At 71.7% G+C, this 115,343-nt stretch carries 96 protein-coding genes (1 of these 96 running past the window's edge); 39 read left to right on the forward strand and 57 right to left on the reverse strand.

Features of this window, described 5'->3' with window-relative positions; all coding sequences use genetic code 11:
* Positions 1 to 741: 741 nt before the first annotated feature.
* Both ACFFIA_RS17805 and ACFFIA_RS17810 read left to right on the forward strand, forming a co-directional pair.
* Positions 742 to 2,388: a glycoside hydrolase family 27 protein gene (locus tag ACFFIA_RS17805; RefSeq protein WP_377252348.1), complete on the forward strand. Its 1,647-nt coding sequence runs from the start codon at positions 742 to 744 to the stop codon at positions 2,386 to 2,388.
* Between the two features lie 290 nt (positions 2,389 to 2,678).
* Complete coding sequence (locus ACFFIA_RS17810) at positions 2,679 to 3,719, forward strand: LacI family DNA-binding transcriptional regulator (RefSeq protein ID WP_377252350.1); 1,041 nt, start codon at positions 2,679 to 2,681, stop codon at positions 3,717 to 3,719.
* Between the two features lie 243 nt (positions 3,720 to 3,962).
* Here ACFFIA_RS17810 and ACFFIA_RS17815 read toward each other — a convergent pair whose 3' ends face one another.
* The 8 genes from ACFFIA_RS17815 to ACFFIA_RS17850 all read right to left on the reverse strand — a co-directional run bounded on the left by ACFFIA_RS17815 (position 3,963) and on the right by ACFFIA_RS17850 (position 12,854).
* On the reverse strand, positions 3,963 to 4,898 hold the full coding sequence (locus ACFFIA_RS17815) for a sugar kinase (protein WP_377252352.1): 936 nt from the start codon (positions 4,896 to 4,898) through the stop codon (positions 3,963 to 3,965).
* Positions 4,895 to 5,515, reverse strand: a complete 621-nt coding sequence (locus ACFFIA_RS17820; protein WP_377252354.1) for a bifunctional 4-hydroxy-2-oxoglutarate aldolase/2-dehydro-3-deoxy-phosphogluconate aldolase — start codon at positions 5,513 to 5,515, stop codon at positions 4,895 to 4,897. Before ACFFIA_RS17820 ends, ACFFIA_RS17815 begins: the two co-directional genes overlap by 4 nt.
* Before the next feature lie 57 nt (positions 5,516 to 5,572).
* Positions 5,573 to 6,529, reverse strand: coding sequence for a dihydrodipicolinate synthase family protein (locus ACFFIA_RS17825; protein WP_377252356.1), 957 nt, complete (start codon positions 6,527 to 6,529; stop codon positions 5,573 to 5,575).
* Positions 6,526 to 8,298: an IlvD/Edd family dehydratase gene (locus tag ACFFIA_RS17830; RefSeq protein ID WP_377252358.1), complete on the reverse strand. Its 1,773-nt coding sequence runs from the start codon at positions 8,296 to 8,298 to the stop codon at positions 6,526 to 6,528. The genes ACFFIA_RS17825 and ACFFIA_RS17830 overlap by 4 nt, the downstream gene beginning before the upstream one ends.
* Before the next feature lie 10 nt (positions 8,299 to 8,308).
* Positions 8,309 to 9,145 carry a carbohydrate ABC transporter permease gene (locus tag ACFFIA_RS17835; protein ID WP_377252360.1) on the reverse strand — a complete coding sequence of 279 codons (837 nt, stop codon included), beginning with the start codon at positions 9,143 to 9,145 and terminating at the stop codon, positions 8,309 to 8,311.
* Positions 9,146 to 9,188: 43 nt separating this feature from the next.
* Complete coding sequence (locus ACFFIA_RS17840; protein WP_377252362.1) at positions 9,189 to 10,148, reverse strand: carbohydrate ABC transporter permease; 960 nt, start codon at positions 10,146 to 10,148, stop codon at positions 9,189 to 9,191.
* A 102-nt stretch (positions 10,149 to 10,250) separates the two neighbouring features.
* On the reverse strand, positions 10,251 to 11,483 hold the full coding sequence (locus tag ACFFIA_RS17845; RefSeq protein WP_377252364.1) for an ABC transporter substrate-binding protein: 1,233 nt from the start codon (positions 11,481 to 11,483) through the stop codon (positions 10,251 to 10,253).
* 624 nt (positions 11,484 to 12,107) lie between these two features.
* Positions 12,108 to 12,854 (reverse strand): IclR family transcriptional regulator, encoded by a 747-nt coding sequence (locus tag ACFFIA_RS17850; RefSeq protein ID WP_377252366.1) that lies wholly within the window; start codon positions 12,852 to 12,854, stop codon positions 12,108 to 12,110.
* A gap of 614 nt (positions 12,855 to 13,468) precedes the next feature.
* On the opposite strand from ACFFIA_RS17850, the gene ACFFIA_RS17855 reads away from it, so the two are divergent.
* Entirely contained in the window at positions 13,469 to 15,844 is a 2,376-nt protein-coding gene (locus ACFFIA_RS17855) for a glycosyl hydrolase 53 family protein (protein WP_377252368.1), read from the forward strand.
* Positions 15,845 to 16,094: 250 nt separating this feature from the next.
* On the opposite strand, the gene ACFFIA_RS17860 is transcribed toward ACFFIA_RS17855, so the two are convergent.
* Positions 16,095 to 18,329 (reverse strand): fibronectin type III domain-containing protein, encoded by a 2,235-nt coding sequence (locus tag ACFFIA_RS17860; RefSeq protein WP_377252370.1) that lies wholly within the window; start codon positions 18,327 to 18,329, stop codon positions 16,095 to 16,097.
* A gap of 250 nt (positions 18,330 to 18,579) precedes the next feature.
* On the reverse strand, positions 18,580 to 19,974 hold the full coding sequence (locus tag ACFFIA_RS17865; protein WP_377252372.1) for a short-chain fatty acyl-CoA regulator family protein: 1,395 nt from the start codon (positions 19,972 to 19,974) through the stop codon (positions 18,580 to 18,582).
* Between the two features lie 189 nt (positions 19,975 to 20,163).
* Between ACFFIA_RS17865 and aceA the strand changes: the two genes are divergently transcribed.
* Together aceA and aceB are read left to right on the forward strand one after the other, a co-directional pair.
* Positions 20,164 to 21,435 carry an isocitrate lyase gene (aceA, locus tag ACFFIA_RS17870; RefSeq protein ID WP_377252374.1) on the forward strand — a complete coding sequence of 424 codons (1,272 nt, stop codon included), beginning with the start codon at positions 20,164 to 20,166 and terminating at the stop codon, positions 21,433 to 21,435.
* Positions 21,432 to 23,030 carry a malate synthase A gene (gene aceB / locus ACFFIA_RS17875; RefSeq protein ID WP_377252376.1) on the forward strand — a complete coding sequence of 533 codons (1,599 nt, stop codon included), beginning with the start codon at positions 21,432 to 21,434 and terminating at the stop codon, positions 23,028 to 23,030. Before aceA ends, aceB begins: the two co-directional genes overlap by 4 nt.
* Positions 23,031 to 23,679: 649 nt before the next feature.
* Here the strand turns inward: aceB and ACFFIA_RS17880 are convergent.
* Both ACFFIA_RS17880 and ACFFIA_RS17885 read right to left on the reverse strand, forming a co-directional pair.
* Complete coding sequence (locus ACFFIA_RS17880) at positions 23,680 to 24,327, reverse strand: response regulator (protein ID WP_377252378.1); 648 nt, start codon at positions 24,325 to 24,327, stop codon at positions 23,680 to 23,682.
* On the reverse strand, positions 24,324 to 25,430 hold the full coding sequence (locus ACFFIA_RS17885; protein ID WP_377252380.1) for a sensor histidine kinase: 1,107 nt from the start codon (positions 25,428 to 25,430) through the stop codon (positions 24,324 to 24,326). The genes ACFFIA_RS17880 and ACFFIA_RS17885 overlap by 4 nt, the downstream gene beginning before the upstream one ends.
* Positions 25,431 to 25,539: 109 nt before the next feature.
* On the opposite strand from ACFFIA_RS17885, the gene ACFFIA_RS17890 reads away from it, so the two are divergent.
* Entirely contained in the window at positions 25,540 to 26,283 is a 744-nt protein-coding gene (locus ACFFIA_RS17890; protein WP_377252382.1) for an ABC transporter ATP-binding protein, read from the forward strand.
* 28 nt (positions 26,284 to 26,311) lie between these two features.
* A complete protein-coding gene (locus ACFFIA_RS17895; protein ID WP_377252384.1) occupies positions 26,312 to 27,079 on the forward strand; it encodes an ABC transporter permease in 768 nt (255 codons plus the stop codon).
* A 21-nt stretch (positions 27,080 to 27,100) separates the two neighbouring features.
* Here the strand turns inward: ACFFIA_RS17895 and ACFFIA_RS17900 are convergent, their stop codons facing one another.
* From ACFFIA_RS17900 to ACFFIA_RS17965, 14 genes are all read right to left on the reverse strand, one after another.
* The gene (locus ACFFIA_RS17900) at positions 27,101 to 27,721 is read right to left on the reverse strand and encodes a 4-carboxy-4-hydroxy-2-oxoadipate aldolase/oxaloacetate decarboxylase (RefSeq protein ID WP_377252386.1); all 621 of its coding nucleotides are present in this window, start codon (positions 27,719 to 27,721) and stop codon (positions 27,101 to 27,103) included.
* Positions 27,718 to 28,536: a LamB/YcsF family protein gene (locus ACFFIA_RS17905; RefSeq protein WP_377252388.1), complete on the reverse strand. Its 819-nt coding sequence runs from the start codon at positions 28,534 to 28,536 to the stop codon at positions 27,718 to 27,720. The genes ACFFIA_RS17900 and ACFFIA_RS17905 overlap by 4 nt, the downstream gene beginning before the upstream one ends.
* Positions 28,533 to 29,642, reverse strand: a complete 1,110-nt coding sequence (locus ACFFIA_RS17910; RefSeq protein WP_377252390.1) for an ABC transporter ATP-binding protein — start codon at positions 29,640 to 29,642, stop codon at positions 28,533 to 28,535. Before ACFFIA_RS17910 ends, ACFFIA_RS17905 begins: the two co-directional genes overlap by 4 nt.
* Complete coding sequence (locus ACFFIA_RS17915; RefSeq protein ID WP_377252392.1) at positions 29,639 to 30,655, reverse strand: ABC transporter ATP-binding protein; 1,017 nt, start codon at positions 30,653 to 30,655, stop codon at positions 29,639 to 29,641. The genes ACFFIA_RS17910 and ACFFIA_RS17915 overlap by 4 nt, the downstream gene beginning before the upstream one ends.
* Positions 30,652 to 31,491, reverse strand: coding sequence for an ABC transporter permease (locus ACFFIA_RS17920; RefSeq protein ID WP_377252394.1), 840 nt, complete (start codon positions 31,489 to 31,491; stop codon positions 30,652 to 30,654). Before ACFFIA_RS17920 ends, ACFFIA_RS17915 begins: the two co-directional genes overlap by 4 nt.
* The gene (locus ACFFIA_RS17925; RefSeq protein ID WP_377252396.1) at positions 31,488 to 32,438 is read right to left on the reverse strand and encodes an ABC transporter permease; all 951 of its coding nucleotides are present in this window, start codon (positions 32,436 to 32,438) and stop codon (positions 31,488 to 31,490) included. The genes ACFFIA_RS17920 and ACFFIA_RS17925 overlap by 4 nt, the downstream gene beginning before the upstream one ends.
* 6 nt (positions 32,439 to 32,444) lie before the next feature.
* Positions 32,445 to 34,040 carry an ABC transporter substrate-binding protein gene (locus tag ACFFIA_RS17930; RefSeq protein ID WP_377252398.1) on the reverse strand — a complete coding sequence of 532 codons (1,596 nt, stop codon included), beginning with the start codon at positions 34,038 to 34,040 and terminating at the stop codon, positions 32,445 to 32,447.
* A gap of 119 nt (positions 34,041 to 34,159) precedes the next feature.
* The gene (locus ACFFIA_RS17935) at positions 34,160 to 34,816 is read right to left on the reverse strand and encodes an RraA family protein (protein WP_377252400.1); all 657 of its coding nucleotides are present in this window, start codon (positions 34,814 to 34,816) and stop codon (positions 34,160 to 34,162) included.
* Entirely contained in the window at positions 34,813 to 35,475 is a 663-nt protein-coding gene (locus ACFFIA_RS17940; RefSeq protein ID WP_377252402.1) for an RraA family protein, read from the reverse strand. Before ACFFIA_RS17940 ends, ACFFIA_RS17935 begins: the two co-directional genes overlap by 4 nt.
* On the reverse strand, positions 35,472 to 35,867 hold the full coding sequence (locus ACFFIA_RS17945; protein WP_377252404.1) for a RidA family protein: 396 nt from the start codon (positions 35,865 to 35,867) through the stop codon (positions 35,472 to 35,474). The genes ACFFIA_RS17940 and ACFFIA_RS17945 overlap by 4 nt, the downstream gene beginning before the upstream one ends.
* Entirely contained in the window at positions 35,860 to 36,885 is a 1,026-nt protein-coding gene (locus tag ACFFIA_RS17950) for an amidohydrolase family protein (protein WP_377252406.1), read from the reverse strand. Before ACFFIA_RS17950 ends, ACFFIA_RS17945 begins: the two co-directional genes overlap by 8 nt.
* Before the next feature lie 17 nt (positions 36,886 to 36,902).
* Positions 36,903 to 37,895 (reverse strand): DODA-type extradiol aromatic ring-opening family dioxygenase, encoded by a 993-nt coding sequence (locus ACFFIA_RS17955; RefSeq protein WP_377252408.1) that lies wholly within the window; start codon positions 37,893 to 37,895, stop codon positions 36,903 to 36,905.
* Between the two features lie 34 nt (positions 37,896 to 37,929).
* Positions 37,930 to 38,517 carry a flavin reductase family protein gene (locus ACFFIA_RS17960; protein WP_377252410.1) on the reverse strand — a complete coding sequence of 196 codons (588 nt, stop codon included), beginning with the start codon at positions 38,515 to 38,517 and terminating at the stop codon, positions 37,930 to 37,932.
* A gap of 17 nt (positions 38,518 to 38,534) precedes the next feature.
* Positions 38,535 to 40,004: a 4-hydroxyphenylacetate 3-hydroxylase family protein gene (locus tag ACFFIA_RS17965; RefSeq protein WP_377252412.1), complete on the reverse strand. Its 1,470-nt coding sequence runs from the start codon at positions 40,002 to 40,004 to the stop codon at positions 38,535 to 38,537.
* 281 nt (positions 40,005 to 40,285) lie between these two features.
* Here ACFFIA_RS17965 and ACFFIA_RS17970 point away from each other — a divergent pair, with 281 nt between their 5' ends.
* Positions 40,286 to 41,116 carry an IclR family transcriptional regulator gene (locus ACFFIA_RS17970; RefSeq protein WP_377252414.1) on the forward strand — a complete coding sequence of 277 codons (831 nt, stop codon included), beginning with the start codon at positions 40,286 to 40,288 and terminating at the stop codon, positions 41,114 to 41,116.
* Between the two features lie 10 nt (positions 41,117 to 41,126).
* Here the strand turns inward: ACFFIA_RS17970 and ACFFIA_RS17975 are convergent, their stop codons facing one another.
* Together ACFFIA_RS17975 and ACFFIA_RS17980 are read right to left on the reverse strand one after the other, a co-directional pair.
* Entirely contained in the window at positions 41,127 to 41,315 is a 189-nt protein-coding gene (locus ACFFIA_RS17975) for a hypothetical protein (RefSeq protein WP_377252416.1), read from the reverse strand.
* Positions 41,312 to 41,578 carry a phosphatidylethanolamine-binding protein gene (locus tag ACFFIA_RS17980; RefSeq protein WP_377252419.1) on the reverse strand — a complete coding sequence of 89 codons (267 nt, stop codon included), beginning with the start codon at positions 41,576 to 41,578 and terminating at the stop codon, positions 41,312 to 41,314. Before ACFFIA_RS17980 ends, ACFFIA_RS17975 begins: the two co-directional genes overlap by 4 nt.
* 139 nt (positions 41,579 to 41,717) lie before the next feature.
* Here ACFFIA_RS17980 and ACFFIA_RS17985 point away from each other — a divergent pair, with 139 nt between their 5' ends.
* Positions 41,718 to 42,170 carry a YbhB/YbcL family Raf kinase inhibitor-like protein gene (locus tag ACFFIA_RS17985; RefSeq protein ID WP_377252421.1) on the forward strand — a complete coding sequence of 151 codons (453 nt, stop codon included), beginning with the start codon at positions 41,718 to 41,720 and terminating at the stop codon, positions 42,168 to 42,170.
* Positions 42,171 to 42,208: 38 nt separating this feature from the next.
* On the opposite strand, the gene ACFFIA_RS17990 is transcribed toward ACFFIA_RS17985, so the two are convergent.
* From ACFFIA_RS17990 to ACFFIA_RS18000, 3 genes are all read right to left on the reverse strand, one after another.
* On the reverse strand, positions 42,209 to 42,502 hold the full coding sequence (locus tag ACFFIA_RS17990) for a phospholipase (RefSeq protein ID WP_377252423.1): 294 nt from the start codon (positions 42,500 to 42,502) through the stop codon (positions 42,209 to 42,211).
* Positions 42,503 to 42,531: 29 nt separating this feature from the next.
* A complete protein-coding gene (locus ACFFIA_RS17995; RefSeq protein WP_377252425.1) occupies positions 42,532 to 43,800 on the reverse strand; it encodes a DUF4331 domain-containing protein in 1,269 nt (422 codons plus the stop codon).
* A gap of 89 nt (positions 43,801 to 43,889) precedes the next feature.
* Complete coding sequence (locus ACFFIA_RS18000) at positions 43,890 to 44,864, reverse strand: glycoside hydrolase family 5 protein (protein WP_377252427.1); 975 nt, start codon at positions 44,862 to 44,864, stop codon at positions 43,890 to 43,892.
* A 300-nt stretch (positions 44,865 to 45,164) separates the two neighbouring features.
* Here ACFFIA_RS18000 and ACFFIA_RS18005 point away from each other — a divergent pair, with 300 nt between their 5' ends.
* Both ACFFIA_RS18005 and ACFFIA_RS18010 read left to right on the forward strand, forming a co-directional pair.
* Entirely contained in the window at positions 45,165 to 45,428 is a 264-nt protein-coding gene (locus ACFFIA_RS18005; RefSeq protein WP_377252429.1) for a hypothetical protein, read from the forward strand.
* Positions 45,429 to 45,626: 198 nt separating this feature from the next.
* On the forward strand, positions 45,627 to 46,586 hold the full coding sequence (locus ACFFIA_RS18010; protein WP_377252431.1) for a TIGR03557 family F420-dependent LLM class oxidoreductase: 960 nt from the start codon (positions 45,627 to 45,629) through the stop codon (positions 46,584 to 46,586).
* A 65-nt stretch (positions 46,587 to 46,651) separates the two neighbouring features.
* Here ACFFIA_RS18010 and ACFFIA_RS18015 read toward each other — a convergent pair whose 3' ends face one another.
* Both ACFFIA_RS18015 and ACFFIA_RS18020 read right to left on the reverse strand, forming a co-directional pair.
* Positions 46,652 to 46,861: a hypothetical protein gene (locus ACFFIA_RS18015; RefSeq protein ID WP_377252433.1), complete on the reverse strand. Its 210-nt coding sequence runs from the start codon at positions 46,859 to 46,861 to the stop codon at positions 46,652 to 46,654.
* Positions 46,862 to 47,054: 193 nt separating this feature from the next.
* Positions 47,055 to 47,984 carry a diacylglycerol/lipid kinase family protein gene (locus tag ACFFIA_RS18020; RefSeq protein ID WP_377252435.1) on the reverse strand — a complete coding sequence of 310 codons (930 nt, stop codon included), beginning with the start codon at positions 47,982 to 47,984 and terminating at the stop codon, positions 47,055 to 47,057.
* 368 nt (positions 47,985 to 48,352) lie between these two features.
* Here ACFFIA_RS18020 and ACFFIA_RS18025 point away from each other — a divergent pair, with 368 nt between their 5' ends.
* From ACFFIA_RS18025 to ACFFIA_RS18045, 5 genes are all read left to right on the forward strand, one after another.
* The gene (locus ACFFIA_RS18025; RefSeq protein WP_377252437.1) at positions 48,353 to 50,374 is read left to right on the forward strand and encodes an endo-1,4-beta-xylanase; all 2,022 of its coding nucleotides are present in this window, start codon (positions 48,353 to 48,355) and stop codon (positions 50,372 to 50,374) included.
* A gap of 434 nt (positions 50,375 to 50,808) precedes the next feature.
* Positions 50,809 to 51,948, forward strand: a complete 1,140-nt coding sequence (locus ACFFIA_RS18030) for a tRNA ligase subunit PheS family protein (RefSeq protein WP_377252439.1) — start codon at positions 50,809 to 50,811, stop codon at positions 51,946 to 51,948.
* Positions 51,936 to 53,150 carry a lactate racemase domain-containing protein gene (locus ACFFIA_RS18035; RefSeq protein WP_377252441.1) on the forward strand — a complete coding sequence of 405 codons (1,215 nt, stop codon included), beginning with the start codon at positions 51,936 to 51,938 and terminating at the stop codon, positions 53,148 to 53,150. The genes ACFFIA_RS18030 and ACFFIA_RS18035 overlap by 13 nt, the downstream gene beginning before the upstream one ends.
* Positions 53,151 to 53,228: 78 nt before the next feature.
* Positions 53,229 to 53,999, forward strand: a complete 771-nt coding sequence (locus ACFFIA_RS18040) for an MBL fold metallo-hydrolase (protein ID WP_377252443.1) — start codon at positions 53,229 to 53,231, stop codon at positions 53,997 to 53,999.
* A 25-nt stretch (positions 54,000 to 54,024) separates the two neighbouring features.
* Positions 54,025 to 54,624 carry a DedA family protein gene (locus ACFFIA_RS18045; RefSeq protein ID WP_377252445.1) on the forward strand — a complete coding sequence of 200 codons (600 nt, stop codon included), beginning with the start codon at positions 54,025 to 54,027 and terminating at the stop codon, positions 54,622 to 54,624.
* Between the two features lie 58 nt (positions 54,625 to 54,682).
* On the opposite strand, the gene ACFFIA_RS18050 is transcribed toward ACFFIA_RS18045, so the two are convergent.
* Positions 54,683 to 56,902 carry an alkaline phosphatase family protein gene (locus ACFFIA_RS18050; protein ID WP_377252447.1) on the reverse strand — a complete coding sequence of 740 codons (2,220 nt, stop codon included), beginning with the start codon at positions 56,900 to 56,902 and terminating at the stop codon, positions 54,683 to 54,685.
* Between the two features lie 350 nt (positions 56,903 to 57,252).
* Here ACFFIA_RS18050 and ACFFIA_RS18055 point away from each other — a divergent pair, with 350 nt between their 5' ends.
* Positions 57,253 to 58,020 (forward strand): exodeoxyribonuclease III, encoded by a 768-nt coding sequence (locus ACFFIA_RS18055; RefSeq protein WP_377252449.1) that lies wholly within the window; start codon positions 57,253 to 57,255, stop codon positions 58,018 to 58,020.
* Between the two features lie 88 nt (positions 58,021 to 58,108).
* Entirely contained in the window at positions 58,109 to 59,050 is a 942-nt protein-coding gene (locus ACFFIA_RS18060; protein ID WP_377252451.1) for a hydroxymethylglutaryl-CoA lyase, read from the forward strand.
* Between the two features lie 678 nt (positions 59,051 to 59,728).
* On the opposite strand, the gene ACFFIA_RS18065 is transcribed toward ACFFIA_RS18060, so the two are convergent.
* From ACFFIA_RS18065 to ACFFIA_RS18085, 5 genes are all read right to left on the reverse strand, one after another.
* A complete protein-coding gene (locus ACFFIA_RS18065; RefSeq protein ID WP_377252453.1) occupies positions 59,729 to 60,571 on the reverse strand; it encodes a carbohydrate ABC transporter permease in 843 nt (280 codons plus the stop codon).
* A complete protein-coding gene (locus ACFFIA_RS18070) occupies positions 60,571 to 61,554 on the reverse strand; it encodes a carbohydrate ABC transporter permease (RefSeq protein ID WP_377252455.1) in 984 nt (327 codons plus the stop codon). The genes ACFFIA_RS18065 and ACFFIA_RS18070 overlap by 1 nt, the downstream gene beginning before the upstream one ends.
* 122 nt (positions 61,555 to 61,676) lie before the next feature.
* Positions 61,677 to 62,984 carry an extracellular solute-binding protein gene (locus ACFFIA_RS18075; RefSeq protein WP_377252457.1) on the reverse strand — a complete coding sequence of 436 codons (1,308 nt, stop codon included), beginning with the start codon at positions 62,982 to 62,984 and terminating at the stop codon, positions 61,677 to 61,679.
* Between the two features lie 122 nt (positions 62,985 to 63,106).
* Positions 63,107 to 64,030 (reverse strand): MurR/RpiR family transcriptional regulator, encoded by a 924-nt coding sequence (locus tag ACFFIA_RS18080; RefSeq protein ID WP_377252459.1) that lies wholly within the window; start codon positions 64,028 to 64,030, stop codon positions 63,107 to 63,109.
* Positions 64,031 to 64,193: 163 nt separating this feature from the next.
* Positions 64,194 to 65,309 (reverse strand): geranylgeranyl reductase family protein, encoded by a 1,116-nt coding sequence (locus ACFFIA_RS18085; RefSeq protein WP_377252568.1) that lies wholly within the window; start codon positions 65,307 to 65,309, stop codon positions 64,194 to 64,196.
* Between the two features lie 19 nt (positions 65,310 to 65,328).
* Between ACFFIA_RS18085 and ACFFIA_RS18090 the strand changes: the two genes are divergently transcribed.
* Positions 65,329 to 66,273: a nucleoside hydrolase gene (locus ACFFIA_RS18090; protein ID WP_377252461.1), complete on the forward strand. Its 945-nt coding sequence runs from the start codon at positions 65,329 to 65,331 to the stop codon at positions 66,271 to 66,273.
* 25 nt (positions 66,274 to 66,298) lie between these two features.
* Here the strand turns inward: ACFFIA_RS18090 and ACFFIA_RS18095 are convergent, their stop codons facing one another.
* On the reverse strand, positions 66,299 to 68,575 hold the full coding sequence (locus ACFFIA_RS18095; protein ID WP_377252570.1) for a HelD family protein: 2,277 nt from the start codon (positions 68,573 to 68,575) through the stop codon (positions 66,299 to 66,301).
* Positions 68,576 to 68,765: 190 nt separating this feature from the next.
* Positions 68,766 to 69,374, reverse strand: a complete 609-nt coding sequence (locus ACFFIA_RS18100) for a beta propeller repeat protein (protein ID WP_377252463.1) — start codon at positions 69,372 to 69,374, stop codon at positions 68,766 to 68,768.
* A gap of 327 nt (positions 69,375 to 69,701) precedes the next feature.
* Here ACFFIA_RS18100 and ACFFIA_RS18105 point away from each other — a divergent pair, with 327 nt between their 5' ends.
* The 5 genes from ACFFIA_RS18105 (at position 69,702) to ACFFIA_RS18125 (ending at position 72,230) form a co-directional block, all read left to right on the forward strand.
* Positions 69,702 to 69,893 (forward strand): hypothetical protein, encoded by a 192-nt coding sequence (locus ACFFIA_RS18105; RefSeq protein WP_377252465.1) that lies wholly within the window; start codon positions 69,702 to 69,704, stop codon positions 69,891 to 69,893.
* An 86-nt stretch (positions 69,894 to 69,979) separates the two neighbouring features.
* Positions 69,980 to 70,615, forward strand: coding sequence for a hypothetical protein (locus ACFFIA_RS18110; RefSeq protein WP_377252467.1), 636 nt, complete (start codon positions 69,980 to 69,982; stop codon positions 70,613 to 70,615).
* A gap of 32 nt (positions 70,616 to 70,647) precedes the next feature.
* Positions 70,648 to 71,703 carry a LacI family DNA-binding transcriptional regulator gene (locus ACFFIA_RS18115; RefSeq protein WP_377252469.1) on the forward strand — a complete coding sequence of 352 codons (1,056 nt, stop codon included), beginning with the start codon at positions 70,648 to 70,650 and terminating at the stop codon, positions 71,701 to 71,703.
* Complete coding sequence (locus ACFFIA_RS18120) at positions 71,703 to 71,906, forward strand: hypothetical protein (RefSeq protein ID WP_377252471.1); 204 nt, start codon at positions 71,703 to 71,705, stop codon at positions 71,904 to 71,906. Before ACFFIA_RS18115 ends, ACFFIA_RS18120 begins: the two co-directional genes overlap by 1 nt.
* 111 nt (positions 71,907 to 72,017) lie before the next feature.
* Complete coding sequence (locus ACFFIA_RS18125) at positions 72,018 to 72,230, forward strand: hypothetical protein (RefSeq protein WP_377252473.1); 213 nt, start codon at positions 72,018 to 72,020, stop codon at positions 72,228 to 72,230.
* Between the two features lie 230 nt (positions 72,231 to 72,460).
* On the opposite strand, the gene ACFFIA_RS18130 is transcribed toward ACFFIA_RS18125, so the two are convergent.
* On the reverse strand, positions 72,461 to 75,289 hold the full coding sequence (locus ACFFIA_RS18130; RefSeq protein WP_377252475.1) for an ATP-binding protein: 2,829 nt from the start codon (positions 75,287 to 75,289) through the stop codon (positions 72,461 to 72,463).
* An 892-nt stretch (positions 75,290 to 76,181) separates the two neighbouring features.
* Between ACFFIA_RS18130 and ACFFIA_RS18135 the strand changes: the two genes are divergently transcribed.
* Positions 76,182 to 76,841, forward strand: a complete 660-nt coding sequence (locus ACFFIA_RS18135) for a hypothetical protein (protein WP_377252477.1) — start codon at positions 76,182 to 76,184, stop codon at positions 76,839 to 76,841.
* On the opposite strand, the gene ACFFIA_RS18140 is transcribed toward ACFFIA_RS18135, so the two are convergent.
* Positions 76,825 to 79,806 carry an AfsR/SARP family transcriptional regulator gene (locus ACFFIA_RS18140; RefSeq protein ID WP_377252479.1) on the reverse strand — a complete coding sequence of 994 codons (2,982 nt, stop codon included), beginning with the start codon at positions 79,804 to 79,806 and terminating at the stop codon, positions 76,825 to 76,827. The two genes, ACFFIA_RS18135 and ACFFIA_RS18140, sit on opposite strands and share 17 nt — an antisense overlap.
* A gap of 339 nt (positions 79,807 to 80,145) precedes the next feature.
* Between ACFFIA_RS18140 and ACFFIA_RS18145 the strand changes: the two genes are divergently transcribed.
* Positions 80,146 to 81,105, forward strand: coding sequence for a zinc-binding dehydrogenase (locus tag ACFFIA_RS18145; RefSeq protein WP_377252481.1), 960 nt, complete (start codon positions 80,146 to 80,148; stop codon positions 81,103 to 81,105).
* A gap of 128 nt (positions 81,106 to 81,233) precedes the next feature.
* Here ACFFIA_RS18145 and dinB read toward each other — a convergent pair whose 3' ends face one another.
* The gene (gene dinB, locus ACFFIA_RS18150; protein ID WP_377252483.1) at positions 81,234 to 82,418 is read right to left on the reverse strand and encodes a DNA polymerase IV; all 1,185 of its coding nucleotides are present in this window, start codon (positions 82,416 to 82,418) and stop codon (positions 81,234 to 81,236) included.
* Positions 82,419 to 82,531: 113 nt separating this feature from the next.
* On the opposite strand from dinB, the gene ACFFIA_RS18155 reads away from it, so the two are divergent.
* Positions 82,532 to 84,070 carry an MFS transporter gene (locus tag ACFFIA_RS18155; protein ID WP_377252485.1) on the forward strand — a complete coding sequence of 513 codons (1,539 nt, stop codon included), beginning with the start codon at positions 82,532 to 82,534 and terminating at the stop codon, positions 84,068 to 84,070.
* A 46-nt stretch (positions 84,071 to 84,116) separates the two neighbouring features.
* Here ACFFIA_RS18155 and ACFFIA_RS18160 read toward each other — a convergent pair whose 3' ends face one another.
* The gene (locus ACFFIA_RS18160) at positions 84,117 to 84,323 is read right to left on the reverse strand and encodes a heavy-metal-associated domain-containing protein (protein WP_377252487.1); all 207 of its coding nucleotides are present in this window, start codon (positions 84,321 to 84,323) and stop codon (positions 84,117 to 84,119) included.
* A 46-nt stretch (positions 84,324 to 84,369) separates the two neighbouring features.
* Positions 84,370 to 87,183 carry a leucine--tRNA ligase gene (gene leuS, locus ACFFIA_RS18165; protein WP_377252489.1) on the reverse strand — a complete coding sequence of 938 codons (2,814 nt, stop codon included), beginning with the start codon at positions 87,181 to 87,183 and terminating at the stop codon, positions 84,370 to 84,372.
* 292 nt (positions 87,184 to 87,475) lie between these two features.
* Here leuS and ACFFIA_RS18170 point away from each other — a divergent pair, with 292 nt between their 5' ends.
* From ACFFIA_RS18170 to ACFFIA_RS18180, 3 genes are read left to right on the forward strand one after another with little or no spacing between them, the layout of a single operon-like run.
* Complete coding sequence (locus ACFFIA_RS18170) at positions 87,476 to 88,528, forward strand: AAA family ATPase (RefSeq protein WP_377252491.1); 1,053 nt, start codon at positions 87,476 to 87,478, stop codon at positions 88,526 to 88,528.
* A gap of 48 nt (positions 88,529 to 88,576) precedes the next feature.
* On the forward strand, positions 88,577 to 89,899 hold the full coding sequence (locus tag ACFFIA_RS18175) for a DUF58 domain-containing protein (RefSeq protein ID WP_377252493.1): 1,323 nt from the start codon (positions 88,577 to 88,579) through the stop codon (positions 89,897 to 89,899).
* A 2-nt stretch (positions 89,900 to 89,901) separates the two neighbouring features.
* On the forward strand, positions 89,902 to 92,367 hold the full coding sequence (locus tag ACFFIA_RS18180) for a transglutaminase TgpA family protein (RefSeq protein WP_377252495.1): 2,466 nt from the start codon (positions 89,902 to 89,904) through the stop codon (positions 92,365 to 92,367).
* Between the two features lie 1,342 nt (positions 92,368 to 93,709).
* Here the strand turns inward: ACFFIA_RS18180 and ACFFIA_RS18185 are convergent.
* The 5 genes from ACFFIA_RS18185 to ACFFIA_RS18205 all read right to left on the reverse strand — a co-directional run bounded on the left by ACFFIA_RS18185 (position 93,710) and on the right by ACFFIA_RS18205 (position 98,934).
* A complete protein-coding gene (locus ACFFIA_RS18185; RefSeq protein WP_377252497.1) occupies positions 93,710 to 94,093 on the reverse strand; it encodes an SCO2097 family morphological protein in 384 nt (127 codons plus the stop codon).
* Positions 94,094 to 94,356: 263 nt separating this feature from the next.
* Positions 94,357 to 95,589 (reverse strand): DNA polymerase IV, encoded by a 1,233-nt coding sequence (locus ACFFIA_RS18190; protein WP_377252499.1) that lies wholly within the window; start codon positions 95,587 to 95,589, stop codon positions 94,357 to 94,359.
* Positions 95,590 to 95,598: 9 nt separating this feature from the next.
* The gene (locus tag ACFFIA_RS18195) at positions 95,599 to 96,747 is read right to left on the reverse strand and encodes an alkaline phosphatase family protein (RefSeq protein ID WP_377252501.1); all 1,149 of its coding nucleotides are present in this window, start codon (positions 96,745 to 96,747) and stop codon (positions 95,599 to 95,601) included.
* A complete protein-coding gene (locus ACFFIA_RS18200; RefSeq protein WP_377252503.1) occupies positions 96,744 to 97,484 on the reverse strand; it encodes a methyltransferase domain-containing protein in 741 nt (246 codons plus the stop codon). The genes ACFFIA_RS18195 and ACFFIA_RS18200 overlap by 4 nt, the downstream gene beginning before the upstream one ends.
* A 238-nt stretch (positions 97,485 to 97,722) precedes the next feature.
* A complete protein-coding gene (locus ACFFIA_RS18205; RefSeq protein WP_377252505.1) occupies positions 97,723 to 98,934 on the reverse strand; it encodes a hypothetical protein in 1,212 nt (403 codons plus the stop codon).
* Positions 98,935 to 98,976: 42 nt separating this feature from the next.
* On the opposite strand from ACFFIA_RS18205, the gene ACFFIA_RS18210 reads away from it, so the two are divergent.
* Both ACFFIA_RS18210 and ACFFIA_RS18215 read left to right on the forward strand, forming a co-directional pair.
* A complete protein-coding gene (locus tag ACFFIA_RS18210) occupies positions 98,977 to 99,399 on the forward strand; it encodes a hypothetical protein (protein WP_377252507.1) in 423 nt (140 codons plus the stop codon).
* Between the two features lie 144 nt (positions 99,400 to 99,543).
* Positions 99,544 to 101,655, forward strand: coding sequence for an MMPL family transporter (locus ACFFIA_RS18215; protein ID WP_377252509.1), 2,112 nt, complete (start codon positions 99,544 to 99,546; stop codon positions 101,653 to 101,655).
* On the opposite strand, the gene ACFFIA_RS18220 is transcribed toward ACFFIA_RS18215, so the two are convergent.
* The 4 genes from ACFFIA_RS18220 to ACFFIA_RS18235 all read right to left on the reverse strand — a co-directional run bounded on the left by ACFFIA_RS18220 (position 101,656) and on the right by ACFFIA_RS18235 (position 108,174).
* Positions 101,656 to 105,069 (reverse strand): error-prone DNA polymerase, encoded by a 3,414-nt coding sequence (locus tag ACFFIA_RS18220; protein ID WP_377252511.1) that lies wholly within the window; start codon positions 105,067 to 105,069, stop codon positions 101,656 to 101,658.
* A 191-nt stretch (positions 105,070 to 105,260) separates the two neighbouring features.
* The gene (locus ACFFIA_RS18225) at positions 105,261 to 106,796 is read right to left on the reverse strand and encodes a DNA polymerase Y family protein (RefSeq protein ID WP_377252513.1); all 1,536 of its coding nucleotides are present in this window, start codon (positions 106,794 to 106,796) and stop codon (positions 105,261 to 105,263) included.
* 62 nt (positions 106,797 to 106,858) lie between these two features.
* Positions 106,859 to 107,605: a DnaE2-dependent mutagenesis accessory factor ImuA' gene (imuA', locus tag ACFFIA_RS18230; protein WP_377252515.1), complete on the reverse strand. Its 747-nt coding sequence runs from the start codon at positions 107,603 to 107,605 to the stop codon at positions 106,859 to 106,861.
* Between the two features lie 116 nt (positions 107,606 to 107,721).
* Positions 107,722 to 108,174 (reverse strand): SAV_6107 family HEPN domain-containing protein, encoded by a 453-nt coding sequence (locus tag ACFFIA_RS18235; protein WP_377252517.1) that lies wholly within the window; start codon positions 108,172 to 108,174, stop codon positions 107,722 to 107,724.
* Positions 108,175 to 108,551: 377 nt separating this feature from the next.
* Here ACFFIA_RS18235 and ACFFIA_RS18240 point away from each other — a divergent pair, with 377 nt between their 5' ends.
* The 7 genes from ACFFIA_RS18240 (at position 108,552) to ACFFIA_RS18270 (ending at position 114,582) form a co-directional block, all read left to right on the forward strand.
* Positions 108,552 to 109,520 carry an EamA family transporter gene (locus ACFFIA_RS18240; protein WP_377252519.1) on the forward strand — a complete coding sequence of 323 codons (969 nt, stop codon included), beginning with the start codon at positions 108,552 to 108,554 and terminating at the stop codon, positions 109,518 to 109,520.
* Positions 109,521 to 109,562: 42 nt separating this feature from the next.
* Positions 109,563 to 110,054, forward strand: coding sequence for a YbaK/EbsC family protein (locus ACFFIA_RS18245; protein ID WP_377252521.1), 492 nt, complete (start codon positions 109,563 to 109,565; stop codon positions 110,052 to 110,054).
* A gap of 3 nt (positions 110,055 to 110,057) precedes the next feature.
* Positions 110,058 to 110,762 carry a monooxygenase gene (locus tag ACFFIA_RS18250; protein ID WP_377252523.1) on the forward strand — a complete coding sequence of 235 codons (705 nt, stop codon included), beginning with the start codon at positions 110,058 to 110,060 and terminating at the stop codon, positions 110,760 to 110,762.
* Positions 110,759 to 111,301 (forward strand): GNAT family N-acetyltransferase, encoded by a 543-nt coding sequence (locus ACFFIA_RS18255; RefSeq protein ID WP_377252525.1) that lies wholly within the window; start codon positions 110,759 to 110,761, stop codon positions 111,299 to 111,301. The genes ACFFIA_RS18250 and ACFFIA_RS18255 overlap by 4 nt, the downstream gene beginning before the upstream one ends.
* Positions 111,298 to 112,050, forward strand: a complete 753-nt coding sequence (locus tag ACFFIA_RS18260) for a carotenoid biosynthesis protein (RefSeq protein WP_377252527.1) — start codon at positions 111,298 to 111,300, stop codon at positions 112,048 to 112,050. The genes ACFFIA_RS18255 and ACFFIA_RS18260 overlap by 4 nt, the downstream gene beginning before the upstream one ends.
* Before the next feature lie 67 nt (positions 112,051 to 112,117).
* Complete coding sequence (locus tag ACFFIA_RS18265; protein WP_377252529.1) at positions 112,118 to 113,191, forward strand: glycosyltransferase family 2 protein; 1,074 nt, start codon at positions 112,118 to 112,120, stop codon at positions 113,189 to 113,191.
* Positions 113,188 to 114,582: a phytoene desaturase family protein gene (locus ACFFIA_RS18270; RefSeq protein ID WP_377252531.1), complete on the forward strand. Its 1,395-nt coding sequence runs from the start codon at positions 113,188 to 113,190 to the stop codon at positions 114,580 to 114,582. Before ACFFIA_RS18265 ends, ACFFIA_RS18270 begins: the two co-directional genes overlap by 4 nt.
* Before the next feature lie 57 nt (positions 114,583 to 114,639).
* Here the strand turns inward: ACFFIA_RS18270 and ACFFIA_RS18275 are convergent, their stop codons facing one another.
* Together ACFFIA_RS18275 and metF are read right to left on the reverse strand one after the other, a co-directional pair.
* Positions 114,640 to 115,308, reverse strand: coding sequence for a CDP-alcohol phosphatidyltransferase family protein (locus ACFFIA_RS18275; RefSeq protein WP_377252533.1), 669 nt, complete (start codon positions 115,306 to 115,308; stop codon positions 114,640 to 114,642).
* A gap of 27 nt (positions 115,309 to 115,335) precedes the next feature.
* A protein-coding gene (gene metF, locus ACFFIA_RS18280; protein WP_377252535.1) for a methylenetetrahydrofolate reductase [NAD(P)H] crosses the window boundary here: on the reverse strand, positions 115,336 to 115,343 show its 3' end. The gene runs 913 nt beyond the window's last position; 8 of the gene's 921 nt are visible here — the last part of the coding sequence; the start codon falls outside the window, past its right edge; the stop codon is at positions 115,336 to 115,338.

Raw genomic sequence — 115,343 nt, forward strand, 5'->3', positions numbered from 1 at the left:
GGTGCTGCCACTCGCACCACGTCATGGATGTGCGCACTGTTGGGCAAGCCCACCGAGGCCCCCGGCGGCCCATCGACTTGCCTAGATGGACTTTGGCCGATGGCAGCGGCAGCCGTCAAGATGTGTCGGCAATGTTTCGCGAAAGTTTTCCGCGACCCGGTCACCTCGACCGGTCGCGTACCGGGTCCCCGCTCGCCACATCCGTGCCGCTCGACCTCGCCGCACTCCACCGCCAGGAGCCGCCGCACCGCCTCCCGCACGCCCCGGGCCAGCCCCGGCCCCGGGCCGCGCCCTCAGGGTCGGGCCGGCGAGCACGATCGCGCCGTTGTGCGCGCGCCGGAGCCCCGCGAGCGGAACCAGATCACCCCGCCGACCAGGCCAAAGAGAGCGACCACCGGACCCGACCGCCGGCCAGTACGGCCGCGCGGACCCCGCCTCGCCATTCCTCCACCGCACCGGCCGCGACCTCAGGCGCATCCGCACCACGGCGGGGGACCGCCCACACCGGCGCCGCCGCTAGCGCACGGCGAGCGCCAGGCGGATCGCATGGAGCCACTTGAATGCGGCTTCGATGTTCCGTACCATCAGCCGCACGAAATGTTATCGTGAACATTTCTGGCAATGACCGGCGCGCCTCCATCCCCAGGCCCGAACGGCGGGCACCTGGGCGCGCCGGCCGTGGCGGCCGTCAAACGACGGCTGTGTCCCGGGGCACCCCACATGCCCGGAGGAGAATTCTCGATGAAACCGATCAGCGGACATCGACGGTGGTTGGCCGCCGCCACGGCGGGACTGCTGTTGGCCGGCGCTCTGGTCGGCCTGCACACCACTACCGCGCAGGCGTTGAACAACGGTGTGGCCCGCACCCCGCCGATGGGCTGGAACAGCTGGAACACCTTCGGCTGCAACATCAACGAAGCCCTCATCCGGCAGCAGGCCGACGCCCTGGTCTCCAGCGGCATGCGCGACCTCGGCTACCAGTACGTGGTCGTGGACGACTGCTGGTTCAACCCCAACCGTGACTCGGCCGGAAACCTGCAAGGCGACCCGACCCGCTTCCCCAGCGGCATGAAGGCCCTCGGTGACTACCTACACGCCCGCGGCCTGAAATTCGGCATCTACCAAGTCCCCGTCGACCGGACCTGCGCGCAGTACTTCGGCGCCTACCCCGGCGCCACCGGCAGCCAGGGACACGAAACCCAGGACGCCCGCCAGTTCGCCGCCTGGGGCGTCGACTTCCTCAAGTACGACTGGTGCTCACCCAACGGCACCATCGACGACCAGGTACGCACCTTCGCCCGGATGCGCGACGCCCTCGCCGCCACCGGACGCCCCATCGTCTACAGCATCAACCCAAACAGCATCCACGCTAAAACCGGCCCACTGCGCAACTGGGGCGACGTGGCCAACATGTGGCGCACCACCGAGGACATCACCAACGCCTGGAACACCGGCCAGACCAACGGCTACCCGATGGGCATCCAGAACATCGTCAACGTCAACGTCCCGCTCGCCTCGTACGCCGGGCCGGGCCAGTTCAACGACCCGGACATGATGGAAGTCGGCAACGGCGGCATGACCGACACCGAGATGCGCAGCCACTTCGCGCTGTGGGCCATCATGGCCTCGCCGCTGATCGCCGGCAACGACCTGCGTGCGATGTCCGCGCAGACCCTCACCATCCTGCGCAACCAGCGCCTCGTCGCGATCAACCAAGACCCGCTCGCGGTCCAGGCGACCCAGATCGCCAACGACGGCACCCGGCGAGTGCTGGCCAAACGCCTCGCCAACGGCGACATCGCGGTCGCCCTCTTCAACCAGGGCTCCGCCGCCACTACCGTCTCGACCACCGCGGCCGCGGTCGGCAAGACCGGCAGCTCGTTCACCCTCGTGGACGCCTGGACCGGCGCCACCAGCACCACCACCGGCGCCATCAGCGCGAACGTCCCAGCGCACGGCACCGCGGTCTTCCGGGTCAGCGGCGGCGGCACGACCACACCGCCGCCGTCGACGACGACAACCCTGGTCAGCGCGGCGTCCGGACGCTGCCTGGACATCCCGCAGAGCAACACCGCCAACGGCACGCAACCAGTGATCTGGGACTGCAACGGCGCCGCCAACCAACGCTGGACATTCAACGGCCCGACCCTTCAATCGCTTGGCAAGTGCCTGGACGCCCCCATCAACGCGACCGCCGGCGCCAGGACCCAGATCTGGGACTGCAACGGCGGCACCAACCAGCAGTGGACACTCAACGCCAATGGCACCATCACCGGCCGCCAGTCCGGGCTCTGCCTCGACGTCAACAACGCCGCGACCGCCAACGGCACCACCGTGCTTCTCTGGCACTGCACCGCCGCCGCCAACCAACGCTGGACCCGGCAGTAGCCGCAGGCCGACCACGCCAGACACGGCCGGTGTGGAGAACACGACCTCCGCACCGGCCACCGGATCCGCTGGGACGCGCCGGCGACCTGTACCCGCCGGTCATGAGGCCGCGGAGCTGGCGACGCGCGCGGAGCCCTCCGGCGCGGTCGCCGGTGACATGGTCGTCTTCGAGGCCGAGACCGCCCTGGCACCGCCGCCCTGGCCGGACTCCGGCCCCACCGACCGGCAGCGCCACCGGCAGGCTGAGCACAGCCGACTACCAGGGGCCGGGTTCACCGTAGACTCCACGCGTGATCGAGGACGGCCGGCCGCGGCGCCACCGCAAGCCCCGTCGCGGTGACCTGCCCATCGCCCGCATCGCCGAGCTCGCCGGTGTGTCGCCGCCCACGGTGTCGAAGGTCCTCAACGGCCGCGGCGGCGTAGGTGAACAGACCCGGCAGCGCGTGGAGGCCCTGCTGCGCGACCACGGCTACCGCCGCCCGCTCGCGGCCCGGCCGACGCTCTGCATCGAGGTCGTCTTCCACCAGATGCTGCCCTCCATCGCCATGGAGATCCTGCGAGGTGTCGAGGAGATCGCCAGTAGGAGGGACTACACGGTCGGCTTCACCGACATCCGGCGACGTGTGTCGGCCGGACTGCCGTGGGTCGAGCCGCTGCTGTTGCGGCAGCCCACCGCCGTCATCACGGTCTGTTCGCTGATCACCGCCCAGCACGGCGAACAGTTCGCCGCCAGCGGCGTACCGCTGGTAGCGATCGACCCGATCGGCGAGCTGTTTCCCACCCCCGCCGTCGGGTCCAACAACTGGAGCGGCGCCCTCGCCGCCACCCGGCACCTGCTCGACCTCGGCCACCGGCGAATCGGCCTACTCACCGGACCGGTCAAGGACCTGTCCGCCCGCGCCAGGCTGGACGGCTTTCGGGCGGCCCTGGACCACGCTGGCGTCCCCCACGACGAGACCCTCGAACGCCGCGGCGTCTTCACTTTCGAAAACGGCCGCGACCTCGCCCTCGAGATACTCGCTTTGCCGAAGCCGCCCACCGCCGTCGCCTGCGGTGACGACCTCCAGGCACTGGGCGTCTACGCGGCGGCCAAGCAGGTCGGCCTCCGCATTCCCGAAGACCTGAGCGTCGTGGGATTCGACGACATCGACCACGCGGCCTGGCTCCCCCCACCGCTGACCACCGTGCGTCAGCCGTTCGCGGAGATGGGCGCGACCGCGGCCAGGTTGGCGATCAGCCTGGCCGACGGCGAACCTCTCGGCCAGGAGCGGTACGAACTCGGCACCACGCTCGTCGTCCGCGGCAGCACCGCCCCTCCCCGCGCCCGGTGAGCGGACCCATCCACCACTGTGGAGCCCACACCGACTCCGCGGTGATCTCGATCCCGACGTGGGTCATGCGGAGCAACAGTAGCCGAGCGGGACCGCCTGCTCACCCGGCCGCGGATCGTGGTCGACCACTGCTCACACCGGGTCGTGGCGCGCTTCGTCTGATCCGCCGCCCGCTCATGCTTCGAACTCCCGAGTGAGGCAGAGCGCACGCCGCTGTGCCGCCCTGCCCGAACGCGGCGATGGTCAGCGCTGGGCGCCGCCCGGCTCCGTAGCGAGCAGGGCGAGGTCGGCCCGGGTCGGCAGCCCTTCCCAGTCGCCGTCGGTTGACACCGCGAACGCGGCGGTGTCCACCGCGCGCCGGAGCTTCGTCGCGATGTCGGAACCGTCCAGCGTCGCGGACAGGTAGCCGGCGGCGAAGGCGTCGCCGGCGCCGATGGTGTCCACGAGCGATATCCGCCGCGCGGTTTGGTGGGCCACGCCGTCCACGGTGTGCACGCTGGCACCGTCGGCGGCGCGTTTGACCACGACCTCGCGTACCCCCGACGTGAGAAGACGCTCGACGCGATCACTCCCGTCGGCCATGATCGTGAGTTCCTCGTCGGAGGCGAACAGGACGTCGACGTACGGCAGCAGCGGCCGCAGCGCGTGGGATGCCTCCGCGGGCGACCAGAGCGTGGCGCGGTAGTTCACGTCGAGGCAGACGCCGGTGCCGGCTTGCTGTGCGAGCTTCATCGCGGTACGTACCGCGGCCAGCGGCCCGGCGCCGAGGGCAGGTGTCACTCCCGTGACGTGCAGCAGCCGGGGCGGAGGATCCGCCAGGACCGGAAGGATGTCCTCGGCGGAAAGCGTGGAGCCCGCGGACCCGTCGCGGAAGTACCGGACCCGCGTGACGGTCGCCAGGCGGCGCTCGAACAGGACGAGCCCGGTCGGGGCGTGCGGGTCGGTCCGGCAGCCGTACAGGTCGACGTTTTCGGCCCGCAGCGTGCGTAGCACGAGTTCGCCCAGTTCGTCGTCGCCGGTCACGCCCAGCCAGCGCGTTCGGTGCCCCAGGCGGGAGAGCCCGATGGCCACGTTGGACTCGGCGCCGGCGATCGACAGGGTCAACGCGCCGCCGAGCCGTACCGGGCCTGAGATCCGCAACGACGCCATGGCCTCACCGAGGGTCAGTACGTCGATCACGGCGCGACCGCCGCGCGGAAAGCCGATGCCCGGCGGCGCAACGCGTCCAGGTCTCCCCCATGCGGTGCGTCACCCATCAGCGACGACCCGGGACCCACGGCGACCGCTCCGGCGGCGAGGAACGCGGCAGCGTTGTCGACGTCGACTCCGCCGACCGCGACCATGCCGACCCGGGGCAGGGGATCGCGTAAAGCCTTGATGTATCCGGGTCCACCGAGCGCCGCCGGGAAGACCTTCACCGCGGCGGCCCCGCCCTCGGTCGCGGCGAGGATCTCGGTCGGGGTGAGCGCGCCCTCGATCACCGGGAGACCGGCCTCCTTGATGGCCGTGGATTCGGGCGAGGCTCCCGGAGTGACGAGAAACGTCGCCCCGGCGTCCGCGGCCGAACGCGCGTCGGCGACCGTCACGATGGTGCCCGCGCCGAGGGTCGCGGCCTCGCCGAGCGCCGCCCGTGCGCGTTCGATGATCGACAACGCGCCGGGAGTGGTCAGCGACACCTCGACGAGCGTGAGTCCCTCGTCGACGAGCGCGAGGACGCAGTCCAAGGCTGCCTCGGTGTCGGTGCCCCGAACGATCGCCAGCAGTCGGTGGGTGCTGAGCAGGTCCAGCAGTTGCATGCTTCGCGGTACCCCTCTTCGTATGGGCTGCCTGTGGCGGGTCACGCGCTACGGTCGTCAGGCCTCGGCGGTGACGGTGGGCGCGGCGGCGTCGGGCGAGGCGCGCGGCTTCGACGGCACCATCCAGGTCGTCGCAGCGGCCAGAAACTGATCCAGCAGCACGGACGCCTCGCGGTCGAGCCGGGGCGAGCCGGGCTCGCGGACCGCGGTGCTGGTGAGCACGCCGCGGCGGCGCAGGACCTCCTTGCAGAACGCGGCACCGCCGTACTGGTCCTCCATGCCCACCAGCGGCAGGAGGAACCGGTAGATCTCGGCCGCGATCGCGGGCTGGTCGCCTTCGAGCGCGTTCCAGAGCGCGACGTGCAGGTCGGTGAACTCGCAGCCGGGCATCGTCCCGCAGATCCCGCGCGGATACTCGTCGAGCAGGAAGCGGGAGCCCTTGCCGCCCATGACGCCGCTGACGTGCGCGCCGCCTCGGGCCAGCAGGTCCGAGATCACCTGGCTGGAGCGGACGGTCTCCTCCTTGAACCACGAGACGCCGTCGATCGTAGCGGCGAGTTCGGACAGCTGGGCGGCCGACATCGGCGTTCCGGCCGGGCCTTCCGCGTTCTGGACGAACACCGGCAGGCCGGCGGCGGCGATCGCGGTGAAGTACTCGACGAGCTCCGGCCAGTCGCCGCGCTTGACGTACGGCGGCATCGCGATGACCGCGTCGGCCCCGCTGTCGGCGGCGTGGGCAGCGAACCTCGCGGCCTGTGCGGTCGACGCCCCGGTCACGCTCGCGACGAGGGGCACACGCCCCCGGTTGACCCGTACGGTCGTGGTCACGACCGCGCGACGCTCGTCGTCGTCGAGCGTGAAGAACTCGCTGACGTTGACCGGCATCACCAGTCCGTGCGCGCCGCAGTCGAGTGTGAACTCCACGACGTCGGCGAGCGCCCCGTGGTCGACCGCCCCGCTGCTGTCGAACGGCGTCACCGGTATCGCGAAGATGCCACGAAACGCCGCGGTCATGATGCGTCGTCCCGCGCGGCGCCGGTCAGCAGCACATCATCCTCGGCGGCCAGGTGCGGGTCGCCGCCGTAGGGCTGGCTGCCGCTACCGCCGACGAGGAAGTCGAAGTCGGCGCCGCGGTCGGCCTGCAGGACGTGGTCCGCGTAAAGCCGCGCGTAGCCCCGGCTGAACCGGGATGCGCGCGGGGTCCGCTCCGCGTTGCGCCGCGCCAGTTCCGCGTCGTCGACCTCCAGGACCAGGCTGCGCGCCGGCACGTCGAGCGCGATCATGTCCCCGGTGCGGACCAGGGCGAGCGGGCCGTCCGCCGAGGCTTCGGGCGCCACGTGCAGCACAACGGTCCCGTACGCGGTGCCGCTCATCCGGGCGTCGGAGACCCGTACCATGTCGTCGATCCCGCGTTCGAGCAGCTTCCGCGGGATGGGCAGGTTGGCGACCTCGGGCATTCCGGGGTATCCGAGCGGTCCGCAGTTGCGCACGACGAGCACGGTGTTCTCGTCGACGTCGAGGTCCGGATCGTGGATCCTGGCCTCGCACTCCTCGATCGTGTCGAACACCAGCGCCGGGCCACGGTGGCGCGAGAGGCGGGGACTGGCCGCCGCCTGCTTGATGATCGCGCCCTGGGGAGCCAGGTTTCCATGCAGGACAGCGGTGCCGGCGCCGACGCCCAACGGCCGGTCCACAGGGCGGATCACCTCGTCGTCGTAGCACTCGGCCGCGGCGACGTTGTCGGCGACGCTGCGGCCGGTGACGGTCAGCGCGTCGCCGACCAGATGGGCTTCCAGCCGCCTCATCAGCGCGGGCAGGCCGCCGGCGTGGTGAAACTCCTCCATGTAGTGCTCGCCCGCCGGGCGGAGGTTGGCCAGCCACGGCACGTCGCGCATCCACCGGTCGAAGTCGTCCAGCTCCAGCGGGACGTCGAGGCGTCCGGCCAGCGCCAGCAGGTGCAGCACGGCGTTCGTCGACCCGCTGATCGCGGCGTTGACCTTGATGGCGTTCTCGAACGCCGATCGGGTCACGATCCGCGACATGCTCAGCTCCTCGCGCACCAGCTCGACGGCCCGCGCGCCGGCCTGCTGCGCGGCCTGAAGGCGGGCCGCCTCGACCGCCGGGATCGAGGAGGAGCCGGGTAGCTGCATGCCGAGCGCTTCGGCGATGCTCGCCATCGTCGAGGCCGTACCCATGACCATGCAGTGGCCGGCGGTACGCGCGTAGCTGGACTCCATGGCGAAGAACTCGGCGCCGTCGAGCCGGCCCGCGCGCACCTCGTCGGCCATCTTGCGGGCGTCCGTGCCGGTGCCCAGGGAGCGCCCCTTGAACCGTCCGGCGAGCATCGGGCCACCGGTGACCATGATGGTGGGCAGGTCGACGCTGGCGGCGCCCATGAGCATCGCCGGGGTGGTCTTGTCGCACCCGGCCAGCAGCACCACGCCGTCGATCGGGCTCGCCCGCAGCATCTCCTCCACATCCATGCTCATGAGATTGCGGAACATCATCGTGGTCGGCAGCATGTTCGTCTCACCGAGACTGATCGTCGGGAAGACGAGCGGCACCCCGCCGGCCTGCCATACGCCCCGCTTGACGGCCTCGGCGAGCGTGCCGAGATGGGCGTTGCACGGGTTGAGATCCGACTGGCTGTTGGCGATGCCGATCACCGGTTTGCCGCTGCGCAGGAGCCCCGCGGAGAAGCCCAGCGCCTGCATGTGACCGTTGCGAACGAGCGCCACCTGACCGTACGAGTCGTAGAACCTGCTGCTGCGAAGCCTGCTCATTCCCCTGCCCTTACTTGACTGCGCCGCTGGTGAGTCCGCTGACCAGCAGCGGCTCGAGGAGGACGAAGATGATGATCATGGGTGCGATCGACAGCAGACCCGTCGCCATCAGCGCTCCCCAGTCGGCCGTGTACTCGCCGACGAAACCGACGATGCCCACTGTGATGGTGGTGCCCTGGTTGTCGAGGATCAGCGTGCGGGCGTAGGTGAAGTCGCCCCATGCGTGGATGGCCGAGAAGATGGCCACCGCGCCGATGCCGGGTTTCGCCAGCGGCAGGACGATGCGTATCAGGGCCCGCAGCCGCGAACAGCCGTCGACCATGGCCGACTCCTCCAGTTCCACGGGCACCCCATCGAAGATCGACTTCATGATCCAGGTGCCGAACGGGACGATGACGACCGTGTTGGCGATGATGAGCCCGGTCAAGGAGTTGATGAGCCCGGTCGCGGAGAACATCATGAAGATCGGGATCACCAGCAGCGTCCGCGGGATCACCTGGACGGCGAACAGCGAGTAGCCAACCGCCAACCCCGCCTTCGAGGCGAGGCGGGACAGGCTGTAACCGGCCATCGTGCTGAGCACGACCGCGCCGACCATCGCGCCGATCGTGACGATCGCCGAGTTCGCCAGCCACTGACCGACCGGGCGCATCTCGAAGACCCGCGTGAACGCATCGAAATTGATCTTCGACAGCGGCGGTATCAGCGGCGGCACCTGGGCGAGAAGATCCCGGGTCGGCAGCACCGCGGTCAGCAGCGTCCAGTAGACGGGGAACAACAGGATGACGATCGCCACGCCCAGCGCCACGTACAGGAACCCGTTGGTCAACCGTGCTTTGGCCTGCATCTAACCTCCCTCGTGGATGTGATGCGCATGCGTGCGGAGAGCGTCAGAAGAAACGCCTCCGGACGACGGGGAACAGGATGAACAGGCACATGACGGCGATGGCCATGGTGATGACGCCGAGCGTGGACGCGTAGGGCAGGTTGAAGTAGACGAAGGCCTCGTTGTAGATGGCGACGGCCAGGGTCTCGGTCGCCCGGTCGGGACCGCCACGCGTGATGGCGTAGATGAAGTCGAACGTGGTGAACGTCCACAGGCCGGTGACGATCATCGCGAGCACCGCGGAGCTTTGAATCGCCGGCCAGGTCACGTGGCGAAACTGGGCCCGGGGGCTGGCTCCGTCGACCCGTGCGGCCTCGTAGAGCTCGGCCGGCACCGACTGGAGCGCCGCGAGCAGCATGAGCGTACACAGTGGATAGGCGATCCAGATGGTCGGCATCAGTACGCCGATCAGCGCCGTTTCCGGGTCGAAGAACCAGGCGACGTTCTGGTCGATCAGGCCGACCTTGCGCAACAGGTAGTTGAACACGCCGTAGGTGCCGTCGAGCATCCACACGAAGGTGACCGTCGCGACGACGCCGGGGATCGCCCACGGGATCAGGACGAGCGTGCGCAGCCAACGCCGGCCGACCAGCCGGCGGCGCAGCACGAGCGCGCTGAGCAGGCCGATCGTGAACGCGCCGGCCACGGTGGCCAGCGTGTAGATGGCGGTGATGCGTAACGCTTCCCAGGTCTCCGGGTTGGAGAGCACGGCGCGGTAGTTGTTCGTGGTGAACGGGAGGTCGTTCACCTCGCTCATGATCATCGTCTTGCCGTCGCGCAGGCTCAGGTTCACGATCATGTAGAGGGGGAACCCGATGAACAGCAGCGCGACCAGGACGGCGGGCAGCAACATGACCGCGGACAGGCGGCTGTTGCGGGACCGTAGCGTGCGGCGGCGACGCCGCGTCGAGGTGGGCCGGTTTCTGGTGACGAGGCGGGTCTCGCCGGGCGGGGCGAGGGACATCGGCGAAACTCCCGGGGGGTGAGGTCGGGCACGGCCGGCGGTACGGGGGCGCGGACCGACCCGGCGCGGAGGTCGGGTCGGTCCGTCCCGAAGTGGACCGGATCAGGGTTGGGTGATCGCGGCCAGTTTCTTCTCGAGGTCCGTCAGTACGGTCATCGTCGGGTCGTCGGTCGTCAGCAACCGCATCATCGCGTCGATGATCGTCTTTTCGATCTCGCCGAAGTTGGCTCGGAAGTTGTCGCTGGGCGGAAACTCGGGGACGGCGTTCTCGACGTTCTTCTCGACGACGCCCACCACGGGAAGGCGAGTCGCGAGCTCCGCCGGCACCACTCCGACCCGACCCGGGGCGGCGTAGACCTTCTCCGCCCACAACGCCTGGATCTCGGGCTTGGCAGCCGTCTCGATCAGCTCCCACACCAGTTGCTTGCGCTCGTCGCTGATGCCCTTCGGGATCGACAGCGACGTGCCCACCAGGGCGATGGAGTTCTGGAACGGGCTGGGCGCGGCCTGGATCTTGGGCAGAACGTCGGCGGGCGCGTTGTCGTCAAGGAAGCTCTGCACCCAGTTGCCGTCGTGCGACATGGCGACCTTGCCGTCCGCGAGCAGCTGACGGTACTGGCCGCCGTTGAGCCCGGGCGGAGCCTTCTTGGCCAGCTCGCGGTAGAGCTCGACGGCCGCGACCGTCTTCGGGTCGGTGACGCTCCACCGGCCGTCGGTGATCCACGCGCCACCCATGCCGACGATGAACGAGTTCGACTCGCCGAACAGGTTCGAGTGGCTTGTCGTCGTCGCACCCCACGGGTTGAAGTTCGAGCCACCGGCGGCGCCCAGCTTGTTGACGGCGTCCCGCAGGCCCTCGGGAGTTGACGGCGGAGCGGTGACGCCGGCCTGCTGGAGGAACGTCTCGTTGTAGAAGATCACCCGGGTCAGCGCGTGCAACGGCAGCGCGAGCTGCTGGCCATCGATGATCCGTTCCTTGCTGAAGTCGCGCCACTGGTCGAGCAGGCCGCTGCTCTTCAGGCGTTCGTCGAGCGGCTCGAGCTGCCCGGTGGCGGCGAACGCGAAGAAGTGGTTGCCCGAGGCGATGACGTCCGGCGGCCGGCCAGCCGACAGGCGGGTGACCATCTGGTTCTGGAAGTCGTCGTTGCTGACGAAGTAGAGGTTGACCTTGACGTTGGGGTGGGTCTTCTCGAAGTCGGCCACGATCGCCTTGAGGACGTCGCCGTTGCCAGGCTCGTTCACCTGCCACGACGGGAAGTCGAGAACGATCTCGTTGCCCTCGTCGCCGCTGTCTCCGCCACCGCATCCGCTGAGCAGCATGGCGACGGCGGCCAACCCGGCAAGACCTGTGCGCCACGCGCTGCGGCCCAATGTGACACGTTTGCGTTTTCCACGATCCATTGCAGTGCCTTCTTCTCAGCCGAAGGGGGTGTCCAGCGGTCCGCCGGCGTGAGCGCCCGTAGAAGCAGACCACTGAGGACTGCATTATGTGCAGTTGCGCTGCGTATCTTGCAGCGAACTCTAGAGACGGTTTCGCGCCCATGTCAATCGTGTGCGCGTGACGTTTCGACAGGTCGCCCTGGCCGATCGGCGAGGCGTCCGCGCCCAGACACCGTCAAAGGGGATGTCCATGGTGGACATCCCGGCGGTCGTCACGTGCCGTAGACAGGCGCCTGACGTGCGCCTGGAGGTAGCGGGCCCGCGGGGGCGGCGCTCAGCCGTCCGGACGGTCTCCGCCCAGGAAGGCCGCGCCTCGTCGCAGGTCGGGCAGTTGCCTCGACGCACGGGCCTGAGCTGTGTGTCGCGGTCGGGGCCAGCCAGCCCTCTCGCTCCGCCCCCTACCTCGACATGGCGCCGCGAGCCGGAGTACGGGCGGCGCCTGGTGGTGGCGGGCGCGAGGTCGCACACCGGCACGCGGCCTTACGCCAGACGCCGCCCGACAGGGAACTTGATACAGGCCTAGCGGCGCCGGTGGCCGAGTTCGCGGCTGATGCCGTGCGCGGCATCCAGCAGCGGGCCGACGAACGCGAGCAGCTTCTCGTAGTTGATGCGGGCGGTCGACACCGAGACGCTCACCGAGCCGGCGACGTTGCCATCGGCGTACAGGATCGGCGCCGAGACACAGCGGATGCCCAGCTCATGCTCCTCGTCGTCGATCGCGTAGCCACGCTCTCGCGCGGCGGCGAGGTCGGCCAGCAGCGACTCGGGCGTGGTGAGCGTGTGCGGCGTGAAGGCGTGCAGGTCGGTGCTCTCCACCAGGCGGCGCTGCTGCGCCGGGGGGACGAACGCGAGGATGGCCTTGGCCACCCCGGTGCAGTGCAGCGGCGCGACGATGCCCACGCGTGAGTACATCCGGACCGGGCGGCGACTGTCGACCTTGTCGATATAGACGACGTTCTGGTTTTCGAGGATCGCGAGGTGCACGGTCTCGTTGGTCGCGTCACCGAGCTTCTGCATGAACGGTGCGGCGACGTCGCGCAGGTCGAGGGACTCCAGCGCCCGCTGGCCGAGGTCGAGGATCGTGGCGCCGAGCCGGTAGTCGCCGTCGGCGCGCTTGTCGACGAGCCGCCAGCTGTGCAGCGTCTGGAGGATTCGCAGGGCGGTGGTGGGATGGACGTCGAGATGCTGCGCGACATCTCGCACGGAGCGCGGTCCATCCGCGATGAACAGCAGGGAACGCACCGCCCGATCCACCGTCTGGCTCATGTTCCACTCCTTACCGGACTGTTGGGGGTCTCTGTCGGACCACGGGTCACTTCGGGCCGCCTAACTGCTGACGATGCGAGTTGCCGGCGACCGTGAGCAGGGCAGGTCGACGCCGACCCGGCTCGGGGTCGTGGACGGTCCGCGCGCCGGCGCCACCCCTGCGGAGCGGTCCGGTGGCGTCATTGTGCCCAGCCCGCAAACCGCACCGCTACGCCACCGGGCGGCCTCCACCCCATTACGGCACCTCGCGAAAACACAGCGTTTACATGATTGACACAGTGCAGCACGGCGACCTATGGTCGCCACTGCAACTTATGCAGTATCGCTGCACATGTTGCAGCACCGCAACCCCGTGGTCACCGCAACCCCTGACCCCCCGCCTCCAACGCCCACGACCGGCCAGCAGTCGACCGCGGCCCGCCTCGCGGCCTGCCGGCGACCCGATCGGGTTCGATCGTGCGAAACCCCCTGCCGACGCTGCCCGGCCGCCGCCGGCGGCGGCTCCGCCAACAGCGAAATCGACCGGCAATCGTATCGCGCCGTCGGCCCACGTTCTGGCACGCCCGCCGGCCTGGCGGGCACGACGAAAGGGAATCAAAGATGAGGAGTAGCCGATGAGGCGCCGCACGCGTACAACGACGGGAGCTGCCGCAGCGCTCGCCCTGCTGGGGTCGAGCCTCCTGATCGCCCCCACCCCCGCGGCCGCCATCAACGGCCAGGCAGTCATCAACCCGATCGAGAGCAACATCGCGGAGAAGTTCTGGGTCAGTGCCACGGCCAGCAGCGGAGGCCAGTCGGCCGCGGCCGCGATCGACCAGGATCCGTCGACGGCGTGGCACGCCGCCAACCAGGCACCGGGCGAGTCGCTGACCCTGGACCTCGGCGGCACCTACGACAACCTCCGCAAGGTCGAGGTCGTGTTCCCCGACACCGGAGCGGTCTACCAGTACCGGCTCCAGGCCTCCCCAGACGGTACACAGTGGACGACGATCGGTGACCGGTCCGCGAACGCCCGGCCCGGTCGCGGCGGCGTCGATCTGTTCACCTCGCCCGGAACCCGCTACGTGCGGGTCACGATCACCGGCGTTTCGCCCGGCGCCACGGTCGGCATCAGCGAGGTCAAGGTCTTCAACTACCTGCGCGACGAGCTGATCCTGGGCGCCGACATCTCCTACGTCGACGACTTCCAGACGCGCGACTACTGGGTCAACCCGCTGGACGCCGACCGCGGCGCCGGACCCGCGTTGCTCGACGTGGTCAAGGACCGCGGCATGGAGTACGTACGGCTGCGCGTCTTCAACGAACCGCGCAGCGAGAGCAGCGGCAACGTCAACGCGATCCCCCGTCAAGGCCCGGAGCGGACGCTGACCTCCGCTCAGTGGGTCAAGCAGCGCGGGCTCGGCCTCGGCGTCGACTTCCACTACGCCGACTCGTGGGCCGATCCGGGCAAGCAGCCCAAGCCACGGGCCTGGGCCGAGCTGAGCTTCCCGGATCTGCAGACCGCGCTGTACGACTACACCTACGACTACGTCCGCCAGCTCGTGAACCAGGGCACCACGCCTGACAAGGTGGCGGTCGGCAACGAGGTCAACAACGGCTTCCTCTGGGGCAGCGAAGCGACCAACGCGCCCGCCCCCGGCCCCGTGATCGGCACGGCCAACCCGGCGTACTTCCGCAACCAGGCGAACGTGTACCAGTCACAGCCGGGCGGCGGCATCCTCTGGCAGTACTGGAACTCCACGGACCCGGCCGAGTACCAGCTCTACCTCGACTCCTGGGAGCGGTTCAGCGCACTGGTCGCCAAGGGCATCGCCGCCGTACGTGCCGCCTCCCCCACCACGAAGGTGGAGGTGCACTCGCTGGTCGGCTCCGGCGTCGGCAACCGCACTGGCCTGGAGAAGGCCATGGAGTACTGGCACCAGTTGCTGACCCGCCTGCACGCGCAGGGCCAGGACATCGACGTCATCGCGCTGTCCTACTACCCCGAGCACCACGGCACGATGGAATCGCTCGAGCGGAACATGTACACGATCTCGACCACCTACCCGAAGTACCCGATCATCATCACCGAGACCGCCTACCCGGCCAGCGGCAACACCCCGCAGCCGAACTCCATCTACCCCCGCACGATCCAGGGCCAGGCCGACGCGATCCAGCGCGTCATCCAGGCCAACAACGACCTGGTCAACAACCAGGGCGTTGGCATGCTGACGTGGGAGCCGGCGAGCTTCCAGACGATGTTCCGATCCGTGCCGGGCATGTCCAACACCTACGAGCCGCACGCGTCGATCGACATCTACAACAAAAGCGCGGCTCGGCACGTGCTGGAGAACACCATCTACACCGCCACCACGGTCGGCTCCGCGCCCGCGCTGCCGTCAACCGTAAAGGTGCTCACCACCGCCGGCGGTGCCGTCGCCGACACCCCGGTGACCTGGAACGCCCTGCCCGAGGGCGCGACATCGGCCGCCGGCCAGGTCACCGTGACCGGCACCACCGAACGTGGACCAGTCACCGCCGTCGTCGACGTCGTCACCGCCTACCGCGGCGTGGCGTGCACGTCCGTCATCACGGGTAGCCGCTCGGGGCCGCTGGTGGTCTCCACCGGCGTCACCTGCCTGAACGGTGCCACCGTGAGCGGGCCGGTGACCGTGCGTGCCGGCGCTGGCCTCGTGGCCACCGGTGCCCGGATCTCGGGGCCGATCACCGCCACCGGCGCGGCGGTGGCCGCGCTGTGCGGCACCACCGTCAGCGGGCCGGTCCGGCTCGACCGGAGCGAGGCCGTCCAACTCGGCAATCCGATGCTCGGCTGCGCCTCGAACACCATCAGCGGCCCGGTCTCCGTGACCAACACGACCGGGTGGAACGTCATCGCCGGCAACACGATCGCCGGTCCGTTGAGCTGCTCGGGCAACACGCCGCCGCCGGTGAACAACGCGGCGCCCAACAAGACCGCCGGCCCCAGAAGCGGCCAGTGCGCGGGACTGTAGCCGCCTGACCACCGCTTCGCCCGGACTGCCCGACGCACGATCAACCTAGTGCCGACGGCCTGACGGCGAAGCCGGACGCAAGCGAAGTCGAGGCGGCCGCGTCAGCCGACACGCCGCAAGCCGTGCGGGTACGGGATCGCTCACCGTACCCGCACGGCCGAGCCGTCTCGCGGTCACGGCGACTGACGATCCGGCCCTGAGTGGGGCCAGGCGATCCCGCCCCCACTCAGGGTCTACTTCGGATAGTTGGTCAGCCGCCCCCGTTTCTGACCTGCACCCCGTACTCAAGGCCATCGACATGTCCGAGCATGTCGAGCGTGTCGTGGACCACGCGGCCGTCGATCTTCGTCTTGACCCGGACGCGCACCTGCTGGCAGTTGGGCAGCGTGTACCCGTACGTCTCGCCGGGGATCAGCTCGTCCAGCAGTTGCAACTCCCGGCCGAACGCGTCGACCAGGTAGACCCGCATCGGCTCGAGCGTGACGTTGATGAAGTTGACCTTCTTGACCAGACGCACCACGATGTCCCGGCCCACGGTGACCGTCTTGGTGGTCCGCTGTCCCGAGGCGCTGTGCGCGGTCAGCAGATAGGTGACATTGCCGTCGCTGCTGCCGCCGCTGAGCGTGTCGTCCCACTGCCCCGGCGTGGCCCGGCTCTCGTCGAAGATCTGCCCACCGTTGCGCGTCACCGTGATCCGCGTGGCACCGGCGACGCTCCAGGCCAACTGGATGGTGACCGGCTGGCACGCGCGCGGCCTGGTGGGATTGGCGCTGAACGCGTCGATCCGGGGCGCCCCGGTAGTCCATCCCTCGGCCTTGCCGGCCTGGTCGTCGGCGAGGTCGGCGGCGCCGTCCTGCACCGGCTTGACCAGGATGGTGTACGGCGTGACCGGGCTGAGCCCGGTGACGGTCTCCTGCCGTGGGCCGGTGCCGGCGTACGCGGGCAGCGTGACGACCCGGCTCGTGCCGCCACCGCGCACCTCCAGCCGATACCCGGTCTCGGTGCCGGCGTTGTCGGTCCAGGCGACGGTCAGCGTGGTGTCGCCGGCTCCGGTGATCCGGACGTCCGTGGGCGCCTGCGGCGCGGGCAGGAGCGAGTTGTCGCAGACCTGTGCCGACGCCTGGCTCGGCCGGCTGTTGGTGGTGGTCACGCGGTAGCAGTAGCGCGTGCCGGCGCGCACGTCGGTGTCGGTGTACGCGTCGACCAGCCCGTTTACGCGGTACACCTCCGTGTACGGGCCGTCCGCCACGCTGCGCTCGACCACGATGCCCTCGACGTCGTCGGCGTTGGTCCACCGCAGCTCGTTGCGGAGCCAGAAGAGCGTGTCGTTCTTCACCAGCGGCCTGATCACCGGGGCGGAGAGCTGGCCGGGCATGAAGTACCCACGGCAGTCGATCTCCGTCCACTCGTGGGCACCGAAGTCGATGTTGCGCGCGGATACGCACACACCGTGGCTCCCCTGGCTGGTGCCGGCCGGCACCGACGGGAGGTCGAACGTCCAACCGCCACCGGGGCGGGCCACGTCGGCCATGCCGTGGTACTCGGTGCCGTCGACGCTCACCCGGACGGCAAGCTCCGCCAGCAGGTCGTCGGGGTCGGCGACCCAGCCGCCGACCCGGAGCGTGCCGCCGTGCCGGGACAGCGTGTCGAAGCTGCCGTACGGCTGGTGCCGCACCGTGTAGGTCTCGCAGCCGAGGTCGGCGTGCACGCCCGGGCCGCCGTTGAGCGCGCCGAGGCAGATCTGGTGCTGCCCGTCGCCGGCTCCCTCCGGCAGCAGCGCGTCGAAGCCGTGCGCGTCGCCGTACCCCGGATGGGCGGCCCCGACGTCCGGCCGCGGCCGGTTGGCGGAGATGTTGGCGAGCAGCGTGCCGTTGCCGTCCCGGGCTATCACGGTGAGGCTGCTGCTGAGGTCCGGGTCGATCGCCCAGCCCTTGACCCGCACCTTGTCGCCCTCGGGCGTGATCGACTCGAACGCGCCGAACGGGTCGACCCGCACGGCCAGATCCTTGCAGCCGATGTTCGTGTTCACGCCCTGGCCGATGTTGCGGGCGGTGGCGCACACCTGGTTGCCGTAGCGGGCCGGGACCACGCCGGAGAAGCGGCCGCCGGTCAGGTTGGCCACGAGCGTGCCGGTCACCACGCCGTCGATCTTGATTTCGACGGTGACCGGAGTGTTCGAGTCCGGGTCCTGGGCCTCGCCGCTGACCTGGACGCCACCGGGCGGGCGGCTCACCGAACTCAGCACGCCGGTCGGGTTGTGCGAGCCCGGTTCCTCGGGCAGGTCGTCGCACACCGGCGGCACCGGGATCCGGTCGCAGTAGGGCTGGGCGGACGCCGGAGGCGGGCCCACGACGGCGGTCACCGCCGCGGTGAGGACAGACAGCATGAGTACGGTCAACGCGCGCCGCCCGAAGGGGCGTCCTTTCCGGCGCGGGCGGGCGGTCATGCCGTCGTGGAGCATGACTGGTCTGAAGCGGTGTCGCACGTGGACAGTCCTTCCCCCAAAGCAGAACGTGCGACGAGGCTAGGAGCCGGCGGACGGGCCTGTCGTCCGCACCGCGGCAACGCGGGATCCGCCACGGTGACGACGGCGGGTCCCTCCCACGGCGGAGCCGGCACCGCCTCGCCAGCGCGGGCGGCGCAGGATCCAGGCCGCGGTCGTGGATCGCGGAGGGTGAGGCAGCGGGAGCAGCGGTCTCGACCGCGACGGACATCGCGGCAGCCCAAAAGTCTTTCTACGTCTGCGCTTTGAGCGGGTAGGGGATGAACGTGCTCCTGTTTTCGTCGAGGTCGAGGCTGCGCCCGATCGGCGCGGCGGCGCGTTGGGCGCAGGACAGCCGCTCGCAGGTCTTGCAGCCCGGCCCGATCGGAGTGGCGGCGTCGGCCGCGTCCAAGTCGCGCCCCGCGGAGTAGACGAGACGGCTGGCGTGGCGGGCCTCGCAGCCCAGGCCGATCGCGAAGGTCTTGCCGGGCTGGCGGAAACCGCCGCGGTGCCGGGTCACGGTGCGGGCGATCCACAGGTAGCGCTGGCCGTCGGGCATGGAAGCGATCTGGGTCATGACCCGCCCGGGGGCACTGAACGCCTCATACACATTCCACAGTGGACACGTGCCGCCCGAGCGGGAGAACGGGAATCCGGTGGCCGACTGGCGCTTCGACATGTTGCCGGCCCGGTCGACCCGCACGAACGAGAACGGCACGCCGCGAGCCTTGGGACGCTGAAGCGTGCTCAGCCGGTGGCAGACGGTCTCCCAGCCCATCGCGAACTGGTTGGTCAGCAGCTCGATGTCGTAGCGCACGGTCTCGGCCGCGGTGAGGAACCGCTGGTACGGAAAGATGAGCGCGGCCGCGAAGTAGTTGGCCAGCCCGACCCGCATGAGGATCTGGGTCTGCACGTCGTCGACCTGCTCCTCCTCGATGATCTCGTCGATGATGTCGGCGCACTCAAGCAGGCCGATCTGCGCGCCGATCCGGCTCGCCTCCTGCCCGGAACGCAGCGACGTGGACAGGTGCAGAGTGCGCGTCTCGGGGCGGTAGCGGTGCAGCTCGCCGGCGAGCGTCGCGCCGTCCTCCCGGGCGATGTGGATCCCGTGCCGGCTGGAGAGCCGGTCGGCCAGCACCGCACGGCTCTCGCCCCGCCCGACCCCGATCTTCTCGGCGAGGGCCTCGGCCGCCTCGTCGAGGTCGGGGATGTAGTTTTGCCGCCGGTAGAAGAAGTCGCTCACCTGGTCGTGCGGGCTCCGCCCGGCCACCAGCTCGCGGTCGCCGACGATCTCGGCAAGTTGCTCGTTGGCCTGCCGGTAGCGGCGAAACAGCTCGATCACGGCCTCGGCCACCTCGGGCAGCTTGGTGGCGAGCTCGGTCAGGTCGGGCACGGTGACCCGGGGCGGAAGCGCCTCGCGCAGGTCGTGCACCAGCCGAGGCGTGTCGTGTGGCGCGAAGAAGGTCGTGTCGACACCGAACAGCTCAGTGATCCGGATGAGGACGGGGACGGTCAACGGCCGGGCGTCGTGCTCGATCTGGTTGAGGTAGCTGGCCGAGATGCCAAGCTGCCGGGCCAGCTCGACCTGACTGACCGCGCGCTCCTCACGGAGACGGCGCAGCCGCGCCCCCGCGAATGTTTTGGCCACTGGCGCTCCTTCCCGCCGGTCAGGACAGATTAGCAGCTCTGAAAAGGTGCGGATTTACAAGTTTGCAAAAACCCGCTCAGGCTTCTCAATATTTGGCTGTTTCCGTCCCTTTACCAGCGCCCAGCACGGATGCCAAATTTTGCGAATAGCCCCGGAAACGCGATCGGGGACGCAACGAAGGAGAAGGCGATGAACGCATCCGCGCGACGGCTGCAGGACGAGTGGACGACCGACCCGCGGTGGCGTGGCGTCGAGCGGACGTACACGGCGGAAGACGTGGTGCGCCTGCGCGGCGCGATCCAGGAGGAGCACACGCTCGCCCGCCGCGGCGCCGAGCGGCTGTGGGCGCTGCTGCACGACGAGCCGTACGTGCACGCGCTGGGCGCCCTGACCGGCAACCAGGCGGTGCAGATGGTCCGCGCCGGCCTCAAGGCGATCTACCTGTCGGGCTGGCAGGTCGCCGCGGACGCCAACCTCGCCGGCCACACCTACCCGGACCAGAGCCTCTACCCGGCCAACTCGGTGCCGGCGGTGGTGCGCCGCATCAACAACGCGCTGCTGCGGGCCGCGCAGGTCACCACGGCCGAAGGTGTGGAGCCGGCGTTCGACTGGCTGGCGCCGATCGTGGCCGACGCCGAGGCCGGATTCGGCGGCGTGCTCAACGCGTACGAGCTGATGACCGCGATGATCGCCGCGGGCGCCGCCGGCGTCCACTGGGAGGACCAGCTCGCCGCCGAGAAGAAGTGCGGGCACCTGGGCGGCAAGGTGCTGATCCCCACCGGCCAGCACGTCCGCACGCTCAACGCCGCGCGGCTGGCCGCCGATGTCGCCGGGGTCCCGACCGTCATCGTCGCGCGTACCGACGCGCAGGCGGCCACGCTCATCACCACCGACGTCGACGAGCGCGACCGGCCGTTCATCACCGGCGAGCGCACGGCGGAGGGCTTCTACCGCGTGCGCGACGGCATCGAGCCGTGCATCGCGCGGGGTCTCGCCTACGCGCCCCACTCGGACCTGCTGTGGATGGAGACGAGCACGCCCGACCTCGAGGTGGCCCGCCGCTTCGCCGAGGCCATCAAGCGCCAGTACCCCGATCAGATGCTCGCGTACAACTGCTCGCCGTCGTTCAACTGGCGCAAGCACCTCGACGACGCCACGATCGGCAAGTTTCAGCGCGAGTTGGGCCACATGGGCTACAAGTTCCAGTTCATCACCCTCGCGGGCTTCCACGCGCTGAACTACTCGATGTTCGACCTCGCCCGGGGCTACGCGGCCGAGGGGATGCCGGCCTACGTGTCGTTGCAGGAGCGGGAGTTCGCCGCCGAGGCCGCCGGCTACACGGCGGTCAAGCACCAGCGCGAGGTGGGCACGGGCTACTTCGACCTGATCAGCACCGTGCTCAACCCGGACGCCGAGACCACCGCGCTGCGCGGCTCGACCGAGGAGGCCCAGTTCGCATGAGAATCCACGTCACCGGCAGGATGGAAGAACGGTTCGGCGAAGTCCTCGACCAGAAGGCGCTCGACTTCCTGGTGGCGCTCGACGGTGAGTTCGCCAAGCGGCGGGTCCAGGTGCTCGACACGCGCCGCGCCCGCCGGGCCCGCTACGCGGAGGGTCAGCTGCCGGGCTTCCTGCCCGAGACGCGGGCGATCCGCGAGGACCCTTCGTGGCGGGTGGCGCCGCCGGCGCCTGGCCTGGTCGACCGGCGGGTCGAGATCACCGGACCGACGGACCGCAAGATGACCGTCAACGCGCTCAACTCCGGCGCCCAGGTCTGGCTGGCCGACTTCGAGGACGCGACGTCGCCGACCTGGCACAGCGTCGTCAGCGGCCAGCTCAACCTGATCGACGCCATCGACCGCCGGATCGACTTCACGGCGCCGAACGGCAAGCGTTACGCGCTCGGCGAGCAGACCGCCACCATCGTCGTGCGGCCGCGCGGCTGGCACCTGACCGAAAAGCACATCGTCGTCGACGGCCGACCGATCTCGGCCAGCCTGGTCGACTTCGGACTGCACTTCTACCACTGCGCGCAGCGCCTGATCGACGCCGGCCGGGGCCCGTACTTCTACCTCCCCAAGCTGGAAACCCACCTCGAAGCTCGACTGTGGAACGACGTCTTTCGGTTCGCGCAGAACTACGTGGGCATCCCCCAGGGCACCATCCGCGCCACGACGCTCATCGAGACCATCACCGCGGCGTTCGAGATGGAGGAGATCCTCTACGAGCTGCGGGAGCACTCGGCGGGCCTCAACGCGGGCCGGTGGGACTACATCTTCAGCATCATCAAGAACTTCGGCAACCGCGACGACTTCGTGCTGCCCGACCGGTCGGCGGTCACCATGACCGTGCCGTTCATGCGCGCCTACACCGAGCTGCTCGTCCGCACCTGCCACCGCCGCGGAGCCCACGCCATCGGCGGCATGGCGGCCTTCATCCCCAGCAAAGACCCCGGCACCAACCAGGTCGCCATCGACCGGGTCCGCGCTGACAAGGACCGCGAGGCCGCCGACGGGTTCGACGGCTCGTGGGTCGCCCATCCGGGCCTGGTGCCGACCTGCCGGGAGGCCTTCGACGCCGTACTCGGCGAGCGCCCCAACCAGGTCGAGCGGCTCCGCGAGGACGTCACCGTCACCGCCGACGACCTGCTCGCCGTCGACCGGACGCCGGGCCAGGTCACCTATCACGGCGTTCGCAACAACATCGCCGTCGCCCTGCGGTACTTCGACGCGTGGCTCGCCGGCACCGGTGCGGTCGCCATCTTCGACCTGATGGAGGACGCCGCGACCGCCGAGATCGCCCGCTGCCAGGTCTGGCAGTGGCTGCACCACGGCACGCCCGTGGCCGGCGGAGGGAACGTCACCGCCGACCTGGTCCAGTCCATCATGGACGAAGAACTCGCCGTCCTCCGCGAGGGCCGGTCGAGCGCCGACCAGGACCGGCTCGCCAAGGCCGCCGAGATCTTCACCGACCAGGCCCTCGGCGAGGACCTGCCGTCCTTCTTCACCACCGAGGCGTACGCCCGCCACCTCGTCGGGCAATCACCGCCGAGCTGACGGCCGCCGGTGAGGCGCGGTGGGAGTATCGCCGGGGATGCTCCCACCGCGGCCCGGGGAGACGTGGAGCGTCTTCTTGGGGTGCTTTCCCGCGCGGGGACGCTCGCGGTGATGGAGATCCAGTCGTGCGTGGCGAAAAATTCACCTTCTGTCTGGGGGCAATTAGTCGCCACGGACGGACCGCACTGGTCCCGTCCCGCTCAGCGCGCTCGCGCATGTCCACACACCGACCCGGGTTGCCAACGCCGTCCCGAGCCTGGTCGCTTCGCAAAGGGCTATGTCAGGGACATAGACCCTTGCGGCCGGTTTGAACGGGCTATGTCCCCGACAACGCCCACGCATCCGCCGGGTCAGGCGCGTCAACTCACCCGGACCCAGCATCCACGCCACGAGCCGCGCGTGCGGCGTCCCTGCGGGGTTGGGCGCACCGGCGCGCCCAGCTCGACAGCTTCTCCAAGAGAGCTTTCGGGGTCAGGGGCTCGGGCCCGTCCACGACGACCACTGCGGATGGCTGCTTTCAGTCGGTTTGTTCGGTTCGGCAAGGTCCGGGAGCAGGGCCACGCTCCACGGGCACCACGATCGACTGCTAGCCCGACGCGCGCGGGCGCTGCGCGATCCACACAGACCTCGACCCCGAAACGCGGCCCGATCAGTCGTCGAGGATGCCCTCGTGGAGTGCGCGCAGCACGGCGTTGGTCCGGTCGCGCGCGCCGAGCTTGGTGAGGATCGTGGAGACGTGGTTCTTGACGGTGCCCTCCGCGAGGAACAGGACATCGCCGATCTCGCGGTTGCTGTACCCGTGCGCGACGAGGCGCAGCACCTCGAGTTCGCGTTCGGTCAGGCTCTGCACGGGCGGCGCCTCCGGGCCGGCCGGGGATGGCCCGGAGCGGATCGCCCGGAGCATCCGGTCGGTGATCGACGGTGCGATGAGCGTCCCGCCTTCGGCGAGCGTGTGGATGGCTCGGGTGAGCTGTTTGAGCGTCACGTCCTTGAGGAGGTAGCCGCGCGCGCCGGTGCGGAGGGCGCCGATCACGAGCTCGTCGTCGTCGAACGTGGTCAGCACGAGCACCGGGATGTCGACCTCTTCGGCGCGTAGCTGTTCGAGCGTCCAGATGCCGTCGAAGCGGGGCATCCGCAGGTCGAGCAGGATCACGTCGGGCGAGGTCTCCGCGATGACCGCGAGCGCGGCCCGCCCGTCGTCGGCCTCGCCGACGACATCGATCTCGGCGACCTCGAGCAGCCCGCGGATGCCCTGCCGGACGAGGGTCTGGTCGTCGACGACCACGACGCTGGTCACGGCGCGGGCACCCGCGCGGTCACTCGGAACCCGTTGCCGCCGTCGATCGCCAAATCGCCGCCGAGGGCCTGGAACCGCTCACGGAGCCCGCGGAGCCCGTTGCCGAGTACGGGCTCCCGAGCGCCGCGCCCGTCGTCCCGGGCTTCCAGCACGGTGCCCTGGGCATCGGCGGTAACCGAGATCCACAGCTCCCGCGCGCCGGCGTGCCGGATCGTGTTCGTGACGATCTCCTGGGTCGCGCGTACGAACGCCGCGTTCTTCTCCTCGTCCACCCGCACGGTGGGCGAGACGTCGATCGACACGTCGAGGCCGGGCAGGTCGCCCGCCGTCCGCCGCAGCGCCTGTTCGAGGTCGGGGGTTTCGGTCCGCATCTGGCCGACGGTGGCGCGGACGCCGCCCAGAAGCTCGCGCGCGACGAGGTTGGCACGCTCCACGTGCGTACGCGACGCGGCACCTTCGAGGTGGCGGGCGGTCTCCAGCTCCAGCGTCAGGACGGTCAGCTGGTGGCCGATCAGGTCGTGCAGCTCCCGGGAGATCCGCAGTCGTTCCGCGGTGCGGGTCGACTCCGAAAGCAGCACGCTCGCGGCCTGCAGCTCGACGTGCGCCTCGGCAAGCTCGCGGCGCATCCGCTGCTCGCGGATGAGGGTGACCGAGCTGAGCAGCGTCGCCAACTGGATGAGCAGGTAGAAGCCGGTCGTGATGGTCACGTCCGCCTTGCCTTGGCCGGTCACCACCAGGCCGATGGCGATCACCACGGTGTTGAGGCCGATGGTGACGAGGCCCACCGGCAGCGGGACCACGTACACGCTCACGGCCGCGGTGAGGACCAGGAGAACCGACAGGAGCCCCATGCCCGAGGCCGAGAGCAGGACCACCCAGGAGGCGACGACGGCCACGGCGAACGCACCGTAGCTCAGCTGGCGGGACCCGGCGGCGGTGGCGACCGTGGTGAACAGTGCGGCGACGAAAAGGACAAAAAGGACGATCCACCAGGCGTGCGGGATCACGGTGTCGACGACGCCGAACAGGGCGGGACCGGCGACGGCGATCGCGACCACGAGCATGGCGAGGCCGGCCCACTCCTCTGTCCCGAGCCGTCGCACCATTTCACTCTAGATCACTGCGTGCGCCGGTACCCGTGCCGAAAGTCATGGTCAGAAGTGGTGACTTCTGGGACAGGTATTCGAGCCCGGGCCTCCATAGCGTCGAAGTATGAGCAGCGTCGAACCGGCGATCGTCGCCGAAAACCTCGCCAAGAGCTACCGCCGGACCCGTGCGGTGGTCGACGTGAGCCTCCGGGTCGACGCCGGGGAGGCGGTCGGCATCCTCGGCGCCAACGGTGCCGGCAAGACCACGACGGTCGAGATGATCGCCGGGCTACGCGTGCCCGACCACGGGCGGGTACGCGTACTCGGCCTCGACCCGCGCCACGACCGCGCTCGGCTCCGGCAGGTGCTCGGCGTACAACTCCAGCAGGCGTACCTGCACCACGCGCTGCGCGTGACCGAGCTGATCGACCTGTACCGCAGCTTCTACCCCAACCCCCGCTCCACAGAGGAGCTGCTGAGCATGGTCGATCTGGCCGAGCAGCGGCGGACGATCTTCGAGAAGCTCTCCGGTGGCCAGAAGCAGCGCCTATCGATCGCCCTCGCCCTCGCCGGCCGGCCGCGGGTCGTGATCCTCGACGAGCTGACAACCGGCCTCGACCCGAGGGCCCGGCGGCGGATGTGGGGAACGATCGAGCAGCTCAAATCCGACGGCGTCGCCGTGCTGCTGGTCAGCCACGCCATGGAGGAGGTCGACCGGCTCTGCGACCGGGTCGTCGTCATCGATGCCGGGCGCGTCGTCGCACACGACACTCCCGCGGGTCTGGTCGCCCAGGCGGCGGTCGGCAACCTCGAGGAGGCGTTCGTCGCGTTGACCGGAAAAGAACTGGAGGACGCCGCACATGAGTGAGCGGCAGCAAGCGATGCGAGGTGAAGGCATGAGGACACTCATCGAGGCCCGCCGGCCTGGACTGCGGTCCCTGCTCATACTCATCCGCGCCGAGGCGAAAATGGTCATGCGGGACACGCCTGGGCTGGTCGTCCCGCTGTGCCTGCCCCTGCTGATCCTGCTGACGAGCGCTTCCGCGGCGAGCGGCGAGGTCGTCGAAAACGGACGGACGGCGCTCGACCTGTTCGTCCTGCCGCTCGTGGCCACGATGATCCTCGCGCTGATCGGCATCATCAACATGCCGAGCTTCCTCGCCTACTACCGGCGTTCCGGAATCCTGCGCCGGCTCGGGGTCACCCCCGCCTCGCCGGCCATGGTCCTGGTCGCCCAGGTGGTCGTCAGCCTTCTCCAGTCGATCATCGGCATCGTGGCCGCGTTCGCGTTCGCGCTCCTCGTTTTCGACGCCAACCCGCCAGTCGACGCCGGGGTCGCACTCGGCGTGGCCGTACTGGCGACGGCGGCGATGTACAGCGCCGGCATGATCGTCGCCGCGGTTGCCCCCACGCCGAACTCGGCCGTCGCGATCGGGCTGGTCGCCTTCTTCGCCCTCGGCGCCCTCGGCGGCATGTTCGGCGGGCGGGACGCGCTTCCCGACCCGCTCGCAGAGGTCGGTGGCTGGCTGCCCTTCGGCGCCTCCATCGAAGCCCTCTCGTCAGCCTGGGCCGGCAACACGGTGGAGGCCGCGCAACTGATCGGCCTCGGCGGGACGGTCGTCGTCGGCGTCCTGATCGCCAGCCTGCTGTTTCGCTGGGAGTGACCGCCCGCTCCGCAGGAGGTGCTAACGCAGGCCGAGCAGGTCGAGGGTCAGGGCGCCCGACTCCAGCGCCGCGCGGATGCCGTCCTCCTTGCGTTCCCGTTCGACGGCGGCGTCGATCGCCTCGGTGAGCCGGTCGCCGAGGATCACCACGACGCCGTCGCGGTCGCCGACGACGATGTCGCCGGGGCGTACCGGGGTGCCGCCGCAACTGATCTGTCCGCCCACCTCGCCGGCCTGGTTCTTGGTCGTGCCCTTGATGGACACCGCCCGGCAGAACACCGGGAAGCCCATCGCGACGATCGAGTCGACGTCACGCACGCCACCGTCGATGACCAGGCCGGCGACGCCGGCGCACCGGGCGGCCAGGGTGAGCACGTCGCCCCAGGCGCCGGCCTCGCGGTAGCCCTTGGCGTCGATGACGAGTACGTCACCGGGGCGGGCAGCGGCGACCGCGTGGTGGATGAACAGGTTGTCTCCCGGTGGCACGTCGACGGTCAGCGCCCGGCCGGCCAGGAACGACGACGGGTCGAGCGACTTGATGCCGCTGTCCATCGCGCCGACCTGTCCCTGTGCCTCGTAGATGGTGGCGGCGCCCAGCCTTCGCAGGATCGCCCGGCGCGGTTCGTCGATCGGCTCGTTCACGGTTCCTCCTCCTTGTGGTCGGCGACGGCGACCGGCACGACAGCCGGCATGACATCCGCAGCCGGCAGAGCGGCCAGCACGACGCCGGCAGCCCGCAGCGCGGCGCTGATCCGGCGGGCGAGACCGACCGCCCCCGGGGTGTCGCCGTGCACGAGTAGCGAGTCGCAGCGCAGTTCGATGTCCCGGCCGGTGACGGTGCGGACCACGCCGTCGACGTGCATCCGGCGTACCCGCTCCACCACCTCGTCGGGGTCGGTCAGCACCGATCCGGGCTCGGCGCGGGGCACCAGGGTCCCGTCATCGCGGTAGGCACGGTCGGCGTATCCGACGATCGCCACGCGCAGGCCGCGGACCCGGGCGGCGTCGGCCAGCCGGCCGGGCTGGGTCACCACGGTCATCGCCGGGTCGACGGCGACCACAGCATCCACAATCGACTCGGCGTGGTCGGCGCGTACGGCGGCGAGGTTGGCGAGGCTGCCGTGCGGGCTGACGTGCCGTACGGTCGTGCCGTGCGCGGCCGCGAAGCCGCGCAGCGCGCCGATCTGGTAGATCAGGTCGGTGGTGATCTCGTGGCCGGTCATCTCCATCGCCCGGCGGCCGAAGCCGACCAGGTCCCGAAAGCCCGGCTGGGCGCCGACCGACACGCCCCGGGCGACGCAGGCGGCGACGGTGCGGTCCATGACCTGCGGGTCGCCGGCGTGGAAACCGCAGGCGACGTGGGCCGACGTGACGATGTCCAGCATTGCCTCGTCGTCGCCGAGCCGGTAGGCGCCGAAGCTCTCACCGAGGTCGGCGGAAATGTCCACTGTGGTCACGGAAGTTGCCGCGCGGCGACGTTCAGCTTGTCGTGCGGCCCGTCCGGAACCGTCCGGTTCGGGACGGCCGGACCCGCCGGTACCGGCGCGGACCGCGCCGTCACGGTGCCGTCGGCGATCTCCTCGGCGAAGTGGCAGGCGACGCTGTGCCCGGTGCCGAGCTGGCGCAGCACCGGCTTCTCGGTCGCGCACCGCTCGGGCCGGGCGAACGCGCAGCGCGTGTGGAAGCGGCAGCCGCTGGGCGGGTCGACCGGGCTCGGCGGGTCGCCCTCGACCCGGACCGTCCGGTGCGGCTCGGTGCCGGCCAGCCGTCCCTCAGGGATGGAGGAGATCAACGACATCGTGTACGGATGCAGCGGCCGGCGGTGCAGCTCGGCGGCCGGCGCGAGCTCCACGATGCCGCCGAGGTACATGACCGCGATCCGATCGGCGACGTGGTGCACCACCGCCAGGTCGTGCGAGATGAACAGGTAGGTCAGCTTCAGCTCGTCCTTGAGTTCGCGGAGCAGGTTGAGGATCTTCGACTGGACGGAGAGGTCCAGGGCCGACACCGCCTCGTCGGTGACCACGAACCGGGGCCGCAGGATCAGTGCCCGGGCGATGCCGATCCGCTGCCGCTGCCCGCCGGAGAGTTCGTGCGGGTACCGGCGGGCCATCCCGGGGTCGATGCCGACCCGGTCGAGCATCTCGGCCACCATCTCGGCACGCCGGGCGGCCGGGATTCCGCCCCGGATCTCCAGCCCTTCGGCGACCAGCGACCCGATCCGGCGGCGCGGATCAAGCGACGAGGACGGGTCCTGGAAGATGAACTGGATGTCGCGCCGCAGTTCGCGCAGCCGCTTTCCGCGTACGTGTGTGATGTCCTCGCCGGCGAAGGTGATCGAGCCGCTGGTCGGTTCGAAGAGCCGGACCATGGTGCGGCCGAGTGTCGACTTGCCGCAGCCGGACTCGCCGACGAGACCGACCACTTCTCCCTCGTGGATCCGCAGGTCCACCTCGTCAACCGCGACGACCTGCGGGGTACGGCCGAAGAGCCGGACCGGGCCGGCGCGGAACCGCTGCCCGAGGCCGCGTACCTCGACGAGCGGCGCCCTGTCCTCTGTCATGCCTTCTCCTCGATCAGGTGCCGGCCGCTGTCCGGGGCGCCCGCCGGCTCGGCCAGCCAGCAACGCACGTCCTGCCGGCCGACCTGGAACACCGGCGGCGGAGTGGCGCAGGCGGGCATCTCGTGTTCACACCGGGTACGGAACAGGCAGCCGGCCGGCCGGTCACCGGGCGCCGGCAGCCGGCCGGGGATCTCCGGCATCGGCCGGTCCCGCGGGGTGGCGAAGGTGGGCATGGAACGGACCAGACCCGCCGTGTACGGATGCCGGGGCGCGCTGAGCACGGCGTCGGCCGGACCGGACTCCACGATCCGGCCGGCGTACATCACCGACACCGTGTCCGACGCCTCGGCGATCAGGCTCAGGTCGTGCGAGACCAGCACGATCGCCATACCGAACTGCTCCTGCAACGATTTGAGCAGCGCGATGATCTGCGCCTGGGTCGTGACGTCGAGGGCGGTCGTCGGCTCGTCGGCCAGCAGCAGGCGTGGGCCGGCGGCGACCGCCATGGCGATGACGACCCGTTGCCGCATACCGCCGGAGAGCTCGTGCGGGAACCGCTTGCCGGTGCGGCCCGGCTCCGGGATGCCGACGAGTTCCAGCAGTTCCCGGGCCCTGGCCTTGGCCGGTCCGGACCGCATGCCCTCGTGCCGGCGCAGCACCTGGGCGATCTGCGACTCGGCGCGGTAGACCGGGTTGAGAGCCGTCATCGGGTCCTGGAAGACGAAGCCGATCTGGCTGCCGCGGATGTCCTCGAGCTGGCGTTCGGAGAGCCCGAGCAGGTCGACTCCGTCATAGAGGATCCGGCTGGCCCGGTCGACGCGTACGGTGCCCGGCAGCAGCCGGCTGATCGACATGATGGTCATGCTCTTGCCGCAGCCGGACTCGCCGACCAGCCCGACCGTGGAGCGGGCCGGTACGCGCAGGTCGACCTGCTGCACGAGCGGTGTGTCGCCGACCGCGACCGACAGGTTCTCCACCCGCAGTACGTCGCCGGCGGCGGTCTTGGCGCTCATGCTTTCCTCCCCGTGATCGCCCGGCGCGGGTCGAGCAGGTCGCGCAGCGAGTCGGCGGCCAGGCTGAACGCCAGGATCGTGACCAGGACGGTGGCGCTGGAGATGGCGATGAATCCGGGGTCGGTGACCATGTAGCGCTGGGCGTCGGCGACCATCGACCCCCAGGAGGGTTCGGGCGGCACCACGCCGAGCCCGAGGAAACTCAGCCCCGATTCGAGCAGGATCACCGCGGCCATGGTGAGCGAGATCTGCGCCAGGACGGGGGCGGCGGAGTTCGGCAGCACGACCCGGAACAGGGTCCGGAAGCTGGTCGCGCCGAGCATCCGGGACGCGTCGACGTAGTCGGCGCCGCGTACGGAGAGCACTTGACTGTAGGTGACCCGGGCGAAGTTCGGGATGAACAGCACGCCGAGGACGACGATCAGGGTGCCGGTGCCGGGTCCGCGCAGGGCGACGACGAGCAGGGCCAGGATCAGCGGCGGGAATGCCAGGACGAGGTCCATCGACCGCATCCCGAGCCACTCCACGACGCCGCGCAGGTAACCGCTGAGCAGGCCGATCAGGGTACCGATGACGAGAGCGATGGCGGTCGCGCCGAGGGCGATGGTGAGTTCGGCGCGGGCGCCCCACATGAGCCGGCTGAGGATGTCGCGCCCGAACTGGTCGGTGCCGAGCCAGTGGTCGGCGCTGAAGCCCCGCAACCGCTGCGCGATGTCCTGGTCCAGCGGGCCGTACGGGGCCAGCCAGGGAGCGAGCGCGGCCGCGGCGACCACGACGACGATGACCGCGAGGGAGATGACCGCGGGCAGGTTCCGCCAGGAGACGAAGCCTCTCATCGTTTCCTCCCTCGCGGGTCGAGCAGCGGATAGCTGAGGTCCACCAGCATGTTGAGGCCGATGAAGAGGGCGGCGATGACGATCACGATGCCCTGCACGAGCGGATAGTCGCGGTTCTCCACCGCGCCGACGAGCAGGCCGCTCAGCCCCGGCCAGTTGAACATCCGCTCGATGATCACGGTGCCGCCGAGGAAGGCGCCCATCTGGAGGCCGACCACGGTCAGCACCGGGCTCAGCGCGTTGCGGATGACGTGCGCGACCAGGACCCGGCGCGACCGCAGGCCGGCCGCGGTGGCGGTACGTACCCAGTCCTGGCTGATTACCTCCAGCACGGCGGCACGGGTCATCCGCATCACGATCGCGGTGAACCCGATCGCCAGGGTCAGCGTCGGTAGGATCAGCCGTTGCAGCATGCCGATCGGGTCTTCGGCGAAGGACACGTAGCCGCTGGACGGCAACCACCTGAGCTTCAACGCGAAGAGGTAGACAAGGAACAGGCCGATGACGTACGCCGGCGCGGCGATTCCGGTGCTGACCAGCGCTCGCGCCACGGCGTCCACCGTGCCGCCACGCCGCGCCGTCCAGGCGCCCAGCGGGATGCCGACGGCGACCGCGACCACCGTGGCCGACAGGACCAGCAGCAGGGTACGAGGCAGTCGCTGTACGACGTATGCCGCGACCGGCTCGCCGTCCTGCAGCGAGGTGCCGAGGTCGCCGTGGAGCAGGCCGGTCAGGTAGTCCCAGTACTGCGTGGCGAGCGGCTGGTCCAGCCCGAGGGCGGTCCGCAGCGCGGCGATCGCCTCCGGGGTGGCGGTGCCGCCCTGCCCGACGAGCAGCAACTCGGCTGGATCGCCGGGCAGGACGTGCAGCATCAGGAAGATCGCCGTAACGACGAAGTAGAGCAGGACCAACCCGATGGCGGTGCGCTGGATGAGGAATCGCGCCACGGAAAGCTACCCCTTGGTGACGGTCGCGAAGCTGTATCCGGACTCGTACGTCAGGAATCCGGGCAGGTTGTCGAAGCCGCCGATCGAGGAGGTGTAGCCGTACGCCTGGTCGCGCCAGACCAGGCCGACGATCGGCGCCTGCTCCAGGACGGCCTGCTGGAGCTGGTCGTAGACCTGCTTGCGAGCGGCCGCGTCGGTCTCCCGACGGCCGGCCGCGATCAGCTCGGTGACCTTCTCGTCGGCGAACCCGAACGACCGGTTCTGGTTCGGCGGCCCGACCAGGAACTGGTCGATCGAGGACGGGTCGTTGACGACGCCGACCGAGCCGTAGACGGCGATGTCGTAGTCGCCCTTGGTGCCGCGCTCGACCCGGCCGGCCCAGTCCGGCGAGTCCAGGGTGAGCCGGATACCGACCTTCTCCAGGTCGGACTGGACCGACAGCGCCGCGTCCTGGTGGAACTTGGGCGCGGAGGTGGCCAGCAGCCGGGCCTCGAAGCCGTTGGGGTAGCCGGCCTCGGTGAGCAGCCGCCGGGCCTCGTCGAGGTCCAGCCGCCAGTGGTTGGCGTACGTGTCGTTGTAGATCTCGCTGGACTTCGGCACGGGCAGGCCGAACATCGCGGTGCCCCGGCCTTCGAGCGCGGCGGCGACGATGTTCTCCCGGTTGACCGCGAATCCGACCGCCCGCCGTACCCGCGGGTCGGCGAACGGGCCGCTCGTGGTGTTGAAGGTGAGGAACATGAAGGGGCCGTCACTGGTGACGTCGAGCGTGAGGCCGGCGCCTTCGACCCGCTCGTAGTCGGCCCAACCGACCACTGACACCATGTCGAGTTCGCCCGAGAGCAAGGCGTTGTTGCGGGCCGCCTCGTCGGTGTAGACGTGGAACTCGATCCCGCCGAGCTTGGCGTCGCCGCCGAAGAAGCCCGGGAACCGCTCGACGGTGACCGAGGCGCCCTTCTGCACCGAGACGTGCCGGAACGGGCCGGCGCCGATCCAGGTCGGGTTGGTGGAGCCGAGCGCGGCGACCGGCAGGATGGCCGCGTTGACGTCGGCGAGGTAGGCCAGGAAGGCGGCGTCCGGTCCGGCGAGCGTCACGACCACGGTCCGCTCGTCGGGGGCGGTGACGGACTTGATGCCGCGCAGCACCGACGACAGCTTGGCCGCCGAGTCCGGGCTGGCCAGGAACTCCAGGTTGGCCTTGACCACCTCGGCGGTGACCGGGCTGCCGTCGTGGAACTGCACCCCGGAGCGCAGGGTGAAGGTGAAGGTGGCGTCCTGCTGCTCGTACGACTCGGCGATGGCGGGCACGATCTTGCCCGCGCCGTCGTACGCGACCAGGCCCCGGTGCAGCGCGGCGGTGATCAGCATCTGCGCCGACCCCTGCTGGCGGAAGGCGACCAGCGCGGTAGCGTCGGTGTCGAGCCCGACCTTGAGCACCGCGTTCGGGTCACCGCCGGAGGTGCTGTCACCGTCGCCCCCGCCACAGGCGCCCAGCAGGCTCGACGCGCCGGCACCGGCCCCGATCAGGGCGCCCAGCCGCAGCAGTCCCCGCCGGCTCAGCCGGGGGTTCAGACCGCCGACCGCAGCACTATCAAATTGCCTCATGACTACCCCAATCAGGGAATATCTATCTCTGTACCGGAATATCGTGATGTCTGGAGAGTGCGGCTCTCCCGTGGGCTGAATTTGTGTGATGGCGGGGAGGGCGGTGGCCAGCCGGGGCGCTATCCGACCCGCTGCTGCAACGCGTGGTAACCGTAACGGGCACGGGCCTGCCGCAACGAGGTACCGGTCAGGGCGTCAGCGACGATCCGGTCCTCCCGCTCGGCGATCTCGCGGGCAGCGGCGAGCACGTCCGCCTCCCGGCTCCTGGGCACGGCCAGCACCCCGTCGTCGTCGCCGATCAGCAGGTCGCCCGGCTTGACCTGGACCGTGCCGAGGCTGATCGTCCCGCCGGTCTCGGCCACCTCGACCCGGTCCTTGCCGGTACGCATCAGCCGGCCCCGGCTGTAGATCGGATAGCCGAGGTCGAGTGCCCGCCGCACGTCGCGGGGTACCCCGTTGACGACCGTGCCGGCGATCCCGGCCCGATGCGCGACCGCGGTCAGGATGTCACCCCACACCGTGCAGTCGGTGCGGCCGGCGTTGTCCAGGGCGACGACCGAGCCGGCGGGTACGTCGTCGATGTAGTCCCCCACCGTGCCGGCGGGCACCCCGACCGGTACGTACCGGACGGTGAACGCCCGGCCGACCATCCGCTGCCCCGGGGCGAGCGGCGCCAGCCCGATCGCCGCGCCGAGCAGGCCAAGCCGGTCGAGGGCGTCGGAAACGGTGGCGGTACTCAACGCGCGGAAGCCGGCGGTGATCTCTTCGTCGCTCATCGGGGAGTCTCCTTGAACCTGCTGTCGTGCATCACCTCGGCCACCGGTGTCCCCGACCGAATCGCCTCGGCCATCTGCCGCTCGCGTTCACTGAGCGCCTCCGCGCCGGCGATCGCCTCGGCAGCCCGGTCGGCCGGGACGAAGACGACGCCGTTCGTGTCGGCCAGGACCAGGTCACCGGTTGCCACCGCGACCGCGCCGACCGTGATCGGCTCGCCGTGGTTGGCCTGCACGATCCGCCCGCGGGCCGTGGTCGGGACCACCGCCCGGGCGAAGACCGTGAACCCCAGCTCGGTCGCCTCGGCGACATCGCGGCAGGCGCCGTCGACCACCACTCCGCGCACGCCGCGGGCGGTGGCTGCCAGGGAGAGCAGGCCGCCCCAGCAGGAAACGTCGGTCCGGCCCCCGTTGTCAATGACAAGTACGTCACCGTCCCGGGCGTCGGCCAGCGCCTCGGTGGCGATGTGCTTGCCGGGCAGGTCGCCGCGCTTGGGGATCACCTGGACGGTCACGGCCCGACCGGCGACAGGGCGGCCGGTGCCACTGACCGCGTGGATGCCCGGCGCGGCCGAGGGCAGCCCGAGCCCGTCCAGCACGTCGGAGACCGCGCAGGTGTCCAGGCGGCCCAGCCGCTCGATAAGTTCCGGATCCGCGCTCATGCCCTCTCCCTCGCGACCGCCACGAACCGCAACTGGATCCGGGCGCCGCCGCGCAACTGCTGGACGGTGGTGTGTCGGGCCGGTCGGCTCGCTGGGTCCGGGAACATCCGGACCCAGTACTGGTCGACCAGCTTGCGGATCGACTCGTCGCTGACCAGTACCGTCATCTCGGCCACGTCGTCGACGCTCGCCCCGGCTCGGCGGATCACCTCGGCCACGTTGCCGAAGGCGAGTTCGACCTCCCGCTCGACCTCGCCCGGCCGGGTCCCGTCGGCCGGATCACGGCCGGAGACCGCCGAGCTGAAGACCAGGTTGGCGACCCGGCAGGCCATCGGGATCGGGGTGTCGCCGTGACCGGCCCCGTCGAGGTCGATGGAGACCCGGTCAGACACCAGGGTCTCCCGCCTTCGTGGCGCCCAGCCGGGCCGCCAGCCGGGGGAAGACCTCCAGCGCGTTGCGCTCGTACACCAGGTCGCGGTCGCCGTCGGTCAGCCAGCCGATGCTGTCGATCAGCCGCTTGACGTCGTCGTACCAGAAGCCGGTTGCCGGGTCGCGTTCGCTGCCGGTACCGGGGATCTCGGTGGCCAGCAGGCACCGGTCGGCGCCGACCATGCGCAGCAGGAACTCGACCGACTCCACGTTGTAGAGGGCTGTGTCGAACCAGAACCTGCGCAGGCTGTCGTCGAAACTCTCCCGCTTCGGCTCGTAGCGCACCCGGGTCGCCCGCCACCGACCGATCTGGTACGGCACCGAGCCGCCGCCGTGCCCGCTGATGATCTTCAGCTCGGGGAAGTCGGCGAGGACGTCCGACTCGATCAACGACAGCAGCGCGATGCTGCCCTCGGTGATGAAGTGGTTGCTGTACGACTCGCGGCCGTTGTTGCAGCCGGACGAGTGGAGCAGAATCGGGCAGTCCAGCTCGACCAGCTTCTCGTACAGCGGATACCAGTACCGGTCCCCCATCGGCGGCACGTGTCCCATGCCCTCGGCCGGGTCGGGGTTGACCAGTGCGCCGACGAAGCCGAGCTCGGTGACACACCGCTCCAGCTCCGGCAGCCACTTCGCCGGTTCGACGTCCGGCCCCTGCGGCAACCCGGCGACGCCTTGGAACCGGTCGGGGTACATCTCGACGTGCCGGGCGATCAGGTTGTTCACCTCCTCGGTGAACCACTGGACGATCTTGTGCGGGGTCTGCGCGTGGGCCATGATGTACGGCCGCGGCGAGATGAGCTGAAGCTCGATGCCGACCTCGTCGATCGCTTCCAGGTGCGGCTGGACGACCTGCCGTACCCGGTCGTCGGTCAGCTTCAACGTAGGCCGGCCAAAGCAGCCGCGGTCGGCGAGCAGCCGGGCCTGGTGGCCGTAGACCTCCGGCGGAGCCGTCACGTGCCCGTGGACGTCGATGATCACTTGTCGGTCTCCTGCCTTCAGTTCCAGTACATGAAGCCCATGCCGGCACCGGTGGCCGCGGGCGAGCGGTAGCCGGGCACGTAACCGAGCACGGTCGGGGTGAGCGATTCGAGGGCGCCGGCGAGCGCGATCCAGTTGAGGATCTCGGAGTTGCCCGAGCGCAGGTGCTCGCGGCTGATCGAGCACAGGTGCTCGGTGTCGTTCTTGACGATCGCGTCGAGTACGCCCCGGTCGAGGACCTCGTCGACGACGAAGTGGCTCAGCCCGCCGGTGGCGATGACGGCCACCTTCTGGTCGCCGGGCCAGTCGCGGATCGCGGCGGCGAGGCTGCGGCCGATGTCGTGGCAGCGCCGCGCCGACGGCACGTTCGGCGGGAAGTACGTGTTGACGAACAGCGGGACCATCGGCGTCGTCTCCGGCACGCCAAGCCGGTACCGGATGAAGGTGAAGGCGTGCCCGAGCGGCCGGTCGGGGTGCTGGCGGGTGAACCGCATGACATCGAAGTCGTCCAGCGTCAGCGCGGTCAGCACATGCCGGGAGAACTCGACGTCGACCGGGTAGCGCTGCAAAGTGTCCGCGTGCTGGGCCCAGGCGGCAGCACGCAGGCAGGGCGCCAGCTCGTCGAGCTCCTGCTGGGTCCGCGGCCGGTCGAACAGCTCCGGACCGTCGTAGCAGGCGAATGCCGGCACGCCGTCGTCATGGAAGAGCTCGTGCTGGTCGTCGCCGATCACGACGACGACGTCGGGGGCGGTCTTGGCCAGCAGGTCGGTCAGCGTCTGGATGTGCCGCTGGCACTCCTCGTGCTTGGCCGCCCACACCTCGTCGGTCAGCTGGGCCTCGATGCCGGTCGGGGCGACCGCGAGCAGTTCGTCGTACGTGTGGAACTGGCCGTCGACCCCGATCAGGTTCGGGTTCTTCCGGTCGCGGTTGGCGAAGTCTTCCCACATCTCTGTACCGGTGCTCAACTGCGGGGTGTGGGCGGCCGCGACGCCCAGGACTATCTCAGCCATCGGCGGTGTCTCCTCTGGTCAGGCGGGGCGCCGCTCAGCTCATCGCCCAGTCGGGTGACGACGGCGGCAGGTGCAGGAACGGGTGGTCGCCGTACGGCGCGCGCAACCCGGTGAAGGTGCTGCGGTGGAACACGACCGGTGACAGGTGGGGCGGCCCGAGGTACAGGACCCGGGCCTCACCGAGGTAGAGCAGGTGGTCGCCGGTCGGCAGGATGCTGTGCAGGTCGCAGTCGACGACCGCGAGGCAGCCGGCGATGATCGGGGCACCAGTGGGCCCGGGCGTCCAGTCGACGCCGGCGAAGAGTTCCTCGCCGTGCAGGCCGTTGGTGGCGAACCGCAGGGCGAGGTCGCGCTGGCCGGCGCTGGCCACGTTGACCGCGAACCGGCTGGCCCGCTCGATCAGCTCGGCCGACCGCGCCCGCCGATCCACCGAGATGCCGACCAGCGGCGGGTCGAGCGAGAGCGACACCAGCGAGTTGACCGTCATCCCGTGCGGCCCCTCGTCGGTCTGGAACGTCACGATCGCCACGCCGGTCGGGAACGTGCCGAGCGCGGTGCGGAACGCCCGCGGGGAGACGGCCTCACCGGCCGGGTGCTTGCCCATCACGATCCTCTGATCCATCGCGACCGTCATCGCCGTCAGCCTCGACCGGACCGGTAAAGATCGGCTCCGCCGGCCAGTACACCGTCGAGCAGGCTGGTCCACTCGGCGACGTCGGCGCCGCGGGCGTAGTTGGCGGCGAAGAACATCGGGTCGCCGGAGTGGAACTCGTCGTAGAGCAGGACCCGCTGGCCGACGGACTCGCCGACCAGGTCCCAGGCGAGCTTGAAGACCTGCACCCGTTCCCAGCCCTCGGTGTCGGCGCCGGCGAAGAAGCGGTTGGCGACCTGCGCGCCTGGCCCGGTGAAGTCGGCCAGCGACGGGGTCAGCATCATGCCGGCGCCGCTGAGCCGCCGGATCATCTTGTACGCCTCGGCGTTGAACTCCGGGAAGACCACGTTGTACGCCTGGATCGCGTCGCGGTCCGGTACCCAGTTGCCGTTCGGGGTCTTGGCCGGCTTGTGCTCGGCCAGGTACACGAGCCCTTCGATCGTCTTGAGGAAGGCGACCAGCCGGCCGAGCTTCTCGCCGACGTTGGGGAAGCCGCCGATCTGGATGGTCTCGGCGATCCGATAGGCGAGCGCGGCGGTGAGCCCGGCGCGTACGACGCCCTGCACGGCGGTCGAGTGGTGGGCAAGTGCCAGCCCCTGCGCCATGAACCGCATGGTGGTGGCGGCTTCGAGGTTGTTGTAAAAGAAGACCCGGTCCCACGGGACGAGCACCTCGTCGAAGACGATCAGCGCATCGATCTCCTCGAACCGCGAGCTGATCGGGTGGTCGTACGCGTTACGCACGTCGGTGACCAGCGGCTCGCGGCAGAAGCACTTCAGGCCCGGCGAGTTGACCGGGATGGCGAAGGCCACGCAGTACGCCTCGTCGCCAGGGACCAGGCCGCGCGCGTTCGGCCAGACCAGCAGTTCGTCGGTGAGCGGCGCGGCGGTCGCCAGTTGCTTGGCGCCGGAGACGATCAGGCCGGCGTCGGTCTCCCGGACGACGTGGACGTTCATCGACGGGTCCTTCTGCTGGTGCGAAGGCTTGGACCGGTCGGTCTGCGGGCTGCCGAGGGCATGGGTGAGGAAGAGGTCGTTGTCGCGGACGTACCGGTAGTAGTTGGTGATGTTCTCGGCCCACTGGTCACCCCACTGGCGGAACCAGTCGGCGTTGTCGGCGATGCCGGCGAGCTGGGAGTTCATGATGTCCGGCGAGCGGGAGAGCATGCCGAGGCTGGTGTTGGAGAACAGCCGCAGGGCGTCGCCACGCCGGACCACGTCCTCCGGCGTCTGCGGGAGCAGGAAGCTCACGTCGGCCCGCTCCTCGCCATCACCGGTGGCGTACGTGAGCACGTCGCGGTGCGCGGGGTCGTGCTTGAGGTCGTACAGCGCGGCGTAGGAGTCGATCACCGAACGGAACGGCGCGTAGCTGGTGACGTCCCGGACCAGCCGGCCTCCGATGTAGATCTCCCGGTCCGGCCCGAGGCCGTCGATGTACTGCTTTCCGGTCCTGATCACCAGTCCTCCTTCGCCTGGCCGAGCCGCCCGTGGCTCCCGGCCGGCCCCGTGGCGCGCCGGCGGTGCTGGCCGGCGTCGCATCTTCCGTTCCGATCCATCGTTCCGGTATCCGGCACGCGAACCGGATACCGGAATCTTGATGAACGACCGCCGACCAGTCAAGGGATGAAGCAAAAGATTCTCCGAGCACCGCCGATCACGGTCGGTGACCACTGCCCCGCGCAGCCGACCGGCGACGCACTGCGACCGCGGCGAGCGGACGCGGTGCTACTGTCCGTGCCGTGGAAAGAGCAGCCGTCGACCCCGCGGCACCCCTCGACGGCCGGACCACACCCGCTGGCGACAAGAACATCGTCAACTCAGTACTAAAGGCCGCGAAACTGGTCGAACTACTCAGTGCCCACCAACCGGACATGAGCCTGGCCGAGCTCGCCAGCGCCACCGAGATGACCAAATCGACGACCCGGCGCCTGCTGGCCACCCTCGAGGAGGCCGGCTGGGTCACCCGGGTCGGCGACGGCCGGTACAAGATGACGATCCGGCTCTTCGAGATCGCCGCCGGTATCGCCGACGGCATCGACCTGCGCACCGAGGCCCTACCCGCCATGCGCAGGCTGCGCGACGCGTTCGGCGAAACCGTCTACCTCTACGTCCTTGACCAGGGACGCGCGGTCTGCCTGGAACGGATCGAGGGGACGCGCCCGTTCCGGATCGTGTCGCTGCGCGCCGGCAGCGTCACCCCGCTGACCATCGGCGCCGCGCCGACCGCGCTGCTCGCCTTCCACGAGCCGGAGCTGCTCGACCGCGCCTGGCGCGAGGCGCAGACCCTCGAGCGGCGCCCCTTCGACAGCCTCGGGCAGCTGACCGCACTGCTCGCGAGGATCAGGGTCGAGGGCTACAGCTTCACCGTCGACGACGTCACCGCCGGCGTGGCCGCGATCGGAGCCCCGATCCACGACCTGTACGGCAACACCGTCGCCGCGCTGAGCGTCGCCGGGCAACGCGAACACCTCGACTCCGACCAGAAACCGGCGATGGTCGCCGCGCTACTGGAAGCGACGGGCGAGGTCTCCCGTCGGCTGGGCCACAACTCCGCCCCGCACCGCCGCTGACCGGCCCAGGCTAAGCCTCCTCTTCGGGCCGTTCCTCCTGTCCCGGCTCGTATGGTGAGCGCTGGTCGGCGGGGCGCGTGTCCTTGGCCGACGCTTGCCCGCGTGGAGCAGGGCGCCGCGCCGCCTTCTCCTTGGCGCTTCCGGTGACCAGCGGGTCGTGCCCGCTCCGCCGCATCTCGGGCTGCTGGATGTTGCTCATCGCCGCTCCCCCGGCTGCCGCTCGCCCTTCGGGCCGAGTCCGCGCTCGCCGCGCACGAAGCCCCGCTGGCCGCGTTCCTTCTGCAGGATCTCGTTTGCCACCTCGTCGGCTCGCTTGTCGGAGATGCCCTCGTCGTCGAGCCGCTTACGGAGCCGGGCGCGCTGTACGTCGTACTTGTGGCTGCCCGGTCGTGGTTTGGGCATGCCGCGGAGCCGCGTGCGCTCGATGCTGTACTGCTGGCTGCCCGGTCGTGGCTTGGGCATGATCTGTCCGCCCTCCGTCGTCGGGTACTTCCGTTGGACTACCCGTCACCGGGCCGCCTACACGCCGTGCGCGGCGGTTGCGGGGCGGCGGCCGGGGTACCCGGCGAGGTGTGGTCCATGACGAAGCTGGGAGGCGACAATGGCCGGTCTTGTCCTGCGTAGTCCCGCGTTCAACGATCACGACATGATGCCCGAACGGCTGTCCCGGCAGGGCGGCAACCTCTCGCCGCCGCTGGAGTGGTCCGGTGTGCCGGACGGTACGGCCGAGCTGGTGCTGCTCTGCGAAGACCTGGACGCCGGGCCGGAGCCGTTCCTGCACTGGCTGGTCACGCACGTCGACCCGTACGCCGGCGAGGTGGCCGAGGGACGCGTCCCGCCGCACGGTCGTGAGTGGACGAATGGCTTCGGCGCCGACGGCTGGGGCGGCCCGCAGCCACCGCTCGGCGACGAGCCGCACCGCTACTTCTTCCGCCTGTACGCCCTGCCCGAGCCGCTGGACTTGCCCGACCGGCCGAGCGCGGCGGACGTACGGCGGGCCGCGGAGAAGGACGAGTTGGCCAGCGGCACACTGGTCGGGACGTTCGCCCGCTGACTCACCTCAGCCGGCGAACATCCACATTGGGCGAGTGGTCAGGGTAGTTGCCACCACTCGATCTCGGTCACCGAAGCGCCGGCCACGACCACGGTGCCGGCCGGCTCGGTCGCGGTGCGCCAGATGACGTACGGCCCGGCCGGCAGCGTGGGAAACACCGCGGTGTAACGCGTGCCGGCGCCGGTGTGCCGGGCGCGCACCGCCGCCCGCGTGCGCGCCAACGGATCCTGGTCCTTCGTGCTGATCTCGATCTCTCGGCCGGACCACTCCGGGCCGGTCACGACGACGAGCGCACCGGTGTTGCCGCCGATGTCGAGGACGGCACTGCCCACACTGGACCGTTTCAGAGGATGACGGGCAGTCATGACGGCAGGCCCAGATACGGGAAGCGGGCCAGGAACGGCAGGGTGAGGTCGGCCGTGCCCAGACCTCGCGCCGTGACGCCCACCGCCTCGTCCGGCGTGAAGTGCTTGTCCACCAAGGCCAACGTCGCGCCGGCGACCGCCCGCAGCATGATGGAGATCACGTCGTCGCGGAGCCGCCGCCCGTTTGGATAGCCGGCCAGGTCGCCGCCGAGCACGCCGAGGCGGTGCTCCTCCGCGCTCGGCGGGATGCCGGTGTTGAGCCGCAGCATGTCCGCCCGCACGTCGCCGGTGCTGTTGGTGAAGCCGTCGACAAGTCCCTCGGGGATGCCGGTGAGCAACACGGCAACCAGGTCCGCCCGGGGCGTCCTCGTCTTGTTCAGCAGTTCGAGGTTGTCGAAGACGCCCGGGTACAACACGGGCAGCAGCCGGGCCAGCTCGGGCTGCTCCACGAAGGCGGCGAAGTTCTTGTCCTCGGTGGGCGGCAGGCTGTTCCACAGGCTCTTCCTGGCCACCGGCACGATGACGTCGTCGAAGAGCGGGTTGCCCAGCCGGGAGACCTGCGTGTTCGGCCCCACGTACACGTCGTCGCCGCTGTGCCCGTGCAGCACGCGCACCTGCCGGTGGCTCGCGGTGGTCCACACGCCGATGACCGGGCTGGCCTTGGCGCGCAGGTCTTCGATCGGCACCTGGAGCGCGATGCTGTGCACGTCGGCCCGGCCGGTGGCCTCGCCTGCCTGGAAGGCCCGCTGGCCGAGCAGATGCAGATCCTGGAACGGGCGCAGCGCATCCAGGTCGACGAAGAGGCCGTCGGCCCGCTTCCCGGCGAAGACCTTCTCCCCCGACTTCAGCCTGAACGCGGTGTCTGCCGCCAAGCCCTCGCGGTCCGGGATGGACAGTGGGCCGACGCTGGCGGGCGAGCACGGAACGCTGCGCGCGAGCACGCGGGCGTGGCCGTTGCCGTCCACTTTGGTGACACTGTAGAACTGCCGGTGGTCCGGGTCGTCCTGCTGTCTGGTCTGGAAGCGAAACTGGTAGGTCACGTCCGCGTGGCCGTCGCCGTTGTTGTCGACGTGGATCTCGTACAGCACGTCGTCGCCGAACCCGACAGCACCGGGGCCAGCCAAGGGGATCCGCGGCGGCCCGTAGTTGGCGATCAGCGTGACCGTGTCGGGCTGGTCGGGGCTGACGAACGTGTACAGGTCGGTGCTGTCGGCGACCGGATGTTCGGCGGTCTCCGGGACCTCACGACGGTGGGCGTTTCTCACGGTCGTCCTTTCCAGTACGGATACAGAGGACTTCCGCCGGACGCCCGCCCTGCCGGCATCGGTGGATACGTATGCCGGCGGTGAAGGGTTCAAACCCGGTGTGCCTGGAGCAACTCCAGCAGGCGCACGTCGACCATCCAGCCGTCCCGCGCCTCGAAACGCGCGCCCGGACGGTGGTGCCCGACCACGCCGAACGCGCCGGCGAACTCCCACAGCGCGTATCCCCACCGCTGCTCCGCGAAGACGCCGAGCAGGTCGGTGAACCAGCGCAGCGCCACGTCGTCGGGCGTGTACTCGTAGCAGCCGAACTCGCCGATGTGGACCGGCGCGTCAAGCTCGCGCCACGGCTTGTAGAACTCGCGGAGCGTTCCGGCGTCCCAGTGGCGGCCCTCGTAGTCGCACGGGTACGCCGGCTCGGGCAGGTGCTCATGCCCGGGCCACCAGCTCGCCCGGTAGTGCGTGACGCTCATCGGCTGGTAGCCGCGTCCACTGTGGATCAGGTCGAGGTCGGTCAGCTCGGGCAGGGCGACGTTGCCGCCGTCGAGGCCGTCTATCGCGATCGGGCGACTGGGGTCGATGGCGCGGATCTCGGCGACCGTACGGCGGATCACCGCCTCATGTGCCTCCCGCGTGAAGCCCCGCTGGCCGAGCGCGGGCGGCTCGTTGACCAGGTCGAAGGAGAGGGCCTCGGCCGGTACGCCCCGGTAGCGGACGGCGAAGGCACGCCAGAGCGCGGCGAAGGCGTCCTGCGCGGGCCGGTCGGCCCACAGGTTGTGCGGCTCGCTCTCCCAGCCGGTGATGACGTAGCCGGGCGCGCGGTGCAGGTTGAGCGAGAGGTGCAGCCCTCGGGCACGGCAGGCGTCGAGGCAGCGGTCGACCCGGGCGAGGGCGTGCTCGGCGGCCGGCGGGTACTGCGGCGGGGCGGTGAAGAACCGGTAGTCGCACGGCAGCCGGACGAAGTTGAAGCCCCAGCCGGCGATGGTGTCGAGCACGCGGGGGTCGGGCTCGGACGCCCCCGCTGGTCGCATGAAGAGCCACTGCAGATTGAACCCGTAGTAGGTCACGCCGCCCCCAACCCTGAACCGGTTAAGCAACCGGATGGTACGCGCCCCTGCCAGGACACGGTCGAGAAAGAGGACGACCGCCGACGCGACGGTGCTGCGACGGCGGCCGGAAGATTTATCGATGGGAGCGCTTCGGCAAGGATAGAACCAAATCACTCCTCTGTGAAGGCATGCCACGAGCGGACACGAGTCGGATTCGCCAAATCCGATAATCCGGAATTTTCCGGTACGTAACGTTACCTTCGTGTTTCCGGCAGGGGGTGGCCGGGCATGCACGGTGTAAGGGAGGGGGCAACACCAATGGGTACCAGGCTGTTTCTGCGACTGGCGGTTCTGGCCATCGCCATCGTGGCGATCGTCCAACCGCCGGTGGCCGCCGCCGCGGCTGTCAAGTTCACGGCGTCGCCCGCCTCGGGGGGCCACGGCGACATGCTCTTCATCGGTGGCGCCGGCATCGTGATGCTGGTGGCGGTCGGCGCGCTCGCGGCGGCACAGAGCCGGGGGCAGGACGCGACGGCGAGGCACGAGCGCGGCCCAGATCAGGGGGACGACCCCTGGGTCTAGGCATTCCGAGACGACGGTGTAGGGCACCGACGGCCGGGTAAGCCGCACTTATGAGCGAGAGTCGCGAGGCTACGGGCAGCAACCACCACGGGCGTCGAGCGCCGAGCGACGGAGCGTGGTAGGCATGAGCGAGAGTCGCGAGGCTACGGGCAGCAACCACCACGGGCGTCGAGCGCCGAGCGACGGAGCGTGGTAGGGATGGTTGCGGTTGGCTACACACTCATGTGCGAGCAGACCGGCCCGCGCGAACTCGTCGACTACGCGCAGCGGGCCGAGCGGGCCGGTTTCGACTTCGAGGTCATTTCCGACCACTACTACCCGTGGCTGGACAGCCAGGGGCACTCGCCGTACGCGTGGTCGGTCCTGGGCGCGGTAGCCCACACCACGTCACGCGTCGACCTCATGTCGTACGTGACCTGCCCGATCCGGCGCTACCACCCCGCAGTGGTCGCGCAGAAGGCGGCGACGGTCGCGCTGATGTCGGATGGGCGGTTCACGCTCGGCGTCGGCGCCGGCGAAAACCTCAACGAGCACGTCGTCGGCGCGTGGCCGCACGTTCAGCAGCGGCACGACATGTTCGAGGAGGCGCTCCAGATCATGCGGTCGCTGCTGGACGGCGAGACGGTCACGTACTCGGGCGAGTACTACGACGTGCCCGAGGCGTACCTCTGGGACCGGCCGGAGAACGGCGTACCGATCGCCGTCGCCGCCTCCGGCCCCTCGTCCAGCGCGCTGGCCGGCGAGTACGCCGACGGCCTGATCGCGGTCGAGCCCGACCACCGGGTCGTGGAGCTCTTCGAGGAGGCCGGCGGCGAGGGCAAGCCGCGCATCGGGCAGGTGGCGATCTGCTGGGGACCGGACGAGGCGGAGTGCCGCAAGCGCGTGCACGACCAGTGGCGCTGGTCACCGCTGGGCTGGAAGGTCAACGCCGAACTGCCCGGGCCGGAGTCGTTCGCGCACGCGACCCAGTTCGTGCGCGAGGAGGACCTGATGCAAACGGTCCCCTGCGGGCCGGACGTGGAGCGGCACGTCGAGGCGTTCCACAAGTTCGTTGACGCGGGCTTCACGCACGTGGCACTGGTGCAGGTGGGCGGCGAGAGCCAGCCGGACTTCATCGACTGGGCCGAACACGAGCTGATCCCCCGGCTGCGCGGCTGAGACCAGCCGGGCCGGCGGATTGGCGGGCCGGGCGCACACCGCACGTACGCCCGGCCCGGGACTTCCTAGCTGCGGCGGAAGGCGTACCGGCGGGGCTGCGCGGCGCTCTGGCCGCCGCGCGCGCCGGACTTGCCGCGTGCGGTGGCGGATCCGGCGGGCTTGCCGGAACGGCCCGTCTTGCGGCTGTCCTTCTCGCCGTCGTGCTCGAACGCGGCCGCGACGCTCTGCGCGGCCAGCTCGTCGGGGTCCACGTGTACGGAGAACTCGGCAGGCATAAGTCATGACTCCTTCCAGAATGGAGTCCCGGGCGCACGCGACAGCGGTGCGAAACCACAGGGGGACGACGCCCGAGACAGAGGCGGGAAACGCGGGTCTCAGAAGAGGCGTCAGGAGATCATGGAGCCACGTTAACCCGCCGCACGACGGCCCGCCACCGATTTACGTGGGGAGGCCGGGCCGGCGCCGGCGTCAGTCCGACTCGGCCAGGTCGGGGGCGCTGGCCGGGCGGGGCACGCACAGCCACAGCGCCTCCGGGAGCATCTCGACCCGCAGTACCCGCCCCGGCGCGATCAGGTCGCCGTCTAGCTCGCGGGGCTGGTCGCGGTTGCTGGTGACCCGCACGCTGCGGCCCCGGAAGACCTCCATCCGCGGGACCCGCTTGCGGCGCCGTACGACCGCCCAGGCCAGCGAGGCCCAGTGCCCCAGCGTGCGCGGCGTGAGCACCGCCACGTCGAACGCCCCGTCGTCCGGCTCGGCGTCGCGCAGCAGCCGCAGCCCGCCTGTGAGCCGTCCCACGTTCGCGATGAGCACGGTGCGGGCGCGGCGGCGGATCGGCGGTTCGTCGTCGATCTGGATGGAGACCCGCATCGGGCGGCCGCGGAGGTGGCGCAGCCCGCCGAAGACGTACGCGGGCCAGCCGATCCGCGCCTTCGTGGCCTCCGAGGTGGCGGCGAGCATGTCGGCGTCGAAGCCCATCCCGGCCATGACCGCGAAGCACTCCCCGTCGACCGCGCCGACGTCGATCCGGCGCATGCCGCCGGCGAGCGCGACCTCGATGCCGGCGATCAGGTCATGGGTGAGCCCGAGGTTGGCGGCGAGCAGGTTGCCGGTGCCGGCGGGGAGGACCGCGAGCGCGACCTCCGTGCCGGCCAGCTCGCTGACGCAGGAGCGCACGGTGCCGTCGCCACCGCACACGAAGACCACGCGCGCGCCGCTCTCGACCGCCTGCCGTGCCTGCCCCCGGCCGGGGTCCTCGCGGGTCGTCTCGTACCAGGTCGGCTCCGGCCAACCGGCCTCCGTCAGGAGTGCGTGGACGGTCTGGCGCAGCTCGTCGAGGTCGAGGACCTTCGACGGGTTGACCACCACGGCCGAGACGACTGTCACGGCATGAGTGTGCATGATCTGGCCGGCGCGCGTTGACGCGCGTACCCACTCGCCCTAACATCGACCACCATCTAGGCCGAGCGCGTTCTCGGGAGCCGACGCGCGTCGTGGGCCGACTTTCGCGCCGTCCCCCATGGACTGGGCAGCCGTGGCGGACAGCGCGCGCACCCACGAGAGGAATCACCATGCTCGCTTTTCGTTCGCGACTGCGGGGCTCGGTCGCTAGGGCTCCCTCACTCCTCGCGCTCACAATGCTCGCTTTTCGTTCGCGACTGCGGGGCTCGGTCGCCAGCGCTCCCTCACTCCTCGCGCACACAATGCTCACTTTTCGTTCGCGACTGCGGGGCTCGGTCGCCAGCGCTCCCTCACTCCTCGCGCTCACAATGCGCGGAATCACGCGCCGCGGGCTCCCCTTTGCCCTCGCCGGGCTCGCGGCGTCCGTCGCGGTCGCGATACCGCTGGCCACGGCGCCCTCCGCGAGCGCCGCGGAGCCGGTCGTCGTGGCCAACCACACATTCGAGAACAACAACACACATGGCTGGGCGCCGCGCGCCGACGAGACCGTCGCCGCGAGCACGGCCGTGGCACATGGGGGTACGGGCAGCCTGCTGGCCAGCGGCCGGACCCGTACATGGGAGGGGCCGACCCTCGACGTGCTGGACACAATGGACAAAGGTGTCCGGTACACCATCTCGGTCTGGGTCCGCCTCGCCGCCGGCGCCGGATCCACGCAGGCCCGGCTGAGCGTCGAGCGGCGTACCGCCGGCACGCCCAGCTACGACCAGGTAATCGGCAACACCAACGTCTCCGACAGCGGCTGGGTCAACCTCCAGGGCCAGTACACGCTCGCGCACGACGTCGAGTGGCTGACCGTGTACGTGGAGACGGCCAGCGGCACCGCGTCGCTGCACATCGACGACTTCACGCTGTCGTACGTGCCGGCGACCCCGATCCAGACCAACATCCCCTCGGTCAAGGACGTGCTCGCCAACCACTTCCCGATCGGCGCGGCGATCAGCGTGCCGCAGACGCTGGGCGAGCACGCCCGGCTGCTGAGCAAGCACTTCAACTCGGTCACTCCCGGCAACGCGCTCAAGTGGGACGCGACTCAGCCGACCGAGGGCACGTTCCGCTTCGCCGACGCCGACGCGATGGTCGACTTCGCGCAGGCCAACGGCATGGAGGTGCGCGGGCACACGCTCGTGTGGCACAACCAGACGCCGGCCTGGGTCTTCCTCGACGCCAACGGCGCGGCGATGACGCCCACGGCGCAGAACAAGACGCTGCTGCTGTCCCGGCTGGACGCGCACATCCGCGCGGTGATGGGGCACTACGGCACCGACATCGCCACCTGGGACGTGGTCAACGAGGTCATCGACGAGAACCAGTCGGACGGCCTGCGCCGCAGCCGCTGGTACGAGATCGCCGGCCTCGACTACATCCGCACGGCCTTCCGGGTCGCCCGGCAGGTCTCGCCGACCGCGAAGCTCTACATCAACGACTACAACACCAACGTGCCGGCCAAGCGCGACAAGCTCTACAACCTGGTGAGCCAACTCAAGGCCGAGGGCGTGCCGATCGACGGCGTCGGCCACCAGATGCACGTCAACGTCGACTGGCCCTCGGTGAGCGAGTCCGAGGCGATGATCCAGAAGTTCATCCCGCTCAACGTCGACCAGCAGGTCACCGAGATGGACGTGAGCATCTACACCAACACCAGCGAGTCCTTCCCGACCCCGCCGCGCGACCGGCTGATCCGGCAGGCGTACAAGTACCGGGACCTCTTCGACCTGTACAAGCGGTACTCGTCGGAGCTGACCTCGGTGACCGTGTGGGGCCTGGCGGACGACGACACGTGGCTGGACACGTTCCCGGTGGTACGCAACGACGCCCCGCTGTTCTTCGACGAGCAGTTGCAGGCCAAGCCGGCGTACTGGGGCGTCGTGGACCCGTCCAGGATCGAGATGACGGCGACGCCGACCACACCGACCGCCGTACCGACCACCACGCGCCCGCCGACGAGCCCGCCGCCCACCACCACGCCACCGCCCACCACGACGCCGCCGCCGACCACCACTCCCCCGCCGACCGGAAACCCCACCTGCCGCGTGACGTACCGGATCGTCGGTCAGTGGCCGGGCGGCTTCCAGGGTGAGGTGACCGTGGCGCCCGGGCAGGCGCTGACCTCGTGGTCGGTGCGCTGGTCGTTCGCGAACGGGCAGCAGGTCAACCAGCTCTGGTCGGCCGGCTACACGCAGAGCGGCGCGGCGGTGACCGTCACCAACGCGGCGTGGAACGGCAACGTGCCGGCCAACGGCTCGGTGACGTTCGGCTTCATCGCGAGTTGGAACGGCACCAACGCGGCGCCCACCTCGTTCACCGTCAACAACACGGCCTGCGGTTAGAACACCGCGAAGTAGTCCTCCAGGAACCGGTCCGGCGCCACCGCCGTGGCCACCTCGTGCGGCCCGTCCGCGCGCGGTCGCCACGCGGTGGCGCCGGCCGCGTCGACGCTCACCTCGCCCGCTCGAACGCGCACACATCGTCGTCGAAGAGCGTGACCGCGTACGCCAGGCAGACCGCGTCGTCGATGTTGGATCCGATGTCGGTGTCGAGCAGTACCTTCTCCCGCACGCTGACATCCTGCCGCATTCGGGTTGCCAGCCCGGCGCCCGGCGCGGCACACTCGACGGGTGACGTACGCCGCGACGCGATTTCCTCGCCCCCGGGTGACCGGTGGGCGACCGCGGCTGCGCTGACGGAGACGGCGCGAGACGAGCCCCCTGGCCACGCCGGGGGCTCTCTCCATTGTCGACCGTCTCACGTAGAGGAACCTCCGATGACCCCCGAAGAGCTGCGCGCCGCCCTCGCGCTGCGCGACCTGACCGACCCCGACGCCGGCGAGCACGCGATGCAGCACGTGGTGTCCGCCATCGAGTACGCGCTCGCCCGCGCCTGGGGCATCCCGGTGCGCCGCGACCCCGGCCCGCGGATCGTCCCGGTGGCGCACAACTACGACCGGCTGCGGTACTCGCCCGAGGCGGTGACCCGCGACCGCCGCTACAGCCGGTACGTCGACGCCGAGCGCATGCTCCGCTCGCACACCACCGCCCGCGTCCCCGCCCTGCTGGACGCCAACGAGCTGCCGGACGTGCTGCTCAGCGTGCCCGGCGTCTGCTACCGGCGGGACGCGATCGACCGCCACCACGTGGGCGAGCCGCACCAGCTCGACCTGTGGCGGATCCGCCGCGCCGGGCCGCCGCTCACCGAGGCCGACCTGGTGCACATGATCGGGCTGGTGGTCTCGGCGGCGCTGCCAGGGCGGGAGTGGCACACCGTGCCCAACGTCCATCCGTACACGCTCGCCGGGCGGGAGATCTACGTCCGTGACATGAGCGGGAGTCGCGAGGCTACGGGCCTTGAGCACGACGGCGGACGAGCGCCGAGCGACGGAGCGGGGAGGCTGCTGGAGATCGGTGAGTGCGGGCTGGCCCATCCCGAGGTGACCGGCGGCCCGAGCGGCCTGGCGATGGGACTCGGCCTCGACCGGCTGGTGATGCTCGCCAAGGGCGTCGACGACATCCGCCTGCTGCGCTCGACCGACCCACGGGTCGCCGGGCAGATGCGCGACCTCTCGCCGTACCGGCCGGTCTCGGCCATGCCCGCCGCGCACCGCGACCTGTCCCTCGCCGTCGGCGCGGACCTCGACGCCGAGTTGCTCGGCGACCGGGTACGCCAGCTGCTCGGCCCGGACGCCGCGGCGGTCGAGGAGATCGTCGTACGCTCCGAGACCGGGTACGCCGAGCTGCCCGACTCGGCCCGGGCCAGAATGGGACTGCGGCCCGGACAGAAGAACGTGCTGCTGCGCGTGGTCCTGCGCGACCTGACCCGCACGCTCACCTCGGCCGAGGCCAACGCGCTGCGCGACCGGATCTACGCCGGGCTGCACGAGGGAGAGGTGTACGAATGGGCGACCTGAGCGACGAGCTGCACCGCCTCGACCTGGACGGCGCCCGGGTCGTGGTGCTCGTGCCCGACGGCACTCGGTCGATCCCGCTCGGCCGCCTCTTCGCCGAGGTGCACGACGCGCTGATCGGCCGCGTGGCCTCGCTCGACGTGCTCATCGCGCTCGGCACGCATCCGCCGATGCCGCCCCCGGCGATCGAGCGCCGCTTCGACCTGCCGCCGGGCGGTTGGGCGGCCCGCTACCCCGGCGTCGCCGTCCACAACCACGAGTGGCACGACCCGCGGACCTTCGCCGACCTGGGCGAGATCCCGGCCACCGAGGTCGCCGCGGCCTCCGCCGGGCTGCTCGCCGAGCCCATCCGGGTACGGGTCAACCGGCTCGTCGCCGAGGCCGACGCCTGCCTGGTGATCGGGCCGGTCTTCCCGCACGAGTCGGTCGGCTTCTCCGGCGGCGACAAGTACTTCTTCCCCGGCGTCTCCGGCCCCGAGGTGATCGACGCGTTCCACTGGCTTGGCGCGCTGATCGGCACGATGGACATCATCGGCAGGCCGGGGCTCACGCCCGTACGCGCGGTGATCCAGGCCGCCGCCGAGCGCATCCCGGCCCGGCGGCTGGCGGTGGCGGTGGTGGTCGCGCCCGCCGGCGACGAGGTGCTCGGCACGTACGTGGGCACGACCACCGAGGCGTGGGCGGCCGCCGCCGAGCACTCCGCGCAGGTGCACGTGCGGTACGTCGACCGCCCGTACCGGCGGGTCGTCTCGGTGATGCCGGCGATGTACGACGACCTGTGGACGGCGGCCAAGGGCATGTACAAGGTCGAGCCGATCGTGGCGGACGGCGGCGAGGTCGTCGTGTACGCCCCGCACGTCGCCACCTTCTCGGTCACGCACGACGCGATGATCCGCCGGGTCGGCTACCACTGCCGCGACTACCTGCTCGCCCACGCCGACCGCCTCGCCGACGTGCCCAGAGCGGTGCTCGCCCACTCCATCCACGCACGCGGCGCCGGCACGTACGAGGGCGGCGTGGAGCGGTGCCGCATCGACGTCCGCCTGGCCACGGCCATCCCACCGGCCGACTGCGCGGCGGTCGCCCTCGGCTGGGCCGACCCCGCGACGGTCGACCTCCCGGCACTCGCCGCCGACCCGGAGACGCTGGTCGTCCCCAAGGCCGGCGAACAGCTCTACCGGCTCAATCCGGTTTCGGGGCCGTAACCTGGTGCGGAGCGGGCTGGGCCGGGAGCTGCACGACGGGGTGACCGGCCGCGTGGCCCTTTCCCGTACCGTTACGACGTGACATACAAGGTCCAGGTCACCTGGTGGGGGCACAGCACCGTCTGGGTCGAAGACTCCGGCGTGCGCATCGTGACCGACCCGGTGCTCGGTGACCGGATCGCGCACCTGCGACGCATGCGCGGCAGCACACCTCGGCTGGCCGGCCCGCCGGACGCCGTACTCGTGTCGCACCTGCACGCCGACCACCTCGACGTCGCCTCCCTGCGCCGGCTCGGGCCGGAGGCCACGCTGGTCGTGCCGGCGGGGGCCGGCGCCTTCGTGCGGCAGCGGCTGGGGCCGGCCTTCCACCGGCGCACCGCGGAGCTGGCGATCGGCGACGAGGTCACCGTCGGCGCGGTGCGCATCAAGGCGGTCCCCGCGGCCCACGACGGCGCCCGCGGCCCCTGGTCCCGGCACCGGGCCACGGCCGTCGGCTACACGGTGCACGGCGCCGCCAACACCTGGTTCGCCGGCGACACCGGGCTCTTCGACGGGATGGCCGACCTCGGCCCGCTCGACCTCGCGCTGGTGCCGGTGGGCGGCTGGGGGCCGACGCTGGGGCGTGGGCACCTCGACCCGTACACGGCAGCCGAGGCGATGCGGCGGGCCGCGCCGCGGGAGGCGATGCCGATGCACTACGGCACGTTCTGGCCGGTGGGGATGACCCGGGTGCGGCCCGACCGCTTCCACAACCCCGGGCCCGACTTCGCGCGGATCACCGAGGTCGTCGCGCCCGGCACGCGGGTCACCGTCCTGGCCCCCGGCGAGTCCATGACGGTGGTCCCGTGAGCGAGCGAGCGAAGCCGGAGGCGCCGTGACGGCCACCTTGAGCACGCTGGTCTGGCTGCTCGTCGTGGTCACGTTCGGCGCGGTCGTGCCGATCGTGCCGACCGGCGCGGCGGTGAGCGGCGCGGCGGCGTTCGCGGCCCACCAGAACCCGCTGCACGTCCTGCTCGTCGTCGTGGCCGGCGCCGGCGGGGCGTACGTCGGCGACCTGGCCATGTACGCGATCTGCCGCTGGGGCGGCGAGCAGTTGGCCCGGCGGCTGCGCTGGCTGCGCGACCCGGAGCGGCTGGAGCGGATGCGCAAGAAGCTGCACGAGCGGCAGGTGTCCGTGCTGCTCGTCTCCCGCCTGCTCCCTGGCGGGCGCGTGCCGGTGCTGCTCGCCGCCGCGCTGATGGGGCTCGACTGGCGGCGCTTCGCGGTCACGAACGCGCCGGCCTGCCTGCTCTGGTCGGCGGTGTACGCGGGAATCGGCATCTTCGGCTACGCGATCTTCCCGGAGCCGTGGCAGAGCGTCGTCGCCGCGGTGCTGCTGGTGCTGCTGATCTCGCAGACCTCGGCGATGATCAGCCGCCGGCGGGAGGCGGCCGCCGACCGGGCGGAGGCCACGGCGCGCCAGAAGGAAGCCTGACCGGGGCCGGGCGCCGGCAGCGACGCGCGGCCGGAGGCGGCTTACGGCAGCGCCGGCGTCACGCCCCCGCGGACGGAAGCCGGATCGAGGCCCCCGGCACCTCACCCTCTCTGGGCAGGTCCTCCACGGGGGTCCGCTCGCCGGGCGGCCGGCGCAGCCCGAGCTTGTGCAGCCAGGCGAGCAGCGTGCGGTGTACCCCATCGGGGCCGACCACCGGGTCGCTTTCCAGCGTCCAACCGGAGGGGTAGACCAGCAGCGCCTCGGTCTGCCAGCCGCCCATCCCGCCGTGGCTGCCGACCAGCTCCTCGAACGCGGCCACCTCGTCGATGCCCGACTCCACGACGCTGACCAGCACCAGGTCGCCCACGTGGTCGATCTCCTGGTGGCGCAGGAGGTCTTCGCGGGCGCGCGGGCCGTACGCCGTGAGCGGGTCTTCACCCTCCACGTGCCCGTCGCGCAGGCGGTGCCGCCCGCGCCGGCCGAGCGCCACCGGACCGTGCTCGACCTCGTCGACCACCACGACGCCCACGCCCGGATGCGCGACAAGTCCCTCGACCAGTTCGGGGTGCTCGGCCTCGATCTGGTCGCGGGTCAGCTTTCCCGGTTGGCGGGTCAGGTAGACCATGCCGAGGTTGCCGGATGCGATCACCACGGTCTCCGGGTCGCGCTCGGCGATCGCCTTGGCCTCCTCGTCGGCCGGGCCGAGCGTGACCTCGCCGTCGCTGGTGTGCTTGCGCATCGCGGCCCGAGTGGCGGCGGCGGCCGGACCGTGGCGGGCGACGGCCTCGGTGAGCAGCGCGTTGACCCGGCCCCACTCCTCCACCGAGCGCGTGGCGGCGCCCGGGCGGTGGCCGTTGGTGCCGCCCCGCGCGAGCCGCGCCACGACCTCCTCCAGCGACTCGCCGAAGCGCTGCCGGAACGTGGCGCCCTGGCTCTGCCCGTGGTCGGAGAGGACGACCAGGTGGTAGCGGCGGGCCGCCTCGGCCGAGAGCCGCTCCAGGATGCCGAGCACCTGGTCGAGCGCCTCCAGTGCGTCGAGCGCCTCCGGGCGGGCCGGGCCGGCGTGGTGGGCGACCTCGTCGTAGTCGACGAAGTCGCAGAAGATCACCGGGGCACCCCGCGCCATCTGCTCGGCGATCAGCGTGACGTTGAGGTCGCGCAGCAGCGTGGTCGCCGGGCGCAGGGCGAGGAAGGCGCCGCCCCGGCTGACCCGGGGATGTACGTCGCGGCGCCGCTGCACCCGCGCCTGGTGCAGCTCGCGGATCAGCTCGCCGATGCCGAGCACGACCGCGCGGGTGAAGCCGTACGGGCTGGTCATGAACGCCGCGTACCCCCGCGCGGAACGCCCCGGCAGCGCGGCGTGACTGACCGTGAGCAGGCAGGTGGCGGCGTCGCCGGAGAAGACGTTGCTGATGCTCACGCCGCCGTCGCGCAGGAGCCCCCGGTCGCCGACGAGCCGCCGCTCGACCTCGGCCGCGTCGCGGGGGCGACTGGTGACGACGAGGCGCCGGCTCTCCTTCTCGTACCAGCGGAAGGCCGGCACGCGGTGGACGTCGCCGTAGAGGATGCCGGCCTGGGCGGCGGGCGTGGTGGCCGGTATGCCGGTGTGCCAGGTGGTGAGGCGGTGACTGCGCGTGCGCAGCCAGCGGCCGACGTTGGGCAGGTTGCCGGCGCGCACGGCCCAGCGCAGCAGTGGCGCGGGCACCCCGTCGAGCTGGACCACCAGCAGACCGTCGGGGCACGGGCCGGTGGTGCTGCCGCGCCTGGCCTTTTCGGAGAGGCGCCGCACGCGGGCCATCAGGCGCACGGTCTCGCTCACGAACGCGTCGTCGGTGCCCGCGTCGGCGAACCAGTTGACCAGCGCGGCGAGCGCGACCGCGACCCAGGAGGCACCGAAGACCACCGGCAGGTTGGCCACGTGTGTGTCGGGCGCGAGCCACAGGGCCACGTACAGCACGATGGCCTGCACCATCGCGCCGAGCACGAGCGCGCCGAAGCCGCCCAGGATGGTGGCGATGGCGAGCAGGATCGGGCGGAGCAGCGCGCCGACGACGGCCACGACCACCACGAGGCCGAGCAGCGCGACGAGGCCGCTCGCGGTCACGCCGGGCATCAGCCAGAAGGTGCCGGCGAGTACGAGGAACGAGGTCACCGCGTTGCGCAGGAGCGCGCGAACCCGGGCGAGCGTGGGCCGCCACCCCAGCAGGGCGCGCAGCCCCACGCGGGCCCGCCCGGGGCGGGCCGCGACAGCGTCGCGCTCCGGGTTCACTGTGGCCACCAGCAAACGATGGCACAGGCCGTCACGCCCGGTTGCGGTATACCCCGTCTGACTTGCTGGAGTCGTGTCACTTTGTCCTAGTTTGCTGGTTAGCGGACTGGGGGCGCATCACTCGCCGGCCACTGCTCGGAGTGGGCGCGCGTCGCATCGAGCGGCCGGTCGGCAGCCCGCCAGTATCGCGCCCAGTCCCCCACCGTCCCAGTATCCCTCCGCACCAGCATCCAAGACCGCAGCGCCCGGCCCAGGTGATCATGGCCGCACGCCCACCACCAGGATCGCCATTGTCATACGGGACGACCTCGCCGCCCGGCAGCGCCGCATCCGTGTTCGCGCCGGCATAGTCTCGGTGGATGCGTCTGGCCACGTGGAACGTCAACTCGGTCAAGGTCCGCCTCCCCCGGCTCCTGCCGTGGCTCGCCGACAAGCGGCCGGACGTGCTGCTGCTGCAAGAGACCAAGATCGCCGACGCCGCCTTCCCCACCGCCGAGCTCGAAGAGGCGGGGTACGAGGTCGCGACGCACGGCGACGGCCGCTGGAACGGCGTTGCCATCCTCTCCCGGGTCGGCATCGAAGACGTCGTACGCGGCTTCGACAACGAGCCCGGCTTCCCCGACCCCGAGGCGCGCGCGATCTCGGCCACCTGCGGCGGGCTGCGGGTCTGGTCGGTGTACGTGCCCAACGGCCGCGAGCCCGACTCGCCGCACTACGTGTACAAGCTGGGCTGGCTGGCCGCCCTCCGCGACGCGCTCGCCGCCGACCTGGCGATCGGGCAGCCCGTGATCGTGGCCGGCGACTTCAATGTGGCGCCCACCGACGCCGACGTGTGGGACCCGAAGGCGTTCGTCGGCGCCACGCACGTCACCGCCCCGGAGCGCGACGCGCTCGCCCGGATCCTCGCGACCGGCTTCACCGACGTGGTGCCACGGCCGATGAAGGGGCCGCACCCCTTCACGTACTGGGACTACCGGGCCGGTATGTTCCACCAGAACATGGGCATGCGGATCGACCTCGTGTACGCCAGCGGGGGCGTGACCGTGGAGTCGGCGTACATCGACCGTGAGGCCCGCAAGGGCAAGGCCCCCTCCGACCACGCACCGGTCGTCGTCGAGCTGACCTAGGTTTCGCGACGCTTCGCCGCCGCGCCGGCGTAGCTCCGAGCGCGACTTTCGCGTTGCTTCACCGCCGCGCTGGCGTAGGTTCGAGGGCATGTTGAGCCCGCAGCGGGTGGCCATGCCCGGGCTGCCGATGTCCGTGACCATCTGGGAGGTCGGCCCGCGCGACGGCCTCCAGAACGAGTCGTCGATCGTCCCCGTCGACGTGAAGCTGGAGTTTCTGGACCGGCTCGCCACAGCCGGGCTGGGCGTGATCGAGGCGACCAGCTTCGTCCACCCGAAGTGGGTCCCCCAGCTCGCCGACGCCGAGGAGCTGCTCGCCCGCCTCGAGCCCGCGCCCGGCGTGCGCTACCCCGTGCTGGTCCCCAACGAGCGCGGCCTCGACCGGGCGCTCGCGCTCGGGTCGCGCGACATCGCCATCTTCGGCAGCGCCACCGAGACGTTCGCCAAGCGCAACCTCAACCGCACGGTCGACGAGTCGCTGACGATGTTCGAGCCGGTGGTGCAGCGGGCCCGCACCGAGGGGATGCGCGTGCGCGGCTACCTGTCGATGTGCTTCGGCGACCCGTGGGAGGGCGAGGTGCCGATCGCCCAGGTGGTCGCGGTCGCCCGCCGCCTGGTCGGGCTCGGCGTCGACCAGCTCTCCCTCGGCGACACGATCGGCGTGGCCACACCGGGCCACGTGACCGCGCTGATCCGCGCCCTCACCGACGCCGGTGTGGGCCCCGACCGGCTGGCGGTGCACTTCCACGACACGTACGGCCAGGCGCTGGCGAACACGCTCGCCGCCCTCCAGTCCGGCGTGACCACAGTGGACTCGTCCGCGGGCGGCCTGGGCGGCTGCCCGTACGCCAAGAGCGCCACCGGCAACCTGGCGACCGAAGACCTCGTGTGGCACCTCCACGGCCTCGGCATCACGACCGGCGTCGACCTGCACGCGCTGGTGCGTACGAGCGTGTGGATGGCCCAGCAGTTGGGCCGCCAGAGCCCGTCGGCCGTCGTCCGCGCCCTGGCCGCCGAGACCGCGACCCGCTAGATGATCTATTCCAAGAGATAGACCTGGGCTACCGCGATGTCCGTCGCGCTCCAGACCGCCGCTCCCGCGGCCTCACCCGCCGCAGCGCACAACCAAACCCCGCCCTCGCCCAGCAGCACCGAAAGGGCTACTTCCGGGAAGCAGCCCTCTCACGCCGCCGGCAAAGGGCTGTTTCCCGGAAAGAGCCCTCCGGAGGCCAGGACACGCTGCGACATTTCCGGCGAAAGCCACGCCAGTTCCCCGCACCTCCCAAGGGGTCGGGTCCGTGCGTGGCGAAGAGTTGACCCTATGGAGCCTGTTGCAAAATTGCTCGATCACAGTGAGTGTCGAGAAGAACACGGCTGTATCGGTCGCTGGCCGTCGAACGGCGGCCAGCGAGGGTTAGCGTGACCCTCAGTTCGCGCGAATCTGACGATTTTGCGACAGGCTCTATGGGGTCAAGAAATCGCCACGGACGCACAGCGGCCACAGCCGCGCGGCCGCTCAGGTGTTTCCGGGAGGCAGCAGGAAGCGCTCACCAGCGGGGCTTGAAACCGCGAAGGGTGAGGCTGCGGGAGCAGCGGTCCGGACCCAATGCCACTGGAATAGGTCGTCAAGCGCGGACAGCGCCGCGAGGGTCGTGCCGCCCGGCTGGCGGTGCCGAAGCCAGCCGGGCGGCCTCCGTACCAGGGAAGGGTCTCAGCCCTTGACGGCCCCGGCGGTGAGGCCCGTCGCGATGTTGCGTTGGATGATCAGGAAGAAGATGACCACCGGCGCGGCGGTGATCAGTGCGCCGGCCATGAGGGGGCCCCAGGCGGTGCCGCGCTGGGTCTGGTTCTGCAGGAGCCACGCCATGAGGTTCTGCGTCTCCGGGTTGTTGAGCGTATTGATGATGATGAACTCGTTCCACGCCTGGATGAACCCGTAGATCGACGTGGCCACGAGACCCGGCCCGGTGAGCGGCAGGATGATCCGGTAGAAGGTCTGCCACCGGCTGCAGCCGTCGACCAGCGCGGCCTCGTCCAGCTCACGCGGCACCGCGGCGATGAAGCCGCGCAGGGTCCAGACGGTGTACGGCAGGATCAGCACCAGGTAGGTGACGCTGACGCCGATCAGGCTGTTGGTGAGGTTGGCTCGGTTGAGCATCAGGTAGAGCGGGATGAGCAGGGCGAGCAGCGGTACGAGCTGCACGCCGAGGATCACCATGATGAGCGCGCGCCGGCCGTAGAAGCGGAACCGGGCGATGGCCAGCGCCGCCAGGAAGCCGACCACGATCGCACCGGCCACCGCGGTCGTCGTGATGATCAGGCCGTTGCGGAGGTCGACGAGAAAGTACGGCGCCTTGATGGCGGACTTGAAGTTGTCCAGCGTCGGGTTCTGCGGCCAGAACGACGGCGTGAACGACAGCACCTCCGAGGCCGGCTTGAACGCGGTGTTGAGGACCCAGTAGACCGGGAACGCCATCACCAGCACGAAGAGCACGCCGACGGTGTTGGCCGCCACCGTGCCCGCGCGGGAGCGCTGGGAGCGGGGTGTGGACATCAGTCGACGTCTCCAATCTGGAACATCTGCCGTACGTAGAAGGCCATCACGCCCAGCATCAGCACGACGGTGATGACCGAGATGGCCGAGCCGAGGCTGTACTCGTTGCGCCCGAACGCCTGCGTGAACGCATACGTGGCGAGCGTCTGGTACTCCTGCTCGGGCTTGCTGTCGCGCAGCGCCCAGACCTGCGTGAAGAGGCCGAAGTTCCAGATCACCGAGAGCGTGGTGACGATGATGACGAGAGGGCGCAGGACCGGCAGGATGATGTTTCGCAGCGTCTGCCACGGGCTCGCTCCGTCGACCATCGCCGCCTCGCGCAGCTCCTGCGGCACCTGCGTGAGCCCGGCGTGCAGCGTGATGGCGAGGAACGGCACACCGGCCCAGACGACCAGCGTGGTGATGACGATCCAACCCTGCGTCGGGCTGGCGAACCAGCTGTGGTTGGCGAAGTCCACGCCGGGGATCTGGTCGATGAGGTAGTTGAGGATGCCGAAGTCGGCGTCCACCATCCACTTGAAGATCTGCGCGGAGACCAGCTGCGGGATCGACCAGACGAACATCATGACGATCACCATCGCCACGCGTATGCCGTTGCTGACCCGCTGCATCAGCAGCGCGACCGCCAGACCGAGCACGATCGAAATGGCCACCGAGACGACCGTGAAAATGGCGGTACGTCGCACGACGCGCCAGAAGACGCCGTCGGTGAGGATCTGCGTGTAGTTGTCGAAGCCGACCCACGGGGGCGTGGCGCCGGAGAAGAGGTGGCGCAGCTGCATGTCCTGGAAGGACAGTACGAGCATGCGGCCCAGCGGGTAGGCCAGCAGACCGGCCAGCAGCACCAGTGCGGGCACCGCGAGGAAGAGGGGGGTCCACTGGGGACGGCGCCGTCGGCGTACCCGGGCAGCTTGTTTGTCTGGTGTGGACGGCGTGGCGGGCGGCATCTGCGGCGCGGTCGCCCGGCTGTCGACGGCCTGCATCGCTCTCCTTTCTGAGCCAGGCGGGCCGCGTCCGCGCACCGTCGCGAGTGGCCCCGCGACGGCGGACGCAGCCTGATGGGGAGTGCCGCGCCGCCCGCCGGAGCGGACGGCGCGGCACCGGGTCAGCCGTTGAGGGTCTTCTCGATCTCGGCGTCGGCCCACGCGGCCGCGTCGGCGACCGGCTTCTTGCCGGTCACGATGTCGCGCAGCATCTGCTGGAGCACGGCCGCCTTCTCGACGTCCGCCCACTTCTCGGCCATCGGCACGAACCAGCTGCTCTTGGCGGCCAGCGCGGTCGCCTCGTTGCCCTTCACGGTGGCGGCCTTGTCGAGCAGGTTGGTGGCGTTCGGCAGTACGGCCTTGGCGAGCAGGGCCTCCTGCGACTTGGTGTCGGTGAAGTACTTGATCCACTCAGCGGCCAGCGCCTGGTTCTGGCTCTTGGCCGTGACGCCCAGGTCGGAGCCGCCGAGGAAGGACGGGATGCCCGGCATCGGCGCCGCGGCGACCTTGTCCTTCACCTTGGTGGCGACCAGCTCGGAGTTGGGGTCGTTCGGGTCCTTGCGCTGCTCCTGCGCGGCGCCGACCTCCCAGCCGTTGCCGTAGAACATCGCCGACTCGCCCTGCGCGAAGATCTGCGCCTGGTCGCTCTCGTCCTTGGTCACGTCGCCGGCCGAGTAGCCCTTCACCAGGTCGGCCCACTTCTGGAGGCCGGCCTGCGCCTGCGGGTCGGAGAGCGTGCCGCTCCACTTGTCGCCGTCCTTCTTGGCGATCTGCCCGCCCTCGGCGTAGACCCACGACATCGCGGCGTACCAGTACGCGCCCGGCATGTAGAAGGTGGCGAACTTCTTGTTGTTGGCCGCGTTCTTGGCCTTCAGCGCGTCGGCGGCGGCGGTCAGCTCGGCGTAGCTGGTCGGCGCCTTGAGGCCGGCGGCGTCGAAGAGGTCGGTGCGGTAGATCAGCACGCGCGCGCCCGCGTAGTAGGGCACGCAGTAGGTCTTGCCGTCCAGCTCACAGGGGCCGGAGAGGCCCTGGAGCCAGTTCGCGGAGTTTTCGAAGCGCGACTTGTCGAGCTCGGCGAAGGCGCCGCTGAAGACGTACTTGGGCATCTCGGTGTTGCCGAGCTCCACCACGTCGGGTACGTCGTTGCCGGCCAGCGTGGCGTCCAGCTTGGTGAGGTGGTTGGCCCACTGCTGGTACTCGACCGTCACGTTGGCGCCGGTCGCCGCGGTGAACCGGGCGTTGGCGTCGTCGACGATCTCCTTCCAGGACGACTGCGCGTCCACCATGAGCCAGACCTTGAGGGTCTTGCCGGTGCCGTCGAGGGCCTGGGCGGAGGTGTCGTTGGCCCCGCCCTCGTCGGAGCCGCCGCACGCGGCCGCGCCCAGCAGCGTCGCGGCCAGGGCCGCGGCGATAGCGATCCTGTGTCTCACGGATCCTCCAATTTTCCGGTGATGGTGTATCGGGTTTCTCGGTGATGGTGTATCGGGTTTCTCGGTGATGGTGTGTCGGGCTTTTCGGTGAAGGTGTTGCCGGTCCCCGTGGTCAGGGGAGGTCAGGGGGTCGCGCCGTCCTTCGCCGACTTGTGCGGGTCGACCGCCTGGGCGGTGCGCTGGAACGCCGCGTGCGAACGCTGGTGCGTGCGCTGCGCGACCGCCACGTAGAGCAGGTCGAGCACGACCAGTTGGGGGTGGCGGGCGGAGAGCGCGTCGGGCCGAAACGTGGTCGCCTGCGTGGCGGTCAGCAGCACGATGTCGGCCAGCTCGGCGAGCGCCGAGCGGGGAAAGCTGGTCAGTGCGATGGTGGTGGCGCCGTGGCCGCCAGCCTCGGCGAGCATTTCGATGGTTTCCCGGGTCTGTCCACTGTGCGAGATCCCCAACGCCACGTCCCCCGGTCGGGAGAGCGCCGCGCTGGCCAGTCCGTTGTGGACATCCGTCCACGCCCACGCCGCCACCCCGATGCGGTGGAGGCTGAACTGCATCTCCTCGCCGACGAGCGCGCTGCCGCTGGCCCCGAAGATGCTGACCCGCGCGGCGCCGGCGATCGCCTGCGCGGCACGTTCCACTTCGGAGAGGTCGAGTAGCGCGGCCGTGTCGTGCATGGCGCGCGTGTCCGCGGCCATGACCTGTTCGAGCACCTTGACCAGCGGGTCGCCCGGCCCTATCTCGCGACCGATGTCGACGCTCCAGCCGGCCGCCCGCGCCCGTCCGGTCTCGGCGGCGATGCCGAGTCGCAGCTCCGCGTACCCCTCGAAGCCCAGCGCCCGGCAGAACCGGGTGACGGTGGCGGGCGAGGTGCCGCTCCGCTCGGCCAGCTCGACGATCGTCGACCGTGCCGCACTCGCCGGATCGGCGAGCACGAGCTCGGCCACTCGCTGGAGCGCGCCGGTGAACTCCGGCAGCTTCGCCCGCACGGTGGGGATCACCGATGCGTCGACCACTGCCGTCGGCGCGTGTCCGTCCACCCCGCGCTCGACCATCGGCAAGCCCTTCAGAAAAGAAACTTAACTGTAAGTGGTAATATTTCTTACTGAAGCGCGCGACAAAGTCAAGAGCTTGAGCGAGGTTTTCAAACCGTTACGTGCGAACGGGCGGCACAAAAGCCACGGGCCAGGACAAAACCCTGGCCCGTGGTGCTGTGTGCTATCGAGCGAGCACCGACAGTGCCGTACGGATCGAGCGGCGGCGGACCGCGCCGACGAGCACCGGCTCGCCCCGGCAGAACCTCGCGAAGAGCCGCCAGCCCGCCGGCGACGCCAGCACCGAGTGGAACATGCCCGGACGCCGGACGAAGGCGGCCATCAGCCGGTGGCCGGCCCACATCTCCGGGCCCAGCTCGGCTTCCACAGTGGACTCGTACCGGCCCAGGTCACCGTTCGCGGCAGCCTCCCCCGCGTACGCCCCGGAGCGCAGCGCGAAGCTGATCCCCTCCCGGGTCCACGGCTCGAGCAGCCCGCCCGCGTCGCCGGCCACCAGCACGCGTCCCCGACGCAGCGGTGAATCGGCCGTACGGCACCGGGTCAGGTGGCCGGAGTCGTGCACCGGCTCGATGCCGGACAGGCCCAGCCGCGCGACGAAGCGCCGCAGGTACGCCTTGGTCGCCTCGCCTCGCCCCCGCTCGGCGATCACCCCGACGGTGAGCCGGTCGCCCTTGGGGAAGACCCAGGCGTACGAGCCGGGGATCGGGCCCCAGTCGAGCAGCAGCCGCCCCCGCCACTCCTCCTGGCGGGCGGGCGGGATCGGCAGCTCCACCTCCAGGCCGAGGTCCACCTGGGCGTGCTCGACCCCCACGTGCCGGGCCGTGATGCCCGACGAACCGTCCGCGCCGACCACGGCGCGCGCGGCGATGGCGGTACCCGAGGCGAGTCGGACCACGACGTGCCCGCCGGCGTCGTCGAGGCCGCGGACCGTCGCCCGCTCGCGGACCTCGGCCCCCGCGTCGGCCGCGGCCTTGCGCAGCGCGTGGTCGAACGCCTCCCGGCGCACCATCGCCAGAAGCGGGCCGTCCGCGCTCCGGTGAAACTCGCGGCGCCCGTCGAGCGTGAACGTGGCCCGCTCGACGTGGTCGTCGGCCGGCACCTCGATCCGGCCGCCCACCGCGGCGAGCGAGGTGCCCAGCAGCCCGCCGCCACACGTCTTGTACCGCGGGTGAATCGCCTTTTCCAGCACGACCGTGCGCGCCCCCGCGCGGGCCGCGGCGTACGCGGCGGACAGCCCGGCCGGTCCCCCGCCGACGACGGCGACATCCCACATCTCCACTCCGCGGAGAATAGCGAGCGTGGCCATCCCGATAATCCTGGACTGCGACCCCGGACACGACGACGCATTGGCGATCATGCTCGCCGCCGCCGACCCCCGCCTCGACCTGCTCGCCATCACCACCGTGGCCGGCAACACCACCCTCGACAAGGCGACGCTCAACGCCCGCCGGGTCTGCACCATCGCCGGCATCTCCGGGGTACCGGTGGCGGCCGGCTGCGACGCCCCGCTGGCAGGCGAGCTGCGCATCGCGGACGACATCCACGGGGCCAGCGGGCTGGACGGGCCGGAGTTCGGCGAACCGGCCGTGCCGCTGGCGGGTGAGCACGCCGTCGCCCTCACCCGCCGGCTGCTGCTGGATCACCCCGAGCCGGTGACGCTCGTGCCCACCGGACCGCTCACCAACATCGCCACGCTGCTGCGTGACCACCCCGAGGTGGCGCCCCGGATCCGCGAGATCGTGCTGATGGGCGGCTCGACCGGGCGGGGCAACATCACGCCGTACGGGGAGTTCAACATCTTCGTCGACCCCGAGGCGGCCGACCTCGTGCTCCGCTCCGGGCTCCCGGTCACGGTCGTCGGGCTCAACGTGACCCACCAGGCGCTGGTCACGCCCGAGGTGGTGACCCGCTTCCGGGCGCTGGACACGCCGCTCGCCGAGGCATGCGTGCAACTGATGACGTTCTTCGCCTCGACGTACGACCGCGTCTTCGGGCTCCCCGGGCCGCCGCTGCACGACCCGATCGCGGTCGCCCGCGTGGCCGAGCCGGCGCTGGTGCGGTGCGTGCCCGCGCCGGTCGCGATCGAGCTGACCGGGGTACACACGCGCGGCGCCACCGTCGTCGACCTGCACCACCGGACCGGTACCCCGGACAACGCCCTGGTGGCGACGGGCCTGGATGTGGCCCCCTTCTGGGACCTGGTGGTGGGCGCGGTCGCCGCGCTGCCGGGCGCGGCGGGCTGAGCGTGGGCTCAGCCCGCCGGACGCCTCAGGCGGCGGTCAGGATGCCCAGGCGCTGGGTCGCGCGGGTCAGCGCGACGTAGAGGTCGTTCTGGCCGCGCGGCGACTCGGCCACGATCGCGTCCGGGTCGACGAGCAGCACCGAGTCGAACTCCAGCCCTTTGGCCTGCCGCACGGTGAGCACCGCGACCCGCTTCTCCAGGTCGGGCTCCGCGCCCAGCACCACCTCGGGTACGGCGTCGGCGATCGCCGGGCCCAGCTCGGCCATCCGACCGGCCGGCACGATCACGCCCAGCCGGCCGTCGCCGACCTCCACCGCCTCGTCCAGCACGACCTTGGGCAGCTGCGCCACGTCCAGCCGGCGGGTCCACGGCTCCTCGCCGGTCTGCCGCACCGAGCGGGGCGGCTCCAGGGCGGGGTCGATGCGGGCGAGCACCTCCGCCGCGACCGCCATGATCTCCGCCGGCGTCCGGTAGTTGACCTTCAGCTCGGACAACCGCCAGCGGGTCGCCACGTACGGCTCGAAGATCGTGTCCCACGACGAGGCACCACCGAGGTCGCCGGTCTGGGCCACGTCGCCCACGACCGTCATCGAACGGCTCGGGCAGCGCCGCATCAGCAGCCGCCACGCCATCGGCGACAGCTCCTGTGCCTCGTCGACGATCACGTGCCCGAACGCCCACTTGCGGTCGGCCGCCGCCCGCTGCGCCGCGGTCAGCCGCTCGCCGTCCACGTGCCGCTCGGCCAGCTCGCTCGCCCCGATGATGTCGGTCGCGGAAAGGACCTCGTTTTCCACCTCGTCTTCCGCGTCGATCGAGATCGAGCCGCGAGCGATCTCCAGAGCCCCCTCGGCGTACTCGATCCGCGCCCGCCGCAGCCGCTCGGCCAGCGCCTCCTTGCTCGCCTCGTCTTCACCGAGCAGCTCGGCGGCCTCGTCGAGCAGCGGCACGTCGGCCGGCGTGAACCCGCCCGCCGGATCCCGCCGCAGAAGTTTGCGCTCGTCCTCGGTGAGCACCGCCGCGGCGTTGGCCAGCCGCGTGTCGGACGCGAAGAGGCCGGCCACCAACTGCTGCGGCGTGAGGATCGGCCACAGCCAGTCGAGCGTGCCGAGTACCTCTGGCTCCTTGCGCAGCTCGCGGCGGATCTCGGCGAGGTCGGCCTCGTCGAAGAGGATCTCCTCGCCCGGCGCGTCGTCGCCGCCGAGCGGGTCGTCCGCGTACGGGTCGGTGCCGATCTTCTCGGCGAGCTGCGCGGCGAGCGCGTGCACGATCTCGGTGTCGAAGATCGGGCGGGCCAGGTTGTGCTGCTTGCCCGAACGGCGCGCCCGCTCCCGCGCGTGCCGGATCGTGGCCGGCTGGAGCGACAGCGTCTCGCCCTGCGCCACCGAGTCGAGCTTGATCGGCAGCGGCTCGTCGGGCAGCCGCTGCCGGTCGCCTACGGCCGCCGCCAACACCTCGACCATCACCGGCCGTCCCTTGACCTCGGCCGCCTCGGGCGCCTCGTCCCGGCGCGCGACCACGCCCGGGAAGAGATCGCCGAGCGTGCCGAGCAGGACGCCGGTCTCCGCGAGCGACGGGAGCACCTGGGAGATGTACCGCAGGAAGGTCTCGTTGGGCCCCACGATGAGCACGGCCCGCGTGGAGAGCTTTTGGCGGTGCGTGTAGAGCAGGTACGCCGCTCGGTGCAGCGCCACCGCGGTCTTGCCGGTGCCCGGCCCGCCCTGCACGACGAGCACGCCGTCCATCGGCGAGCGGATGACCCCGTCCTGTTCCGCCTGGATCGTCTCCACGATGTCGCGCATGCGGCCGGTGCGGCTCGCCGAGAGCGCGGAGAGCAGCGCCGCCTCGCCGGTCAGTCCCTCGTGGACGGACTCGCGAGCCGCCTCCAGGTCGAGCACCTCGTCGTCGAGCCCGACCACCGTGCGGCGGCGGGTCCGGATGTGGCGGCGGCGCCGTACGCCATCCGGGGAGGCCGCGGTCGCCACGTAGAACGGGCGTGACGCCGGCGCCCGCCAGTCGAGCAGCAGCGGCTGGTGGTCGTCTCCCTCGTCGAAGATGCCGATCCGGCCGATGTAGCGCGGGTCGCCCTCCTCGAAGTCGAGCCGGCCGAAGCAGAGCCCGTGCTCCACCGCGCCGTACTGTGCGACCTGGTCGGTGTAGAGGGCGACGCCACTGTCCCGCTCGGTCTTCGCCTGCGGCGTGCCGCCGGTCTGCCGCAGCAGCGTGGCGAGCCTGCGCCCGGCCTGCTCGCGCATCTCGTCCAACCGCTGATAGAGAGCCGAGACGTATCCCTGCTCGTGGGCCATCTCCGCGGAGTTGCTTGACAAAGCGGCTCCCTGATGCCGTATACTTGCCGACGAAGGGCGGCCCGGGGCTGTCCTTTTGTTGTGCTCAGCCGACAAAGATAGCGCACCGCGCGCCGGTTTGGCGTGCCGCTGTCAGGGCGTGCGCCGTCCGCATCGCGCGGGCCGGGCACGCCCCCTGTGAGACCGGCTTTCAGGGCTCGCCGTAGATCACACCGCGGCCGTTCGTCGCCAGGTAGACACGACCGAAGACGCGCGGGTCGCCGGTGATGGCGGCGCCGGTCCAGGCGTACTGGTGGCGGTCGTCGTTGACCCGGATCCAGTGCCGCCCCGCGTCGTCCGACCGGACGATCCCGCGTACGCCCCGCACCTTCGCGGTGACGAAGACCGCCGGGTAGTCGCCCCGCTTCTTCGGCTTGCCGAAGCCCACCGCGTCCGCCTCGTCCACGTTGGACAGACGGGTGAACGAGGCGCCGCCGTCGGTGGAGCGCCACAGACCGTACACCCCGCCGGCCGTGTCGCCGCCCGCGAACCAGATGTCGCCGGCCTTGCCCGGACGGGCCTTGAAGCGCACGTTGCCCGTGGCCGGCAGCCCCGCCGCCGCGGTTGCCACGAACGTCGCGCCACCGTCCACACTGGAGTAGAAGGTGCCGGCGGCGTACGCGTAGAAGCGGGCCGCATCGACCCAGTCGGACTCCACCGTCGCGCCCGCCGGCACGCCCTCCGACGCGGTCCAGGTCGCGCCGCCATCCGCCGACCAGCTCACCGCCGCCCAGACCGCACGGCCGCCGTCCGCGCTCACCGCCACGGTCCCGCCGCCGGTCACCCCGGGCGGATCGGTCGCGGCCGCGGTCCAGGTCGCCCCACCATCGGCGGAACGGCCGAAGCGCGGCGCACTGCCGTTGCCAGCACCTCGGCGTGGCCACCGGGCGCGGGACCCCGGAACGCCAAGATGATCAAGAAAGGGCCGGGCGGCCGACCCACTGGTCACCCGGTCAACGTACGAGACTTGCCAGCCGGCTTGAATCATTGATCACATAGTGACCGTACCGGCGGATGCCGAGGTTGCGGCGGTGCCGCAAGATGGACGGATGCCCAGGTCAGAAGCAACTACTTGGAGGCGAAAGCAGTGACAGACGGGACACCCTCGGTGACGCCGCCGGCATCCGCCAGCCCGCCTGAGGCCACCTGCGCGCACTGCGGACTGCCGCTCGCGCTCGACGACATCTGGGGCTGGATCCACGCCAACGGCCGATACCTCTGCTACGACCCGAACACGGGCGAACCGATGTCGATGCCGGCCGAGCCGTCGTACACCTGATCCCGGGGCATTTTCTCAACCGATACAGAGCTTGGCTTTCCCCGGTGGGAGCGGGACCATAAGGCGAGGGGCCTGAGGGAGGCCGCATGCCTCGTCTGTTGCCGCGCATCTCACCGGAGCCACCAGCGGAGTACATCGCGTTCGTCGAGCACCACCTCGACACGCTCCGCCGGGACGCGGCCCGCGTGGTCGGCACCGAGCACGACGCCGACCACCTGTATCCCGACGTGCTCACCGACGTCGCCGCCCGGTGGCGCTGGCTGCGGCTGCGGCACCGGCTGCGCCAGGCCGACGCCACCGATGTGTACCTGAGGCGCGCCTTCACCCGGCGGGCGGACAGCTGGCGCGTCCCCGACCTGCTGCCGCTCGACTCGCTCGACGACGCGTGGCCGGTGGAGGTGCAGGTCTGGTCCACCGGCAGCGTCGACCCGCCACCGCTGCCGCCGCCGTCCCGGCCCGCCGCGCCGAGCGTCGCACTGCGGCTGGCCCCACACCTGGACCCGACCCAGCGGCCCCAGGCCGGCCCGCTGGCCGAGGCGGCCGTGGCCTGGTGGCACGCGTGCGAGGCGCGCCGGCGCCGGCGCCGGATCGCCGCGGTGGTGGTGGCGCTCGTGCTCGTGGCGCTCACCAACCGACTACCGCAGGACCCGCACACCAGGTCGGCGGTGTGGCTCGACGGCGGGGTTGCGGTTTCCGCGCCGAGGAGTACTGTATCGATTTAGAAGCACTGGATCGATACAGAAGGGTGCCGGCCATGAAGCCCACGTTGCAGACCGTGGCCGACCAGGTCGGCGTCTCCCGCAGCACGGTCTCCAACGCGTACAGCCGGCCCGACCAGCTCTCCCCCGAGCTGCGCGAGAAGATCTTCGACGCCGCCCGCGAGCTGGGCTACTCGGGTCCCAACCCCACCGCCCGCTCGCTGCGCCGGGGCCGGGCCGGCGCGATCGGCGTGCTGTTCACCACCGCCCTGTCGTCCGCGTTCACCGATCCGTACGCGGTGCAGTTCCTGCGTGGACTCGCCGAGATCGCCGAAGACAACCGCACCGGCCTGCTGCTCGTGCCGCTTCGCGACGACGACGACGGCGCGCTCGAGGCGGTGCGCAACGCGGCGGTCGACGGCTTCGTCGTCTACTGCGTCCCCGGCTGGTACCAGGCGATGGAGGCGGCCTGGGCCCGCGGCCTGCCAGTGGTCAACTCCGACCGCTCCGGCGCGCTCTACGTCGGCATCGACGAGGTGGCCGCCAGCCGCGCCGCGGGCGAGCACCTCATGCGGCTGGGCCACCGCCGGGTCGCGATCATCGCCGACTACATCTCGCCCGACCGCGGCACCGGCGAGGTGATCATCAAGGCGCCGGAGGAGCTGGGGTCGTACGTCAGCCGCGAGCGCCTGACCGGCTACCGCGACGCGTTCGCCGCCGCCGGGCTCGACTGGTCCCACGTGACCACGATCAGCGCGGCCGGCAACAGCCGGGAGCACGGGGCGGCCGCGGCGGCATACGCGCTGGACCGCGCGCCCCGGCCGACGGCGGTGGTGGCCACGACCGACCTGCTCGCCCTCGGTGTCCTGGACGCGCTCGCCACGCGCGAGCTGCGGCCCGGCCGCGACGTGTCGGTGATCGGGTTCGACGACATCCCCGACGCGGCACAGGCCCACATGACCACCGTCCGGCAGCCGGCCCTCGATCGGGGACGCATCGCCGGGCGACTGCTGCTCGACCCACCGGACGACCCGGCGCGGCGCCGGATCGTCCTGCCCACCGAACTCGTCGTCCGGGCCTCCACCGGCCCCGCGCCCACAGGGAGCGTCTGATGTTCGACCCGACCGCGATGATCTTGGCGGACAAGGCCACCAAGCACCACGTGCTCTCCGCCCGCCCGAAGGCGCGCACCACGCCCGACCGACCTCCACGGCAACGGGCAGAGTCGATGCGCCTGCGGGCCGCCACCGCCCTCCGCCGGCTCGCCGACCGGGTCGAGCCGCGCCGCGCCAAGACCTGCGTCCCCGCCGCGTAACACGGCCGTGACCTGGGCAGACCGGATATCCGCCACCCTGGCGTAGACCGCGTTTCGAATGTCGTTGAGGTGGCGGATCTCTCGGACGCCCGGTGCGACGAACCTAGGCATGTGAGCGTTATGCATCGAGGTGACGAGGACCTGCACTACAGCGACAACTCCCACCGGTGGATCGCTCCGCCGGACATCGAACAGGCCATCTGGGAGGCCGGGCTGCGCGCGCACATGCAGCAGCACCGCACCACGATGGGCGGCCCTTTCAACATCGACGAACTGATTGAGGTGCCGAAGGCCCGCATTCCGCGTCAGCGACAGCCGAGTTGATCCCGACGACAGGCGATCAGATCCCGACAGCCATCGATCCTGGCATTACCCGCGCGGTTCGCAATCCCGCAGGAATGCCAGGATCGTTTTTTGTGCAAGTTGCTTGAAGCATTTGCAATGCGCAGCCTGTTTCCCTGCTGTTAACCCGCATGACTGCCCAAAACGCTCGTTAAGACGCGCTCGATTCAGCTATCCAGTCACGTACGGTAATCGACTGCGGGGGCCGCGCCTCAGGAAGCCTGGTCGAAACCGGCGCCTCGCCGGCTGGCCTCGCGGGCGATCTCGGTGCGGGAATGCAGCTGAAGCTTAGCGAGAATGTGCGACACGTGGGTCTGCACGGTGCGCCGGCTCAGGAAGAGGTGCGCCGCGATCTGCGGGTTGGACATGCCTTCCGCGACCAGGCCGGCGACCTTCATCTCGGTCGGCGTGAGGCTGCCCCAGCCGCTGTCGGCCCGGCGGTGGCGCGCGTGCGGGCCGCGCCGGATGCCGTAGGAGCGGAACTTCGCCTGGGTACGGGCCAGATCCCAATCCGCGCCCAGGTCACTGTAGATGCCGTAGGCGCTGGTGAAGTGCGTGCGCGCACCGGCGAGGTCGCCCCGCTCGGCGAGCACGGCGCCGGCGGCCTCCAGGGCCTGCGCCTGGGGCAGGGGCCGCCCGGCCACCGAGTAGCGCTCGGCGGCCGTGAGCAGCAGATCCGGGTCGCGATCGACAAGCCCACGGCAGTGCGGCGTGATCGCCTCGCGGTGCGGGGCGCCCGCGAGCACCACCGACTCGGCCTGGGTCAGGATCTCGCGGGCGGCCTTGCCGTCGCCGAGCGAGACGGCGAGGCGAGCGGCGTCGGCCAGCAGCTCGGCCATCTGCTCCACCTCCTCGGCGGAGGCGACCAGCGCGTCCATGAGCACCGCGAGCGCCTCGGCCGGCCGGTCGGCCTGCTCCCGCTCGAGGCTCCGGGCCAAGGTGTAGGCGCCGATGACCACGTCGCCCAGACGCTCCGCCTCGCTCTGCGCCTCCGCCAGGTGGTGCCCCGCGGACGCGTCGCCGCGGTGCAGCCGGATCCGGGCGGCGACCCCCTGGTCAAGGCACTCCGCGGCCGGGTCCTTCGAGACCCGGGAGACCAGGTCGACCTCGCTGAGCGCGTCGTCCCACCGGCCCACGGCGAAGAGCAGCTCGCCCAGGACGGTCTGCGCCTGGCCCAGCCGCACCACGTTGCCCGCCTCGTCGGCGAGCTGGCGCACCTGCTCGGCGGCGCGGATCGCGGCGTCGTGGCGGTCGAGGTTGCTCAGCGCGGCCGCCTGGTTGATCTGGAGGACTAGGCGGAGGTCGGCGAGGCCGGGGTGTCCCTCGGCCACCGACAGGGCCTGGTCGAACAGCGGAAGCGCCTCCGCGACCTCGCCCCGCATGCCCCGGACGATGGTCAGCACGCCAAGCGCCCATCCGGTGGCCCATCGCTCTCCCACCGCCGTGGCACTGGCCAGCGCCGCGTCGGCGAGCCGCTCGGCGGCGTCGAGCCGGCCGAGCATGCAGTGGGTACGCGCGGACAGCACCTGGAGCCGCGACCGGTGCCGAGGCTCGATGCCCGGCAGGCTGAGCGCCCGCTCCAGCGCGGTCAGGGACTCGGCGGCGCGCCCTTCCATCGCCCGGCACTGCGCGAGGGTCCAGTGCAGGTCGACCAGGTAGTCGGGCCGCGTGACGTAGTCGAGGGCGCTGTTGGCCACGTCGGCGGCGCCAGCGGGCTCACCGGCGCGGTAGAGGGCGTCGGCGAGCCGGCAGGCCAGCAGGTCGTGCGGGGCGACCCCGGCGGGAATCGCGGCGACGGCGCGGCGCAGGAGCGGGATCGCGGCGCCCGGCGCGCGAGCCACGAGGCGCTGGCCGGTGTCGACGAGCCAGCGGACCATCCACTCGTCGGCGACGCCCGGAGCGTCGTCGCGCTGGAACGCGGGGAGCAGCTGCCGGGCCACGCGCTCGGCCGGGGCGCCCCCGTCGGCCAGCGCGCGGGCCGCGTCGCGGTGCCAGGCCGCCCGGACCGCGGCCGGCATCTCCTCGTACAGCGCGGCGCGGATCAGCGGATGGCGGAAGGCGAGCGCGAAGTCGTTTTCCCGGAGCACGCCGGCGAGGATCGCCTCGTCGAGCACGGGCATCAGCTCGCCCACGCTCTGCCCGGAGACCATCGCCAGCTCGGAGACGGAGAAGTCGACGCCGAGCAGGGCGGCGGCGCGCAGCAGGCCACGGCCCGGCGCGGAGAGGAACTCGACCCGGTCGGCGATGGCCGCCGCCAGCGATCCGGGGGTACGGGTACCGGTCGCCTCGACCAGGCCGCCTTCGACGGTCAGGGCACCGCCACGGGCGAGCGCGTCGACCAGCTCGATGACGTAGAGCGGGTTGCCCGCCGCGCCGGCCGCCAGCCGCAACAGCCGCGGACCGGGCTTGCCGCCAGCGGCGTTTTCCACGAGCCGGGCCACCTCGGCCTCGGAGAGGCTGTGCAGGCGCTGCCGGTCGGCCGGAGCGACCAGGCGGCTGAGCGCCTTGAGGTCTTCGCGGATCGGCACCGGGCGCATCACGCCGGCCACGAGCAGCGGCAACTGGTGCAGGGCGCGGGCCAGCCGGCCCAGGGTCTGCACGGTCGCCGGGTCGGCCCACTGAAGGTCGTCGACCACGAGCAGCACGGGGGCGGTGGCGCACAGCTCGTCGACCAGGTCAAGCAGGCGCTCTGTCGCGGCGGCCACCTGGTCGACGCCGTTGCCCGGCGCGGACTCGGCGCGCAGAAGCTCGGCGATCTCGGCGGGGCCGCTGGCGACCGGGGCGGACTCGAGCGCGTCCAGCAGGGGCAGGAGGGGGAACGCCTGGCTGAGCTCGTCGCAGGAGGCCCAGAACACCTGGCAGCTGGCAGCCTTGGCCTCGTCGGCCACCGCGCGCATGAGGGAGGACTTGCCGATCCCCGGCTCGCCCTCGACCAGCACCGCGCGACCCCGACCGGTCGCGAGTGTGGTGACCCACTCACGCGTGCGATCGAGATGGCGCTGCCGCCCGATGAGGGAAGGCGCGAAACGCGTCTCGATCATGGTGTGAACCTCACCCTTCGTCCGCCGCCACGAACCTGTCGTTCACCTGCCGTATACCTGTGCCAATGGCGCCCACCCCTTTGCAACCCGTGGGAGTTGCAACATGTCGTTACCACGCGATCCCATTCGCTGATGCATTTCCAGTGCTCACGGAGGTATTGCCCACGCCAAACGGCGACCCTGTGATAGGCGTGAATTATCGACAGTGCCCGCTTGCCCAGCGTTAGACGCGCGTTTCACTGTCGTTTACCGTATGTTCACCCTCCTACCTGACCGTAATTTCATCCTGGCCAGGAGTAACCGGAGGCAATGATCATCTAGAACGACGTTGTTGTCGTCATCTGATGATCACGTACGCTTGGCAGGAGCGTGCTCACATGATTAACAAGCTCAGAAGGTCAGCCATCACCCTTACGGTGATGGCCATCAGCGCACTGGCAGCCCTCGCGACGACCGGTGCAGCGGTCATCACGGCGGCGAAGTTTCACCCGTGATCTAAAGGACCATCACCGTCTAGGTAGGACTCCTCTCCGACACCTCAGGATCAGAGCAACACCAACAGGTAGTTATGATGCCCGGTCCGGAGTCCCGAGGGAAGAGTTCACGACCACCAATCTGCAAGTTGCACAACGCAGATGCGCGAGAAGCTTGCAGAGACCCCCCGACCCCGTCAGGTAGGTGTCATATGAGAACGACGTCGTCGACATCGCCGCTCTCCGAGGATCTCCGACCCTGACCTGGCCCGACGTCCGACGGAGATTTACTCTCCACGATCAACGATCGGCGGGACCGGCCTCCCGGTTGGACGCGACAGCCCACTAGGACGTTGGTACGCCCCCACCACTTCAACGGTGGGGGCGTACCGCTTTGTGGGACGGGTACCCAAGGGGGCATGGGTGACCGGATACAGGAGACCGCGCGAGCGGCTGTGCGGCGGTACGGGCGGACCTACGCCGAGGAGGCCGGCATCCAGCTCGGCGACCGCCCCGCGCCGCTGTACCAGCTGCTGGTCCTCACCACGCTCCTCAGCACACGCATCTCCGCGACCATCGCCGTGGCGGCGGCCCGGGAGCTGTTCGCCGCCGGCTACCGCACGGCCCCGGCCATGCTGGCGGCGAGCTGGCAGGACCGGGTCGACGCGCTCGGCCGCGGCCACTACAAGAGGTACGACGAGCGGACCGCCACCATGCTCGGCAACGCCGCCGAGCTGTGCCAGGAGCGGTGGCACGGCGACCTGCGCCGGCTGCACCGGGAGGCCGGCTCGGACGTACGGGCGCTGCGCCGCCTGCTGACCGAGTTTCCCGGCATCGGACCGACCGGCGCCGACATCTTCCTCCGCGAGGTCCAGGTGGTCTGGACCGATGTAGCGCCGTACCTGGACCGGAAGGTGGTCTCCGGTGCCAAGCGGCTGGACCTGCCCGCCTCGGGCGAGCGGCTGAGCGCGCTCGTCGGACAGGACGACGTGCCCCGCCTCGCCTCCGCCCTCGTACGCGTCTCGATCGACGCCAAGGCGGCCGAGGGCGTACGCGCCGAGGTCAGCGGCCGGAGCTGAGCGTCGCCAGGATCTCCCCGGCCTCCGCGCATGCCCGGTCCGCCGCGGTCGCGTCGCCGTTGGCCTCGTGGGCCTGGCCCAGGACGTACAGCGCGGCGGCCAGGAAGGAGAGCCAGCCGCGCTTGCGCCAGAGCGCCACCGACTGCTCCAGGTAGCCCACCGCCCGCTCGGCCCGCCCAGCGGCGAGTTCGATCTCGCCCAGCGCGCCGAGGGCGTCGGCGACGTGGTGGCTCATGTTGAACTCGCGCCCCAGCGCCAGCGACGCCTCGGCCGCCGCGCGCGCCCGCGGGTCGCCCCGCCGCAGGTGCAGCCGGGCCAGCGCGACCATCGTCAGCACCTCGGTGTAGACGTCGCGGTACCGGCGGGAGATGGCCAGCGACTCGTCGAGCATCCGGCCGCTCGTCTCCAGCTCGCCGGCCTCCCGGTAGGCGATGCCGAGAAACTGGAGCACCGCGGTCTCGTACCTCGGATTGCCCAGCGCCCGCGCGGCGGCGAGCGCGCGGTCGAGGTGGCCGATCGCGGCCTCCACGTCGCGGGTCTCGGCGTAGGCCACGGCGATCGCCACGTGCGCCCGTGCCTGCCCGCCGAGGTGGTCGCTCTCCTCGGCCAGGTCGAGCGCGCGCTCGGCGTACGCCAGCGCCTCGGCCTGCGCGCCGCGCGCGGTCAGCGCCCACGAGCACATCACCGCCGCGTCGGACATGCCGCGCCGCTCGCCCAACTGGTCGAACATCTCCAGCAGCCGGAACGCGTCCGCGTGGAAACGGGATGTCGCGTCGCCCTCCTCGGGCGTGCTGTTCCAGGTGACCACGTCGATCAGGCCGCGCAGCATGACCGCCTCGCCGAGCAGGTTGCCCGAGCGGCGGCAGGCGTCGAGCACCAGCCGGTTGGTGGTGCTCCAGTCGCCGTACATGCCCCGGATGTCGAAGTACTTCTCCAGACAGCCGGCCAGGTCGAAGGCGAGCTCGTCGAGGTCGAGCGCGCACGCCTGCCGTACCACCGAGAGCAGGGCGGCCCGCTCGGCGTCGAACCAGTCGAGCGGCTCCACCTCCTCCGGCGGCAGCTCCACGACGGGGCGCGGGGCCGAGCCGCCGATCGCCGCGTAGCACGGACCGGGCACGCGGGCGGCCATCCGCTCGGCGATCGCCAGCCAGCCACCGAAGCCCTTGGCCAGCACCGAAATCCGCTCGCCCGGCGGGTCTTCGAGGTCGGCGCACTCGCGGGCGTACAGGCGGACCAGGTCGTGGAAGCGGTAGCGGATCTGGCCGGCGGCGTCCACACCGGACACTGCGACGAGCTGGGCGTCCACAAGGGACTCCAGCAGCCCGGCGGCGTCGGCCGACTCGTCCAGCACCGCGCCGGCCAGCCACGCCGGGAAGTCGGGCGTCTCGAAGCGACCGAGCCGGCGGAAGAGCTGCTTCGCCTCCGGCTTCAGCCCTTCGTAGCTCAGTGCCAGCGAGGCGCGCACCTCCAGGTCGCCGGTCGCCAGCCGGTCCAGGCGCCGCCGCTCGTCGCGAAGCATGCGGGAGAGGTGGGTCAGCCGCCACGTGGAGCGGGCGGTGAGGCGGGCACCGGCGACCCGTACGGCCAGGGGCAGCCCACCGCAGAGGCGCACGATCTCGGCGGCCTCACCTGGCTCGGCGGCCACGCGCTCCTCCCCGGCGACCCGGCCGAGCAGCCGGACCGCGTCCGCGCGGGCGAATACGTCTAGATCGATCCAGCGGGCGCCCTCGACGCCGGTCAGCCGGGCCCGGCTGGTGACCAGCACCGCGCAGCTGGCGGCGCCGGGCAGCAGCGGGCGTACCTGCTCCTCGGAGGCGGCGTTGTCGAGCACGACGAGCACGCGGCGGCCGGCGAGCCGCGTGCGGTACAGCTCGGCCCGCTCCACCGGGTCGTTGGGGATCGCCCGCGCGTCGACGCCGAGCGCGCGCAGGAAGCGGGCCAGCACGTCGGCCGGGTCGAGCGCGACCGCCTCGGCGCCGCGGAGGTTGGCGTACAACTGGCCGTCCGGGTACGCCGGGGCGGCCAGGTGCGCCACGTGTACCGCGAGGGTCGTCTTGCCCACGCCCCCCATCCCCGCGACGCCGGCGACGGCGAGCACGCTCGGCGGGCGTCCCTCCGTCAGCAGGTGACGCAGCTCCCCGACCGGCTCGTCGCGGCCGGTGAAGTCGGGGATGTCCGGCGGCAGCAGGGCCGGCGCGGCGAGTGTGGCCGCCGGGGCGGGCGAGACGGCGACCGGCACCGGGTCGGCGCGCAGGATCATCCGCTCCAGGTCGGCGATCTCCCGCCCCGGGTCGAGCCCTTCGTACTCGGCGAGCAGGTTGCGGTACACGCGGTAGCTATGCAACGCCTCGACCTGCCGCCCGGTGCGGTACAGCGCGGTCATGTGCCGCGCCCGCAGCCGCTCCCGCATGGGGTGGGCGTCGACCAGCGGCGCGATCTCGGCGGCCACCACCTCCGCGCGGCCCAGCTCCAGCTCCAGGTCGGCCAGGTCTTCCACCGCGGTCAGCCGGCGCTCGACCAGCCGCGCCCGGGCCGCCTCGACGAAGGAGCCGGTGGCGTCGGCCAGCGGCTCACCGGTCCACAGGCCGAGCGCGGCGCGGAGCAGGCGTACGGCCTCCTTCTCGTTGCCTCGGGCGACCGCGTCACGGGCCAGCCGTACGCCGTCGCCGAACCGGGCCGCGTCGACCTGCTCCGGCTCGACCAGCAGCTCGTATCCGGACGGCCCGCTGTCGAGCACATCTGGCGCGCCGAGATCGGCGAGGTGGCCGCGGATCACGGTGATCGCGTTGTGCACCTGGGATCGGGCGGTGGAGGGAGCGGCACCACCCCACAGCGCCTCGATCACGCCCTCGCGCGAGATGCGCCGCCCGAGGTTGAGCAGCATGAGGGCGAGAAGACCGCGGGTCTGCGCGCGGGGAATCCGGTGGCGGTGCCCTCGGATCACCACGGTGACCGGTCCGAGCACCGCGAATTGAGTGTGAGCTGTGTGTGCCACGTGTATGTGCGTTTGTATCACGGCCCCTGCCAGGGTTGAAAGCGCCCACGGGGTTCCCGCACGCGTGACCCTGCCTACTCTCGGTGACGTACCTCGGGGGAGTGCGAACCGAGGGGAAGCGGGGAGCACCACGCAGGCCAGGGGCCGCGGGAACCCCGTGCGGACAGACGAAATCAGGGCGCCCCGGGGTGGGGGCGCCCTGATTTCCATCTCTTCGCCTTGTCCAATGTGGACCCCGTACCGACTCGCCAGAAGAGACCACGCGCCCGGCTTGACCTCGAGCCCGGTTGAGGTTGCAGACTGGGCCGTGTGCGAGCGGTGTGGCTGACAGAGTTCGGTGCCCCTTCGGTGCTGGTGGCGGGCGACGCCCCCGATCCGGTGCCCGGCCCGGGACAGGTAATGATCGACGTGGCGTACGCCAACATCACCTTCGTCGAGACCCAGTTCCGGGCGACCGGCGCCGGCCCGTTTACGGTCCGCCCGCCGCTCATCCCGGGCAACGGCGTCGGCGGCGTGATCACGGCGGTCGGCCCCGACACCGACCCCGGGCTGGTCGGGCGCCGCGTGGTGAGCAGCCTCAACGGCACCGGCGGCTACGCGTCGCGGGTCGTGGTCGACGCGACCGCCCCGTTCGAGGTGCCGGAAGGGCTGCCCCTGGACGAGGCGGTCGCGCTGCTCGCCGACGGCCGCACGGCCACCATGCTGATCCACCTCGCCGCCCCGACCGCGGGCGAGCGCGTCCTGGTCGAGGCCGCCGCGGGCGGTGTGGGCACGCTGGCCGTACAACTGGCGAAGGCGGCCGGCGCCCGCGTGGTCGCCGCGGCCGGCGGCGAAAACAAGCTGGCCGTGGCCCGCTCGCTCGGCGCGGATGTCACCGTCGACTATCGGGACCCGTCGTGGCCGGACCGGGTACGCGCGGAGGCCGGCGGCCTCGACGTGGTCCTGGACGGCGTGGGCGGCACGATCGGCCGCGCCGCCTTCGAGCTGCTCGCCCCCGGCGGCCGGATGCTGAGCTACGGCCTGGCCAGCGGCGAGTGGGCGTCGATACCGCCAGAGCTGGCGGCGGAGCGCGAGGTAACTCTGCTGAGCCCTCGCCCGACCCCGCAGGAGCTGCGCGGCTACGTGGAGAGCGCCCTCGCCGAGGCGGCCGCGGGCCGGCTGCGGCCGCTGATCGGGCAACGCTTCCCCCTGGACCGAGCCGCCGACGCCCACGCCGCGATCGAGTCCCGCGCCACGGTCGGCAAGACGCTCCTCGAGGTGCGCCCCTGACCCGGCTCCGCCGCCGGGCGCCATCGCCTGGCCCGCGTTCGCCCTGCTTCCACCGAGGAAACACCGACGCCGGGCCGCGGGCACGCGACGCCGCACCCGGCAGGCGGGCAGGGCGCGGGCGGTGGTCATCAGTCGGGGAGCATCGGCATCGACAGGCCGGGGTCACGGCCGAGCAGGACCGCGCGGGTCACGGCCGCCGAGCCGAATCGGTCGCGGACGGCGTCGAGCGCGCCGTCGAGCTCGGCGCCGCTGTCGCGGTCGAAGGGGAGCATGAGCTGTACGGCCCTGGTGTCGTCGAGGTTGCCGACGGCCACGCCGACCAGGGTGACGCCGCGCTCCTCGATCATCGGCAGCGCGACCGCCAGGAGGCCGCGGAGTGCTTCGAGGATGGTGCGTGTGTTGGCGGTCGCGCGGGGCAGCGTGTGTGAGCGGGCGACGCGGGAGAAGTCGTCGAAGCGCAGGCGCAGCATCACCGTGCGGCCCACGCGGTTGGCCCCGCGCATGCGGCGGGTGACCCGGTCGACGAGGCCGCACAGCACGGCGTCGAGCTCGCGGGGCGTGCGGTGCCGGCGGCCGAGGGCGCGCTGGGAGCCGATCGAGCCGCGGCGCCGGCCGGTCTGCACCGCGCGGGGGTCGTGGTTGTGGGCCAGGGCGTGCAGGTGGCGACCGGCCGCCACGCCCAGCATGGAGACCAGCGCGGCCTCGCCGATCCGGGCCACCGCGCCGACCGTGCGCAAGCCGCGCTCGCGGAGCTTGCCGGCGGTCACCGGGCCGACGCCCCACAGCCGCTCGACCGGGAGCGGATGCAGGAAGGCCAGCTCGCCGCCGGGCGGCACGACGAGCAGGCCGTCGGGCTTGGCCACGCCGCTCGCCACCTTGGCCAGGAACTTGGTCTTCGCCACCCCCACCGTGATCGGCAGGCCGACCCGGCGCCGGACCTCGTGACGGAGACGGACGGCGATCTCGGTGGGCGTACCAGAAATCTTGCGGAGGCCGCCCACGTCGAGGAAGGCCTCATCGATGGAGATCCCTTCGACGAATGGGGTCGTGTCGCGGAAGACCTGGAAGACGGCCTTGCTCGCGGCGCTGTAGGCGCCCATGCGGGGCTGGACCACGACGGCGTCCGGGCACCGGCGGCGGGCCTCGCGGCCGCCCATGGCGGTGCGCACGCCGCGCGCCTTCGCCTCGTAGCTGCACGCCAGCACCACGCCGCCGCCCACGATCACCGGGCGGCCACGGAGGCGGGGATTGTCCCGCTGCTCGACCGAGGCGTAGAAGGCGTCGAGGTCGGCGTGCAGGATGCTGGCCAACACGCGATCATGTTCGCACACGCGTTCTAATTCGGGAAGCGTGTCGAGAATCGTGGCGTGGCACCGACCACCGGTCGAGAGGCGCCGCGAGGGCGCCGCGACCGAAGGAACCTGCGATGAACGAGACGACCCCGCCGAGGGCCGGCGCACGGGAGTGGATCGGCCTGGCGGTGCTCGCCCTGCCCAGCCTGCTCGTCGCGATCGACCTCTTCGTCCTGCTGCTCGCGCTCCCCCACCTCAGCGCCGACCTGGCGCCGAGCAACAACCAGCAGCTGTGGATCCTCGACGTGTACGGCTTCCTGCTCGCCGGCTTCATGATCACGATGGGCAAACTGGGCGACCGCATCGGCAAGCGGCGGCTGATGCTGATCGGAGCGGTCGCGTTCGTGGCGGCGTCGGTGCTCGCGGCGTACTCGAGCAGCGCAGAGATGCTCATCGTCGCCCGCGCGCTCCTGGGCATCGCCGGCGCCTCGCTGGGGCCGACGATGCTGGGGCTGATCGGCGGCATGTTCCGGGACCCGCGCCAGCGCTCCATCGCGATCGGCGTGTGGGTCGTCTGCATGATGGGCGGCACCGCGCTCGGACCGCTGGTGGGCGGCGTGATGCTGGAGCACTTCTGGTGGGGTTCGGTCTTCCTGCTCGGCGTGCCGGCCATGGTGCTGCTGCTCGTGCTCGGCCCGGTCCTGCTGCCCGAGCACCGCGACCCCGCCCCCGGCCGCCTCGACCTCACCAGCGTCGCGCTCTCGCTCGCCGCCATCCTGCCCGGGATCTACGGCCTCAAGGAGCTGGCCCGCGACGGCTGGCACGCGACGGGGATCGCCGCGCTCGCGGCCGGCGTGGGGATGGGCGTCGCGTTCGTACGCCGCCAGCGCCGGCTGGCCGACCCGCTGCTGGACCTGCGGCTGTTCCGCAGCCGGGCGTTCACGACCGCGCTGGTGAGCATGCTGATCAACACGATGCTGCCGGGCGCCACGATGGTGCTGCTCACGCAGTTCCTGCAACTGGTCGAGGGGCTCTCACCGCTGGACGCGGGGCTCGCGCTGGTGCCCGCCGCGGTCGCCGGCGTGGTCAGCGTGCAGCTCGCCCCGATCGCCGCCCGCCGGGCCCGCCCCGCGCACCTCATCGCGGCCGGCATGGCGGTCGCCGCCACCGGGCTGCTGGTGATCACGCAGTCGAGCGGCGCGGTGGGGCTGATCGGCGGGTTCGCCCTGATCAACCTCGGTGCCGGACCTCTCATCACCCTCGGCACGAACATCGTCATCGGCGCGTCGCCACCGGAGAAGGCCGGGTCGGCGGCGGCGGTCTCGCAGGTGAGCAACGAGTTCGGCTTCGCGCTGGGCATCGCGACGATGGGCAGCCTGGCCGCGGCGGTCTACCGCGCGGACGTCGCGCGGACCCTGCCCGCGGGGGCGCCGGCCGTCGCCCGCGAGACCTTGGCCGGCGCGGCCGCGGCGGTGCCGCAACTGCCCGGCCCGATGGGCGAGGCGGTGCTGGCATCGGCGCGGGCCGCGTTTACGAGTGGGCTGCACGCGGTCGCCGCGGTGAGCGCGGCGCTGCTGGTGGGAGTGGCGGTCGCGGCACTGGTGCTGCTCCGCCACGTGCCGCCGGTGGGCACGCCCGAGCCAGTCGGGGAACGGGAGACGGCCCCGGTCTGAGGCGACGAAGGTCCAGGTGGCGCCGAGCGCCACCTGGACCGAGGCCCTAGCCGACCAGCTGGTAGCCGGCCTCGTCGACCGCGGCGCGCACGGCGGCCTCGTCGACCGGCTGGTCGCTGGTCACGGTCACCGCGCCGCTGGCGAGGTCGACCTTCACGTCGGTGACGCCGGGGATCTGGCCGACCTCGGCGCTCACCGAACCGACACAGTGGGCGCACGTCATGCCGCTGACCGAGTAGGTCTTCGTCTCCATGCCGCCACAGTACCCCCTACCCCCAGGGGGTATCAAGCAGGCCGGGTCACACGACGATGCTCACCATCCGGCCCGGCACCACGATCACCTTGCGCGGATCGCGCCCGCCCAGGTGGTCGCCGACCGCCGCCAGCGCCGCCTCCCGCACCGAGTCCTCCTCCGCGCTCGCCGCGATCTCGACCCGCCCGCGGACCTTGCCGTTGACCTGCACCGGGTACGTGACCGAGTCGGCCACCAGCAGCGCGGGGTCGGCGATCGGGAAGTCCACGTACGCCAGCGAGCCGGAGTGGCCCAGCTTCTGCCACAGCTCCTCGGCGACGTGCGGGGCGAACGGCGACAGCATCAGCACCAGCGGCTCGGCCACCTCACGCGGCGCCGCCGGCAGTGGCGTGACCGCGTTGGTCAGCTCGATCAGCTTGGCGATCGCGGTGTTGAAACGCAGCTCGTCCATGTCGTTGCGCACACCGTCGATCACCTTGTGCAGGACCCGGCGGATCTCCGGCGAGGCCGGCTCGTCGACGACCCGCGACGCGCCGGTCTGCTCGTCGACCACCAGCCGCCACACACGCTGCAGGAACCGCTGCGAGCCGACCACCGCCCGGGTCTCCCAGGGGCGGGAGACGTCCAGCGGGCCCATCGCCATCTCGTACACGCGGAACGTGTCGGCTCCGTACGCTTCGCACATCTCGTCGGGAGTCACCACGTTCTTCAGTGACTTGCCCATCTTGCCGTACTCGCGGACGACCTCCACACCCTCGTAGAAGTACTTGCCGTCGCGCTCCTCGACCTCCTCCGCCGGCACGACCACGCCGCGCGCGTCGCGGTAGGCGTACGCCTGGATGTAGCCCTGGTTGAACAGCCGCCGGAACGGCTCGAACGACGAGACGTGCCCCAGGTCGAACAGCACCTTGTGCCAGAAACGGGCGTACAGCAGGTGCAGGACCGCGTGCTCCATGCCGCCGATGTACAGGTCGACGCCGCCGCAGTCGCCGGGGAACTGCGGACCCATCCAGTACCGCTCGACCTCCGGGTCGACCAGTGCCTTGCCGTTGCGCGGGTCCAGGTAGCGCAGCTCGTACCAGCAGGAGCCGGCCCACTGCGGCATCGTGTTGGTCTCGCGCCAGTAGCGCTTCGGCCCATCCCCCAGGTCCAGCTCGACCTCGACCCACTCCGCCGCCCGGGACAGCGGCGTCTCCGGATTGGAGTCGGCGTCGTCCGGGTCGAACGTGCGAGGAGAGAAGTTGTCCACTTCGGGCAGCTCGACCGGCAGCATCGACTCCGGCAGCGCGACCGGCATACCCGTCTCGTCGTACACGATCGGGAACGGCTCGCCCCAGTAGCGCTGGCGGCTGAACAGCCAGTCACGCAGGCGGTACGTCACCGCGCCCGAGCCCGCTCCCTGGGCCTCCAGCCACTCGATGATCCGGGCCTTGGCGTCCGCGATGCCCAGACCATCCAGGAAGGCACTGTTGATCGCCGTGCCTTCCCCGGTGTACGCCTTGCCGTCGAAGTCGGCCGGCGGCTGCACGGTACGGATGATCGGCAGCTCGAAGACCTCGGCGAACTCCCAGTCGCGCTCGTCCTGCCCGGGCACCGCCATGATCGCACCGGTGCCGTAGCCGGCCAGCACGTAGTCGGCGATGAAGACCGGGACCCGCTCCTGGTTGACCGGGTTCACCGCGTACGCCCCGGTGAAGACGCCGGTCTTCTCCTTCGCCTCGGCCGTCCGCTCCGCCTCGGTCTTGGCGGCGGCGAAGCGGCGGTACTCGGCCACGGCCTCGGCCGGCGTCGCGTGCCCGCCGGTCCACCGCTCCCGCGTGCCGTCCGGCCACGCGTCGGGCACCAGCCGGTCGACCAGCTCGTGCTCGGGCGCCAGCACCATGTACGTCGCGCCGAACACCGTGTCGGGCCGGGTCGTGAAGACCCGGATCGGCGCCACGTCCGTGGGGAACGCGATGTGCGCGCCGGTGGAGCGGCCGATCCAGTTGCGCTGCATCAGCTTGACCGGCTCGGGCCAGTCCAGTGTGTCCAGATCCTCGACCAGGCGGTCGCCGTACGCGGTGATCCGCATCATCCACTGCTTCAGACTGCGCTGGAAGACCGGGTAGTTGCCGCGCTCGCTGCGCCCGTCGGGCGTGACCTCCTCGTTGGCCAGCACCGTGCCCAGCCCCGGGCACCAGTTGACCGGCGCCTCGGAGACGTACGCCAGGCGGTGGTCGTCGACGATCCCGCGCCGCTCGACGTCGGACAGCTCACTCCACGGACGACCGTCCGGCGTGGCCCGCTCGCCGGCCTCGAAGGACGAGATCAGCTCGGCGATCGGGCGGGCCTTGCGCTGGGCGGCGTCGTACCAGGAATTGAAGACCTGCAGGAAGATCCACTGGGTCCAGCGGTAGTACTCGACGTCGGTCGTCGCGACCCACCGGCGGCTGTCGTAGCCCAGCCCCAGCCGGCGCAACTGCTCGCGGTAACGCTCGACGTTGGCCTGCGTGGTCACCCGCGGATGCGTGCCGGTCTGCACCGCGTACTGCTCGGCGGGCAGCCCGAACGCGTCGAACCCCATCGGGTGCAGCACGTTGTAGCCGGCCATCCGCTTGTACCGCGTGTACGAGTCGGTGCCGATGTATCCCAGCGGATGGCCGACGTGCAGCCCGGCACCGGACGGGTACGGGAACATGTCCTGCACGTGCAGCTTCGGCGCGCCCGCGCGGGGATGGCCGGAATCGGCCAGGTCACCGCTGGGATTGGGCGCGTCGAACGTGCCGTGTGCCTCCCAGTGGTCCTGCCAGCGGGCCTCGATCTCGCCAGCCAGCGCGGCCGTGTATCGGAAGGGCGGAATGTCCGCGGCCTCTTCGCTCATTTTTCTACCTCCAGGGCCATTCTCGTCAGGGCATGAAAAAGCCCCTCACGCAGGAGGGGCTGCCGCGCAGTCGACGGGGGCGTCGATGGCGCGGCTAGGTAAGAAGCAGGAAGGCCCTGGCCATGACGGCAGTGTACTACGCGGCTGTCCTGACCGACTCGGCGAATTCCACCGACAGGGCTAGCCTGTGCACATGCGGGTGGTCCGTCACATCCCGGCCTGCACTCCCGCGAACCATACGGCTACCCCTGCGTATCTATAAGGGAAGTCGTGGTAAACGAGGAGGAGGCCCGTGACACAACCATCCTGGGACCAGCTTGGCGGTCCGCTGTCCGGCACCGAGTTTCGCGCGGCCAGCGACGCCATCGTGGCCAACATCGAGCAGGTCATCGAGGGCAAGACCGCTACGGTGCGGCTCGCGTTGGCCGTCCTGCTGGCTGAGGGCCACCTCCTCATCGAGGACGTCCCCGGTGTCGGCAAGACCAAGCTCGCCAAGGCACTCGCCCGGTCGATCGACTGTTCGGTGCGGCGGATCCAGTTCACCCCCGACCTGCTGCCCAGCGACGTGACCGGTGTCAGCGTCTACAACCAGGAAACCCACGACTTCGAGTTCAAGCCGGGCGCCGTCTTCGCCAATCTGGTGGTCGGCGACGAAATCAACCGGGCCTCGCCGAAGACCCAGTCCGCCCTGCTGGAAAGCATGGAGGAGCGGCAGGTCACGGTCGACGGCACGACGTACGAGTTGCAGACGCCGTTCATGGTGATCGCCACGCAAAACCCGATCGAGATGGAGGGCACCTATCCCCTCCCCGAGGCGCAGCGCGACCGGTTCACCGCCCGGATCGCGATGGGCTACCCCGACCCGGGCGCCGAGCTGGCGATGCTCGACGTGCACGGCACCAGCGACCCCATCGTCGCGCTCAAGCCGGTCTCGGACGCCTCCACCGTCCGTCGGCTCATCGCGACGGTACGTGAGGTGCACGTCGCCGACGCCGTCAAGCAGTACGCCGTCAACCTCGTGACCGCCACGCGCGAGGCGCCCGACCTGCGCCTCGGCGCGTCCCCCCGGTCGACGCTCCAGCTGCTGCGCACCGCCCGCGCGGTCGCCGCGCTCGAGGGGCGCGACTACGTGCTGCCGGACGACCTGCAAACGCTGGCCGTACCGGTGATGGCCCACCGCATCATCCCCACCGCCGACGCCCAGCTGGCCCGGCGCACCACCGACGCGATCATCGCGGACATCGTGCACCGGCTCCCGCTCCCCCACGAGCGGCAGCGCTCGCCGTACGACAACCGGCCGCCGTCCAACGACGGGCGCGCCCAGTACGACCCGCGGAGGGGCTGATGATGCGCTTCGGCCTCGCCGGGCGCCCGTTCCGAAGTGGCCGCGCCGGTGCGTGAGGCGCTGCGCGGGCTGACGACGCGCGGGCGGTCGTTCCTGGCGGCGGCCGCGGCCGCCGCCGTGTCCGCCGTCATCCTCGGCGAGAAGGACCTGCTGCGGGTCGCGATCCTGCTGGCGATCCTGCCGCTGCTGGCCGCGGCGTACGTCGGCCGCAGCCGCTACCGCCTGGCGTGCAGCCGCTCGCTGGAGCCGCACCGCGCCCCGGTCGGCGCCAGCGCCCGCGTAGTGCTCCGGTTGCAGAACATGTCCCGCCTGCCCACCGGCACGCTGCTGCTGGAAGACCGCCTGCCGTACGCGCTGGGCAGCCGCCCGCGGGTCGTGCTCGAACGGCTCGGCGCCCGGCAGGCCAGCTCGGTGGCGTACACCGTGCGGGCCGACGTGCGCGGCCGGTACGAGGTCGGCCCGCTCGTGGTGCGGCTGACCGACCCGTTCGGGCTGTGCGAGCTGACCCGCTCCTTCCCCAGCGTCGACCGGCTCACCGTGATCCCGCAGGTGCACCCGCTGCCCAACGTCCGGCTCGCCGGCGAGTACGCGGGCGCGGGCGACAGTCGGGCCCGCTCGGTGGCCGTGCACGGCGAGGACGACGCGGCGACCCGGGAGTACCGGCGCGGCGACGACCTGCGCCGCGTGCACTGGAAGTCGACCGCGCGGACCGGCGAGCTGATGGTCCGCCGCGAGGAGCAGCCGTGGGAGAGCCGGGCCACGGTCGTGCTGGACACGCGCCAGTACGCGCACCGCGGCGAGGGCCCCACCGCCAGCTTCGAGTGGGCGGTGTCCGCGGCGGCCAGCGTCGCGGTCCACCTGCGCCAGGCCGGATACAAGCTGCGCCTGGTCACCGACACCGGTATCGACGCCGAGGCGGCCGAGGGCGGCGAGGGCATCCTGCTCGACCACCTGGCCGACGTGCGGCTGGACAAGCGCGGTGACGTCGCCCAGCTCGTCGAGGCGGTGCGGCGGCGCTCCGACGGCGGCTTGGTGATCGCGCTGCTCGGCGCTCTCACCACGGCCGAGGCCGAACTGCTGGCCGGGCTGCGGGGCAACAACGCGACCTGCGTGGCGTTCCTGATCGACTCGTCGACCTGGCTCAACCTCCCGCCGGAGAGCCGGGCCGAGGCGGGCCGGGCGCACGGGGCCGCGGCGCTCGGGCTGATGCGCACGGGCTGGCGGGTCGTGGGCGTCTCGCACGGCGCCAAGCTGCCCGCGCTCTGGCCGCAGGCCGCCCGCGGGTCGCAGGGATTCGCGTGGCGGGCGACGATGGCCGAGACGGTGGGCATGGGTCCGGGAGTGGGCCACGGGCCCGGGAGGGTTAGGTAGCTGTGCGTGATCGGCACCTGGGGTTCGTCGCCGCGGCGGCCACACTGCTCGCGGCCGCTCCACTGTCGACGATCTTCGAACGGTGGACCTGGCTGATCCAGTGCGCTGTCGCCGTGGCGCTCGTCGCCGGAGCCGCCACGCTCGCCCGCTCGCTGCGCGCGCCGGTGTGGGCCCAACTGCTCGGCATGGTGGCCACGCTCACCCTGGTGCTGACGCTGATGTTCTCCAGCGGCGAGGAGCTGCTGGCGATCATCCCGATGCCGGGCACGTTCGCCCACTTCGGCGAGCTGATGAACTTCGCGGTCGAAGACATGCGCTCGTACGGCGTCCCGGTCCCCGACCGCGTGGGTCTCCAGTTCCTCACCGTGCTCGGGGTCGGCTCGGTCGCCATCCTGGTCGACCTGCTCACCGTGGCCCTGCGCCGCCCCGCCCTGGCCGGCCTGCCCATGCTGGCCATCTACTCGGTCCCGGTCGCCGTCTACACCGACAGCGTCCACCCGCTGCCGTTCGTGATCGGCGCGGTCGGCTTCCTGTGGCTGCTGGTCGCCGACAACGTCGACCGCGTGCGCCGCTTCGGCCGCCGGTTCACCGGCGACGGCCGCGACGTCGACGTCTGGGAGCCCTCGCCACTCGCCGCGGCCGGCCGCCGGCTCGCCGTGGTGGGCGTCGCGCTCGCCGTACTGCTGCCGCTCGCCGTGCCCGGCATGACCAGCGGCCTGCTCTCCAACTTCGGGCAGGGCGGCGACGGTCCCGGCGGCAACGGCCGGGGCACCGGCGGGCGGGTCGACCTCTTCGCCAACCTGAGCGGCGAGCTCCAGCAGGGCGAGGAGCGCGACATTCTCAAGGTCGAGACCAACGACCCCACGCCCCAGTACATCCGCTTCGGCGTCGCCGACGAGCTGACCGACAACGGCTTTCGCAGCGGCCGGCGCAGCCCGCCCGGCACCCCACTCGGCGACGGCCTGCCCGCGTTCAACGGGCCGGACGTGCTGGGCGTGGGCACCGAGCAGTTTCGCGCCACGATCGAGGTCACCGAAGACTTCGACATGGGCCTGCTGCCCCTCTACTCCACGCCGGTGCGGATCGAAAACTACAAGGGCCGCGGCTGGTTCTACGACGCCAACCAGCACGTCGCGTACTCCAGCACCTCCTCGGCACGCAACCAGAAGTACGCCGTGGAGTACATCCGCACCGCGTACAGCGAGTCGGCGCTGAGCCGGGCCGACGCGCTGCCCGACGACCCGTCGCTCCAGCGGTTCATCCAGATGCCGGAGAACGAGTACGTACAGGAGCAGGTCGACGAGCTGATCCGGGGCAGGGAGACCCCGTACGCCAAGGTGCGGGCGATCTACAACTACTTCTCGTCGAAGAACGGCTTCTCGTACACCACGCAGACGGAGAACGGCACCGGCGGCACCGCCATCGTCGACTTCCTGACCAACAAGCGGGGCTTCTGCCAGCAGTACGCCGCCGCGATGGCCTGGATGGTGCGGGCGGCCGGCATCCCCGCGCGGGTCGCGTTCGGCTTCAGCAGCGGCTCCAACAGGCGCGACGGCAACTCGTTCACGCTGACCAACAAGAACCTTCACGCCTGGACCGAGGTCTACTTCGGCCGCCAGTACGGCTGGGTCCCGTTCGACGCCACGCCCGCGGCCGGCGTGCTCGGCTCGATCCGCACCGACTACGCGCCCGACGTCGAAGCCACCCCGACCGTGGCACCGAGCACCTCGACGAGCGCCGGCCCGGCACCGGACACCTCCGGCGGCACCGCCGCTCCCCAGGAGGGCCTTGGCGACGACGCCGGCCTCGGTGAGGGCGTCGGCTCGGTCACCCCGACCACCCCGAAGTGGCCGTGGTTCACGATCGGCGCGGTGATCCTGGTGCTCGCCCTGCTCGCCGTACCGGCCATGCGGCGCGGCCTGCTCCGGCGCCAGCGGGCGGCGGTCGGCAGCGCGAGGGCGGGCGCCACGGTCGGCGCGGACGGCGGCGATCCCGACGGGCACCGCATCGTCGTCACCGACGTGGCGGCGGCCGGGCGGGCCCGCGAGGACGCGCACGCCGCCTGGGCCGAGCTGATCGACACGATGGTCGACTACCGCGTGCCGATCGACCAGACCGAGACGCCCCGGGCCACCGCCGACCGCCTGATCAAGGATGGCTTGGTCGACGGCCCGGCCGCCGAGGCCGCGCGGATGCTGGGGCGGGCCGAGGAGCGCGCCCGGTACGCCCGCGACCCGCTCCAGGCCGGCCGGCTGGGCGAGGGCCTGCGCGCTGTGCGGCGGGCAATGGCCAGCCGCGCCAACCGCCGTACGCGGCTCGCGGCACGGCTGCTGCCTCCGTCGGTGTTGCTGCGGTGGCGCCAGGCGATCGTGGAGAGCTCCATCCGTACGGTCCTGACCTCGGGCCGCATGCGCGACGGCCTCATGCGCTGGAGCCCGCGCCGGCTGCTCACGCGCCCCTCGCGATAGCGCAGCGCCCCACTGACCAGGGCCGGCGGTGGCTGGCCCTGGTCATCGGGTTCACTGGCGCTCGACAGGTCGGAGGTGGCCTGTTCGATGACGGGACGGGCGATGCGGTCCGCGAGGACGAGGACGAGGAGAGCCCCGCGGGCACCATCATCAGCCTGAGGGGTCGCCATCCAATGGCTCGGAAGTAGTCTCCGAGCCCATTCCTGGAGACCTTTCGGAGTCGAGGTCCGAGTGGATCGCGCAGCGTCCGCGCCCGCGTCGGGCTGGCAGCAGATCGTGTGCACGCGGAGCGTGGCACTGCTCCCGGACCTTGGAGCGGTTTCGGGGGTCGACGTGGTCGCGTGGCTGGGCCGCGTCCGGACCTGGTGTCGTGTGTTGGAGAAGCTGTCGAGCTGGGCGCACCGATGCGCCCAACCCCCGGGACGGGCGCCGGACGCGCGGCTGGTGGTGTGGATGCCGGTGTCGGGTGGGCCAGCCGCGCCTGACCTCGGCGGGTGCGTGGGCGTTGTCAGGGACATAGCCCTTTCAAACCGGCCGCAAGGGTCTATGTCCCTGACACAGCCCTTTGCGAAGCGACCAGGCCCGGCGGCGGCGTGGCGACCCAGGCCGGTGTGGACACGCGCGAGCCCGCTGGTCCGTCCGTGGCGATCAATTGCCCTCCGAGGGTGAACTTTCGCCACGCACGACCTGGATCTTGATGACCGCGAGCGTCCCCCGCCCCCGAACACGCGGATACGCCTTCGACCAACCAGGCCCAGCCCTACGCACCCGGCACGCAGCCCAAGCGCCCGCCGCGGGCACGACGAGAACCCGGGCCGCGAAGCGGCGCCAACCCCGACACCGAAATCTCTCTAGTGGGGCTGGATGCGCGTGTTCTGGAACGCCGCGATCAGCCATCCGCCGGCGCCTTTCGTCGCTATGAACGTCTGCGCTGACTCCGCACCAGTGGGGACGATTTCTCCCTCGGTGTGAAAGAGCGCCACGGTAGACGACAGAAAGCGGAAGTCGACGATCCGCCGCCCGCGCGCCGACCCCGAGCGCAGCGAACAGGCCGGCGAAGACGGTCGCGGGGCGCGATCCCCGAAACAGCCAGGGCCTATCGTCTGGGTCCGTCGCGGGCCGGCCAGGCCCTCAGAAAACAGACCGCCGGACCAAGCGGGTAAAAAATCAGTCAGCCGGACTCCGGAATTGTCAGCCGGCGCCGCTCGGCCAGAAGCCGGCAACAAGTGCCCAACAGCGCGGCTCGCTGCCCAGCGGGCAGCAGGAGACAACAAAAGGGAGAAAGAAATAGAAACCGGGCAGGATTCAGCGGCTTACCGCCGAGGGCTGGGGCAGGGACGGGTCAGCGGTGGCCTTCGGGCCGCTGACGCCACCTCTCCTCAAGCCGGTCGACGAACGACATGCGGCGACCGCGCGTGCGGCGGGAGGTGGTGCCTCCCACGACACGCAGGTCGGGCGACTGTGCCTTGCGGTGCGAGTGCATCGCGAACGCCGCGGCGCCGAGCATGACCACGAACCCCGCTACGCCGAGCAGAGTCAGCTCTGTAACCGTGCCGTAGACAACCAACGCCAGACCGACGGCGATCACGCCGACAGCGAGCAGCAGACGACGACGCGCGTGGAAGCGCGGATCGCTGGCGCGCACAGCCGAGGCGAACTTCGGGTCCTCGGCCAGCGACTGCTCGATCTGCTCGAACAGCCGCTGCTCATGCTCAGAGAGCGGCACGGCACTCCTCCCCGGTCACGTAGGCCGGCCCGGGCGGACCGACAGACCGTGGCAGCCCAAAACCGGCTGCTTACCCGCCAGTCTACGAGGGGGCTCGCGCGTCGGAAAGCGGGACGACCCACGGCCTGAGTGATTTTCAGTCAGCCGCAGGTCACCGCCACTGTAAAAGCGGGTGAGGAGGGCTCGGAAAGCAGGGTCACGACGCGCGGGAGGATGCCGGGGAGTCAGAAAGTGGACACCGGTGACCGGAACGCAAGCGGCACTCACCCCTCGTCGGCGGGGCGCAGCAGGCTCGCCGGCCGCACGACCGCCCGGCCGAACTTCGCCGCCACCGCGTCGGCTGCCGCCTCGGCGTCGCGCCAGCCGTGCTCGGGCTCGCCCAACGCGGGCTGCCTCGGGGTGGCGCCGGCCGCGCTCAGGCCCTCGACCCGCACGCCGATCAGCCGGATCCGGTCGCCGGGGTTGAGCGCCTGGTAAAGCGCCCACGCGGTGTCGAACACCTCGCGCGCCACATCGGTCGGCCCGGGCAGGGTGCGGGAACGGTTGACCGTGCGGAAGTCGGCGAGCCGCACCTTGATGGAGACGGTGCGCCCCACCTGACCGGAGCGGCGCAGCCGCGTGCCGGTCTTCTCGGCGAGGGAGAGGAGCGCGCGCCGCAGCACCGCCGAATCGGCCACGTCCGTATCGAACGTCACCTCCGCCCCGATCGACTTGTCGACCTGCTCGGGCGTCACCCGCCGCGGGTCGCGCCCCCAGGAGAGCTCGTGGAGATGGGCCGAGGCCGCCTCGCCGAGCGCCGAACGCAGCATGCCGACCGGGGCCCCCGCCACATCGCCGACCGTGCGCAGGCCCAGCCGCCCCAGCGTCTCGGCGGCCCGCTCCCCCACGCCCCACAGCGCGGCCACCGGCAGAGGGTGAAGGAACTGAAGCACCTGGTCGGCGGGGACCACGATCATCCCGTCTGGCTTGGCGCGGGTCGAGCCGAGCTTGGCCACGAACTTGGTCGGCGCCACCCCCACCGAGCAGGTCAGCCCCAGCTCACCCCGCACGCGCGAGCGGATCAGCCGGGCGATGCCACCGGGCGGGCCAAGCAGCCGCCGGGCGCCGGCCACGTCGAGGAACGCCTCGTCGAGCGAAAGCGGCTCGACCAGCGGGGTGACATCGCGGAAGATGCCCATGACCGCGCGGGACGCCGCCGTGTAGGCCGTGAAGTCGGGCGGGAGGAAAACCGCTCGCGGGCACAGCGCCCGGGCGCGGGCGGTGGGCATGGCACTGCGCACCCCGAACTCGCGGGCCTCGTAGCTGGCCGAGCTGACCACACCGCGCGGCCCGACCCCGCCCACCACCACGGGCCGGCCGCGGAGCGAGGGGTCGCGATGCACCTCGACCGAGGCGTAGAACGCATCCATGTCGACGTGGAGGATGGGGCAGCCGCTGTCGTCGCCCTCCGGCCCGAACCGCTCATCGCCGCGCGGCACCGCCTGGCTCCGACCCATACCCGCAGGCTAAACCCCGCGTATGACAATCAGCGGCACCGTCATCTCCACCGCCGTGTACGAGCCGTGGTAGGCGACCAGCCTGGCCACCGTCTCCGGCTCGCGGGCGGTGGCGAGCACGGCGGTGAGCCCTTGGCAGGCCACGACAACGTCGCCGATCCGGCCGAGGTGCGCCGGTGGCACCGGACCGAACCAGCCGCCCTCCACCACCTCCTCGCGCGGCGCGACCCACGCGCCGTCGCCCAGCACCGCGCGCCAGGCGGCCACCACGTCGTCGCGGGCACCGGGCAGCGTGTGCAGGTACCGGACGCGCGGCTCGCCAGCGACCAGGCGAAGGCCGGCGCTGAGGCGGGGGTCGACGTCGATGTCGTACCGCCCCTCGCCGGGCACGTCGAGCTGCCCGTGGTCGGCCGTGACCAGCAGCGCGGCGTCGGCGGGCAGGCCCTCGACCAGACGCGCGAGCAGACCGTCGAACTCGGCGACCGCGGCCCGCCACTCGGACGAGTCGAGCCCCCACAGGTGCCCCGCCGTGTCGATCGTCGGGTGGTAGCCCACCACCAGCGCCGGTCCCTCGCCCGCCAGCGCGCCGAGCACGCCCGTGGCCAGCTCGTCGACTCCGGCGGCCGGGCGGTAGTCGGCACCGCGCCAGGCGGCCACGGTGAGACCGCTGCCCGCGTACTCGGGGCGGCTCACCACCGTCGTCGCCACGCCCGCCGCCCGCGCCGCCTCAAGCCGGGTCGGCACCGGCTGCCACTCCACCGGGTCGGGGTCGTCCCGCCACTGCGTGTGGTTGAGCACCCGGTCGGTGCCCGGCACATTGACCGTGAACGCGAGCAGCCCATGCGCCCCACTCGCGGCTCCCGCCCCCAGCATCGCCAGACCCGCCGGCGTCGTCGAGGGAAAACCACAGGTCAGCTCCGTGGCATCGCGCGCCACATCGCTCAGTGTCGGTGCGTGGGGGGCCGCCAGCGGGATCTGGTACGACCCGAGCCCGTCGACCAGCAGCACGGCCAGCCGCCGCACGCCGTCGAGACGGGCGGTGAGCGCCAACGGGTCGGGCGCGCCCGGCACCCCGAGGACGGAGAGCGCGCTCGGCAGCACCTCGGCGAGGCTGGCCTGGCCGTACGCCGGACGCACCAGGTCGAGCGCCCCGATCATGACAGCGGGCGGCGGGCGAAGAGGTGCAACTGGGCGGCGATGTCCCGGTAGGGCGGATGGGCGGCCGCGGCCAACTCCAGGTCGACCACCGCCTGCGGGTCGCCGTCGGCCACCGCCGCGGGGAGGATGTCGGCGAGTACCCGTACCCCGTGGATCTCGGAAACCTCGAGCCCGGCGGAGCGCAGCAGCGCGGCGGCGGTGTCAGCGTCGTAGCGCCGCCGCAGTGTGTCACGCGGACCGGCGCAGCCCACCGGGTCGGCGAGCAGCGCCGCCGCGTCGGCGAGGTGGCCGTTGATCGCGCGGGCGACCACGGCGGCCGCCTTGCCCGCCACGAGCACGCTGGCCGCCCCGCCCGGGCGCAGCGCCGCCGTCACGGCCGCCACCACCCCGGCCGGGTCGTCGACCACCTCCAGCACCGCATGGCACAGCACCAGGTCTGCGGCGCCTGGCTCGACCAGGCCGGCGAGCGCGTCACCATCGCCCTGCACCGCGCGTACCCGATCGGGGACCCCGGCCTCGGCGGCCCGGCGGGTCAGCGCGGCGAGCGCGTCGGGGCTGGCATCCACCACCGTGACGTGGTGGCCGTCTTCGGCGAGCGGTACGGCGAACCCGCCGGTGCCCCCGCCGACGTCGAGAACGGTGAGCGGACGACCGCCCTGCCGCTCGATCTCACGACGCAGCGCCGCCCAGACGACGGCGGTGCGCGGACCGCTGCGGTGCGCGCGAGTCAACTCCATGCCTACCTACCCCGCTCCGTCGCTCGGCGCTCGGCGAGATCAGGGTCCGTAGCCTCGCGACTGCCGTTCACAGCCGCAGCCTATGCCAGGTGCCTCGCACCACAGGTGGCGGAGCCCCACGGCCTCCGCCACCAGGCTGTCCACTGTAATCGAGGTTTATTGTTTTCCTGGCCGTCACGCGGTGGTCGCCAGCAGGCCGAAGACGGCGGGGAGCACCTGGGGCCGGGCGCCGGGGAGGTCAGCCGCGAGCGAGGATCTGGCCGACCGCGGTGGCCTTGTCGCCGAGCATCGCCCGCAGCCGCACCGCGATCTCCTCGGGCTCCGCGTCGGCGCCGAGCGCCTCGACGACCTCGCCCGGCACCTCGGCGATCCCGGCGTGCAGGCTGTCGAGATCCTGCTGGAGCTGCGCCTTGGTGGCCTCGTCGACATTGGCCACGGCGGTGGCGAGCGCCTTGACCGCACCTGTCATCCAACCTGCCCACACGTGCAGCGGCACCCGACCGTCACCGGTGGGGTTGGGGACGGCCTGCGCGATCACGTAGTACGCGTCACGGAGCTGCTGGGCCTGCTGGGGGGTCATCTCGTCGTACTCCGATCTCGCCCGCCAGGCCGCGAGGGACTCCCCACGCAGCACCGACAGGACACCGTCAAGGGCGGACCAGTCTTCGCAGAACTGCCTGATGATCGATAGGTGGATGTGCCACAGGTGGCTCGAGTCGCGGCCGGGGTCGGGCCCCGCGTCGGCGCCCACGCCGAGCGGCCGACCGCCGGTGAGCACGTAGCAGTAGACGCTGCGGTTGTCCTTCGTGCCGATGAACTCGCGCAGCACCGGTCCGCGCGGCGTGTAGAGCCGCGGGTCGCGGGACCGGGCGGCGCTGTCGAGCCGCCCCGTGTACGTCCGCATCGCCGCGCTGGAGAGCGTGAGGTCGAGCGCCGCCGCCATCGCGCCCGAGCCGCGCCGGTCGGCCGCGAGGTCGCGTACCGAGTAGTCGGTAGAGGGCAGGCGAGATCGCCACGAATGGTACCCAGGCTTCTCAGCGACGATGCCACCAAGCAGTGCCGACGGCTCGATTCGGTCAAACTCTGTCCACAGCCGCCAGATCGCGGCCGAGATGCGGGACGGGTTGGGATTTCTGGCCAGGACGGTGAACTCGTCGGTCTCCACGCCGTCCACATCGGCGCTCACCGCGGCGGCGCTGAACATAGCGCCCACCTCGTCGCCGCTGCCGGGGAGCGCGAGCACGTCGTACGCCTCGCCGAGGGCGGTCTCCAGCATCAGGCCGTCGGTCAGCGGCTGCGGCTCGGGATCGCGGACGTGGAACGCACCGTCGCGCCAGTCGTAGAACCACGCCCGCCCGGTGGGCTTGTCGCCCAGAAGGAAACCGTTGGGGTAGCGACTGATCCGCACCTGGCCGTCCAGCGGGCCGCCGTGGCAGCCTCCCTCGTGCACGGTGCTGCTCCCTTCCTAACGCGGGGGTCGTAGGGTCGGGCCATGACGACCGACGACCGGGATGACTGGCAGCGGCGTCGGCGCCACGCGGTCACCGTACACGCCGAGGCGGAAGAGCGCCGCAGGGCCGCCGAGGTGTCACGAGCACGGGCGATGGTGGCCGACTTCGTACGCCGGGCGCGGGAGCGCGGCCTGCCCACCGAGCCGCTGGTCGCCCGCGCGTACACGGGTCACGGGCGTTACCGGACCGGCCTGCGGGGCTGGTATCTGAAAGCCGACAAGTCGATAGCCGTCGCTGAAGATGGCTCGTTCTACCTGCTCGGCGTGCCGGCCAGCCTGCGGGCCCGCTTCGCCGGCGTCACCCTCCAGCCGGACGACCCGCCGCTCGTGGTCGGTCAGGGCGGGCGCGACGGCGAGTCGATCCCCCTCGCCACCCTCCTGGAACGGCGGCTCGCCAAGGATTGAGCCGCTTCGGGAAGCGGACATGTACGTCCGGCGTCCCCTACGGGAATCAGGCGTGGAAGCCGGTGCGTAACGACGATGCGCGGCCGGCGCAAGACGGCGGAGCATATATAGCCGAATTGCACGCGTGTGTCAACGGGGGGATTCATGAGCAGGTCTGTCGCCGGGCTCATCACCGGCCGCCGCACGAAGTATCTGATCATCGTGTTCTGGCTGGCCGTGGTCGCACTGGCCGCGCCACTCGCCGGCAAGCTGACCGAGGTCGAAGACAACGAGGCCCAGTCGTGGCTGCCGGGCAGCGCCGAGTCGACGCAGGTACTCGACAAGCAGGCCGCCTTCGCCTCGCCGGACACGATCCCGGCGGTGGTGGTCTACGCGCGCTCGTCCGGGCTGACCGGCGCCGACCGGGCGAAGGTGGCGGCCGACGCGCAGCACTTCGGGCAGCTCACCGAGCTTGACGGCCAGGTGCAGGGCCCGGCCGTCTCGGCGGACGGGCAGGCGGCCCAGATCTTCGTACCACTCAACCTCGGCCCCGAGGGCTGGGACCGGGCCGGCACGATCGTCGACTCGATGAGGGCGACCGCCGACGCCGGCGCCAACGGCATGGACGTACACATCACCGGTCCCGCGGGCAACGCCGCCGACTCGGCCGCCGCGTTCGAGGGCATCGACAGCACGCTGCTGTTCGCCACGATCGCCGTGGTCGTGGTGATCCTGCTGTTCACCTACCGCAGCCCGGTGCTGTGGCTGCTTCCGGTGATCTCCGCCGGCGTGGCGCTCACCTGCGCCCAGGCCGTGATCTACCTGCTCGCCAAGCACGCCGACCTCACCGTCAACGCGCAGAGCGCGGGCATCCTGACCGTACTCGTGTTCGGCGCCGGCACCGACTACGCGCTGCTGCTCGTCGCCAGATACCGGGAGGAGCTGCGCCGCCACCACGACCGGCACGAGGCGATGGCGTTCGCCCTGCACCGGGCCGGCCCGGCGATCGTGGCGAGCGCGGCGACCGTGGCGGTCGGCATGATCTGCCTGCTCTTCGCGGAGACCAACTCGACCCGCGGCCTCGGCCCGGTCGCCGCGATCGGGATCGTCGTCGGCCTCGCGGTCATGCTCACGCTGCTGCCGGCGCTGCTGGTCACGGTGGGCCGGTGGATCTTCTGGCCGGTACGCCCGAAGGAGGGCTCCCCGGAGCCGACCACTTACGGCCTGTGGGCCAAGGTCGGCGCCCGCATCGCCCGCCGCCCCCGCGCCACCTGGATCACCACGAGCATCGTGCTCGCGATCATGGCGATCGGCCTGGTCCAGCTCGACGCCACCGGGCTGAGCAACAAGGAGTCGTTCCGCGGCAACCCGGACTCGATCGTCGGCGAGGAGGTGCTGGCCCGCCACTTCCCGGCCGGCGTGGGCACGCCGGTCGTCGTGGTCAGCGACGCCGCCCAGGCGGCCGAGGTGCGCACCAGGTTCGCCGCCACCGAGGGGATCGAGCCCTCCTCCGTACGCGAGCCGGTCGTCCGCGGCGGCATCGCCTACATGGAGGGCACGCTCACCGCGCCGCCGGACAGCCCCGACGCCTACGACACCGTCGACCGGGTACGCGCCGGCGTGCACGCGGTGCCCGGCGCGAACGCCCAGGTCGGCGGCCAGACGGCGATCAACCTGGACCTCCAACGGGCGGCCCGCCACGACCGCAACCTGATCATCCCGATCGTGCTGCTCGTCGTACTGGTCATCCTCGGCGTGCTGCTGCGGGCGGTCGTCGCCCCGATCGTGCTGGTGGCGACCGTGGTGCTCTCCTTCGCCGCGGCGCTCGGCGTCAGCGCGCTGATCTTCCGGCACGTGTTCGGCTTCGGCGGCGCCGACAGCTCGCTGCCGCTGTTCGTGTTCGTCTTCCTGGTCGCGCTCGGCATCGACTACAACATCTTCCTGATGACCCGGGTACGCGAGGAGGTGACCCGGCACGGCACCAAGCGGGCGGCGCTCATCGGCCTGGCCGCGACCGGCGGTGTGATCACGTCGGCGGGCGTGGTGCTGGCCGGTACGTTCGCGGTGCTGGCCACACTGCCGCTGACCGCGTTCGCGGAGATCGGGTTCGCGGTCGCCTTCGGTGTCCTGCTCGACACGATCATCGTGCGCGCGGTGCTGGTGACCGCGCTCAACCTCGACATCGGTCGCCGCATGTGGCTCCCCAGCAGGCTGGCGAAGGTGCCCGACGAGCTGTCCACCAAGGCGCTCCCCGAGCCGGCGGAGGCGGCCCACTGATCATCGGAAGTCGCGGGAGGCCGGGCTCACCGGCGGCGTGATCGGATCGAGCCGGTCCGCGGTCAGATTGATCACGCCGTCGTGCTTCTCCAGCCGCCCCCGCACGATCAGCGCCGCGCTGGTGCGGGCCACCTTGCGGTACCGCTGCCACAGCCCCGGTGAGCAGGTCACGTTGAGCATGCCGGTCTCGTCCTCGAGGTTCATGAACGTGATCCCGCCCGCGGTCGCCGGCCGCTGCCGGTGGGTGACGAGGCCGCCGACGCGTACCCGCGTGCCGGCGTCGATCAGGCCCAGCCGCGCGATCGGCACCGCCCCCACCTCCTCCAACTGGGGGCGGATGAAGCGCGCCGGATGGCTCTCCGGCGACAGGCCGGTGGCCCACACGTCGGCGACGAGGCGGTCGGCCGCGTCCATGCCGGGCAGTGTGGGCGGCGGGTTGGCGCTGGCGCCCGTACCCGGGAGGCGGTCGGGCCGCTCCTGAGCCGCGGCGCCGGCAGCCCACAGCGCCTCCCGGCGGGAGAGCCCGAAGCCGGCGAAGGCGTCGGCGGTGGCCAGCGCCTCCATGTGCGCGGCGGTGAGACCGACCCGGCGGGCCAGGTCGGCCATGTCCCGGTACGGGCCGGCCCCCTCCCGCTCCTCCTCGATCCGCCCGGCCAGGTCGTCGCCGATCGTGCGCACGTAGGACAGTCCAAGCCGGACGGCCGGGCCGCCCAGCCCCCACTGGTGCGGCGGCTCGTGGGCCTCGCTCACCCAGCGCGTGTCCGATGTGTGCTCCAGCTTCGCCTTGGCGCCGCTGAGGTTGACGTCCGGCCGGCGCACCTCGACGCCGTGCCGCCGCGCGTCGTCGACCAGCGTCTGCGGCGAGTAGAAGCCCATCGGCTGCGCGTTGAGCAGCGCGGCGAGGAACGGCCCGGGGTGGTAACGCTTGAGCCACGAGCTGGCGTACACGAGGTAGGCGAAGCTGATCGCGTGGCTTTCTGGGAAGCCGAAGCTGGCGAACGAGGAGAGCTTGAGGTACACGTCGTCGGCGATCTCGCCGGTGATCCCCCGCTCCGCCATGCCGGCGTAGAGCCGCTGCTTGAGCGCGGCCATCCGCTCGTCCGACCGCTTCGAGCCCATCGCGCGGCGCAACTGGTCGGCCTCGGCGCCGTCGAAGCCGGCCACGTCGATGGCGAGCTGCATGAGCTGCTCCTGGAAGAGCGGGACGCCGAGGGTCTTGGCGAGCGCGTTCGCCATCGCGGGATGCGGCGGTCTCGCCTCTTCGAGGCCCTTCTTGCGCCGGATGTACGGGTGCACCGAGCCGCCCTGGATCGGGCCGGGACGGATGAGCGCCACCTCGACGACCAGGTCGTAGAAGCACTCCGGCTTCAGCCTCGGCAGCGTGGCCATCTGCGCGCGGGACTCGACCTGGAAGACGCCCACCGAGTCGGCCCTCTGCAACATCGCGTAGACCTCGGGGTCGGTGAGGGTCATCTCGCTCAGGTCGATGTCCTCGCCGATCATGTCGCAGGCGTACCGCAGTGCGGAGAGCATGCCCAGCCCCAGCAGGTCGAACTTGACCAGCGCGACCGCGGCGCAGTCGTCCTTGTCCCACTGCAGGACCGTGCGGTTCTCCATCCGCGCCCACTCGACCGGGCACACGTCGACCACCGGCCGGTCGCAGATCACCATGCCGCCGGAGTGGATGCCCAGGTGCCGCGGAAACGTCTGGAGCTCGTTGGCGAACTCGACCACCTGCTCCGGGATGCCCTCCACGTCGACGGTGGCTCGCGGCGATCGCGCCGAGTCGCTCGGGTCGAGGTGCGATCCAGCTTGCGGCCGAGCGGCGACGCCGGCATCGCGGGCCGGCACGATCGTCCCCCACCGGTCGATCTGCTTGCTCCACGCATCCTGCTGTCCGGGCGGGAAGCCGAACGCCTTGGCGATGTCGCGCACCGCCGACCTCGGCCGGTACGAGATGACGTTGGCGACCTGGGCGGTGTGCTCCCGGCCGTACTTGCGGTAGACGTACTGGATGACCTCCTCGCGCCGGTCGGACTCGATGTCGACGTCGATGTCGGGCGGCCCGTCCCGCTCGGGGGTGAGGAAGCGCTCGAAGAGCAGCTCGTGCTGCACCGCGTCGACGTTGGTGATGGCGAGCGCGTAGCAGACCGCCGAGTTGGCCGCCGAGCCACGCCCCTGGCAGAAGATCCGGTTGTCGTGGCAGAACTTCACGATGTCGTGGACGATCAGGAAGTAGCCCGGGAAACCCAGCTCCTCGATCATCTTCAGCTCGCGGTCAAGCTGCTCGTACTCCTTGCGCGCGGCCTCCCTCGGGCCGTACCTCCGCAGCGCCCCCCGCATGGTCAGCTCGCGCAGCCAGGACATCTCGGTGTGGCCGGGCGGCACCTCCCAGTCCGGCAGGTTGGGCGCCACGAGTTGCAGGTCGAAGGCGAGCTCGCGGCCCAGCTCGGCGGCCCGGGCCACCGCCCCCGGGTACGCCGCGAACCGCGCCGCCATCTCCTCGCCGCCGCGCAGGTGGGCGGTGGCCGCGGCGGGCAGCCAGCCGTCGATCTCGTCGAGGCTGCGCCGGGCCCGTACCGCCGCGAGCGCGGTGGCCAGCCGCCGCCGCCTGGGCGTGGCGTAGTGCACGTTGTTGGTGGCCACAGTGGAGAGTCCGGCCGCCGCGGCCAGCTCGGCGAGCGCGTCGTTGCGGTCGCCGTCGACCGGGTCACCGTGGTCGGTCAGCTCCACCAGTACCCGGTCGGGGGCGAACGCGGTGACGAGGCGGTCCAGCTCGGTCGCCGCCGCGGCCATCCCGCCGATCCGGAGCGCGGCCGGCACGGTGCCCTTGCGGCAGCCGGTCAGCACGACGGCGTCGGTGAGCCCTTCGCCCAGCTCCTCGATCGACGGGTAGACCGGCCGCCCCTTCTCCTTCCCCGCCAGTTGCGCCTTGCTCACGGTACGGGCGATCTGGGCGTACCCCTCCGGCCCGCGCGCCAGCACCACCAGGTGCCGCCCGACCGGGTCGGGCTCGCCGTTCTGCCGCCCGGGCAGCCCCAGCGAAAGCTCCGCGCCGAAGATGGTGGGCAGCTGGTGGGCGCGGGCCGCCTCGGCAAAGCGCACCACGCCGTAGAAGCCGTCGTGGTCGGTCACCGCGAGCGCGGTCAGCCCCAGCCGGGCCGCCTCCCGGGCCAGCTCCTCGGGATGGCTCGCCCCGTCCAGGAAGCTGAAGTTGGTGTGGCAGTGCAGCTCCGCGTACGGCACGGCGCCTTCGGCGCGGATGAGCGCGGGCCCCTCGTACGGCGGCCGCTTCCGGCTCCACGCCGGCGAGTCGCCCCCGTCTGCGTCCACCGCGAGCGGGTCCACCACCTGCTTTCCGGAGAGCGTCCGCTCCATCTCCGCCCACGGTCGGGGCGGGTTATGAAAGCCCATGAGCACCTCCTACGGCCGCTGATCCGGTCGCTGCCGGCCCGCGCTTGGCGCTGCCTGGTCCTGCGGGCGCGGGGTCTTGCGGGCGGCTTGCGCCCTGCGGCGGCCGATCCCGTCGCTGGCGGCCGGCGCTCCGCACCGCCTGCTCCCGCGGGCGGCTTGCGCTCTGGGGGTGCGGGCGGCGGCCCGGTCGGTCAGTCATAGATGGCCTCCACCGACCAGATGCCGCCGGCGAGGGAGAGCAGCAGCCCCCAGCCGCCGGGCAGGGCGACCTGAAAGCGGGCCCGCCGGCGCGACTCCTCCGGCGCCCACCAGCGCTCGTCCACCGGCCACGGGCCGACCCAGCCGACCACCTCGACCGTCTGCTCCCGCCGCGCCGAGCCGATCACGATCCGGGCCGGCGGCGCGCTCACCTCCAGCCGGCCGCTCACCTCGACCGGCGCGCCCTCGGCGTCGTACACCATCACGCGCGCCGGCGCCGGCAGCACCTTCGCCGGCGCCGGCGCGGGGAGGCGGCCGGGCCAGGGCGGCTGGTCGGGCCGCGCCGGCGTACGCTCGTCGCCCCACGGGATCATCCGCACCTGGTCGTCCGGCGAACGACCGCCGCCGAGCACCGCCGTGAGCACCGCCTCCGGCCCGAGGATGCCCTGCACCCGGTGCAGCGCCCGGTGCGCCCGCTCGCGCTCCTCGCCGGTCTCGCCCCACAGCCCCGGCTGGAGCCCGACGTGGGTGAGCACGCCTTCGGGGACCAGCCGCAGCCGTACGATCCCGGAGACCGGCCGCTCCCGCCGCCCGGAGATCCACCCGTCGAGCTGCCACCGCACCCGGTCGGCGATGGCCGCCGCGGTGAGCAGCCCGTCGTGCCGCCACACCCGGTGCAGCTCCTGCCCGTCCGCGGTCACCGCCTCGATCGCCACGCGGGTGCAGGCCAGCCCGTGGCCGGCGAGCGTCTCGTGCAGCCGCTCGGCCAGCGAACGCGCCGCGAACGCCGCCACGTCCACCCGGTCGAGCGGCTCGTCGTACGTCTCGGCGACGTCCAGGTCCGGCGGCACGCGGCGGACCGCGAGCGGCCGGTGGTCCCGCCCCGCCGCCAGCCGGTGCGCCAGCGCCGCGTCAAACCCGAAGCGGGACAGGACGTCCGCGGCGGGCAGGGCCGCGAAATCCCCGAGGGTACGCACACCGAGCCGCCGCAGCAGGTCTGTCAACTGTGGACGGTCAAGCGCCTCGACGGGCAGCCCGGCCAGGAACTCCGGGCTCTCCCCCGGCGGCACGATCCGCCCGCCCCGCGCCGCCAGTCCCGCGGCGAACAGCCCGTCCGCGATCCCCACCTGGCTCTCCACCCCGCACATCTCGGCGATGCGCTCGACGATCCGCTCCGCCGTAGGCTCCTCGCCCCCGAAGTAGCGCACCGGCCCCTTGGCCGCCAGGGCACACGACCCCGGCCGGATCACCTCGACCCCGACCACCAGCTCCTCGACGGCCGCCACCACCGGCTCGAACGCCCGCGCGTCCCGATCCGCGTCGTGCTCGACCACGGTCAGTCGCGGGCAGCGCCCCTGCGCCTCCCGCTTGCGCAGCCCACGCTTGACGCCCTCCGCCCGCGCCGCCTCTGAGCAGGCGATCACCCGGTTGGCCCGCATCACCGCCACCGGTCCGGTCGCCGGGATGCCCTCCACCATCTCCAGAGCCATCACCGGCCAGTCGGGACACCAGACCAGCAACGTGCGCATGCTTGATCATAGAACAAATGTTCGAATCAAACCCCGTGCCCCGATCCACGGTCGGGCGTGGGTCAGCGGATCAGCGTCAGCGTGGCGCGGCGGGCCGGGGCGCGGCCGGTGGTCTCGACGTCGACCACCGCCACCACCGGTTGGCCCGCGGCGCCGGGCATCCAGACGGTGATCTCCTTGGGGCGGGCGGCCGCGCCGCGGCCGCGGGCGACTATGGTCACGCGGCGCTGGCGGAGCCGGCCTCGGCCGGGGCCCAGGCCCTCCCAGGCGCTGCGGATCACCTGCAGCGTCACGTCGGCGCCGTCCCACCGGCCGCACGGCACCAGGACGCAGCCGCGCTGGCGGGCGCGGGCGGCAAGGCGGCTGGCGATGGCCGCGGGGACGGTGCCGGGGACGGCGGTGACCACCACGTCGATGCCGTCGATCAGCGTGGCGACCACGGTGGCCCACTCCGGGCCGGGGTTGGGCACCAGGGCCAGGCGGTCGAGTGCGATGCCGGCGTCGGCGGCGGCGACCGCGCCGAAGGTGGGGATGCCGACCATCGCGCACCACGAGCCGGCGCGGGACGCCTCGGCGATCAGCGCGAGCACCAGCGCGGAGCCGCCGCCCAGGGCACCGGTGGGGAGGTCGCCATGTGGGGCGCCGCCGGCCACGACCGTGGTGCCGCGGCGGAGGCCGCCGCCGGGCAGGAGCACGCCCAGCGGGGAGGCCACCGGCAGGACGCGGTGCCGGCCCGTGACGTCGGGGTCGCTGGCCGGCCGGACCAGCCCGGCCACCGTGGCAGACCGGAGAGTCGCCTGGCCCGCCATGGCCTGACTCACTTTCTCAGGGCCGGTCCGGCGGATCCTCGTGGGCCACGGGCCTCGGCGAGGACACGCCGGACGGACCCCGTACGCATACGAACGACGTGCGGGGTGCGGACGGATCAGGCGGCGGCCAGCCCGTCGAGGGTGGGCTGGTGTGCCAGGCCGAGCGCGACCTCGACCACCGCCACGAACTGCTCGGCGGCGCGCAACAGGTCGTCGGCCTCGCGGGCGGTGACCACGCGCGGGATGCCGGCCTGGGCGGCGGCGCGCTTGCTCGCCCCGGCCGCGAAGAAGGTGGCCCACTCGCGCAGATCGGGCGCCACCATCAGCAGCAGTGTCCAGACGTTGGTGACCCGGTTGCGCCGGGTGGGCGCCGGCTGCGCGCGGGCGGCGAGCATGGCGGCCGCGGCGCGCAGGGCGGACAGGTGGGCCGCGGCGTACCGCAGGCCGTCGGGGCGGGTCTGCGCCGCCTCCTCCAACCCGCGCCGGGCAAGGACGAGCAGCTCGGCGGGAGTGCGGTGCGGCAGCACGTGGGCGGGCACGGTAGGTGCGTGAGCCGTACTGGTCGGCATGGAACTCTCTCCTCGGCGAATGTCCAGTGCGACGGCGCCGGCCGGGCGTGAACGCTTCCCCTCCTCACACCCGGCCGGCTCGGCCGGCGAGGCCGTTGCTCGCCGCCCGGGGGTCGGGGGTGGCGAGCAACGGTCCTGCCTGAGGGCCCAGACCCGCGAATGTCAGGACCCGCACGCGGTCTCCGCGAACCGCCCTCGGATGGCGCGTCGCGAACCGCTCCACCCGAGCCATTCGAACAGTCGTTCGAACTACCAAGACAGTACACCTCCCCTACGACAAAAACGCAACGCCCGGCGGGTGAGGCGCCGGGCGTTCCGGGGAGGTAACGACCACAATGCAATTCCACTCCTGACAGTCGGCCGGTAGCCTCACGGGCGTGACGAGGAAGCCCGCCCTGGGAGTGGCCATGGTGCTCGCTTCCGGCACGCTGTTCGCGGTCAACGGCACCGTCTCCAAGCTGGTGCTCCGCGCCGGCATCGAGCCGCCCCAGCTGGCCTTCCTGCGGGCCGCCGGCGCCGTCCTGGGCCTGCTGGCGATCATGTTGGTGCTGGGCCGCGGCCGCCGCCTGGCGGTCACCCGCCGCGAGCTGCCGCTCCTGATCGTGTACGGGCTGGCCGGCTTCTTCCTCGTCCCGATGCTCTACTTCGCGGCGATCTCCCGGCTGCCGGTGGGCATCGCGCTGCTGTTCGAGTACACCGCGCCGATCTTCGTGGCCCTCTGGGTCCGCTTCGGCCAGCGCCAGCCCGTGCGCCCCCGGCTCTGGGGCGGGCTCGCGCTCAGCCTCGCCGGGCTCGCCTGCGTCGCACAGGTGTGGGGTGACCTGAGCCTCGACGGGCTCGGCGTGCTCGCCGCCCTCGGCGCGGCCGTGCTCCTGGCGCTCTACTACCTGCTCGGCGCGCACGGCGTGGCGCGCCGTGACACGCTGTCGCTCACCACGTGGGCGTTCGGCGCCGCCGCCGTGGCCGGCCTGCTCACGCAGGCCGTCGCACCGGCGCGGGGCGGCTGGGCGCCACTGGGCGAGGCCACCTCTGGCGGAGTGCCGATCGCGCTGCTCTGCGGGTACGTGGTGGTGCTCGGCTCGATCGCGCCGTACCTGCTGATCGCCGCCGCGCTCCGTCACCTGCCGGCCACCAGCGTCGGCATCATCGGCATGATCGAGCCGGTGCTCGCCTCGGCTGTGGCATGGATCACGCTGGGCGGGAGCGAGGCGCTGAACACGGCCCAGCTCGCCGGCGGCGCGCTCGTACTCGCCGGCGTGGCGCTCGCCGAAACCGCCCGGGTCGGGGCACAGCGGCCGGCCAGAGCCGAGGCGCAGGAGAGCGCGGTCGCCGTACCGACCGGGTAAAGGAGGAGGCGTTCCGGCGGTGTAACCAGCAAGATGGTCGGCATGTCCACCACGCACCCCAACGTGCAAGCCGTCCAGGACGCCCTGCTCGGCGCCGACGCCCGCGACGGCTCCGGCCAGCCCAGCGAGGTCCGGCTGCTGCCCGAGGCCGTACATACCGCGGCGGCGGCCGCCGCCGCGCTCGGCATCGAGGTGGGCCAGATCGCCAACTCGCTGATCTTCGACGCCGACGGCGAGCCGCTGCTGGTGCTGACCTCCGGCGCGCACCGCGTCGACACCGCGCGGGTCGCCGCCGACCTGGGCGTGGGCAAGCTCAAGCGGGCCACGCCCGACTTCGTCCGCACGCACACCGGCCAGGTCATCGGCGGTGTCGCGCCGCTGGGCCACCCCAAGCCGCTGCGCACGCTCGTCGACAGCGCGCTGGCCGGATACGGCGAGATCTGGGCCGCCGGTGGCGTACCCCAGGCGGTCTTCCCCACCACGTACGCCGAACTGGTCCGGATCACGGCGGGGAGCCCGGCCGAGGTCGCGTAGCCGGTGTTCGTGACGCTGCACGCCTGGCGGGTCCCCGGCTGTGCCGTACCGCGCGCGCTGGTCCGGATGGCCGTCGACCGGCGGCGGCTGCGCGCGATCCCCGGCGTCCGCTTCGCCAAGCTCCTCGGCACCGGTACGGGCGACGGCTTCGGCCCCACCGACGCCGACCCGACCCGCTACGCCGCCCTGCTCGTGTGGGACGACCACGCGGCGGCGGGCGGCTTCGACGGCTCGCCGGTGGCCCGCGCGTGGCAGCGCATCGCCACCGGACACGTCCGGATCGACCTGCGCCCGCTGGCCAGCCGGGGACGGTGGTCGGGCGTGGCGCCGTTCGGCGAGCCGAGGGGCACCGCGGAGGGCACGGTGCTCGCGCTCACCCGGGCCCGGCTGCGTCCCCGCAAGGCGGTCACCTTCTGGCGGGCCGTCCCACCGGTCGCCGCCGCGGTGGCCGACACGCCTGGCGTACTCGCCCGCTTCGGCATCGGCGAGGCGCCGATCGGCTGGCAGGGCACGGTCAGCGTGTGGCGGAACACCGCAGACCTCGTCGAGTTCGCGTACCGTCACCCGGAGCACCGGGCGGCGCTTCTCCGCACACCGGCCGAAGGGTGGTACGCGGAGGACCTGTTCGCCCGGTTCGCCGTACTGGAGGTAATCGGCGACCGTAGGGTCGTGGGCTGGGGCGACGGAGGGGAGCGCGGGCGCGCATGAGGTTGGTGCCGTGGATGCCGGACGACCTCACCAGGCGGCTGGACGACGTCGTCGCGGTGTACGGCGAGGCGATGGGCTACCGGGCCGAGCTGCTGGAAGCGCGGCGCGGCTACATCGCCACCCACACGCGGCGTCCCGGCTTCCGGGCGGTGGCCACGCTCACCCGCGACGGACACCTGGTCGGCTTCGGCTACGGCTACACGTCGGCGCCCGGCCAGTGGTGGCACGACCAGGTGCGCGGCGCGCTGAGCGAGGAGACGCGCAAGACCTGGCTCACCGACTGCTTCGAGGTGGTCGAGCTGCACGTGCGGCCGCCGGCACAGGGGCACGGCGTGGGCGCCCGCCAGCTCCGCACGCTGCTCCGCATGGCCACCGGCGCGACCACGCTGCTCTCCACCCCCGAGGCCGACGAGTGGCAGTCCCGCGCCTGGCGGCTGTACCGGCGCTTCGATTTCGTCGACGTGCTCCGCGACTTCCGCTTCCCAGGGGACGAGCGGGCGTTCGCCGTGCTGGGGCGGCAGTTGCCACTGCCCTCGTGACAGGGCGCCTGCCCTGGGTCCTGCTCGGCGGCCTCGTCCTCGTCCAGATCAGCTACCCGCTCACCGGCGGCGGCGCCCGCGCGGTGGTCACCGTGGTGACGGTGGCGCTGGGGTTCGCCACCTCGGTCAGCCACGCGCTGCTCACCCGGGGCGCCCGCACCGCCGCCCTGCTCGTCGCGGTGACCGCGGGCGGCGGCTTCGCGGTCGAGGCGCTCGGCGTGGCGACCACCCTCCCGTTCGGCGAGTACGCGTACTCCGGCGAGCTGGGCCCGCGCGTGGCCGGCGTGCCCGTGGTCGTACCGCTGGCGTGGACCTGGATGGCCTGGCCCGCCTGGCTCGCGGCGGTGCGCGTGGTCCGCTCCCGGCCGGCCCGCGTGGCGCTCGCCACGGTCGGACTGGCCGCCTGGGACCTCTTCCTCGACCCGCAGATGGTCGCCGCGGGGTACTGGACCTGGGCCGACCCGCACCCCGCCCTGCCCGGGGTCCCCGACGTACCGATCGGCAACTACCTCGGCTGGCTCGCCGTGGCCCTGGTGATGATGCTGCTGCTCGGCGTGGCCGACCGCACCGGTACGCGGCGGGGCGACACACCGATGTACGCGCTCTACCTGTGGACCTACGTCGCGAGCATCCTGGCCCACGCGGTCTTCCTGGAGCTGCCCGGCACCGGCTCGGCGCTGTGGGGCGCGCTCGGCATGGGGCTGCTGGCCGCCCCGCTCGCCTGGTCGCTGCGGGAAGCGCCGCCGTGAGCGAGCGAACGACCAGGCATGGCGCGCCTGGAGTCTCGCGACCGCCGACGGCGCGGCGAGGACTGCCGTGAGCTGGCTGCTCGTGGCGGTGGTCGCCGCGCTCACCGCGCACACCGTGGTCAACGCGCGGCTGCTCCGCCGCCCCACCGCTACCTCCACTGTGGAGGAACGGGTCGCCGTGCTCCTGCCGCTGCGGGACGAGGCCGGCCGCGTGGCGCCGTGCCTGCGCGCGCTCCGGGCCCTGGAAGGCGTGCCGCGGCTGGAGGTGATCGTGCTGGACGACGGCTCCACCGACGGCACCGCCGACCTGGTCCGCGCCCACGGCCTGCGGCTCGTCGCCGGTACGCCCCCGCCGCCCGGCTGGCTCGGCAAGCCGCACGCCTGCCACCAGCTCGCCGCCCTCGCCCCGCACGCCACCGCGCTGGTCTTCGTGGACGCGGACGTGGTGCTCGCCCCGCACGCCGTCGCCGCCGCCGTCACCGAGCTGCGCGCGGCCGGAGTCGACCTGCTCTCGCCGTACCCGCGGATCGTGGCTGGCACGGCGGGCCAGCGGCTCGTGCAGCCGCTGTTGCAGTGGTCGTGGCTCACGTTCCTGCCGCTGCCCGCGATGGAACGCTCGCCGCGCCCCTCGCTGGCGGCCGCGGGCGGGCAGTTCCTGGTGGTGGACCGGGCCGGCTACGACCGGGCGGGCGGCCACGCGGGCGTCCGTGACCAGGTGCTCGAGGACGTGGCGCTGGCCCGCGCGGTCAAGCGCTCCGGCGGGCGGATCGCGCTCGCCGACGGGTCGGGGCTGGCCACCTGCCGGATGTACGCTTCCTGGGGCGAGCTGGTCGCCGGGTACACGAAGTCGCTGTGGGCGGCCTTCGGCTCGCCGGCCGGCGCGGTCGCCGTCGTGGCGCTGCTCCTGCTCCTGTACACCGCCCCCCTGCTCCTGGTCACCGTCGCTCCGGCGGCCGGGCTGTGCGCGTACCTCATGGGGGTCTCGGGGCGTGTGGTGGCGGCGCGGGCGACCGGGGGTCGGGCCTGGCCCGACGCGGCGGCCCACCCGGTTTCGGTCGTGGTGTTCGCGTGGCTGGTGGCGCGCTCCTACCGCGAGCGGCGGCGGGGCCGGCTGGTCTGGCGAGGTCGGAGGGTGCCGTGAACGTGGTCGTGGTGGGCGCGGGCGTCGGCGGGCTGGCGGTGGCCGCGCGCCTGGCCACCGCCGGGCACCGGGTGACGCTGCTGGAGCGGGGCGACGCGGTGGGCGGCAAGCTGGCCCGGTACGCGCGGGACGGCTTCGTCTTCGACACCGGTCCCAGCCTGCTGACGCTGCCGGAGGTCTTCGGCGACCTGGTCGAGCCGGTGCCGCTCGACCCGATCGTGCGTCACCGCTTCCCGGACGGCACGGTGCTCGACTCGTGCCGCGACCCGGACGCCTTCGCCGAGCGGATCGGCGCGGCACTCGGCCCCACCGCGGCCGCCGAGTGGCCCGCCCTGTGGCGGCGGGCGGCCCGGATCTGGGGCGCCTCCTGGCGGCACGTGCTCCGCACCGAACTCGCCGGGCCGCTGGCGACGGCCCGGCTGGCGTGGCGGCTGCCCGACCTCTGGGCGATCCGCCCCGGGCAGACGCTACGCGGGGTGGGGGTACGCGACCCGCGGCTGCGGATGTTCGTCGACCGGTACGCCACCTACGCGGGCGCCGACCCCCGCCGGGCGCCCGCCGCGCTGCTCGCCGTCGCGTACGCCGAACTCGCCTTCGGCGGCTGGTACCTGCCCGGCGGCCTCGCCACGCTCGCCGACGCGCTGCTGTCGCGGTGCCTGGACCTCGGCGTGGTCGTCCGCACCGGGTCCGCGGTCACCGCCATCGACGCGGCGGGCGGGCGGGTCCACGGGGTACGGGTGAACGGCGCCCGCCTCCCCGCCGACGTGGTGGTGACCGATGTGGACGCCCGCGACGTGTACCGCGACCTGCTGCCCGCACCGCGGCGGCTGGCCCGGCTCGCCGACCGCAGCCTCTCCGGGTTCGTGCTGCTGCTGGGGATGCGCGGCGAGTCCGGCCTGGCACACCACAACGTGTACTTTCCGGATGACTACGACGCCGAGTTCGACGCGGTCTTCGGCGATCCGGGGCGGGGCGTACGCGCCCGCCCGGCGCCCGACCCGACCGTGTACGTGACGGTGGCCGCCGACCCGCTCGTCCGTCCGGCCGGGCACGAGGCGTGGTTCGTGCTGGTCAATGCGGCGCGGCAGGGCACGGCACCGGACGCGGTGGACTGGCGGCGCCCCGGGCTCGCGGACGCGTACGCCGACCGGATCCTGGAGGTGCTGGAGTCGCGCGGCGTCCCGGTCCGCGACCGCCTGGTCTTCCGCGAGGTGCTGCCGCCCGGCGAGTCGATCTACGGCACGGCCGGGTCGCTGGTCCGGCCGGCCAACCGGGGTCCGGTGGAAGGGCTGTTCCTGGTCGGCGGCTCGGTGCATCCCGGGGGCGGCCTGCCGATGGTCGCGCTGAGCGCCGAGATCGTCGCGACCGCCATCGCCCCCGCCCGCCGCTGACCCCGCCGCGCTGCCGGCCCTTCCACCGGCGGCCCGTCGGCCTGCCCGGCGGTCAGCTCAGCGCAGCGCGCGGTGGAAGGCGGCCAGCAGCTGGAGCAGGCCGACGAAGGCGAGCAGCAGCCACACCGCCGTGACCACCGTGATCGTGCCGGCGGGCAAATCGGGCTGCACCGCCCCCGCCACGCCCGCGATCAGCAGCCCCACGAACGCCACCGAGACCCGCGTCGGCCGCTCCGCCACCGTCACCACGCCGATGTCGCGCATGCCGGCGGCGGTGACCCGGGCGCGCACGTACTCGTGCAGCCAGGACAGCCCGGCGGCCACCACCACCAGCATCGCCGGCGCCCCCACCAGCCAGAACGCGACCAGCCAGGCCGCCTCGCCCAGCCGGTCGGCGACCGAGTCGTACACGTAGCCGATCCGGGTCGCCCGGCCGGAGACCACCGCGGTCGCCCCGTCGGCGCTGTCCGCTATCGCCGCGAGCAGCACGAACACGGCCGCGATGGTGGGCCGGTCGGCGAGCACCGGTACGGAGACCGAGAACACCAGCCCGGCGAACGTGACCCCGGACGGCGGGATGCCGACGCGGGCGAGGCCCGACCCGATCGCGTACGAAATCCGCAGCCAGCCGCGCACCAGCGGACCAGCCTCACGCGGGTCGAACCCGCCGTGCAGCCGGGCCCACGCAACCGCGTACTCGTCCCAGCCCAGCCGCCCTTTCCCCACTTTCGGATCAACCGTCTGAGGGGCCGATCAGACGC

This window comes from Phytohabitans kaempferiae (assembly GCF_042433955.1).
In the GTDB taxonomy this organism is placed as follows: domain Bacteria; phylum Actinomycetota; class Actinomycetes; order Mycobacteriales; family Micromonosporaceae; genus Phytohabitans; species Phytohabitans kaempferiae.

What these genes read in the sequence shown, in the direction of transcription:
- ACFFIA_RS18015 (WP_377252433.1), bottom strand. Translation starts at nt 46,861, where the DNA reads ATGCCTGCCGAGTTCTCCGTACACGTGGACCCCGACGAGCTGGCCGCG.
- ACFFIA_RS18110 (WP_377252467.1), top strand. Translation starts at nt 69,980, where the DNA reads ATGCCTCGTCTGTTGCCGCGCATCTCACCGGAGCCACCAGCGGAGTAC.
- ACFFIA_RS18115 (WP_377252469.1), top strand. Translation starts at nt 70,648, where the DNA reads ATGAAGCCCACGTTGCAGACCGTGGCCGACCAGGTCGGCGTCTCCCGC.
- ACFFIA_RS17915 (WP_377252392.1), bottom strand. Translation starts at nt 30,655, where the DNA reads ATGAGCGCCAAGACCGCCGCCGGCGACGTACTGCGGGTGGAGAACCTG.
- ACFFIA_RS18095 (WP_377252570.1), bottom strand. Translation starts at nt 68,575, where the DNA reads ATGGCCCACGAGCAGGGATACGTCTCGGCTCTCTATCAGCGGTTGGAC.
- ACFFIA_RS18010 (WP_377252431.1), top strand. Translation starts at nt 45,627, where the DNA reads ATGGTTGCGGTTGGCTACACACTCATGTGCGAGCAGACCGGCCCGCGC.
- ACFFIA_RS17855 (WP_377252368.1), top strand. Translation starts at nt 13,469, where the DNA reads ATGAGGCGCCGCACGCGTACAACGACGGGAGCTGCCGCAGCGCTCGCC.
- ACFFIA_RS18135 (WP_377252477.1), top strand. Translation starts at nt 76,182, where the DNA reads ATGGGTGACCGGATACAGGAGACCGCGCGAGCGGCTGTGCGGCGGTAC.
- ACFFIA_RS18035 (WP_377252441.1), top strand. Translation starts at nt 51,936, where the DNA reads ATGGGCGACCTGAGCGACGAGCTGCACCGCCTCGACCTGGACGGCGCC.
- ACFFIA_RS17825 (WP_377252356.1), bottom strand. Translation starts at nt 6,529, where the DNA reads ATGACCGCGGCGTTTCGTGGCATCTTCGCGATACCGGTGACGCCGTTC.
- ACFFIA_RS18160 (WP_377252487.1), bottom strand. Translation starts at nt 84,323, where the DNA reads ATGGAGACGAAGACCTACTCGGTCAGCGGCATGACGTGCGCCCACTGT.
- ACFFIA_RS17890 (WP_377252382.1), top strand. Translation starts at nt 25,540, where the DNA reads ATGAGCAGCGTCGAACCGGCGATCGTCGCCGAAAACCTCGCCAAGAGC.
- ACFFIA_RS17820 (WP_377252354.1), bottom strand. Translation starts at nt 5,515, where the DNA reads ATGCAACTGCTGGACCTGCTCAGCACCCACCGACTGCTGGCGATCGTT.
- leuS (WP_377252489.1), bottom strand. Translation starts at nt 87,183, where the DNA reads ATGAGCGAAGAGGCCGCGGACATTCCGCCCTTCCGATACACGGCCGCG.
- ACFFIA_RS17920 (WP_377252394.1), bottom strand. Translation starts at nt 31,491, where the DNA reads ATGAGAGGCTTCGTCTCCTGGCGGAACCTGCCCGCGGTCATCTCCCTC.
- ACFFIA_RS18245 (WP_377252521.1), top strand. Translation starts at nt 109,563, where the DNA reads ATGTCCACCACGCACCCCAACGTGCAAGCCGTCCAGGACGCCCTGCTC.
- ACFFIA_RS18065 (WP_377252453.1), bottom strand. Translation starts at nt 60,571, where the DNA reads ATGTCCACACCCCGCTCCCAGCGCTCCCGCGCGGGCACGGTGGCGGCC.
- ACFFIA_RS18070 (WP_377252455.1), bottom strand. Translation starts at nt 61,554, where the DNA reads ATGCAGGCCGTCGACAGCCGGGCGACCGCGCCGCAGATGCCGCCCGCC.
- ACFFIA_RS17850 (WP_377252366.1), bottom strand. Translation starts at nt 12,854, where the DNA reads ATGAGCCAGACGGTGGATCGGGCGGTGCGTTCCCTGCTGTTCATCGCG.
- ACFFIA_RS17935 (WP_377252400.1), bottom strand. Translation starts at nt 34,816, where the DNA reads ATGAGCGACGAAGAGATCACCGCCGGCTTCCGCGCGTTGAGTACCGCC.
- ACFFIA_RS18210 (WP_377252507.1), top strand. Translation starts at nt 98,977, where the DNA reads ATGACGACCGACGACCGGGATGACTGGCAGCGGCGTCGGCGCCACGCG.
- ACFFIA_RS18080 (WP_377252459.1), bottom strand. Translation starts at nt 64,030, where the DNA reads ATGGTCGAGCGCGGGGTGGACGGACACGCGCCGACGGCAGTGGTCGAC.
- ACFFIA_RS18190 (WP_377252499.1), bottom strand. Translation starts at nt 95,589, where the DNA reads ATGGGTCGGAGCCAGGCGGTGCCGCGCGGCGATGAGCGGTTCGGGCCG.
- ACFFIA_RS18225 (WP_377252513.1), bottom strand. Translation starts at nt 106,796, where the DNA reads ATGCGCACGTTGCTGGTCTGGTGTCCCGACTGGCCGGTGATGGCTCTG.
- ACFFIA_RS18155 (WP_377252485.1), top strand. Translation starts at nt 82,532, where the DNA reads ATGAACGAGACGACCCCGCCGAGGGCCGGCGCACGGGAGTGGATCGGC.
- ACFFIA_RS18255 (WP_377252525.1), top strand. Translation starts at nt 110,759, where the DNA reads ATGAGGTTGGTGCCGTGGATGCCGGACGACCTCACCAGGCGGCTGGAC.
- ACFFIA_RS18130 (WP_377252475.1), bottom strand. Translation starts at nt 75,289, where the DNA reads ATGATCGAGACGCGTTTCGCGCCTTCCCTCATCGGGCGGCAGCGCCAT.
- ACFFIA_RS17895 (WP_377252384.1), top strand. Translation starts at nt 26,312, where the DNA reads ATGAGGACACTCATCGAGGCCCGCCGGCCTGGACTGCGGTCCCTGCTC.
- ACFFIA_RS18025 (WP_377252437.1), top strand. Translation starts at nt 48,353, where the DNA reads ATGCGCGGAATCACGCGCCGCGGGCTCCCCTTTGCCCTCGCCGGGCTC.
- ACFFIA_RS17930 (WP_377252398.1), bottom strand. Translation starts at nt 34,040, where the DNA reads ATGAGGCAATTTGATAGTGCTGCGGTCGGCGGTCTGAACCCCCGGCTG.
- ACFFIA_RS17980 (WP_377252419.1), bottom strand. Translation starts at nt 41,578, where the DNA reads ATGCCCAAGCCACGACCGGGCAGCCAGCAGTACAGCATCGAGCGCACG.
- ACFFIA_RS18060 (WP_377252451.1), top strand. Translation starts at nt 58,109, where the DNA reads ATGTTGAGCCCGCAGCGGGTGGCCATGCCCGGGCTGCCGATGTCCGTG.
- ACFFIA_RS17840 (WP_377252362.1), bottom strand. Translation starts at nt 10,148, where the DNA reads ATGTCCCTCGCCCCGCCCGGCGAGACCCGCCTCGTCACCAGAAACCGG.
- ACFFIA_RS17940 (WP_377252402.1), bottom strand. Translation starts at nt 35,475, where the DNA reads ATGAGCGCGGATCCGGAACTTATCGAGCGGCTGGGCCGCCTGGACACC.
- ACFFIA_RS18120 (WP_377252471.1), top strand. Translation starts at nt 71,703, where the DNA reads ATGTTCGACCCGACCGCGATGATCTTGGCGGACAAGGCCACCAAGCAC.
- ACFFIA_RS17835 (WP_377252360.1), bottom strand. Translation starts at nt 9,145, where the DNA reads ATGCAGGCCAAAGCACGGTTGACCAACGGGTTCCTGTACGTGGCGCTG.
- ACFFIA_RS18005 (WP_377252429.1), top strand. Translation starts at nt 45,165, where the DNA reads ATGGGTACCAGGCTGTTTCTGCGACTGGCGGTTCTGGCCATCGCCATC.
- ACFFIA_RS17960 (WP_377252410.1), bottom strand. Translation starts at nt 38,517, where the DNA reads ATGGATCAGAGGATCGTGATGGGCAAGCACCCGGCCGGTGAGGCCGTC.
- ACFFIA_RS17805 (WP_377252348.1), top strand. Translation starts at nt 742, where the DNA reads ATGAAACCGATCAGCGGACATCGACGGTGGTTGGCCGCCGCCACGGCG.
- ACFFIA_RS17910 (WP_377252390.1), bottom strand. Translation starts at nt 29,642, where the DNA reads ATGACAGAGGACAGGGCGCCGCTCGTCGAGGTACGCGGCCTCGGGCAG.
- ACFFIA_RS17955 (WP_377252408.1), bottom strand. Translation starts at nt 37,895, where the DNA reads ATGGCTGAGATAGTCCTGGGCGTCGCGGCCGCCCACACCCCGCAGTTG.
- ACFFIA_RS18055 (WP_377252449.1), top strand. Translation starts at nt 57,253, where the DNA reads ATGCGTCTGGCCACGTGGAACGTCAACTCGGTCAAGGTCCGCCTCCCC.
- ACFFIA_RS18215 (WP_377252509.1), top strand. Translation starts at nt 99,544, where the DNA reads ATGAGCAGGTCTGTCGCCGGGCTCATCACCGGCCGCCGCACGAAGTAT.
- aceA (WP_377252374.1), top strand. Translation starts at nt 20,164, where the DNA reads ATGAACGCATCCGCGCGACGGCTGCAGGACGAGTGGACGACCGACCCG.
- ACFFIA_RS17830 (WP_377252358.1), bottom strand. Translation starts at nt 8,298, where the DNA reads ATGAGCAGGCTTCGCAGCAGCAGGTTCTACGACTCGTACGGTCAGGTG.
- imuA' (WP_377252515.1), bottom strand. Translation starts at nt 107,605, where the DNA reads ATGGCGGGCCAGGCGACTCTCCGGTCTGCCACGGTGGCCGGGCTGGTC.
- ACFFIA_RS18235 (WP_377252517.1), bottom strand. Translation starts at nt 108,174, where the DNA reads ATGCCGACCAGTACGGCTCACGCACCTACCGTGCCCGCCCACGTGCTG.
- ACFFIA_RS18195 (WP_377252501.1), bottom strand. Translation starts at nt 96,747, where the DNA reads ATGATCGGGGCGCTCGACCTGGTGCGTCCGGCGTACGGCCAGGCCAGC.
- ACFFIA_RS18020 (WP_377252435.1), bottom strand. Translation starts at nt 47,984, where the DNA reads ATGCACACTCATGCCGTGACAGTCGTCTCGGCCGTGGTGGTCAACCCG.
- ACFFIA_RS17985 (WP_377252421.1), top strand. Translation starts at nt 41,718, where the DNA reads ATGGCCGGTCTTGTCCTGCGTAGTCCCGCGTTCAACGATCACGACATG.
- ACFFIA_RS18030 (WP_377252439.1), top strand. Translation starts at nt 50,809, where the DNA reads ATGACCCCCGAAGAGCTGCGCGCCGCCCTCGCGCTGCGCGACCTGACC.
- ACFFIA_RS18200 (WP_377252503.1), bottom strand. Translation starts at nt 97,484, where the DNA reads ATGGAGTTGACTCGCGCGCACCGCAGCGGTCCGCGCACCGCCGTCGTC.
- ACFFIA_RS17975 (WP_377252416.1), bottom strand. Translation starts at nt 41,315, where the DNA reads ATGAGCAACATCCAGCAGCCCGAGATGCGGCGGAGCGGGCACGACCCG.
- ACFFIA_RS18220 (WP_377252511.1), bottom strand. Translation starts at nt 105,069, where the DNA reads ATGGGCTTTCATAACCCGCCCCGACCGTGGGCGGAGATGGAGCGGACG.
- aceB (WP_377252376.1), top strand. Translation starts at nt 21,432, where the DNA reads ATGAGAATCCACGTCACCGGCAGGATGGAAGAACGGTTCGGCGAAGTC.